Below are 115,343 nucleotides of genomic sequence, written 5' to 3'. Positions count from 1 at the left end.
GGGAAAGCGTTGTAATGCAGCGGGTTAAATCATAGCGGGAAAAGGTACGCGAAAAAAATCCGCTTGCCGCCTCTTCAATCGTATGAGCCTCGTCAAAGATGATTGCGTTAAAGGGCGGGAGCACCGCGGTTGAATCATAACCGGCGCCCTCTTTTCTGCTGGCAAGATCGGCAAAGAGCAGGTGGTGATTGACAATTAAGAGCGCCGCCTTTTCAGCCTTTTTACGCATCTTCATCACAAAGCAGTCGGAATAAAAAGGGCAGCGCTGCCCGAGACAGTTATCCGATTCGGAGCAAATCTTTGACCACAGCCCTGCAGCGGGCATAAACGGGAGCGAAGAGCGGGCGCCGTCTTTGCTCGTTTGCGCCCATTTTTGAATGGCGGCCAGCTCTTCCGCCTCCTGACTAAAGAGATCCGGCTCCTGTATCGTTTGCATAAGCCGCCGCAAACAAAGGTAATTCTGCCGCCCCTTAATGAGCACCGCTTGCGGCTGTTCCGATTGCTCGCCGCATATACCGAGTATTTTTAAGGCGTCGGGGACATCCTTATCGATTAATTGATGCTGTAAATTGATGGTACCGGTAGAGATAACAATGCGGACTTTGTTGGCAAGCGCCCATTCAAAGGCTGGAAGTAAGTACGCCAAACTCTTGCCGACGCCGGTTCCCGCTTCAAAAACGCCGATTGCGCTGTCGTTAAAGCAATGGGTTATTGCGCGGGTCAGATCAAGCTGCGGGGGACGCTCTTCATAATGATCAAAAAAAGAGGCAAAATTGCCGGTTTCTTCAAGGTAGCCGACTATTGTATCGGCATTCAGGCGGCGGTATACTCGTTCCTCCGCTTCATCTTCGTAGTGCATGAGAGATTAGTCGCGCAACCATTCTACCGTTGCGGTATCGTATTTAACGCTGATAATGGCTGTTTCATTATATTGTATCTGCGCATCGACCTTTGTGCCTGAAAGGATTTTTTTATCGGGGGATACCAAAAAGCGCCACTGCGGAGGATTGGTCTTTTGCACTGCTTGACGGGCAATCTCATCGGGTAAATTGAGGAATTGGCGGGGTTGCAAACTCCCCTTTTGCGTTACCAGCAGATATCCGTTATCAATTTTTAAATCGAGCGAGACGGATACGCCGCTTGAAAACACCGCCATCCCGCGGCCGCCGCGCAAGATCATCACACGATCAAGCCCCGGTTCCCCCTTCCACGAACCGGCAAGCGAATCAACGGTTTCGATGTATCCGAATTCCATACTCTGTTCGTTTTGCGGCAGGGACCGTGCAAGCTGTTCCAACGGAACCGAAAAGTCAAAGAGGTTGAACACCAAAAGCCGGGAATCAAGGAGAATTTTGTTGACATTATCGTATACTTTTGAAATGATTCGCGTTAACTGCTCTGTTCGTCCTTTCAAAATGAGTTCAAGTTTAATTCCGTCCGGCACCTCTTCCAATGCACCGAAAAAAATATAATCAATAGCCGGATTTTTAGGAAAATCAACAGGTACGGACTGGTTCCGCAAGTCAAAGATAGTGTAGGTTTTCAGTTCTTTAATAAAAGAAAAGACAAGATTATCGACCGTTTGAGCAGTTTGCCCAGATATTGCAGGAGCTTGTAATTGATAGACGGCAACGCCCGGCAGCGCCGAAAGCGCCGACGGCAGGCTGATAAGCAGAAGGAGAAGCGCTATAGATACTTTCTTTGTTCTTCTGTATTTCATTGCTCGTTATCACCTGTTTTTTAGCTGCAATTCTCGTTGCATATCCCGTTTAATATCCCGCTCTTTTATGTCAGCCCGTTTATCAAACTGCTTCTTTCCTTTACAGATGCCGAGCATAACCTTAATCCGTCCCCGTTTTAAGTAAAATTCCAGCGGAATAAGCGTATAGCCTTTTTCTTCCGTTTTTCGGGTCAATCGTTTAATTTCATCTCTATGCAACAGCAGTTTCTTAGGACGGTCGGGATCATGGTTAAAGATTGAAGAATACACATATTCCGAAATATGAAAATTCTTCAGCCATACCTCATTCCGTATAATTTCGGCAAACGAGTCGGGAAATGAAATTCGGCCGTCCCGCACCGATTTTATTTCGGTACCTTGCAGCGCAATCCCGCATTCTATGGTTTCTTCGATAGAATAGTCGAAATGCGCTTTTTTATTCTTTGCGATAATTTTTATCGGCTCTCCGTCCATCAAACTCATTATATTCATCTGAAAATACTTGTCAACGTAGAAACAAAATGGTACTGTAGTTACAAAAGGTATTCCGATATCATTCTTCAAATATGCGGCATCACCGGTAAAATAGGTTTTTTATGTTTTTTCAACGGTACAAATTTACTTCATATACTGAACGGCGGGAAAAGCGGTTTAAAATTATCCGTATCGCTTTTATTATTTTCTTACTTTTTATACTGTATCAGCTTATCAACTCGTATATTATCGCCGCGTACCGCATTCAAGCGGATACGATGCAGCCGACTTTTTCTTCCGGCGATATGATTATCACCGCTCCTTTTTATTCCACTCAAAAAGATATTGAACGGGGAACGCTCGTAACGGTTGAACCGATTGCAAGACCGCATCAAAATTTCTTTGAAAAAACGGTACAAAAAATCGTTGCCTTTTTTACCTTCCAACTGGTTAATCCCTTTGCTGCCAATCAACCGGCGCAAGCAAAGCCCTTTATCCGGCGCGTTGTCGGCATTCCCGGTGATACGATATATATGGAAGATTTTGTACTGCATATCAAAACAAAAGACGGCGGACATTTTTTAACCGAGTTCGAAGTAGCCGACAACGACTATAACGTCAAAATCGAAAACCTGCCGGAGAACTGGGATACATCATTGCCGTTCTCAGGCGCGTACCCCGAAATGACGCTCAAAGAAGGGGAATACTTTGTGCTGTGCGACAACCGGATTGCCTCAAGCGATTCCCGCCTCTGGGGGCCGTTGCAGGCGGCAACGCAAATCAAAGGACGCATATTGATGCGATATTGGCCGTTTTCTCATATTTCGGTTTTTTAAGCCGGAACCGTATCCGTGAAGCCTGCCGGTCTTTATATTCATATTCCGTTCTGCACGCAAAAATGCCGCTATTGTGATTTCTACTCGATAACGCAAAAGGCGGACTTTGCCCCTTATCATCCCAATCCTCAATTTATCGAGCAGCTCCTGCACGATGTCCGTTTTTTTAAAGAACGCTCTGCTATTGAATCATGGAAAACCGTCTATATCGGCGGCGGTACACCTTCGCTGCTGCACCCTGATGATATTAGCACCCTCGCGGCCGGTATCCGTAAAGAGCAACATCTGCCGGTTCAAGAATTTACGATAGAAGCAAATCCCGAAGATATTCATCCCGAATGGCTTGCAGTTTGCAGCGAAAGCGGCATCAACCGGCTTTCCATCGGCGTACAAACTTTTGATAACGATGTACTGGCCGTAAACGGACGCCGCGGTTCAAAAGAAAAAACGATAACAGCTTTGGAGACAATAAAACGCCGATGGCAGGGTGAACTTTCCTGCGATTTAATTGCGGGATTGACCGGACAGACTGCGGCGAGCCTTTCCGGCGATGTGCGGCGACTGATAGACTACCGCATCGATCACCTCTCCCTCTACGGACTGTGCAGCGAAGCGCCGCTTCCGGAAGCCCGTGAAGATTTTATTTCCGAGCTTTTACGAGAGAATACCGCGCTTTTAGCCGAAAACGGGTATATCCGGTATGAGGTGTCGAATTTTTCGTATCAGGATAAGCACCGTTCCCTTCATAATCAAATCTATTGGAATATGGAACCATACGCCGGCATCGGCCCGGCTGCATGCGGAACTCTGATACATGAAGATACTGGCGGCAAATTTATCGCAGCGGAGCGTTTTGAAGGAAGTAAAGATATCGATAAATGGATGACCGCAGCCGACCGCCTTTCGGTATATTCATACGAACATATCGACCGAAATACCTTTTTGGAAGAGGTGTTGTTGATGGGTTTCCGGCTTTCGGAAGGGATTAACCGGTCGGCATTTGCACGGCGGTTCGGCGCTGATATTACCGCCTTTATCGGCAATACCCTCAGCCGCTGGGAAAAACGTAGGCAGTGCCGCATCGAACCTAACCGCGTATATCTTACGGAAGATGGTATGTTATTTCTGAACCGTTTTTTTAGTCGATGCGCTTTCGGAATTGGATGCAAAATAACAACCTGCCGGAAAGCCTCTTGACCTCGACGGCTAATCATTGTTATTCTGTGAGTTATGACAGAAGCGGATAAAATAGCGCTGATAGACTTGGATGAAGAAGATTACGATACGGTTTTAGCCTCGGATATCGTCTTTGACGGAATCATTAAGTTTGAAAAACCTTTTATGATAAAGGGCGCCGTACAAGGAACTATTCAATCTTCAAGCGATTTAATGATTAGTGAATATGCAAAAGTAAAGGCAAAGATAGACGCAGACCGCGTTATTATCAAAGGCGAGGTCATCGGTAATGTTACCGCTACCACCTCCGTGCACGTATTTGCCTCGGGGAAATTAACCGGCGATGTAACGGCGCCCGAAGTAATACTGGACAGCGGCTGCTTTTTCAGCGGCATTTGTACGATGAATCGGCGCTAGAGGTTGTAAGAACGTGGGTGCTTTCCGCAAAAGATTTCCGGCAGGAATCATATTAAGTTTTTTAACGCTCTTTTTTCCCTATTATATTTATGCGCAAAAGAGTGATGATGCGCTGGTATTATATCGTGAAGGCCGCTATAAAGAATCCGCATCGGTGTGTTTAAATGAAATAGAACGGATGCCGCGCAATGTCGACAGCTATGTGGTGCTGACATGGGCGCTGCTTGCCGATGGGCGCTATCGGGAGGCGGCCGACTGGACAGTTAAAGGACGGGAAATTTCGCAATATGATCCGCGGCTTATTGAAAGCCATGCACAAGCGCTCTATCACCTTGGAAGGAACGAAGAGAGCCTGCGTCTCTTTGAAGATTATATCGCCTATGCGCCTAACGGTACGAAGGTGGGCGGGGTATATTACCATATCGGAGAATTGTATTTGCGCATGGCAAAATACCGCCATGCCGATATCGCGTTTTCTACAGCTATCCGGTTGGAACCGCTCAATAGCGTATGGTGGACGCGGCTTGCGTACTCACGGGAGCAGGCGAAGGAATACAGGGCAGCATTGGAGGCGTATTCGTCTGCCTTGCAGCTGAATAAAAATTCAACCGATGCTCAAAAAGGTTATGAGCGCGTACTACACCGCTTTTAGCCCACATCAATGCACTCCTTTTTTCTTGCTTTCTGATTGTAGGTTTCTTTCATTGATATGAATGTTCAATTATGTTCAATACGAATTGAAACGCTTGGATGCAGGCTTAATCAAACGGAGGCTGAGTCCTTTGCAGCGCTGTGTACCGATGCGGGATTTTCCATCTATACCGGCCATACCGGATACGCCGGTACAACGCCTGCCGACACTCCAACGATAACAGCCCCGGAAGCCGCGGCTCCCATCCGATTACCTTCCGTGCTACCACCCGAACAGACGGTTCTCTGTTTTGTGAATACATGCACGGTAACCGGCAAAGCGGAACAAAAGGCGCGTCGGCTGATCAGATTACTGGTAAAGACACACCCCCATGCCGTTATTCTGGTAACAGGCTGCTATGCTCAACTGGAAGCTGCGGAAATAGAAGCGCTACACCCCCACATACTCGCGTTTCCCGGACAGCAGAAAGATTTATTAACCGAAATACCGGCATACCTTGCAAAATTGGTAGCCGACAGCGCTTACTTTGACACAGCCTTTTTTTTAAGCGCAGTGCGCGCCTACCTTACCGGTTTGACGGACAAAGCGCCGCAGCATACACAGAACGAACCGGTACAAAACTCATCAGTACAAAATATATCCATACACGGCATACGGGAGAACCGGCTATTCGCACTCAGCTCCCCGCATTTTTTATTCCACTCACGCGCACTGCTGAAAATTCAGGACGGCTGTAACGATGCCTGTGCTTATTGCAGGATACGGCTTGCACGGGGAAAATCCGTGTCGCTGCCCGCCACCGAAGTCCTCGAACGGCTTCGCTGTATAGAAGAAACCGGTGCTCATGAAGTAACGCTGACGGGTGTGAACCTGTCGCAGTACCGGAGCGAAGCCGGAGACTTTGCCGATATGCTCAAACTCATACTGGAAAACACTGAGATGCGTATCCGCATTTCGAGCCTTTATCCCGATAGGATAGATGAGACACTTATCCCGCTGCTGGCACATCCGCAGATTTGCCCCCACTTCCACCTTTCCGTACAATCGGGCAGCGATACCGTCCTTAAAGCAATGCACCGAGGCTACAGGAAAGCTACCATATATCAAGCGGTTTCCGAACTTCGCCGCGTAAAGGACAATCCGTTTATCGGTGCGGATATCATCGCGGGTTTTCCCGGTGAAACGGAAGCTGATTTTGAGGAAACATACCGGATGTGCCGTGAACTTGAGTTTGCGGGAATACATGCGTTTCCCTTTTCCGCCCGCCCGGGAACAGAGGCGTGGAAAATGCAGCCAAAAGTACCTGAACGGATTGCCGGTCAACGGATAAAAAAGCTGAACGAACTGGCGGGAACGCAATCCGCAGCGTATTTACAGGCATGGGATGGAAAACCGATATGCGGGGTTGTCGAAGCGCCGCGCAACGGTCGGCAAACCGTTATCACGGAAAACTATCTTTCGCTGCCGTTAACATCGGATTCTTTGCAAGAATATCGTTTATACGGCGGCGAATATGTCCATATACGAGTACAGGGAAAGAATGCCGTACTAACGGACATTACCTCTCGCCCGCACAGCTAACCGGATAATCGAACCGAAATATCCTCACACCATTTTGACGGATAATGGGTAATCGCAACTAAATCTAAGGAAAATCTCTAAAAACGGAAGTTTTAGAGGTTCTCTATTATTTATAGGAGCACAGCGCCACCCGCGTCATATCGAGGCTGTACGGATTATCGGCAAACGCAATATCCTTCACCTTTTCCGAATTGTATACCGCCATTTCCCTCGCGTAAGAAATCGGTATGTTCACCGCCTCATCATGCAGCGTTGTTAAAATGAACCGGTAATCGTCCCGTATCGCATCTTCGTCTACGGTACTCATCATACCGGCAATACAGGCATCGATGCGCGTTTTTTGCACCAAGCCTGCCTGAGAGGTTTTATCCAACCCGTCGTCCGCCATCGCAGTCAAAAAGACATGCGGATCTTGGGGAAAGCCGTAAGTGTCGTTGACGGACAGTTCAAATGCACCCGACGTACCGGTATCGAACCACGTCATCGTTTCGTACCCCTGCAAGACAAGCTCAATGCCGATATTCGCAAGCTGCCCTTTCACCGCCGTCAGTATTTGCTCGTCGATAGGCTTTGCACTCTGATAAATCGCCCGCAGCTGTAATGGCGTTCCATTGCGCATCCGTATTCCCTTGCCATTCAGTTCCGTCCAACCGGCCTGCTCAAGCAAAGACACCGCACGCGCTTTATCGTATTGATACGGCGACAGCGCGACATCGCAATACGGCATATCGCGGGTAAACAGCGTATCCGCCTTAACCTCGCTTCCGTGCAGTACCGTATTGATAATTTCATCTTTATTGATTGCGTACTCAAGCGCCAAACGCAACTGCTTATCCCGCGTAAGCGGCGAAGACGCATTGAGCAGCAGATTTCGTGTAATATAAGTTTTATCCGAAAACCGCACGGTCAACCCAGCCCCTGCACCGTTCTGATTCGCCATTCCGGTCTGCGCCGGCATCCTGACCTGCTCCAGCATATCGTAGGTAATTTGATACGAACCGAACAGTATATCGATTTCCCCCGCTTTAAGCGCAAGAGCGCGGCTGTCCGCATCGGGGATAATCATTACGGTAAACGACTCCGGTCCGCCATTTTGTCCATACCATTGCGGATTTTTTGTAAACCGATACCGCTGCCCCGCAACACAGTTTGCCGCCTTTATCTCGTAGGGTCCCGTTCCCGCCGTATCCGCTGTATAGGAGCCGTAGGGATTATTCCCGTTTTCAAACAGACGAGGAGAAAGCATCCCAAACGCCGACGCACTTAACTCCTGCAAAACGGCAGGGTAAGGCTCTGCATAGCGGAACCGCACCGTGTATTCATCCGCCGCCTCCACCGCACTGATCCGCGAAACCGCCCCATAATAGCCGAGATAGTCCCCGACAAATTCCTGCATCTTTTCAATGTTGACCTTTACCGCCTCCGCAGTAAACCGCTCCCCATCGGTAAACGTAACCCCGCGCCGTAAATGAAACGTCCACGAATGTTCGTCATGCTCCCACCTTTCGGCAAGAGCCGGTTTCACTTCCCCATTCTCAAACCGGACAAGCGTTTCATACACCATCTCCGAATAATGAGAAAACCCAAGCCCGTCCATAATCCCAATCGGCTCATAACTTGCAAAATCGACCGCTTCTCCGACAATCAACTCATCACGGCCTTTTATCTCCGACGCATTTTTGCATCCCAACACGGCAATCAGCGCCGCAACCGACACCGCTGCAATCCACCGTATTTTTCTTGTATTCATACAAACCTCCATTGTTTTATTTTTTGGGGCGACTTTTTGCGCAAGCGCAAAAACCGGGCTATCCGCTTGTATCTTTTTATTGCGTTTGCAAAAACCGGCTGCGCTTCTCCTCACGTCGAAGGCAGCTACAGTAATGAGCCCTGCAATAAAAAGGATACCGCTTCTATCCCGTATCGCCGTCCTTGCCGATATTAAATCGAATAATTTTTCCTTTATCACCGGTCATAAAAGCGGCTGCCCGCAGGTCATGTGTGATAAACAAATATGCGCACTGCGTCTCTTTTTGCAGCCGTTTTAAGAGCTGAAGGATATGCAGCATCACCGTAGGATCAAGCCCCGCGACGGCTTCATCCAGCACGGCGAGCTTCGGTCTAATAGATAGCGCACGGATAATGCATATCCTTTTTTGCTGACCGCCCGACAATTCATGCGGATACTTTTCCAAAAGATAGGCAGGAATATCGGCGGTATCCAGCAGCGGAGCAAGCCGAGCCATACACTCCTTTTCAGAAAATCGGCAAAAATGCTGCAGCGGCTCGCAAAGGCTTTTCTTAATTTTTTGCCTTGGGTCAAAGCAGTTCAGGCTATCCTGAAACACGGGCTGAATATGCCGGTAGAGCGTCCTCCTGCGGGCAAGCGGAAAAACATCCTCGCCGTCCCACCGGATGCTGCCTACAGTCGGTTTTTCAAAACCGCAGATAAGACGCGCCAAGGTACTTTTTCCGCTGCCGCTTTCGCCGATAAGCGCAACCGTCTCCCCGTCCCCGATCGTCAATGAAAAATCCTCCAGCACCGGCACGCTGCCTTTCCTGCCGTTGTCCGTATAGCGTTTTGTTATATGTTTTATTTCGAGCATTGCTTCTCCTCTATAAAATACCCACGTGCACACATGAAAAGAAAAATCTTCCGCCATGGAGGGCGGTGTTAAACAAATATACATCCGTGTATATTTGTTTAACTTCGAGTTTGTTCCCACAAACTCGATTCTGTGGATACTCCCTGGCATCCTTGCCAGTATAACGATATTTTGGTCTTGCCAAAATTCGCAGTCAAAAGTGTACATGGACGTACACTTTTGACGATGATAGTAATTCGGCTGTGTACGGATGCCGGGGATTTTTCAGAACCGTTTTGGCGGTTCCTGTCTCTACTATTTCACCCTCTTTCATCACGGCAATACGTTCTGCAATATTCGCAACGGCATTCATATCGTGCGAAACAAACAGCAATGCAGCTTGGGTCTCTTTTACCGCTTTTGCAAGCAGTTGTAACACAATACCGCAATTACCAGCATCCAGTGCGCCGGTCGGCTCGTCGGCAATGAGCAACACGGGGCGCAGCGAAACGGCAATCGCAACCATAACCCGCTGCAGCATTCCGCCGCTTAATTGCCCCGGATAGCTTTCCATAACACGTTCCGCATCGGAAAGCCCTACGGCACAGAGCAGTTCATACCCCAACCGGAAAGCCTCACGTGTACTGCAATGACGGTGAGCCTTAATCGTTTCCATAAAATGGCGCTTTATTTTCATACACGGATCGAATGCCGCATGCGGATTTTGCATGACATACCCGATATCCTTTCCGTTGATTTTCTGCTGTTCCTTTGGGGATAATTGCAGCAGTTCTTTACCGCACAGCCGGATACTGCCGCTTTGCTGCGCATGGTCTTTGAGTAAGCCGAGTATCGCTTTGCACACGGAACTTTTGCCGCTGCCGCTTTCACCGATCAAACCGAACGTTTCTCCCCGCGCAATGGAAAAACCGATATTGCGTATTTTCGTTCTTTCATTCGGATATTCGATACACAAGCCGCTTACGGAAAGGATGGGGGCATCCTTCACCGGTTCTCCCGTATACTGTGCATAGTGCGGCGTGAGCGTACTCGCTTCATTCATCGATGCTTTCCTGTACGGAGCCTTGATACGGAGAAAAGAAACGGCGCAAACCTTCCCCCGTTATATTGCAGGCGCATACGGCAAAGAAGATACAGAGTCCGGGATAAACGGCGAATCGCGGAGCACGAATAAAGCTGCTTTTTGCATCCGACAGCAGCGCGCCCCATTCCGGCGTCCCTGCAGGCAATCCGATCCCTAAAAATGAAAAGCCGGAGAGCATCAGTACCGCATCGCCGATTCCTATCGTCAACAGTACGATAAGGCTCGGCATAATATTCGGAAAAATATGCTTTACCGTTATGCTCCAATCGGAAAGGCCTGCGGTTTTTGCATAGACAATATAGCTTTTTCGGCTTTCGTGATGCGTATAGCTGCGCACCATTCTGCCGTACCATCCCCAATACGCAAACCCCGCGCTTACCAGCAGATTGACTACGCCGTTTCCCATAATGCCGATAACCGCAAGCACCAGCACCGTTGGCGGCATCGCCATACTCACATCGCAGCTTAACACAAAAAGCTTATCCGCAACGCCGCCCTTAAACGCCGCAATCATCCCGATAGGTGTTGCAAGCACGGCAACTGTCCCGATAACTGCGGCGGCAAGTCCCATGGAATAGCGCGTGCCGTACAGCAGTCTTGAAAATATGCACCGTCCGTACGCATCCGCTCCCAACGGCATCGCAAAAGACCGCTCGGCAAACCGTACACTCATATCGATTTTGTCAGGATTATTCGGCGCCAACACATCGCAAAAAACAGCGATGATAACCAATACCGAAACCATACCGAGCCCTGCACCGAGCGCGGCATTCATTTTTCCCCTCATGCACGATTCCTCAACGAACGTTTATTTTAAGCGGCTTAAATGGCGCCGCTTAAAAACACTGTGAGTTTGCCATTCGGCAAACGTCACTTACTATATGTGCGCTGCCGCGCACGAATTAAACAACTTCCAAAGTTGACACTTCGTTCAGTTGTTTAATTTTAAAGAAGGATTAAGCGCTTCGCCGATAAACTCCGCCGCTCCGTTGCACACGGTAAATGTAAACGCCGTTACAATAAGATACGCATTGATGACGGGAAAATCACGGTTAACTGCGGCGTTCAGTGCATACATACCGATCCCTGGAATTGAAAAGATAGTCTCTACAATCGCTGTTCCCGCAATAAGATAGCCGATATTTTGTCCCCACAGGGTTACAAGCATCGGAGCGGCGTTGCGTAAAAGATGGCGCGTCATAATGTTCCAGTCGGTAATCCCGCGGGCTTTCGCATATTGAATATACTCTTTCTCCTCATTTTCCAATAAGAAGGAGCGTAAAAGGCGGATAAGCGTACCGGTCATCGGCAAAGCAAGGGTAAAAGAGGCAAACAGTACACTGCTCCCCTGCCCGTGCCCGATAACGGGAAACAGACGTAAGCGCATACCGAAAACGAGCAAAACCAAAAGACCGGTGCAATAACCGGGTACGGAAAAACTCAAGAAAGAAATGAAGCCGATAAGTTTATCCGCCAACCGGTTTTTGTACAAAGCCGCCGCTATGCCGAGCGGAACGGCAGCAATGATGCTGAATACCGATGCACAGGCGGCAATCAGCAGCGTTACGGGCAGCGCCTTGCCGAGTTCTTGCCGTACTGATTTTTTGGTAAGGTACGATGCGCCGAAATCCAGTCGCACCGCTTTTTGCAGCCATGACAAATACTGCTGCAGAATTGTCTTATCAAATCCGGTAAGCTCACGGTATTGCGCAATCAACTCCTTATTTGCAGAACGGACAACCCGCCGCGCATACGCTTCCGCAGGATCAATCGCCGAAATATTTGCCAGCAAAAACGAAAGAAAGGACACACATACCAAGACAAGGATAAGATACCCCGCTTTTTTAATAATTCTCACGTTTGTTTCAAATGCCCCATAGTATCATCTAATATTAATCGTTAGTATTCTACGAAAAAGTATAGGGAGCTCTACCCCAATCGGAATTTATTATGCCCCAAACGGGTATTGTTATATTTATCAATTAATTTGACAATAATCCCATCCTTCGAATCAGAGTACCAGGGGGTATGTTTATGAAAAGCTCTGTAAAAAAACAATCAATATATGCTATAATACCACCCGGAGGCAGCAAAATGTTTGCAATAACTGGGATTATTCAGGGAAACACCATTCTTACAGATTGTCCTTCGCTTGAATATTATAATGGCAGAAAAGTAATAATAACCGTTTTGGAAGATGAAAAGCCATATCATACCGTTTCTGATGAAAAACTTTTTGCAATTTCCGATTTTCTCATTGATCAGAATAAGCAAGCGTATCAGGAATTAGCTAAATGATTTTCTTTGAGTATGAACAAGTAGTAAAAATCCACAGGTCTCTTATCGAAAAGACAGGCGGTATGGATGGTATACGTGACGCGCAGCTGTTTGTTCGCTTCTCTCCCGTGTGTAAAGCTTCAGTTCGATGGCTTTGTCAATGAGGTCATAAAATGTTGCCCAGAAAATACCGGAATGCGATTTTGAGGTCTTCACGCCTCTTTCGGTAGTTAAGATGTGGTGTGTAAGCTCGTGTATTGCCGTATACATAAGCTGATTGTCTGTTGTAAAGTTTTTATTATGTAAAATGATTTCTCGTGTAGCAGGTTTGTATAATCCGTTTACCTTGCTTGATTTTTTGCCGGATTGAATAACTATAAAGTCGATTTTGCAGTAATAAAGTCTGGCTAATGCCGCCTTAATTTTCTCGTTGTTCACCTTCTAACCCCTTATAACAAAGGGCTTGCCCCTGCGTACTGGAACAAGCCCTTAAAGACTAGCGGTCAAGCTAGAACCGACAAGCGGTTTAGAAAGTACGCTCATCTAAGCCGCTCGTATGAAGCGCAATTTACGCTTCCCAAGTTGCTTAGAGATTAACACTAAATAACAACAGATACATCTTTACGACTTGCAAAATTCTTTGGAGTTTCAGACGGTTATTTTATGGCTTTGCAGGATGATATTGATATAAGAAATGCAAAGTTAGAGCTTGCTCCACAATTAGAAGAGATAAAAGCCTACGCTTATGCATAATAATATGCCATAACAAGAAGTTCAAAGCCGACACAGGCTCAAGGTCTGTGCGGTTTAACTCATTATTAGCTCTAAAAAATTGCACTGTTTCCTATAATTCAGAGAATTCAAAATTTATACCTAGCATAGTATGTCTCAAAATAGCAGGATTTCCCACCTACACTATAAAACATAAGCCTAAAAAAACAAGTCGCTGTTGTTCACTTTTCAAGGTAACCTGTTCCGAAACGGAAGTTTCCGAACAGGTTTACCATATCTTCATTACAAATAAAAGAAAACGTAATGAAGATGCTTGCTATTTTTTATTAGCCGATTTATCATAGAAGTAACACAGGGGGAAATATGGCACAAGCAGTAAATGTGAATTTTCGTTTAGACGAAGATGTAAAAAAGAGTATGGAACAAACGTGTTCCGAATTAGGGCTTTCTATGAGTGCGGCGTTTACGATTTTTGCAAAAAAAGTCGGCAGAGAAAAGCGCATACCTTTTGAAGTCGCCGTTGACCCGTTCTATTCTGAAAGCAATATCCGCTATCTTGAAAATATTGTGCGTGATATAAAAGAAGGAAAGGCTCATTTTGCCGAGCATGAGTTGATTGAGGCAGAGTAATGCGGCTATTATGGGAAGATAGAGCATGGGATGATTATTTATATTGGCAGGCACAGGACAAGAAGACACTGAAAAAATAAACGGGCTTATCAAAGATATTCAGCGAAGTACTTTTGAGGGGATAGGTAAACCGGAACCCCTAAAGGGAAATTTAAGCGGTATGTGGAGCAGACGTATTGATAATACGAATCGAATTGTCTACTACGAGAAAGACGGCATAATCTATATTGTTTCATGTAAAGGGCACTATGAAGATTGAAAGAATACAGCTTCCCCCGCAGCGACAGGACTGCGGAGGAAGAGTAATTCACAGCCTTATGCCTTTACAATAGGCACCCATAGCTCCATCATGTAATTCTTGCTGTACATATCCCCTTCCGAATATGCTTCAAAGTCGGGAGTACCGGCATGACAGTACCCTTGTTCGGGAAAGAAGGTTTCCATAACATACTTCCAGCCTTTGTGGATGCAGTCGGGAACGGGGCCTTTCAGCTGGACTACTGCGTATTCGGCTTCAGGGATGTGCATCACCGACAAGCCGAGTTCGGCAGCTTTTTGTTCGTCACGGCAATCATACGCCGCTGCATAAGTAAACGTTTTGCCGTCTTTTACCTCGGAACAGACGCCGAAGCTCCTGCCGTTTCCGAGTTTTGCAAGTTCTTCGTGCGAAGCTTTTTCAAAAAGGCTGTTCCAGACTTTCGGAAAATCACTGGTTCGATCCGCATCGACTTGAATGCCTGCAAGCGTAAATCCGCTCTTTTTTTCAATTTTGACTTCCATAGTTTGCCCTCCGTTGACGGTTAAAGATAATTTAATTGGAGCAAATGATTTAAATTCTTTTCCGTTCCGAACCGCGCTCGGACTGACGCCGTGGAATTTCTTAAACGCAGCTGCAAAAGAATCAGGCGATTCATAGCCGTACGCCAATGCTATGTCGATAATCTTAGCATCGGTATTGCGCAAATCGGCGGCGGCTCTGCTGAGTTTTCTAAAACGGAGATATTCATTTAAAGGATACCCGACCAATATCGAAAAAATTCTGCTGAATAGCGGATAGGAATAGCCGGAAATGCGCGCAATCTCCGCTTCATCGCACCCTGTCTCAATAGTTCTTTCAATATAAGCCATCGTTCCGTTAAATGATTGAATGATATTCATCTTTTGCTCCAAAACCTACGGAGAGTATAATGCATATAAAAACAGCCGTCCCGATAGTTATCGTACAAAAAAAAGCGGCTGCGATGTGTCTTCTATCAGAATTATCGATAATATTCCGGAAAAGCCGTATGAAAAAAGGCATGTCTATTTCAGCGATTGATGTTGCCCCTCAAACTTCTTCCATAAAATTTTCGGAAGGCTTGCGAGAAATGACTGACATTCACATACCCGACTGCATAAGCGGCTTGGCTGACCGTTGTGTTTTTATCATCCAATAATGATCGTGCCGTTTCCATCCTTATGCTATGGGTAAACTGATGAATTGTTTTTCCGAATGTTTCTTTAAAACCCTGCTTTAATCGAGTTTCGTTTAAAAAGACCTGCCGCGCTAATTGCGGAATTGTCGGAGGATCGGCGTATTGTTCCGATAAGATATCGTGAGCGCGTAACACGGCAGCGTATTCGGCGGGAGAAAGCGAGGAACGGGTAATTCCGCGCATGGGGTTTGCAATGTAACGTTGCCAAAGTTGTGTAAGCAGCGTTTTGGTAATACCTTCATAAAAGATCGGCTGCATCGCACCTTCTACCGGACTATCGATAATATCCTTAAAAAAGCCGTATAAACGGAAGTTCCGGTTTTTTCGGCTCCATCAGCCAATCCGTCAAGCCATCCGGCTTTGTGTTTTGGGATTGCATACCTGCAAACGCAAAGGGCAGCGCTTGCTTAAATTCATCCGTACCGAATAGAGAAACAGCCGTAATATCCTCCCCTGCCGGATACATCATCATACCGCAGCTGTTTTGCTTGGTATAAATGCCCAGCTCATTCGGTGAAAGGCAAGTGTCGATTACGCCCGTTTCGGAATAGGCGATATGCCCGCCAAAACAACACGTCGTTTCAAATGCGGAATTATAGCCGTCATACTGCATCACCAGCGGATAGCGCAGTTTGAGCCGAATAATAGAAAGCCCGACATTCCCGCAAGGGAAAATATTGCGGATAGTTCCGACTCCGACCTCTTTCGGAACCGTATATGTTTTACAACGCCCCTCATCCGCACAGCGAAAGCCGAATTGCTCTCTTAATATGTAATCATAATCATCTATCTGTTTAATAACTAAGGCCGATTGCATCGTTTCTCTTTTTCAGCTTTGCTGTCATCATCAACCGCAAAAACAAGTGCAGCACAGTAAAAAAGCTGCATAAAAAATAGGCGTTTCATACAATGTTTTTCATAAGTTATTGGTATTCCAAAACTTATGAAAAACATCATCTCGGATAGGCTTACAATTTTTAGCGGCGCCCAATACTCAAGTCCGAGTCTTACGCTCCCGCCTTTTTCATTTGTTCAAGGTTTTCAAGATTTTGCTTCATCGCTTTTTCGACCGCGCGGAGGATGTTTTCGTAGCCGGTGCAGCGGCAGAGGTGGCCGGAAATAAGCTTACGCAGCTCTTCCCGTGTATACAGCTTTCCGCTGCCGACAATTTCTACCGCCGTCAAAATAAGCCCGGGGGTACAGAAGCCGCATTGAACCGCCGCTTCATCGATAAAGGCCTGCTGTATCGGATTGAGTTCTCCGTTTTCGCCCTGTAAGCCTTCAACCGTCAAAATACTCTTGCCGTCCGCCCAGACTGCAAGGTAAATACAGCTGTCAACGGACACTCCATCCACCAACACGGTACAGGCGCCGCATTCTCCTACTTCACAGCCCTTTTTAACACTGGTCAACGCAAGCCTATTGCGAAGCGCGTCGGCAAGCGATTCCCGAACATCAACGGCAAGCTCGCGCTGCTTTCCGTTCACCTTCATACTAATAATTTTTAACATGCTTACACCTCCTGCCGCTCGACAGCTTTCCGTAAAGATCGCACCGCTATTTGCTTGGCGGTATTAATTCTGAACGCTTTTGACGCGCGCCACGAGTCACGGGGATTGATATCCGTAAGGAGCACTTCCTGCAAGCCTTCATATAATGCATCGTTGATTTCTTTACCGGTTAAAAAAGCCTCGGTATTTTTACAGCGGAGCGGCACCGGAGCAGCAACGCCGAAACACATACGTACCTCATCGATTTTTAAGGCGCCATTTTCCCGTTTGGTTTTTACAAGGGAGGCGCAGCTCAAGTTCGCAATATCCATCGCATTACGCATCGCATACTTGATGTAATCGCCGGTAAAGCCTTCGTAGTCCTTCTTTTTAATGAGGAAGGAGGTTACCAACTCGCCTTTTTGCAGCACAACCTTTCCGGCGGAGATGTAAAATTCCTGCACGGGAACCAGCCGCACTCCATCCGGGCCGGTAATTTCGACAACCGAGTTATAGCACTGCTGGCTCGGCGCGGTGTCGGCGCTCGTTACACCGTTGGAGATGTTCCCGCCTGCCGTTCCCATATTCCGTATCTGAGGCCCGCCGACCTGATCGGCTGCATAGCCGAGCATCGGTAAGTGCTTCTGCACGATGGGACTTCCGGTTAATTCGCTAAAGACCGTCAGCGGCCGGATGCGGATAGTACCTTCTTCGTCTATGCTCACGCCGCGCAATTCGGGGATGCCGAAAATAGACACGACATTCCGTCCGGCAAGTTTACCTTCCCGCATTTGAATCAGCACGTCGGTGCCGCCGGCAAGGATAACCGGATTTTCGGTACGGACTAAGGCGCTTACGGCATCGGCGATGGATGTCGCTTGATAAAAACTTTCCATATCGTACATATTAGATTACCTCCTTCAGCAGCCCGCTCTCGCTGAACGCTTCAAAAAGCCGCTGAGGATTAAGCGGCAGCTTATTAATGGCAACGCCGGTTGCATGGAGCAGCGCATTGCGGATTGCCGGCGGCTGCGAAATAATCGGCGGCTCGCCCAAAGATTTATTTCCGAAGGGACCGGTGGGGTCGGCATTTTCGATGAACAGCTCGTGTAAGTCGGGAAGATCCATCGCCGTCGGCAGCTTATAATCCAAAAGGTTCCCGTTCAGCAGCTTGCCTTTATTATCGTAAAGCATCTGTTCGGCAGTTGCAGCACCGAGTCCCATTCCCATGCCGCCGTGTACCTGAGCCGCCGCAAGCTGCGGATTGATAAGCGTACCGCTGTCGTGCAGGTTCAAAATATTCAGTACCTTGATTTTGCCGACCGGGATATCAACCTCAATCTCAACAAAGGTTGCGCCGAACGAGAAGCAGTTATCGGTACAATGAGAGGTTTCTTCCGCGCTGAGGTGATTGGATTCCTTCATACTGTAACAGCTTTCCATTGCGACCTCTTCCAAAGTGAGTCGCTCTTCGCCGGTACTGCGGACAATAATTTTTTCATGCTGCAGATCAAGTTCATCGGCCTTCATATCGAGCATCCATGCCGCATATTCCAAGATTTTTCGTTTCAGCGATTCGGCGGTCTTTTTAACAGCCTTACCGCTGACATACGTTTGACGGGAAGCATAAGCCGCGCTGTCGTAGGGGCTGACATCGGTATCCTGTTCCGAGAAGATATACACCTTATCCATCGGCAGCGAAAGCACTTCGGCAGCCATCTGGCAGAACACCGTATCGGCACCTTGGCCTATTTCCGTTGCACCCATCTGAATTTGGATACTGCCGTCCTGATTGAGCACAATACGGGCGGAGGCAGTTTCGAGCGCGATGGGGTACACGCCGGTTTTGTAGTTAAAGCAGGCAACTCCGACGCCGCGGCGCACCGGCCCTGTTTGGTTCGCATATTTCTTGCGCAGCTCATCCCAGTGGAACACCTCGCGGCCTTTCTGCAAGCACTGATACAGCCCGTCCGAGTTTGCTCTAATCTTTGTAACAGGGTCTTCGTACCCTTCCCGCATACAGTTCTTGAGCCGCAAATCAACAGGATCCATATTCAGTTTGAGCGCCATATCATCCATAAAAGATTCAAGGGCAAAATCCGCTTGCGGAATCCCATACGCGCGCATTGCCCCTGCGGTAATATGGTTGGTAAACACGGAATACGCTTCGGACACGACTCCTTTTTCCGCCGAGTAGAGCTGCTTAAATTCGTTAGCGGCATTCGCGGTAATGGCGTGGCCGTGGGAAGCATAGCCGCCATTTGTGGAATAGCAGAGCATCTTGCGCGAAATGAACCTGCCGTCCGACTTCCGCACCGTGGTCTTCATATGGAATTCCATCGCATGGCGCGTGCGGGTACACATAAAGGTTTCCTCACGCGAAACGGACAGCTGCACACAGCGGCCGCCTACGAGCGTACAAAGGTAAGCGTTCAGTGGCTCATAGAGGATGTCCTGCTTATTGCCGAAGCCGCCGCCGATATACGGCTTGATAACCCGTATTTTTCCCCAGTCGATTCCGAGCGCCTGTCCGCACACGCGGCGGCAGATATGAGGCAGCTGCGTGGAAGACACCACGATAATCTTTCCGCCTTTCATATACGCATACGAGCCGGGATTTTCTATATGACAGTGAGAAATCGGAGATACCGCATAATCGCCTTCAAACATCACGGTGTCGGTATCATCCGGCGTTTCTTCATACGTACCCACGCTGAACACCGTATGCTTGAGCACATTGCCCGGAAACGCTTCGTGTAACACGGTTGCTTCCGGCGACATCGCTTGGTGCACATCCATAATAGGAGGATATTCTTCATACTCAACGGTGATTGCTTTTAAGGCACGCTCTGCAGCGACATTGTCTTCTGCAATGACTGCCGCAATATCATCCCCGTAGAAGCGTACTCTCGTGTTCAACAGTCTCCGGTCGGCAATATCCTGATGCGCCGCTTCGGTAGACCACGGGTGTCCCGCAGTCGGGAAACAAATGTCCGGCACATCGAAACAGGTAACAATCTTAACCACGCCGGGGATTTTTTCCGCAGCGCTTGTATCGATTTTTTTTACCAGTCCGTTCGCGATGGTACTGTGCAATACCTTTGCGACTAAAAAATCACTGTGAAAATAATCGTCAACATACTTTGCCCTGCCGGTTACCTTATCGTAAGCATCGACACGGGGCACCGCTTTTCCAACTATCATTTTTACCTCCCTATATAAACTGAAATTTTACTACATCGAACAAACCGGAATCCGTCAATTTTAATTCGGGGATAACCGGCAGCGCAAGGAACGACAAACCGATCAGCGGTTCAACTTCGGGATAGACGCCGATAGTATGCGCTTTCTCGGCTGCATCGTGGATGCATTCGGCAAGCTGTACCGGCTCGCTGGGACTCATCAACCCGGCGATCGGCAGTGCAAACTTGCTGAGCACCGCGCCGTTTTGTACAACAGCCACGCCGCCTTTCATGTCGATAACTTCCTCTACGGCGCGGTGCATATCGGTGGCATTGGAACCGGCAACAATGATATTGTGCGAATCATGCCCGATACTTGCAGCAATTGCGCCTCTCGACAGTCCGTAACCGTACAGCAATGCGCGGCCGATATTGCCGGTATTCTTATGCCGCTCCAAAACAGCCAGATAGCAAAGCTTTCCTTCTTTAAGCAGTTCGTTACATTCCTGCCGCGGGAATACTAAATGCTGTGTAACCAATTTTCCCGGCTGCATACCGATGACATGGAAATTATCGGAACCGGACGGCATAAAGTGATCGGCATTGAAAGCGCTCCGCGGAACGGGAACGACGTGCACGCTGTCGGTTATTCTTTGAATCGAGAACGAAGCCGGTTCGTTTTCGTCTGCCGATGCGTCTTCTTGCGCCGCGGGGATACTGTCAACCTCGATGCCGGCCTTGTACACCGTATTAATCGGAAAGTCCGTTATATTGTCAAATACGACAATATCCGCATGATAGCGCGGAGCAATCGCGCCCATTCCGGTCAGGCCGTAGCATTGCGCGGCATGGAAGCTCGCCATACACAGCGCATCTTCTGCCGGCAATCCAAGCGAGACTGCCTTGCGTACGTTATTGTCGATATGTCCATTCGCCAATATATCGCTCATTTTTTTATCATCGGTGCAGAATGCAAAGCGTCCCGTATCCGTTTTATGCTCCAACATTCCGGTTACGATGGGTTCCAAGTCCTGCGCGGAAGAACCTTCGCGTATCAGAATGTACATTCCTTGCTGCAGCTTTTCGTATGCTTCTTCATAAGAAGAAGATTCGTGATCGGTGCGGATACCGGCAGCGCAATACGCTTGCAGTTCTTTACCGCGTACAAAGGGAGCATGACCGTCGCACATCTTTTTCCGGGCGGCGGCAATCTTCTTTAATACGGACTCATCCCCGCGGATAACTGCAGGATAGTTCATCATCTCGCCGAGTCCAAGCACATTCGGTTCGTCCAACAGTTTTTCTATATCATAAGCGGTAATAATACCGCCGGTATGTTCAAAATCGGTAGCGGGTACGCATGAGGGAATCATAAAATAGATGGAAACAAGCGGCTGATTTGTACCGGCAAATACCGCTTTCCGCGCATCCGCCAGCATATAAAGGATACCGTCAACGCCGGCAACATTTGCAATTTCGTGCGGATCCGCAACAACCGCAGTGGTACCGCACCGGAGTGCCTGCCGTGCAAAATTTCGGGGAGGCGCCATCGTCGATTCAATGTGCATGTGCGCATCGATAAGACCGGGGCAAACATACTTACCTGTCAGATCCTTTTCTTCGATACCGTCATATTGTCCGACTCCGGCGATATACCCGTCCGCTATCGCAACATCCTGTTTAATAAACTCTTTGGTAAATACATTAAGCACGAAAGCGTTTTTTTAACACCAGATCGGCTTTTACCCGCCCTGCCGCAATATCGATAAACCTTTTTTCATCCATAATTATATCTCCCATTTATATATTTTTGTATATATTATCAGTATTCCGCATGATTCCACACGCAGCGGCCTTGCACAAATTTTGCAACCATGCTGTGCTGCTCCGTCAAGTAGAGTGCACGCTCAAGCCGCTGTTCAATAGAAAAATCCGTACGTGCGCTAAAACGGGAATCGTCGATCACCACTGCATCGAACCAGAAGTTCTTTTCAAAGCTGCCGGTATCGCCGAAGAAGGAACCGCCGCCTTTCGTTCCAAGGTACAATACTTCCGAAACGGAGAGTGCACGCTCGCCTCCATAAAAATACCGCCGCATCTTTGAAGCTTGGAGCGCCGACATCATCGCTTTAAACAGGGAAAGCTGGGAGCCTGCCGCAATATCGGAGCCGAGCCCTACATGAACACCGGCATCCAAAAGCCGCGCAATCGGCGCAATGCCGCTGGTTAAATTGATATTCGATTCGGGGCAATGAGCAATATACGTGCCGCGCCGAATCAGCAATTCTATTTCTTCGTCGGTAGGGTGCACACAATGAGCGAGAATGGTTTTATCGGTTAAAAGGCCGTAGCGGCCGTACACTTCGGCATAGTTTTTACATTCGGGATGAAGTTCCTTCACCCATGCGATTTCTTTTTTATTTTCCGAAAGATGGCTCTGTATAGGCAAGTGCCGGGCTGCTGCCAACTTGCCGAGATTATCCATTAAAGCGGGCGTACACGAAGGCACAAAGCGAGGCGTTATAATAGGAGCAACGGTATCATCATTTTTAAATGAATCAACAAAGGCTTGGGTCGCGGCAAAAGAAGATTCCGCCGTTTCGCATAAGTAGTCGGGCGCATTCCGATCCATATTCACCTTGCCGACGAGACACGGCATCTTTTTAGCTTTCAGTAAATCGGCCAGCACACGATTGCCGCTATTATGAATAGTGCCGAAGATTACCGCACGGCATGACGGGCTTGCTTCAAGGTCATCGGTAAAAAGCCGATAGCTCTGCAAAGCGTAATCGGCATCGGCATATTTCGCTTCTTCGGGAAAGGTATAGGTATTCAGCCAATCGATGAGCTCAAGCTCCATCCCTATTCCGCGGAATGCGTACTGCGGTGCATGAACGTGTAAATCCACGCACGCAGGCACAATCAGCATACCGGAAAAATCAAAACAGGGGACATGCTCCCACTGCCCTTCCGGTAATATATTGACAAAATCGATTATCCTTCCGTTTTCGCACAGTGCATACGCATTCGGATGCGCTACGAGACGGTCTTTTGTTACGGCTGATATAAAATCACCCTTAACGACAAACTGTGTCTGACTCATACTGCAATACCCTTGTACCAGTATAGCACGGTTCACCGCAAAAACAAGCAAAAAAACGCAAAAAACTAATTTTTTTTTAGGATGTCTCACAATATATAAGGATTAGTGAAGGAATTAAAAAGAAAAAGATAAAAAAGCAAACTCTCGGACTTAAACCGAGTACCTGCACGTTACGGCTCGGTTATTTTTGCGTTTAACAAAGTCGATTAAATTTGTCCGTTGTTGACGGCATCCATTAAGAAATCATTTACCTTTGTTTGCCAACCTTTTCCCATTGCTCTAAAATGGTCAATAAGATATTTGCTCAATCTGATTGATACTTGCTCTCTTTTTGGCTTGAAGTATTCAGGGTATCGAGGCTTAAAACCGGAAAAGTCCGTAATTTCAGGAATATCCGATAAATCAATGTTCTTGCGGAGTTCCGCCACTCTTTCAGCAGTTAAAGTTTTTTCGTTGCTCATAATAAAAAGCCTCCTCCTTTTTTGTTGCCAGACGTGAAGAAATAAGCCTTGTTCTATCACGTTCCGTATACACAATCGTGATTATTACAAAACCGTTCAAACTCCCAATCCCTATTAGTCTTTCTTCCTTAAGTGTTGAATGTTCAATATCAATCTTTTCGATAAAGTATGGATCATTAAACACTTCAAGAATTGCATCAAATGAAAGACCGTGTTTTTTGATGTTTATCTCATTCTTGTTACTGTCCCATTCAAATTTTCCGTGAACAACCATCATAAAAACACCTCTTTTGATATGTCTATATTGTATTTCTTTTATGTATTTCTATCAAGGTATGCATAGTAACAAAAAAAGCAGTATACTAATCTACCACGGTACAGTCTCTTGTCCGGTTATTTTAAAATCTAAATCAACACCCCCGATGCAGAGCATTGCCGAGGAACGGCGGGTATTAAACCTTCCGCACGAATAAAAGTCTTTTTTCTTTGTTTGGGATTGAAAAAGGATATGAGACAGCCATAGTAAAGACTTTTATCGCAGATACTGAAAGCGAACATGTATTGGTTTTATGTACCGGGGAATAGCATAATCTTTAATATTGTCGTCCCAATTGTTCGAATAACGTATTTTGTAAATAATGATAACACAATCACTTACTAAAAAAAAGCCAACTCTCGGACTTGAACCGAGTACCTGCACGTTACGAGGGTGCTGCTCTGCCGGGTGAGCTAAGTTGGCAAATAAAACAAGCTGAGGCTAGTTTACCAAAAAAGGCTTCCTCAGACAAAGTTTGAACAGTATACGGAAAAAGAACCGTTACGTCAAGGAGCAAACTTGACAACAGGTGCTGCGAAGTTCTTGAGTTTTACGCTCAATTTGTGTTATTATTATAAAAAGTATAGCGAGATGAGTAAAACCGGGGGACGGTGTAGGGATTTATGGAAAGGAAAATTCAATATAAAGCTATCGATTTTTTCTGCGGCGGCGGAGGAATGACCTATGGTCTTCGGCAAGCAGGAATCGATGTTATTGCCGGTATTGATTTTGATAAAGATGCTAAAGCGACATATGAATACAATAACCCTCGCAGCACGTTCATTGAAGTCGACATAAAAGAATTGAAAAGCGAATATTTTGAACATACTTTTAAAATTAAAAGAAATGATGATGAATTGATTTTTGTCGGTTGCAGTCCTTGCCAATTTTACAGCATAATAAATTCCGATAAGACGAAATCCTTGAGATCGAAAGATTTATTATTGGATTTTGCTCGTTTTGTGGAGTATTATAAACCGGGATATGTACTGGTAGAAAATGTTCCTGGAATTATAACAAATAAAGAAAGCATATTACCGGACTTCCTTAATAAATTGAAAAATATAGGGTATGAGAAAGTTGTACATAAAGTTGTGGATATGAACTATTACGGAGTACCGCAACATAGAAGACGATTTTCACTTATTGCTACACGATTGAAAAATGCGAATATTCGATTGCCTAGTGCCGATACAACCGGAATAACACTTGATAAAGTTATCGGTGAAGCAAACGGATTTTCTAAAGTTAAAGCAGGGCATCGTGATAATACCGATTTTAATCATACGGTAGCAGGGTTAAGTGATAAAAGCTTAAGAAGATTGCAAAAAACCAAGCATAACGGAGGGAATAGGTTGGATTGGGCTCATGATGCCGATCTCCAGCTAAAATGTTTTGTAGGTAAGGATAACAACTTTAAAGATACATACGGACGTATGTGGTGGGACAAACCGGCTCCTACAATTACTACAAAGTTTTTTAGCATTTCGAACGGACGTTTCGGACATCCTGATGAAGATAGAGCCTTATCCGTAAGAGAGGGGGCTACGCTACAAACGTTTCCGAAAGACTATGTTTTTAAAACTTCCGGTATTACGGCAACAGCAAAATTAATAGGCAATGCGGTTCCGCCCGAATATGCAAGAAGATTGGGCGAAGTTGTTATAAATTCAATTCAAGGAAAAAAATGAAAGAAGTATTTTCGATAACCCCCAGGATTATTGCTCATTTTGGTGAAGATTTAATCAAGAATGAAAGTATTGCGCTTCTTGAACTGGTTAAAAATTCGTACGATGCATGTGCAAATACCTGTACTATAGATTTTAATACGGAAAATGAGGAATTGAAATCATTGATGATTACCGATGACGGCTTTGGCATGAATCTAAACACAATCAAAACCGTATGGCTTGTTATCGGAACGGATTTTAAGCATAAAAGATTGGAACCTAATTGTTGTGGAAGATTCCCTTTGGGAGAAAAGGGTATTGGTCGTCTCGGAATTCATAAATTAGGAAATAAAATCACACTGATTAGTAAAACGGAAAGCGCTAAAGAAGTGCATCTCAGCATTAATTGGATAACCCTAAATCAGGTAAAAAAAATAAACGATTTTACTATCGAAGTTGATGAAAATGAGATGCCTATTTATTTTAAAGACGGAAAAACCGGTACGCGAATTATAATCAATGACCTTAAAACAACTTGGGATAGACGGCAAATAAGAGAGGTTTATAGAAATCTAACATCTTTAAACAGTCCGTTTTCCGGAGCAAACGATTCGTTTAAAGTAAATATACGTAGTAACTCAAATCTTTTTTCCGGTCTTCCCTCTTTTGAGGACATCAAAGACAGCGGTCTGTATTTTGGGCATTGTGTAATGAAAGGGCGATTAATTGAGAACTTTCAATACGAATTTAAACCGTGGACTTCTTTATCCAAGGTTGATAAAGGACGTAATTTGACGAAGATGGATTTAATTGAAGAGGACCTTCATATTAAAGGCATCAAAGAAGTAATAAACGAAACAGGTAAAAAGAAAAATGTAGAATACTATATTGATTTAAACGATTTCGAAATCGGAGACATAGAGTTTGATGTCATCATTTATGAAATGGACGCTCAAATTTTCAACTTCGTCAATGCGGAAAAATCAAGTATAAAATCATATTTAAAAGAAAATGGAGGGGTTCGTGTTTATCGGGACGATGTTCGGGTTTACGACTATGGAGAAAGAGATAATGATTGGCTTGGAATAGATTTGAAACGTGTTCATAGGGTCGGTGGTAACGTGAGTAACAATATCATTTTAGGCTCCGTTAAGTTAAAGCGTTCGCAAAGTTTCGGACTCAAAGAAAAAACCAATAGAGAAGGGTTTATTGAAAACGATTCTTATATAGCATTAGTCGATGCGGTTGATTATGCTTTATCATTGATTGTTAGGGAACGTAATGTTGATAAAGCGATATTAACAACACTTTACAAAAAAGATAAAGTGATAGAACCTGTTCTTTCCGATTTAAATGATGTTATTGAATTGGTAGAAAACAAAGTTACGGAAAAAAGAGACTAAAGATGAAATCTTAAAGTATTTATATCGAATAAATGAACAATATAGAGAGGTCAAGGAAGTTCTTATAAAGAGTGCCAACGCCGGATTAAATTTAAGTGTTGTTATTCACGAAATTGAAAAACAGGTAGCGGCATTAATCGGATATGCGAATAGTGGAGAGACAGAGCATATTATTGCTATTTCACTTAATCTCGAAAAGATTGTTCGCGGATATTCGGCTATGATAAGAAAGTCTTCGATTGGAGAAACTAAATTATCATCGATTGTTTTGACAGCGTTAGACAATTATTCGTTCCGATTTTCCGACCATAAAATAGAAGTTTTTGATAACTGCAAAGAGAATTCATTAAAGGCGTATTTAGCAGAGGCTGAATCTATTTCGGCATTGACTAATTTATTGGATAATTCAATATTTTGGCTTAGTTATGCACGCAAAGGTAACAGAATGATTTCCCTATATATAACAGACCAAATAAAAGGATATAATTCGATTATCATTTCCGACAATGGACCGGGATTCAATATTCCGACGGATGTTGCCGTTCAACCGTTTATTACAGGTAAACCGCATAATATAGGCATGGGGCTAGGCTTACATATTGCTAACGAAATGATGAGAGCAATGAAAGGTCAACTATTATTTTTGGATGAAAATGATATTGAATTGCCGAAAGATGTTAAAAAAAATCAAATTAATAAAGCGATTATTGCACTTTGTTTTCCAAAAGAAAAAAAATAAAGGAACAACTATGATAACTGATTTTATTGATAGTGTTATAATTATTGATGACCAAGAAAAAGAAATAGAAGAACTTGCAAAACAATTGCAAGGCGAAGATATTTCAGTAAAAATACAGTTAATCGATCCTCAAGATAAGCAATTTAAGAATATAATACCTTTAAAAAAATACAGACAACTTATTTTTATGGACTTATCATTAGACGATAGTATCAATATAAAAAACAATATTTCCACGGAAATCAGACCGATACTGTTAAAAATTCTGCCTGCAACAAAAGGGTGTTACGGCTTAGTGGTTTGGTCTAAACATACGGAGGATATTTCAATATTAAAAGAAAAATTACTGGAGGATAAAGACAAATATTGCTTACCCATGTTTATCGTATCGTTTGATAAATCTAAATATTTGCAAAATGGGTACAATGGAATTTTGGAAGATTTGAAAAATATATTACAAAATGATAAGGCCGCATATTTTTTTGTAAATTGGATGAGTTCTGTTAAATCTGCTAGTGGTAAGGCAATATCAGATATATATTCTTTAGTTGCGGATTATGATAAACAAAAAACCGAATTGATGTATATCCTGTATAAAATGGCACTGAACCATACCGGAATACCGGATGATCAAGTAGTAGGATACGATTTAACAACCGATGCATATAAAGCATTTGATGAATTACTTTATTCTGATTTAACAAATCAGCAGTGTGAAAGTGATGTAAATATTTTCGATTCTATTCCTCAAAATCCATGGAGAAATAATTTACAAGAAGAACTATTTAATTATGCTAAATTAAATACCAAACAGTTTATAGATGGTATTAACATAAAACAAGATATTATCGTTCCAGGAAATATTTATAAAATTATAGAAAATAAGTCTGATTTTAAAATACAAAATCAACCAAAGAACTCAATATCTATTGGAATAGAATTGACACCGCCATGTGATTTTTCTCATAAAAAAATTAATTCAAAATTAGTTAGAGGTTTTATATATGATCTTTCAAGCAGCGATAATGATAAAATTTGGAAATTTATGAATATTACATTCAAAGGAGATAATAAATATCTTTTTTGGCCTATAGAAATAGATACCAAGCCTTGCGTGCTTTGTTTTGATTTCCGATATACTTTTATGTTTTCAGATGAAAATCTTAAAGATGATTCAAAATATAGAATTATATTTAGAGCAAAATCGAAATTATTTGCCGATATTTTACAAAAATATTCCTCCTATTCTGCTAGATTGGGAATTTCCAATATCATCCCGGAATTAAGTGACCCTTTAAAAAATAATAAAGAATAGAATATATGCCTGATATTTTTTCAAAATCAAAGAGATCGGATATTATGTCAAAAATATCGGGAAAGGAAACAAAACCTGAGATATTGGTACGTAAATATCTTTTTGCACATGGATTTCGTTATAGAAAGAATGTAAAAAAATTACCGGGAAAGCCGGATATAGTTTTGCCTAAATACAAAACTATAATATTTGTCAACGGCTGTTTTTGGCACGGACACGAAAATTGTAAAAAATCCGCATTACCGACAACTAATACGGAATTCTGGAAAGAAAAAATATCCGCTAATGTTATTCGCGATAAAAAAGTCTTTACTGAATTGCATAGCATGGGGTATAAAGTACTGATTATATGGCAGTGTGAATTAACCGTAAAAAAAAGAAAAATGACTTTGGACATACTTGTAAAAGAATTAAAATCATGCCACTAACCTTCGCTTCCAGTCTCGACTAGTAACAGATATCCGTTAAATCCATTGCCGGTTTATTTCCGTGCATCCTATCCCTTTTCCTTTGACAAAAACCGTAATTTGTGTATTATATATGTATGCCTAGCATACAATAAAGATGATACAAGGACGATGCATGAAATCCGCTTTGAAATATTATGCAAAACTCGATGCGCTATTGGACGCACATATTTTTTTCACGGCGCTTGAACTCGATATTTTTACGGCATTAGACAACGGTAAGACGGCGGAAGAGGCGGCCGCAGCACTATCGGTTGATACCGACAAATACGGCGGTCTTAATTTCGGCAGTACACAATCCATAAAAATATTGTTAGATGTGCTTACTGTACAAGGGCTTATAACCGTTGATGGAAACTGCTATCGTAATACCGATGAAACACAGCAGTTTTTATCCCGGTCGGGTGCCTCGTATATAGGCGATGTGCTGCTGTACCGAAAACGGTTATCGGATATATGCGATCGAACGGAAACCGTATCCGAAACTACAAGCGCTCAGCCCGTTTTTGATTTTGCCGAAATGGCACGGATTACCGCAAGGGAAATAGCCGTGTTAAGAAAAGAACCCTTGCTGATGCTGATTAAAAAACTTAACCTTACGCCGCAAAAGGTTCTTGATTTAGGCGGCGGTTCAGGATCACTGCTTATTGCGGTAGCAGAGACATATAAAAAATGTGAGGGCGTTCTTTTTGAACAAAAAGATGTTGCCTCTATTGCACAGGACTACATCGACACTTCCCCGGCAAAAAATCGTATTTCAATTATGGAAGGAAATTTTCTTTCTGATGATATCGGCGAAGATTACGACTTCATAATTGCTTCAGGTATTTTTCCGTTCGCACAAGCAATGCTCGAACCTCTTGTCAAAAAAATAAGTAATGTGCTGCAAAAAGATGGAGTATTATTGGTGTACGATACCGCTTTCGCAGCGGAAAAAGACAAACCGCGGTATGCAGCGCGATGGTTGAAGGGGAATCTCAAACGAGAAAATCAATTTCCGTCAAAAGAGATGATTATTGAAGCCTTGAGTTCCGTCAATTTGAAAGAAATAACGGCAGACTCCGACGGTTTATATCCGGTTATCATATTTCGGAAGGTGTGCGATGACAAATAAAAACACCGTAATTGAACGGTATATCGCGTTTGTAGAAAAAATTGCAAACGGAAAAAACAACACGCTCTCATTTGTCGGAAAGGATATGACATTCTACCGTGGTGAAATTCATATCATAAAAAAGATAGGAGATCATCCGGGGATATTTAGTTCGGAAATTGCCCGCGAGATGGGGATTACCCGTGCGGTTATTCACAAAACTTTACTGAAACTTGAGGAACGCGGGTTTGTAGAAAAAGAATCGGATACGGAAGATAAAAAAAGAAAAAAATTATTTTTAACAAAATGGGGACAAGCGGCATATACCGCACATGAGCAGTATCATCAAAGATGCGATAAATCTTTTTTTGACTTTATCGATTCGCTTAATGAACAAGAATGTGCTCTTATTGAATGCTTTTTAGAAAAAGCAAATGAGATGATAGAAAAACATTTTTAAAAAGTTTACAAAAGTTTTATTATTTTTGCAAATTAAACCTAAGGAATATCTCTAAAAACTGCGGCTTTTAGAGGTTCCCTATTATTATGGAGGAAAATATGAATAAAAAATTTATTTATGCGGTTTTGATTTCCGCATTGAGCTTCACCCTTTTTGCTGCAGGGCAAAAAGAATCGTACGATGCAGAAAAACCGGAGCGGAGCAAACAGCGAACTCGTATTGTCAATTTATCGCCGCCTATTTATTCGATGTTGCTGACTTTTCCGCATCTTGCAGATTCCGTTGTCGGTGTAAATCAGCGGACTTTTTCAACATCAAATCCGCAAGTATTGCAAATAGTAAGCCCCTGTGCAAAAAACATCGACACTTCGTTTGTCAATAATGATTTTACAATTAATGTTGAAAGTCTTGCAGCATTGCATCCTTCGCTGATTATCTATTACGGAGAGTTTGAGAAAAAGAATTTAGCAAATATCGACACGCCAATGCTGAATATGCACTTAAAAGGTATGAATCCGCAAACGCTAACGGAAAAATGGGAATCGCTGCTTGCAAATACTTTTCAGATAAAAAATCCCGAACGATTTAAAAAGCAGTGGCAGGAAACAAATACACTCACTGAAAAAATTCTGAATACAGGCGGACGTAAAAAAATTAAGAGCGCTCTTTATTTTCAGCTATCTTGGCGGAAAGATTACGGTAAGCGGAAAGAACAGTTATGGAGACGCATTCTTAAAAATGGCTGGCTTTGAAAACAGCGCTGCAGTGGAAGGCTTTGCAGACGGGGCTGGACAAGCGGCGGTTTCTATGGATGGTTTATTTTCAGCTGCTAAAATAGCGCAGCTGAAAAACACGGCGAGTTTGCTTACCGCAAACGTCGCTTATGGTATGTGCGCTTTTCGCGCACGAATGCAGCAGTCTTCAAAGTTGACACTTTGTTCAACTGTTGCATTGTAAGGAATAGATTCATGCGTGGAATCCCGATGTGATTTTTATCAATAATATGCGGATTGGAAAAAACGTAACTGCCGCTGCGCATATTTTGCAGAACAAAGTAGACGGCGCCGATTGGTCGTTTATTACTGCAGTAAAAGAAAAATGCGTATTCGATATTCCGCAAGAAACATACAGCTGGGGAATGCCATGCGCCGATTCTCCTTTAGTACCGCTTTGGATGCTTATGAAAGTGTATCCCGACCGTTATACTGAAACTGAATTTAAAGAAAAGGTCAAACGGTATTACAAGGAAATGTATGCCGCCGATTTACCGGATGCGGTTATCAGCGATATGCTTCAACCGATAGTAATACAATAAATGCACGGGTACGATTATGCGGCATATCGGAAAATACTTATTTCCGGTATAACGCTATTAGCGATCACTGCGATTGCATCCTGTTTTATCGGGCGGTTTTCGATTACGCCGTCCGATATTGTAAAGCTTGTTATACGGCAAACGGTTGCAAACGGCGACGTAAAGCAGCATATTTTATTTGATATCCGTCTTCCGCGTGTGATACTCTCGATTATGGTAGGCTCCGCTCTTGCATTAGCCGGCACGGCGATGCAAGGTATTTTGCAAAATCCGCTTGCAAGTCCCGATGTTTTGGGAACCGCTTCAGCTTCGGGCTTCGGCGCGGCGGTGGGGATTCTTTTTTTCGGTAATAATATCTTCGCAACGCTCATACTCTCTTTTACCGCAGGATTGCTCAGTATCTTTTTAGTGGTTGCGTTGTGCAGATTGAAAAAAGATTTTTCAGTTTTATCTATTGTTTTAAGCGGCATCATTATCTCATCGCTATTTGTTTCTATGCTTTCCATCCTAAAATTTGCAGCGGATCCAAACGATACTCTGCCCGCAATTACGTTTTGGCTTATGGGCAGTTTTGCTTCCTCCGGTACTGCGCACATTACTTTCATTCTGATTCCGTTCTTGGTGGGAACAGGTATGTTATATGTATTACGCTGGAAATTAAATATTTTATCGCTCGGAGATGACGAAGCAACAATTGCCGGTGTACATCCAAAACTGGTGAAAGGCATAACGCTCGGTGCTGCGACTATACTGATTGCTTCTGCCGTTACGGTAAGCGGTATGATCGGATGGATAGGCCTTGTGGTTCCCCATGCAACCAGAAAAATTATCGGCGCAAATCACGGATATGTGCTGCCGCTTTCAAGCGTATTCGGCGCTTTGTTCATGCTGTGTTCCGATACCGTTGCACGAACACTCGGGTTTTCGGAAATTCCTATTGGTATCATCACATCGCTTGCCGGAGCACCGCTTTTCGCCTTTCTTTTCTTGTTTAAGGATGACCCCATACATGAATAACATAGTCGCAGTGAAGTGTGCCTCTTTTGGATATAACCGTATGAAACCGATTTTGCACGATATTTCATTTACGGTGAATGAAGGCGAAATACTTGCCGTTATGGGATGCAACGGAATAGGGAAAACAACGTTGTTGAAATGCATCGCAGGCATATTCGAATGGACGGCAGGTTCTTCTTTTATTATGAACCGCCCCTCAAAAGAAGCGCATCGATTTTTGGCTTATGTGCCGCAGGCAAAAGCGCTGTCTTTCGCTTACACTGTGTTGGACTTTGTTTCATTCGGCAGGTGCGGTGTAAACCGATACTTTGCAGCGCCTTCAAAAAAAGATTATGAAATGAGCGAAAAAATTCTTGGCGATTTGCATATCAGTCATTTGAAAAACAAAAACTGTAACCGGTTAAGCGGAGGAGAAATGCAAATGGCATACATCGCAAAGGCATTGGTTTCTCAGCCGCGTCTTCTTATCCTCGATGAACCGGAATCAAACTTGGACTTTTATAATCAAGCGCAGCTTTTAAATATACTACAAACACTTTCAAAATCGAACCGTACCACCATCATCATTAATTCGCATTATATTCAAAATATTATCCGCATTGCAGATAAGGGATTATTACTTGCCGACCAAACCTATCTTTTCGGCGACATCCGTGAAGTCATCACACAAGAAAACGTGCAATCTTTTTTCAACGCAAATGTGGAAATTGTACAGGTTAATACGTCAACCGCCTTGTTGTTGAAAACATAATGGAATGAAGCATTTTAGTAGGTCAATTTAACATTCGCGAGCATTTATTCTGATTGAATCAACAACCCCGGCGCGAGCGTCGGGGTATGTTGTTCTCATAAGGTGGTTGTAGTCGGCTTTAATACCCTTCGTTACGACGCGAGCGTCGGGGTATTAAACCCTCCGCACGAATAAAATCCATCTAAATTCCCATAATTGTCAAGAAGAACACAATGTTAAAATACAAATTATCATGCTGTAAGGCATCCGTCTAGCATCCCTTCAACTTTTTCGCCGCCTCAATCATCTACTCTTCGGGTGGGTCTTTCCGGCGAACAAAATATTTTCCCAAATTATTTCGGGAAGCCGATGCACAGTATATCCGCAAGACCGCAGTGTAGCGTATCCAGATTGAAATATACCTCCCGCTCTTATGCTCCCAGCCAAAAGATATAGCAAAAAGACAATCCTTTGACATTTTGATAGCCGCCGCTAACTTATATAACTATGATAGCATAAAAGATTTTGGTATGTGGTAAAAGATTACTATGAAAGAAAACAAAACGGCCGTATTCGATGTGAGAACGCTTCTTTTGTTAGATATATTGATTATGATATTTATGCTTATTTCCGGAAAGCCGGAGGTAACGCTTAGCGCTTTTATGCTTGCTGCGGCAGTGCCGGTCATAACGGGATTATACGGCGTTCTGTTGTGTTATGCGCTTTTGTTTGCGGGACTGTTTGTCTATTATCAGTTCATCTTTCACAGCGCTATACAGGGGTTTCACTCCGCCGTTTTTTCCGTTATCGGTGTTTTCTCTTTTATTGTGCAGCGGATTATCCCTTTTATGCTGCTCGGAACGGTAATACAAAAGCAAAAAAATATTTCTGAGATCACCACAGCGCTTGAACGTATGCATCTTCCGAAGGGTATTATCCTCAGCATAGCGGTTATGTTCCGATATGTCCCGTCAATCAAAGACGATCTTTTCATTATCATCGATGCGATGAAGCTGAAAGGTTTGTATACGTCAAAACGAGCTGCCCTCATCCATCCGATAAGAACGATGGAATTTGTGCTTGTGCCGATGCTATTTAAAAGTCTCAAGACCGCGGAAGAACTTTCCTGCACAGCATTGGTTAAGGGAATTGAAAACACCGGTAAGAAAACATCGTATTTTGATGTCAGGCTTCGAGTCGCTGACGTTGTGTTTTTACTCACTGCAATCACGTTGTTGACGGCAAGTGCAAACATAAAGTTATTTTGAGAAAGAGTGCTCCGTATGATTAAACTGAACGATGTAAGCTATCAATATAACGGCGCGGTTGTGCAGGCGATTCAACACATATCCTTGTCCGTCAAAAAAAGGAGAGCTGGCGGTTATCACCGGAAAAAGCGGTTGCGGGAAGTCAACATTATTCCGCTGTATAAACGGACTGTGTCCGCGTTTTTATGAAGGAGAAATAAAGGGCTGTCTTACATTAAACGGCAACGCTGTTGCGGCTATGAGTATGTGCGCGCTCTCAAAAAGTGCGGCCTCCGTTTTTCAAAATCCTGAAAGTCAGTTTTTTACAACCGATGTGCTTTCCGACCTTGTGTATCCGTGCGAGAATTATGGCATACAAAAAGAAGAAATAGAGCGGCGGCACCGTGTTACAAAACTGTTATCTCTGGAACCGCTTTTGAACAGAAAGCTTTCGGAACTCTCCGGAGGTGAAAAACAAAAAATTGCAATCGCTTCGGTTTTAATGTTGGACACGCGCGTTGTACTGATGGACGAGCCGTCTTCCAATCTCGATTATCAATCCGTCGAATTGCTTACACAAATACTTGCACAGCTAAAATCAAAAGGCTACACGCTGCTCATCATTGAGCATCGGCTTCATTATTTGGCAGAACTCTGCGATCGCCTCATCATAATGGAAAACGGCAGCATCGTACGGGAATATAAAAAAGATGCATTACACAACGTAAGTAATGACGTATTCCACAAGCAACAGCTTCGCGCTTTGCATCTATTCGGCAATACGCTCACGGCCGTGCCTACTCCTCAACCTCAAACGAAAGGCGACCCGTTGGCGGCGCTTCACGATATTCATTTTGCCTATCACAAAAGCGTGAAGGTTTTGAAAGGAATTAATCTTTTAATCTACCCCGGAGATAAAATCGCTTTAATCGGTAAAAACGGCTGCGGAAAGACAACGCTGGGAAAAATCCTCTGCGGGTTACAAAAGGAACAACACGGCACGCTGCTATTTGACGGAGACATATTCCCGGTAAAGGCGCGCAGCAGGACGGCTGCGTACGTGATGCAAAATGTTGACTTTCAGCTTTTCGGGTGCAGCGTGTATGACGATTTACTGCTCGGCAACGAATCGATGCCCGATCGGGAAAATCGAATACAAAGTGTGCTTACAGCACTCGGCCTTTCGGCACTGCAAGCACAGCACCCGACTACATTGTCGATGGGACAAAAACAGCGGCTGGTGGTTGCCGCATCATTTTTGCAAAATAAGCGGCTTACTATTTTTGACGAACCGACCAGCGGACTGGACTACGGTAGTATGAAAAATGTCTGCACGCTTATCGATTCGATAACAGGGGATGCAAACGCCTCCATAATTATCACACATGATTATGAGTTCATTGTGAACGCCTGCAACAGAGCGGTTCTTTTGGAAGACGGACGGATAAAAGAAGATTTAACTTTGGTTGCTAAAATAGCGCAACCAAAGTTAAATGACGAGTTTGCTCATCGCAAACATCGCTTATTAAACGTATGCGCTGACGCGCATGAATGCAACGGTTTCAAAAATTCATATTTTGTTCAGCCGTTGCATTGTAAGGAAGATTTCCAATTGAACGGCACGATGCAGCTCGATCATATTTTTAAAGAGAGGTTATAAAGGTATGAACACAGAAAACAATCGCTGGAAAATCAGTCACTTTGTTTTAATCGGTTTAATGGCGGCGATTTATGCAGCTGTTATTTATGGCGTCGGAATGCTGACGTCCGTTACTATTCCTATTATGCACGTGTTTGCCCCCAGCATGACGGGTATTCTTATGGGGCCTATCATCCTATTTGTTGTAAAGACTGTCCGGCGGTTCGGAGCATTAACGCTGTTGGCAGGACTGGGTGTCGCGCTCTTTACGCTGACCGGAATGGGAAGTATTAACTGTTTAATTTTTGTCGTCATTATAGGCTTGATATCTGATGTGATTCGTGCGGAGGCTTTTATACCCCGGCGCTCTGCGCCGTAATAAAGGGTATAAAAACCGACTGCAACCACCTTATGAGAACAACAAGCCGATGCTCTGCATCGGGCTTGTTGATTATCGTAAAAACAGGGTTCAAAACACTTTCAATCGCCGCAGGGCACGGACTTACGCAGGCAGCATATTTTGGCGGAGGAGTGTTTCCTTTCATTTTCTTTTTAGAGCGGGAATTGGCGAAGTGGCAGGAAATGGGCATGAGCTTGGACGAGATACGTGAATATGTACAATACTTTACCGGTGCCTTTGCCGTCATCGGCATCGTATCCGCCATCGTCTTCGGTATCGCCGGCGTGTATATTGGCAAGCTCATCTTAAAACGGCATTTTAAAGATATGAAGTAAAAGATTGCCAACCATGCGATTTAAGGATTTTGTAAAAGAACATATTCCGGTTTATAGTGTTTCTGTGGTCTTGGCGATTGCTTCCGTGTTTTTCGGATTGTTGCCGTATTATGCGATGTTCCGGTTGCTGCTGCGTATTGTGCAGGGCTGCAATGGGCATCTCTAAAAACTCGATTGGCTTTTAGAGGTTTCCATAATGACGAGAACACTATGAGAATAATAGAAGATTATTGGAAAGATTGTTTATCCAGAGAGGGGATATTCGGTCTTTTAACTTTTTATACCATCCGTCCGTTATCGATTCGGATAACTCTATCCGCTTCTTTTATAGTAGACGGACGGTGCGCAATTGTGAGGATAGTTTTACCTCTGCGAATATTGTTCAACGCTTGCCGAAACAAGGCCTCGCTTTCGCTGTCCAAATTGGAAGACGCCTCGTCCATCAGTAAAATGGGAGATTTTTTCAAAACGGCGCGGGCAATGGCGATACGCTGTTTTTCCCCGCCTGAAAGCTGTACGCCGCGCTCGCCCGCATTTGTATCGTATCCGTGTTCCAGTTTTTCGATAAAGCCGTCCGCCATTGCAATCTGCGCTGCAGCTTTTATCTCTTCATCGGAAGCGCAGGGACAGGCGAGCGCAATATTTTCTTTAATGCTTTTATTAAAAAGATATACATCCTGCGGCACATACGCAATCATATCCCGCACGGATTTTTGATTCAATGCTTTGATATTTTTTCCGCCGATATATACCGCGCCGCTGTCGGGATCGTAAAAACGCATCAGTAGAGCCGCTATCGTCGATTTCCCCGCTCCCGACTCTCCGGTAATGGCAACGCTCTCTCCCGCCTGCACGAAAAAAAGAAATACCGTGCAGTACCTCCCGGTCTTTTTCATAAGAAAAACGCACATCCTTAAACTCGATACTGCCTGCAAGGTGCAGTTCGGATTGCGGAATATACGGTACGGTATCGGTAACAGACGGTGTTTCTTCAAGAATATTCAAAATCCGCTTTGCCGCTCCGTTGGAAATATTCATCGCTCCCGCCGTTACCGAAACACCCATCACCGGTATAAAAGCAAACAGCGAAAAAACAATCACGACGGAAACCGTTTCCGGCCGCAATGTTCCGGCAATAACTTCTGTATGGGCGAATAAAAGCGACGCAATCAATACAGCGGAGGTAATCAGATTGACGGTTAACCCCTGCATACCCTTAAATCGCCCATCCTTCCTTTCTTTTTTGTTCAACCTGAGCGTATCCCGTACGACCTTTTCGATATATTTTTTCTCTTTTCCAAAAATCAAAATTTCACGCAACCCTTGAACGGTATCCACCGCTTCCGCATGTACGGCCGCCGCGCCCTCCCGTATTTCCTCTCCCGTTTTTTTGGTAACACGGTTGAAAAAATACGGTACTGCTGCAACAAGGATACAAGCAGCGCACACGGCGGCGGCAATACGCAACGAGAGAAACGCAAGAGTCGTCAGATACAGTACGGTGCATACGGCAGCAACGATATACGCACCTGCGGTATGAGCGTAAAAGATTTCGGTTGCTTCCACATCCTCAACGATAGCAGCGGTTATGTTCCCCGACCGTGTTTTTGCCATCGATTGAGGCGCCGATGCCGAAACTGCATCGTATAAAAGCCCCCGTATTTTCTCTATAATTTTGTAAGCAACCAGATGACATTCGTACATTTCCAAAAAAGAAAAAAGCGCTTTTCCGCATATAAACCCTAAAAGAGGGATAAACAAATACAGCACGGTTTGAACACTCGCACGGGACAGTGCCGCCGAGGTAATATACGCTCCGGTTAATACCGTCAGCAGCGAAAAAACACTATTCAATATTCCATACAGCACTGAAATCATGAATTCTTTTTTATACTCTTTGATATATACGATCAATTTTAAAAGCGGTTTATATTTTTCGAACATTTCTTCGCTCCTTTCTACTGCTGTGCTTGTACCAGTTTTTTATAATAACCGTCTTTTCCAAACAGCTGATGATGAGTTCCTTCTTCGACAATCCGGCCATGCCGCAAAACCAAAATGCGGTCGCAATCTTCTATTGTATTTAAACGGTGGGCAATGGTAATACTCGTACGGTTTTTTAATAACACCGAAAGACTATGTTTGATCTCATTTTCGTTTTCGGTATCGACACCGGAGGTCGCTTCATCCAGTACGATAATCGGCGCATCTTTCAACACGGCACGTGCAATAGCAATACGCTGCCGCTGTCCTCCTGAAAAATTAAGCCCCCGTTCCCCGACACGCGTGTTATATTTTTCAGGCAGGCTTTGAATAAACGAATCGATATGCGCAATTTTGCATGCTTCGATTACCATACTGTCATCAGCCGTTTCGTTTGCATGCAGCAGATTTTCTTTTATCGTACCGTTGAACAAATATGTTTCCTGCGAAACAACGGAAATTAAACTGCGGAGCGATTTCAGCGTCAGATCCCGTATATCGATTCCGTTGATGGCGATACGTCCCGCCTGCGGATCATAAAAGCGGAGCAACAAATTGATAAGAGTTGTTTTTCCGCTTCCCGATTCTCCAGCGATTGCAAGCCGCTCGTTTTTTTTGACCGTAAAATTCATGTCTTCAAAAACGGGAGCTTCATTTTCGTTATACGAAAATAAGACATCCGTATACGCAATTTCAAAACCGCTCGGCATTTTTACATCGAGTGTTTTTGTCCCCGTATCGTGTATTTTTTCTTCTTCGTCGAGCAGTGCAAAAATACTGCCTGAAGAAGTAATGCCCATAAAGCCTTGATGAAAATACGCACTTAAATCGGCCGCAGGTCTGAACACTTCATTCGTCATAAAAAGCAGAACCAAAAGCGAAGAAAGCGGAATACTCCCTTTTACCGCCAGAAGAGCGGCAACCGCAAGGGTGAAACTGACGCCTGCGCCCGAAGCAAATCCGGCAATCCCCACTTCCGTTAAATTGACTTTGAGATTATTCATCGTTTCGGAAAAAAGCGTTTTCATTTTTCCTTTTAATACGCTGCCGATTCGTTCTTGCGCATTGTTTGCCTTTGCCGTTACAATTCCCTGTACACCGTCTAATATTTCTGCCGTCAGCTCCTGATACGCCGCCCAATGCGCATTGGAAGATTCCGACAATACTTTCCCGAATACGATCGGAGATATGAGTACGATAATCAATGCTACAGACGCAATAAGCCCGAGCACATAATGCACTGAAAAAAATATAGACAAGCATTGCAGAGCAAGCAATAAGGCATACCAGCACCTGCGGCAGATACAGCGTCAAATAACCTTCCAAATAATCGACACCGCTTACCATTGTCGAGCCCAATGTACCGGTACGCTCGTCATCCAAAAATGCGGGTCCCAGTTTTAGCAGCTTTGCATAAATGCGCCGTCTGAGTATATTTTTTACCGTGCCGATAATTTTTTTTCCATACACGGAATTTATATAGATTAATACAAGCCGCGTACCGATAATTGCTGCCAGATATGTTATATACGGTAGCAGTGCGGAAAATGCAGCCCGTTTATACAACAGCCCGACGATCGTGCCCAGCGTCGCCGCCTGCACAATATAGGTCGCAGAAATGGCAACCCCTATCAAGGCTTTGCATACAATACCGGTACGCACACTTTTCGTCAGTTCCATCACCCGTTTGTGAATCATCATAACTATTTTCTCCAAATCACAATAGGGAACCTCTAAAAACTTCCGTTAGATTTTTAGAGATGCCCAATAGAACTCTTTTTAGTTCAAATGTAAGTTTCTGCTTTTCAATAAAGCTGCCGTATACTCGTGTGCCGGATGAGCAAATACTTCTTTGCATACGCCCGATTCGACAATGCTGCCTGCCCGCATAACAATCAAATAATCACAGAAATATTCGATTATATTGAGATCATGCGAAATCAAAATTAACGTCAATTTATACTTTTCTTTTAGCTTTGAGAGTAGCGACAAGATTTGCGCCTGAACGGCAACATCAAGCATCGAAGTAGGTTCGTCAAGAATCAGAATTTCCGGTTTTATAATGACCGCTCTGATAATGCAAATACGCTGTAGCTGACCGCCTGAAAAACAATACGGAAGTCTGTCCAATTCGTCGTATGCAATTCCGGCATCTTTACATAACGACTCCAATTCCTTCAAAAACACCTGCTTTGAAGCAAAGCGTTCCTTATGGAGCGTATACATTTCTTCCAAACTGCGCTGTACCGTAAAATCCGGATCCAGCGCCGATTCGGGATTTTGCTGCACTGCTTGTACGGTGCGGAAAAATTCTTTTTTGCGGCCGTATGCACAAACCGGCCTACCGTGTATCAAAACGATTCCGCTATCGGGTTTTATCAAATTAAGAATACAGCGTGAAAGTGTCGTTTTGCCGCAGCCGCTTTCTCCGGTGATGCCGGTGACGGAAAAGGGTACAATACCGCAATCGATATTTTTTAAAATAGAAGCGGACGCCCCAAGTATTGTATTGCTGCGGAATGATTTTGAAAGAGCGCTGCATTGGAGAATATATTCCATACTATCGCCTTCACATAAGATTTTGCGGCATCGCTGCCATCAAAGAACGAAAATAAGAAGAGCGACGGTCTTTGAATACCGATTGCGTTTCTCCTTCTTCTACAATTGCCCCGTTATACATAAGCGCACAGCGGTGAGAAAGTTTATGCGCAAGTTCCAAATCATGCGTTATAAAAATAATTGCAATATGCTCCGTATCGTAAATCGACTTAATCAGCGCAGCGTATTCGTTCCGCAACATCATATCCATTCCGCGGGTCGGTTCGTCAAGAATCAGTACGGAAGGTTTACACGAAAGGCCGAGCGCAGTTAAAACGCGGTGCTGCATCCCGCCGCTTAATTGAAACGGATATAGATTTAATACATCCCGATTAAGCGACACACTTTTCAGTAATGCACAGGAACGGGAATATACTTCATCCGCCGTTTTGCAAATTTTATGAACCGTAATCGGTACGGCAAGTTGACTTTTAATCTTTAACAGCGGGTTTAAAGAGTCCGCAGAAATTTGCGGCACCAATGCTATTTCTTTTCCGCGAATGGTGTTATATTCCTTTTCCGTTAAACCGGAAATCGCTTTACCTTTATAAAAAAATGGTACCTTCGATTATTGCATTTGAAGGCAGCATCCCCAGAATGCTTGCTGCAAGAACAGACTTACCGCTGCCTGTTTCTCCCATAATCGCAAATATTTCATTTTTAACAGTTAAAGAAATATTTTTTATAATCCGTTTTTTTTCTTCTCCGACTACAAAATCGACTGTCAGCGCACGTATGCTTAAAACGGCATCCGTCATATCTTTCTCCTGACATCCCGTGCGTACTGCATAAAATTTTGAACGGCTTCGGATAAATCGGCAAAGATGAGGATAACAGAGAATTGAAATAATCCCGGACAAACCATCAGCCACGGCGCATAATTGATAAACCGAATGGATTCTTTTAACATCAAGCCTATTTCAGGATGAGGCGGCTGCACACCGAAACCCAAAAATGAATATGCGGAAATGCCGATAATGATGTGCCCCAAGATGAGCGGAAACGTCGGTAAGAGTAGCATAAACGCAGGCTTTAAAAGATGCCTCGTTACGATAAACAAATCGGAAGCGCCGATAATTTTTAATCCCGTAACAAAATCGCTGTGCTTCAGTATCATTATTTCGCTTCTGACTACCTTTATATTAAATATCATACCGAAAACAATCGATAAGACGATTAAAATAAAAACGGAATTTCCGAAAACAGCGGAAAAAAAGATAACGGCGGCAATCATTGGAAACGATAGAATGATATTGCAAAGATAATACAGTATTTCGTCGAACAGTCCGCCGTAATATCCTGCAAAAAGGCCGATTATCCCACCTAATAAAAAACTGAAAACCTGAGCAGTGAGTGCAATAAAAAAAGTGTATTTGAACCCTTGCAGCGTCCTTAAAAAAACATCCCGACCGAAATCATCCGTACCGAATAGATGCCGTATCGACGGCGGCAAAAATCTGTGTTCCAATGAGGCATGTATTTCCGGAGCAGCTGCAATATCGGATAATACCACTGCCGTAAGAACGGCAAAGCTCAATATCGAATAGACGATAATACGAACTTTGCAATTCTTTTTAGTTTTCATAAATACCTCGTCTGTCGATTATAAGATATACCATCTCTGCAAAGAAGTTTAAAAGATTGATAAAAAGTCCCAACAAAAAAAGTGTTCCTGCGATAACGGGGTAATCTTTTACATTGAGCGCTTCGGCAAGCATCAGCCCCAAACCGGGAATAGAAAAGATATTTTCGATTAAAATTGCTCCGCCGATAAATCCGCTAAAATCGATGCAGGCTACTGCAATTGCAGGGGCTGCGATATTTTTAAGCACGTGCCTTATAAAAATGATCTTTTGCGGAATGCCGAGCGCTCCCGCTAAGATGATAAACGACTTACTTAACACCGCTTGAGTTTTACTTTGAATAACGCAGGTTAAATTGGAAAACGACATAATGCCCAGTAAAAAAAGCAGGAACTATTAAACTTTTTATTCCGTGATAACCTATTGTAGGAATAACAGGAATATAATTCGCAATAAACCAAACCAAAATAACGGCAATCCAAAATGACGGTATCGACATACAAATGATACGCCACCGCTGCAAAAAGAAACGGCACAGTATATTTTCTTTTACCGATGCGAGCACTCCGATCGGAATACCCAATGCCGAATAAATCAGCAGGCTTAACAATGCGAGTTTAAAAGTAACCGAAAAACGTTTTATAAAAATGCCGGAAACCGGTTTGTTTGTCAAATACGATGTACCGAGATCTCCTTTTAATAAACTGCATAACCAATGCGCATACAGCCTGCCGAACGGTTTATTGAGTCCGAGCTTTTTGCCGTATACGTCTACTGTTTTGTCGCTTATAAAGCCCCGTGCATTTTTTGCATTCAGCAACAACTTTTCTGCGCTGCCGGGCGCAAAATAAATTACGGAAAAACTTAAAAAAGACAGCAACAGTACCGTCGGTATAATCATAATTAATTTTCTGATAAATACATGTAACGGACTCATAAAACATTTTTTTCCTTTTGTGAGCATCTTTCAAAAACTATAAGTCTATCGCTTATCCTGTAAGAAAGTAATCATCATATTCGCTAACACGGACATGCAAATCAGTGCTTTTAGAGATGCTCTTGCATTTTCCAATCGGCAGCGCTGCACCACTACCGTTTTTCGGTACGGAGTTTGACGCCGCTTAAATCGATGCGGTATACGTTCCCGTTAAACCGGAAGCCTTCAAAACGCGGATTAAAAATTGCCATGCGGGAACTGGTACATAACGGTAGGGTTACGCACTGCTCGTATTGTTCTTTCCATAATGCTCCCGCGTAGGTTTTAATTTGTTCTTCGGTTGCCGATTCGACCAAAGCGCGCGCCGCTTCCACAGACTTTGCATTAATGGCATAGCTTAATCCGTAGTCGGTATAATTATCATCAAATCCAAAATAGGTTACGGTACCGATGATCGGTTCATACCACGGATGAGAAACAGCCAAGTCATAATTGCCGGTTTTAAAATGCTCCCTCATTGATTCACCGGTAACCTGAATAATTTCGCAATCTATTCTGAGTTTATGCAATTCCGATTTTATAAAAACGGCCAAATCGCGTTGGTAATCTTCTTTTGAAGAAATTAAAAATTTTAACGAAACTTTTTTTCCGTCTTTTTCGAGTACACCGTCGTTATCGCTGTCCCGATAACCCGCTTCGGCAAGCAGCGCCTTTGAAAACTCCGGATTATAGGTATATGGTTTTTCGTTTTGAGGTCCATCGGTAAATGCAGGGTTAAATTGATGTCCCGATGCCTGAGGTATGCCAAAAAAAACGGTATCAACGAGCGCCTGTCGGTTTATTCCGTATTCCAGCGCTTCGCGCAACGCTTTATCGCTGCAAAAACCTTCTTTCCAATTAAAGCTGATAGTCATAAGTGAAGTAAAAGCGTCTTTCGGTTCTTCAAAAAAGCTCATCTTTTTTGCCTTTATTAAATCATCGATTAACGGATACTGTATCGAAAGATAATGCTCACTTATGCCAAGCACGTCGATTTGCCCTGACGAAAGAGCCGAATTCCGTGCATTGTCGTCGGTGATCACAAGCCACTCTACTTGCGGAATTGAAGGCGCTGCCGCTTTATTCCAGTAGTTCTCATTCTTTATCAAAGAAGCCGACTGACCTTCGTCGTATTCTTTCAAAATATATGCGCCGGTTCCGATAAAATCGGTAATGTTTAACGCCTCATCAACTCCGTTTTCTTTTATCGCCGTTACTAACGCAAGATCCTGCGGCAGAAAATAATACGGAGCAGTCAAGCTGATTTTTAAATGCGTCGTATCCGTTATGCTGACCTCTTTCAACAGGGATGAAAATACGCAGTACGTTATCGGCGCAACGTTTTCGATATCCCATTTTACGGTTTGCGCGGTAAGCGGAGTTCCATCGGAAAAAAGAATATCATCCCGTATGGTAAGATGGTATTCCGTTGCCGTATCGTTCCGCGTCCATTCGGTAATGATATTGGGAAGCGGTTTGTAATCGAGTGTCATTTGCAAAAGCGTATCAAATACCAACGTCGAGCCTTCAAGCGACCGTTTAAAATCCTTTATGGCGCCTATTTTCAGCACGGTCTGTTCCGTATCCGTGGGTGTTTCGCTTTTTACCGTACATGAGATTAGCAGCACAATTGAAAGAATCCCCAATAGCAAGCGTTTCATAGAAGTTATACCGTCCTTAAAACATATAAATAGAAGTTAGTTTCAACTTACTATACGCAAAATGATTTTTCTTTCCACTCCATTTTGAGCGAAAATACTCCATTTTGATATTTTTTTTGAAAAATACTTTTGAAGATTCTATGAATTTTTATCGTTTTTAGCAGGGTTCGTAAGGGTGTTTCTGTACTGCAGCGGTGTTTGCCCGTATATCGACTTAAAGGCATCGGAGAATTTACTCGCATTTGCATAACCCAAATCAGCCGCTATCTCCGCTATTTTTTTGTTTGTAGAAGAAATATAAAACGCTCCCGTTTTTAGTTTATATTTTTTTAGATAGGAATACGGACTGTCGCCGTATATTTGTCTGAACAATTTTTGAAAAATTGTGTAACTTATCCCTTCCGTTTTTACAAGCTGTTGAAATGAAATATTCTTATCAAGGTTATCGGCAATAAAGGCATGAATTTTTTTTACCTTATTGATATTATAGCCTGAAAAAAATTCTTCTGTCCGGTATGCCGATAGACCAAGCCTGTTCAAATAATGAAGAATTTCAAGTATTTTAATTTGAAAATAAATATGATCGTGCATATCCGTGTTTACATATAACGCATCTAAAATTTTTGTAATTTCCGATTCCGGTTTCAGTTTATACCATCCGTTTTTTAAATCCAATTTTGCACAAATCTTATTAATATCGATATCAAAGATTTCCGTTACGGCGGCAAATTTTTCATCCAGTTCATCGAGAAAAAATAAAATGCTTACTCCTTTGTAAATTCTCAGTGGAAAATATGTTTTTAACAGTGCAAGTTTTTCGTAATTAATTGCCGCTTCTTTTTCGCCTAAATATGAAAAAGATTTATTTTCAAATTCACCTTCCAAAATACCTTGTTTGCAATAATCGATTCTAAATACATTACGCGGTTTTCCGCGAAGAAAATATACTTCATCGGTCTCGGTATCATAAAATTCAAGATTAACGCCCTTATACAATTGTATCACGGCTGTTTTATATTCGGCAGTTTTATTCATTTATTTTCCTCATGCTTCAAACCACATTTTTTCATTCTGAAATGCTTACGTTATTTATGCGGAGGTTTTCATACCCGCCGTTCCTTTTAGAAGCACTGACATTCTGTCAGAGTAGGAATGTCGTGGCAGAGCTACAACTTGCAGTCAAAACTATACACGGATGTATAGTTTTGCCGAACGCTCTGCGCCATAATAAAGTATATGAAAAAACACAAAATATACCATATTTCACATTGATGAGACGAGGGGGTAGCGGAATAACACACGGAAATCAATTTTTGAAAAATGATAGTGCAATGTAACCGTTTCTATGATGTTTTTAGAAAGAATGATGCGCTTTTTTAATGGGTTTCCGGTGGTTTCGGCTCCAAAATCTATGAAAGAGGTGAAAATTGATTTCCGTGGGAATAACAAGACTGCTGCGCGGATACCGCAGGAACAAGATTTGAGGGTACCGAAAATCCTTGTTACAAAACAACAGAAGCAGCGGCCTTTTATGGAGCGGTGCCCATCATTTTACGTCCGTGTAAAATGATGGGCACGAGTTTTTGTTGCACAAAAACATCGCGCATAATCTCTTTTGTGCCGTCCATGGCATAAGCTTTTATTCGGGGAGACTTTCCCCTCCTTATCCATCTATAAAAAATACGCTACAATCGAAGAAGCTGTAAAGGGCTCCTCTAAAAACTCGGTTGGCTTTTAGAGGTTTCCATAATGAAGAGAACACTATGAGAACAATAGAAGATTATTGGAAGGATTGGGAGCGGCTGGGGTTTGAAAAGAAAGTGGAAGTGGGGTGTATTCGGTACACGGCGTCGCCTGAGCTGGGGACGAGAGGTTTTACTATTATGGGGAATACGCGAACTGCAATGGGGATTGTGTCCGACTGCACGCTGGAGCGGCCGTGTATCATAGAGGAGTCGGTTGACGAGCGGGGAATTGAGATCGGACGGTATTACGAGGGTTCGGTGGAAGTGTATGATGCATGCCGAAAGCCTTTGCCGGATGCGGTGGACTACGGATTAAATGTCTATGTGAACGAACCGATTTTTCATGGGTTTAAACGGATTAACCCGCACGTACGGATTGTCAATGCAGGGTTTTCGTATCGTCCTCAGTTTTTTGAAACGCTGCCTATCGCACTGCCTGATGATTTTTGGGAACGTGCGGCGGCGGTTCTTAATCCTGCTCCGCTGCATATTCCGCAGATATCCGCGATCTGTGAGCAGCTGAAAAACTGTACGCTGACGGGTGATGTGCTCGTGCTGTATATACAGGCGAAGGCGTTGGAAGCGTTTGTGTATCTTTTTGACTATATCTATTCGCATACGGAAAAACGGACGGTGCATTTATCAGCGGATGATAAAGCGCGTTTGCATGCATTGCGTGTGTATCTTGAAAAGCACGCGGTGAATCCGCCGACGATTCAGGCGTTGTCGAAACAATTTGCGTTAAATAGAGAAAAACTGGTAACGGGATTTAAAGAAACCAACCATACTACGGTTAATGGGTATGTGCAAAATGTGCGGATGCATAAAGCGGTTGAGCTTTTGAAGAACAGCGATGTGTCGATTACACAGATTGCCCGTGAGGTTGGCTATTACGGCGACGGGTATTTTCAAACTGCGTTTAAAAAATATTACGGAGTTAGTCCCGGCGAATTACGAAGAGAGATGAGGGGGAAGAAGTGCGGGGAATGACAGTTGACGAGCATTTTTTAGAAGATGTCCTATAGTACAACTTGCCATCATTTCGCTCTTAGCCAAAATATATCGCCATCAGACAAACTTTTACCGGTATTACGGACAGCTCATTCAAAAAGACGTATAAACAAACCATGCGATTTAAGGATTTTGTAAAAGAACATATTCCGATTTATGGCGTTTCCGTGGCGTTGGCAATCGGGTCGGTTTTTTTCGGCCTTGCACCGTATTATCTGGTGTACCGGCTGCTGCTTGATATTGTGCAAGGCTGCAGTGAGCGGACAGTGCTGCAATATGCGCTGCTGATTTTTCTTGCGCTCTCGCTTCAAATTCTGATGCACTGTCTTTCGACTGCGATCTCGCATAAGACGGCGTTTTCCATTTTGAAAAAAATACGGCTTGCCGTCACGGAAAAGATGATGCGTATGCCGCTCGGCTACACGCAGACAAAGGGGAGCGGCTACTTTCACAGTTTGCTGATCGACAGCATCGAGCGGCTTGAATATCCGCTTGCACATGCAATCCCCGAAACGACTTCAAACGTGCTGCTACCGGTCAGTATTATTGCGCTGCTTTTCAGCTTTGATTGGCGGATGGGACTTTCACTATTGGTACCTGCGGGATTGACCTTGCTTTTCTATCTTCCGATGTATATCGGCATTATGAACGAGTTTGCCGCAACCTATTATACAATGCTTGAAACGATGAACGGGCGCGTTATCGAATATATTCGTGGGAATAAAGAAATAAAAATTTTCGGACGGGAAGATGCGGCGCTTTCAAAATATGACACCTCCATCGACGAGTATAAAACCGCAACGCTGCATCTTTATAACAGAATGTATATTGCCGCCTCCCCTTCAATCATTATGCTCTCCTCGCTTTTAGCGAGCGTGCTGAGCGTCGGCGGCTTTTTATACTGCGCCGGAAGTTTGAGCGCGCACTTATATTTATTTTCCGTGTTGGTGTCCGTCGGAATCGGTACATCTCTTTTAAAGTTCACGGAATTTATGGATAACTTTTATTACATTAAAAACGGCGAACGCCTCATCAACGAAGTTCTCTCTGCTCCTGAATTACAAGAACCCGATACAGCCGTCGGTGAAATACCGAATAACGAAATTGCACTGCATCATGTTTCTTTTGCGTATGAAGATGTGCAGGTGCTGCATGATATTTCACTTGTGTTCCCTGAAAAAACAAAGACTGCGATTGTCGGGCATTCAGGTTCCGGTAAAACGACCGTCGCTAATCTTATTGCACGCTTTTGGGATGTACAGGAAGGAAGTATAACAATAGGCGGTGTTGCGTATCGAGATTTATTTTTGGATCAGCTGATGCAGCGGGTCAACTATGTAACGCAGGACACCTTTTTATTCAACATGACAATTATGGAAAACATACGGCTTGGGAAGCCCGATGCATCCAATGAGGAAGTGATTGAAGCGGCAAAAAATGCATATTGTCACGAGTTTATCATTGCGTTTGAAAATGGCTACAACACGAGTGCAGGAGATGATGGTGCAAAATTGTCGGGAGGTCAACGGCAGCGGATTATTATTGCACGTGCTCTATTGCGAAACGCACCGGTGTTAATTCTTGACGAAGCGACCGCCTATGCGGATATGGAAAATCAGCAAAAGATACAAAAGTCGCTTGAACAATTGTGTAAAGATAAGACACTTATTTTAATTGCTCACCGGCTGTCGACGGTTACCGGCTGTGATCAAATTATCTTGATGAATAACGGAACGGTCGCGGCAACGGGAACACACAGCGAACTTTTGAAAACCTCGCCGCTGTATGCAAAGCTGTGGGACACACACGAGCAAAGCCGGAACTGGAAGCTGGAAAGGGTAATAGGGGAATCGGTATGTTAAAAACGGTGAGACTGTGAAGTCCTTTCTGTAAATTCAGTGGCTATGGTAAAAAGTTTGAATGCGGGTATATCCCTCAAGTAGCTGACAGATACTGTTGATTTTTTATCAAGCGTTAAATACTAAAGACAGCTTCCTTGACGGCGAGTTTTCGGCTTTGCCTCAAACATCGATTCCGCATCAACGATTGCCATCCTTGGCGAATAGATCTTCCAACTGAATAGAAAAATATAAATCGTTATCGATGGCGACAGTCAAAACATCGAACAAAGTACGGACACAAAAGGCAATTTCTATACGGTGTATTACGATGAAAAGAAATAGAAATTACTCCTACATACATATTGCTGAAGCGGTATCAAAACAAGAAATATTTGAGGTCGTCAAAATCCGTAGCAAATCTATATTACTTTAAAGTAATAATCACAAATTCTCTCGGCATATCAAACTTGGTCATAACGCTTGCAATACGAGTCATACATGTTGCTGCGGATATATTGGTATGAATAAACAGCATATCGCCTTTAATATTTGAGATTTTATCCGGGAATAGCCCATCAAATGATTTATATCGGGTGGTCAGATCTATATTCTTGTCTATAATCGTTTTTAATAAACCCCAGTGTAGAATTACACCTTCGCGATTGAATAAGTCAGTTTGATTATCAAGGATAAATTGGAAATCATATCTGCTATCTTCTTTCATAAATGTGATAAACTTTATAAATACATCTTGCCAAGTCGAGACATTAAAAACGCTCTCGTTGATTATCATTTTTGCCGGTTTATTCCCCTCTGCCCAATCACCGGCATCGTCGTCTATAGGGGAAAAGGTTGTGACATCAGGTTTTTTTCTATCATAGTTAGAAGCTGCTTGATATTGTTGAGGTAATGGGAATGTCTCCAAGAACCAATTAATCATATTTGACTGGTGTTGTTTTATACTATCCTCATTCCAAACATCATTGTTAAGTATTTCCAGTCTATAATATAAAGAAGAGGTGTGCAGTTTGGTTTTCTTATCTTTGAAGGGGTTGTTCCCTATTTCACTATTAAACTCTGTTAGAATGAGATTTCCAATATTATGCAAATATTTTTTATATATTTCTTCATAATTATTTCCAAGCATTGTTTTCCACTCATCATTGAGTGTCTGCGGCATAATGTGTTCTATCGTGATTTTAGCATTTCTAAAATCAACCGGGACTTTTGCATTGTGTTCTTCTATTTTTCCCAGAATAAATTTTCCATACGTTTTAAAATCTTCATAAAATTTTGAAATCATCAAGACTTGCCGCATTTCATCATCATTCGGAAGTCTCATTTTATAAAACATACTTGATAATAAATCGATCATTTCAATTTTCTTTTGCACGAGATCATGTATGCGATTGCAGAGAAGTACGATATTTTTATTTTCTCCTTGCGTTAGCCGTGCTATTCGTCTCCGTATTAGATACGTTCTAATGATTTGCAATATCGCTATAAAATTATCATCACTAAATATGATAGTGCTTGTTTGATTTTGATGATAATAAAGCAGTCCAAGGATAAACGGTTTAAATGCTTCGGTTTTTATATCATGAAAAATATTCCTCAACAGTTCCTTTATTTGACTGTCTTTTATTTTATCTGGTGAAATAGTATCAGTGATTTCTGCTTGTATAATCCAAGTATAAAGTTTTACATACTTTACGATGTCGTCAATAAAAGCTTTATGATTAGCATACGATTCTTCGACAAAGTTTTTGAAGTTTGCATAAATTTCTTTTGTGTTATTATCACTTACCACTTTTATAGAAGTAGATTTTTTATACTGTAAAAAATCTCGAAAAAAGTCCGACGTACTACCGGCTAATTGTAGTTCAATTTTTGGGTACCAAATTGTTTCATACATGATCGCTTGATGCGTACAGTCCATATTGAGCAAGACATAATTTCTGATTAAATCGGATAGAGTGAGCGGTTTTCCTAAAGAATTGAGCGTTTCAAAAATAATTTGCGGGTCTTCACCTTTAAATGGTCTTTCATCTAAGAAAATAACGGCAACATTAAGCCGTTGGATGGCTACAATATATTTTTCCAATGTAATTTCAGGACGTGATATTTTTATATTTGCTATTAGTTTAGTGAATATATCATACGCATTTTTTATTATACCGGGTTTTGCACTTGTTCCATTTATCAATGCACGATAGGCATCCCAATCTTTTGAAACTTGCTTTAATTTTATTTTATCTTGAAAAGATGATGCGTTATTAGTTAAATAAGTATCAGTAATAAAGCCTCTATTTTCTTTGTTGGGTTCATTATCTCGTAAAGCAATCAAAAAGAGCAGTGTCGTGGTTAATCGTTGCTGCCCATCAACAACAATGGACTTATTCACAAATCCTGCTTTTTCTTCCTTTATAACGAGTGTTCCAAAAAAGTGTTCAAGTTTATCGGATTGTGCCGTATCAAGTTCGGAATTAATAATCCTGATAATATCGCTAAAATACCTTTCTATTTCTGTTTTGCCCCATGCATAAGCTCTTTGAAATGGAGGAATAAAAAATGAGGTTGCATTTTTCGCTAAAATATCATGAATGGAATGTGTCTCTGTTTGCATAATTGTTTTTCCTTGCGTTTGCGGGTTAGCAAACGCGACGTTTATAAAGTAACATAGCTGTACGATTATCAAATAAGTCCAGACAACTACTAACCTTATATCACAAATGAGCATATCTTACTACTACCCTGAGTTGCTTGCCCTCGCTTATGTCGTCAGCCAAAATATATTGCAGGAAGACAATGTTGTGTTGATTGTACAGATGCCGGGCGGGAAAATGATTAAAATCAGAGGAATCTGTTGGAGGCGCCATGTTAAAAACGGTAAGGGATTTTATTAAATTGATGGGCGGGCAAAAAAAGCAATTGTATGCATCGCTCGTGTTAAGTTTTTTTGACGGCTGGCTGATTGTAGTTCCGTTGATGACCGCCTTTCATATTACTGCGCGGATGCCGGAATTTAATCCTGACGTTACGGAGACGTTAACGGCACAGGAAATGATTCGCTATTCGCTCGTTATGTCGGCAAGCATTCTTATACGCATTGTGCTGCGCTATCTTGTTTCGTATTTCCGTTCGGGTGCAGGGTATAAGTGCATGGCCGAAGAACGCAAACTTTTGGGTAAGGAATTACGAAAAGTTTCGCTCGGCTTTTTTAACGAAAAGAATGTAGGCGATTTAGTTTCGACGATTACCTCCGATGCGGCATTTTTGGAAATAGAAGGCATCGGCGTTATTGAAAAAGTTGCGGTCGGCATTCCAACCTTTGTTATCGCACTGATTATCTGCCTTTCATTTGACTACCGCATTTTCTTGTTGGTGCTTGCGCTGCTCATTCCGACGTGGTTTGCCTACCGCTATCTTGCCACACGGCAGGATGCGCTCAATCTAAACCGGCAAAAATTAATCGGAACGGTAACTGAAGACACGATTGAATTTATCAAAGGACTACATGTACTGAAAGCCTACAATATGGCGGAAAAACAATTTTCCAAAACGCAAGAATCATACGAAAAACTCCGCGTCTTTTCCGTACGAGGAGAGTTTGTGCATATCCCACCGATGGGCATCTATCAATTATGCTTCCGCTTGATTACCACAGGAATCGTATTTCTTTCGGGGCTTTTTCTGGTGTATAAGGACTTTACATTCCCGCAAACATTTTTGTTGATGCTTGCTTCGTTCAGCCTTTTTACCGGTGCGGAAGCGATGGGCATATTCAGTATCTTTTCCAAGATGACGCAGCAGTCCATCGACCGAATGAATCAAATTAAGAACATTCCTAAAATGCACGATTTGATGTGTGCGTCTAACAAAGCGCCGGAAGAATTGAAGCAATTCGATATTTGTTTTGACCATGTGAGTTTTGCATACAGTCAAACGCCGGTATTACGGGATGTGAGTTTTTGCGTACCGGAGGGAACAACGACGGCGCTCGTCGGACTTTCGGGGAGCGGCAAGACAACGGTTACGAATCTGGTTGCCCGCTTTTGGGATATTATGCAGGGACACGGGACGATCAGCATCGGCGTCAAGGAGATAAAAACGCTGTCGTATGAAAACCTGTTGAAGAATATCAGCTTTGTATTTCAAGATGTATTTTTGTTTAACGATACCGTGCTGAACAATATCCGAATAGGACGGCCTGATGCGACGGTTGAGGACGTGCAAGAAGCGGCTCGGCGTGCAGGTTGTGCGGATTTTATTGAAGCGATGGAAAGCGGCTATGACACCGTTATCGGAGAAGCAGGCTCACGGCTTTCCGGCGGAGAAAAGCAGCGCATATCCATTGCACGGGCGATTATCAAGGATGCGCCGATTGTTCTTTTGGATGAAGTGACGGCAAACGTCGATGTGGAAAACGAGCGGATGATCCAAACAGCGTTGCAAGAACTGTTGAAAAATAAAACGGTGATTATGATTGCTCATAAACTTTCTACCATACGGAACGCCGATCAGATTCTCGTGCTGGAAAACGGAACAATCATCGAGCGAGGTACACATGATGAACTGATTGCACACAACGGACTGTACCGCAGGCTGTGGAATATTCAATATGAAGCGGAACGGTGGAGGATGTAAGGAGGCTGGCGCGACGGGTAATTTTATGATAATGGTTCATTACGTATACCGTAGATTGCCCTCTATACACAACTGTTCTGAAATATCCACTAAAGCATCTCAAAAGACTCGAGTGATATTTCTGCAGAACCGACTATTATCTTATAATGCCGCAAGCTCTGTTTAAACGATAATTCGACGGCAGCACACCTGTATAGTTTTTGAATTGAACGGAAAAACTTCCTGCATTTTTATAGCCGAGCCGATAGGCGATTTCCGCTACATAGAGATTACTCTGTACCAACAGTTCGCATGCCAATTCCATTCTTTTTTGCGTGATGTAATCGGAAAAACTTTGCCCCGTAATTGCTTTAAATACATATTTGAATTTTGAAACACTCATATACGCTTCGGATGCCAGTTCCGACAATAAAAAGTTCTTCGACAAATGAGCGTTCACATATTCCATAATCCTTGCAACAGCGTATCTATCGGAAACGGCAATCTTTCTGTCATCCGCATGGCGGAGCTCTTCCGCTTTTTGAATAATGATTGCAGTCAGTTCATCTATCTTACTTTTGAAAAATAATCGAGTAGAGATTTTACTGCCTTTGAAAATGCAGATACGGTTAAATATCGACGCAATTTCGGGAATAAAAATGCCATGCGGAAACACCTGCAATTCCTTTTTCAAATCGATACCTTTTACGCCGAACTCTTTTTTCAGATACGTTTCATAATAATCCGGCAGCAGCTGAACACTGATCACTTTTGCAGGAACATCTTTTTTGATCACATACCGGTACCTGCGATTGTCCGGCGCATAGTCGATATACTGCATCCCCGCCGAAACATTTCCCTGCGGATAGCGTCGATCCGAATCGATGGAATCGTACTGCTGTATGGTGATGGAATCTTCCGTCGAAACGGAGTACTCAAAATCGCTGGTATATGAATGCTTAGCAATACAGATATTCGCATAAGAATCAAGCTCGTATACGGCGGTGAATCCCTTACCGTATTCGGAAGAGAATTGATACGTTTTAAAATACTCGTTCGGCAACGCACTCTTTTTTGTGAGCATACTACCGGTATATTCTATAAAACTTTGATAGCTGTTGGTCAATTTTGAAGGTATCTCCATTTTACAAGAAAATTCATCTGTCAATAATTGTATGTATTATACCGAAACTTTCAAGCTTATAAAATTCTTCATAAGGGAATCTCAAACGTAAAAAATCAACATACCCCGACGCGAGCATCGGGGTACAGTGCTCAACGTTTCGCACTGTATGTTCTCATAAGGTGGTTGCAGTCGGCTTTAATACCCTTCGTTACGACGCAAGCGTCGGGGTATTAAACCCTCCGCACGAATCAATCTCTGCTAAAAGATATGATTATCGCTGCCTTGAGTTCTGTCAATTTGAAAGAAATAACGGCAGACTCCGACGGTTTTATCCGGTTATCGTATTTCGGAAGGTATGCGACTCTTGCGAGAGCCTTATTAAAGGATGCATCGGTACTGCTGCCGGATGAGGCGTCCTCCGCTTTGGATGTAGGCAGCGAAAGCACCGTGCTGGAAAGCGGTGCAATAGCGGAAACCGCCCCCCCCTACGCCAAGCTCAAACACGCAGGCAGACTATCCCAAAAGCTGCTTTCCGTTAAGACGTCTCTAAAAACCTTATCGGATTTATTTTAAAACCGAATAGTTCATTTATTTCCATATAGAACAGGCCGATATATAATTTGTACGCACAATGGCCGATATATCAACCGTTATTTTATCATATTTGGAAACACTTCCTCACGAAGAACTTATCGGATTGATACGTTCTTTTGCAATGGCGCATGAAGATGTCCTGCTGCACCTTGAAGAAAAAAAGCACCGCGGTAATCGCAAAAGGGGAAGTTTCGACAGCAGCGGATACATTCACGCCGTCACATCCGCTTGTTAATCGGAGCAGTGCAGCGCAGGAAAAAATCAATTTATATACATCGTTGTTTATCGGCCGACAGGATGTCTTTGCGCTGCGCTGGTATAATGCAAAATCAAATAAAAGCGGCTATTCACCGGTTTGCCAGAACAAGTGGCAACGCGGGAAATGCGATATGAAAAACTATTCGTGCGCTGCCTGTCCGTTTAAACTTCCCGTTCCACTCTCCGGCCGGTATATTTTTAATCATTTGGCAGGAAAAGATGCAGCCTGCCGCGATGTTATCGGGGTATATCCGCTCATTGAAGGGGATGTATGCCGGTTTCTGGCCTTCCTATAAATTCGACAGTTGAGAGAATATCAATTCTCGAAAACTGCCGAATTCGTGCGCGATAGCGCACACGTCAATAAGCAAGTTTCCGATAAGGAAACTTGACGGTTAACGAGGCAACCTTATTTGGTTGCCGAAGTTATACCTTCGATTTCGATTCGCATACGGGGAGTTCCGATTCGTGGAAAAAGGATGTGGCGGCTGTCCGTAAAACCTGTGCGGTATTTTCTATTCCCGTTTCGGTTGAAATATCGCGTTCAGGAAAAGGAGCTCACCTTTGGATATTTTTTAGTGAAAATATAGCCGCAAAACGTGCGCGCAATTTCGGCGCATTGATTTTACAGGCGGCGATGAATGAGCGGCATTCGTTACCGTTTGAATCTTTCGACCGTATGTTTCCTAATCAGGATGCAATACCGAAAGGAGGCTACGGTAATTTAATTGCTTTGCCGCTACAGGGACAAGCGGTAAAAAATCAGTGTTCGGTTTTTGTAGACGAAGATTTTATTCCATTCGATGACCAGTGGGCGTATTTAAACTCCATTAAAAAATTATCTGAAAAAGCCATGCGAGTATGCTGCGATGAAATTGCAAAAACCATACCGGACTTTTTGCCGAGCGATGTTGATGACGGTGAAATCAATACAATCGGTGATAGTGTGAAACCCAACGCGGCATACAAAGTTCTTAAAACATCGCAGGGGAATCGGTTCAACAAGGAATTGCCGCAAAGCGTACTACTGACGGAAAAAGATTTTTCTTCGATAGTACACATTACAGTTTCCAATCAAATCGAAATTGCAAAGAACGGAATCTCGGAGCGGGCGCTGGGAATATTCCGGCGGACAGCTGTTTTCTTAAATCCGGAGTATTTCAAAAATCTTCAGATGCGTCTCCCGCTGTATAACACTCCGCGTTATATCGATTGTTCTGCAGGAACTGAAAACGCCTTGTTGCTGCCGCGCGGTAATCTCAGTCAGATCGAAAAATTATTAAACGATTGCGATACGCCTTATGAAATTAAAGATGAGCGATATGCAGGTACACACATCGAAGTTAATTTTACTGCGGAATTATATGCAGAGCAAAATGCAGCTTTACACGCAATGCTTAAATCGGATATCGGAATTCTATCTGCCGGAACAGGTTTCGGAAAAACTGTAACTGCTGCTGCACTAATTGCGGAACGGAAAGTCAATACAATAATTCTCGTGCAAACGCACACGCTTTTAGAGCAGTGGAGAAAGGCAATCAAGCGATTTTTAAATTATGAAGCCGGAACAATCGCTGCAGGAAAAGATATGTCGACCGGAATTATCGACATTGCAATTATTAAATCGCTTACAGAGAAAAATTCGGATGCGGTAAAACCACGGCGACATATTTATGGTATGCTTATCGTGGATGAATGTCATCACGTTTCAGCTTTTGGAACGGAAAATCTCGTAAAGAGCTTCCGCGCAAAGTACGTATACGGGCTGACTGCAACGCCTATACGCCGTGACGGTCGGCAAAAAATCATCTTTATGCAATGTGGGCACATTCTTTATTCGACAACAGCAAAGCAGATGAGTAAAACACAAAACTTTGAGCATTATTTTATTCCCCGTTTTACGAACTTTCATATCGTTGCGGATAATACGGAAAGTTCAAAACATTCAATACAAAATTATTATTCCGAAATGATAAAAGCGGAGGCGCGGAATGCATTAATCGTTTCAGATGTGCAAACCGCTGTCAAAAATGGACGAACGCCGCTTATCCTGTCCGATAGAATCGAACATTTAAACTTGTTAAAAGAATATCTCAAAGATGCTGCGCTCCATGTTATCGTGATTACCGGTAAAGGGACGCAAAAACAAAAGAAAGAACAGCTTGAAACACTCAGACAAGTCCCTGCATCCGAATCGCTTGTCGTACTTGCAACAGGAAAATATGCCGGAGAAGGTTTTGACCATCCGCGGCTTGATACGCTTATGCTTGCAATGCCGTTCAGTTGGAAAGGTACGCTCGCACAATACTGCGGACGTCTGCATAGAAATTTTGTAGGCAAAGACGAAGTGCAGATTTTCGACTATGTTGATTTTCGTATTCCGGTTTTCGATCGTATGTATCAAAAACGGCTTAAAGGCTATAAGCAGCTCGGCTATGCGATAAAGCTCACTTCCGATTTAGAGCTATCACAGAGTGAAACGTCAAAATTGTATTCCGCCGATGATTACAAAACCGATTTTATTCACGACTGCATGAACGCAAAAAACTCCGCCGTCATCTGTTCGCCGTATCTTTCAAGAACGGAAATACAAAAATTTCTACCGCTCGTACCGAAAATACTTTCAAGCGGATGCAAAATTTTCATAATAACAAGGCTGCATAAAGATGAAGAACGGCAAAAAAAGCAGCAGCCGTATATCGATATGCTTGCAGCGGCAGGGGCTTCCGTTTTTAAAAGAGAAAACGTTTCTCAACGGCTTGCCGTATTCGATGAAAAAATTTTATGGTACGGTAGTATCGATTTTCTCGGATATTCGGAAGCGGAAGACTGCAGCATCCGTATTTGCAATCCTGAGATCGCATCGGCCATTGAAGTCGAAATTATTAAATAATCTAAATTTAACCATGAAAAATGATGGAATCTTCCGTCGAAACGGAGTACTCAAAATCGCTGGTATATGAATGCTTAGCAATACAGATATTCGCATAAGAATCAAGCTCGTATACGGCGGTGAAGCCCTTACCGTATTCGGAAGAGAATTGATACGTGTTAAAATACTCATTCGGCAACGCATTCTTTTTTGTGAGCGTACTACCGGTATGTTCTATAAAGGTTTGATAGTTTTTGGTCAATTGTGGTTCCCTTTGCTATAATTTTTCTCTATAAAAACCGTATAATGATCTATACCAAAATTAAATTCGGAATAAACTGAAAATCCTTAATATTCGCAGTATACAATGGTATATCCAATTCTAATGCTGTCGCAGCGATCAAGGCATCCGGAATCAAAAGACCGTGGCTTTTAGTATATCTTTCAATGAGCTTCTTTGCCTTTACAGAAATTGATTCAGAAATTTCCTCAATCTCAAAATCCGAAAAGGCTTTTTTTATGATGCCGACTTCCCGTTTATTAAAAGCTCCTACCATTAATTCCATATATGTAACGGAAGACATTCCCAAACCTTGTTTTCTATCTTGTTTAAGTTTTTGTTGAACACCTGTTTTTCCGCGAAGATAGTCTATAAGAATGCACGTATCACAAAGATAAAGCATTAAGAGCGCCCCCAAGCCTTGGTTCTTATTTCCTGAACAGAAATCTCTCTATCTTTCCATAAACCAAAGGCAGCGTCAAAGTCGGGGGCTTCTCTTTTATGAACTTTTATAGGGGTGTGTAAAGTTTGTACTATTTTATTAAGCAATCTGATTCTCTCGGTGTAAGAAAGCATATCAACTTGTGCTGAAAGTTGCTCAAAGGGTAGTGTTGACATATAAGAACCTCCATTTTTTGTAGTGTACCATATTTTATAAAAAAATTCATCTATGATAATTGGCAATAAGTTCAATTTCATTTTCAGTAGTGAACTTCTAAAAACCTTAGGCTTTAGAGGTTCACTTAAGCTTATTTACTTCAAGCGATTGATAATCAAAATGACATTGTTTTACATCGAAAACAGAGTTTTCCCGTTTGTCGGCTTTGAAAACGATATTATGCCTATTTTACTTTTAAAAATCTTTTCTTCACTCCAACTAGTAAATCTGTATAAAATTTTAGAAATTCATCAAGATTTTCTTTACCATTTAATGGTTCTATTTGTAGCCACACCCACTTATCATCTGCACCATCTATTTTAATTTTATAAACTTCTTCTAAAATTTTTTGATAGATTTTTTGATGTTCCTCAGAAATTTTCTCTTCATCATTTGTGAAACCAATTTGTAAGTTTCTGAATTGACCAAACACATATAAGTAATCTGAAGTTATATCATTTGTAATTACATATCCCCAACCATTAAAAGAAAAGCCCAATTGTTCAACAAAATTCTTTAATTGATCAGTTATAAATGAACTAACTATTGAGTTTTCTCCATTTTTGTCACCTGCAAAAACTTCAACTAAATCTTTTGCGGCCTTACAATTTTTTTCAGATGAATAAATGCTTTTAAGCAATTCTTTTTGATACTCCAACATCGCGACACTACCTCCCAAATGTCCAAGCAAAATTTTATATTGTTCTAGGTAAACTTTTGTAAGCATAACTTCTGGACTTGTTATATCTTTTGATTTAATAAACAATCATCTAAGAATTTTACTAAACTCCCTTTCTTTTTATTACTATCTATAGCGCTACGATATTTTAAGACCTTTCCATCAATTCCATTTTTTGCGTCTATTATAAGCTTGGTATAATCTTTAAATGATGAATGATAACTATCAATGTCCGAGAATTAATGTAAGATAAACGACCGTCATATCAACTTTGCTATTTTTTCTGAATTTTTGTTCCTGTATATATTTCATATACCTAACAATTTGATTCGGCTGGTCAGGAGCATAATTTAATTTATTTTCTATAATGATTGCTTGGTTATATAGATTTGTTATCAACAAATCTATATAACCCTTTTTCTCTTCATGGCCATCCCATACAGAATTATATTCTTCCTTTGAAATTTCGATCTTTTATTCCTTCAGTAAATCCAGCATGCCCCAAGTATACTCCTTTTTGGGATATATAGCAAAGATATGTAGCAAATATTCAGAAAATGGTGCATATTACTCCGCTTCTTCGTAATAATAGGAATAATCAATCCCTTTCATAAACATTTCACGGTCATTGATTTTGTCCGTCAGAGCATTTTGCAGCAAAGCTTTTATTTTACCTGAGTCGATTACGCTTTCCGCCATAGCTTTCAGATATTCTCTTTTATTGATTTTGCTCCAATCGATGCACTTTTTTAATGTACGCTTGAGAATTAAATCCAGCCATATCCTTGTTGTTCTCCCGTTACCTTCACGGAAAGGATGGGCGATATTCATCTCGACATATTTTTCTGCAATCTGTTTAAATGTTGTATCAGGCATTTTCTCTATTCCGGCAAGATTTTGTTCAAGAAACTCTGCTGCCGCAAACTGAAAACCGCCTTTTGAAATATTCACGGTTCTTATTTTACCGGCAAAATCATAGAGCCCTCCAAAAAGATAGGCATGAATCTGCTGTAATCCCTGTATCGTGCCAACTTCAATACTGTTCAGCAATGAACTTTCAAAGAGTGCGTATGCTTTTGTTTTACTCTTTGCGTCTACTGTTTCTTCAGAATAGGTAAACCACTGGATAAACGGCACGGATTTATTGTTCGGAAAATTTTTTGCAAGCTCTATCACCTGATTGTAATCCATTACATCCGATTTATATTTTTTCCCATCGGCAGCAGTTAATTTCAGTTGGGTAGTAGCGCTAACCAACTCAAGATTTTCTCTTCTGAGCTTTGCTTTTAAGTATTTCCAGTAGTTACGGTTCTTTTCATATTCGCGCTGCTCATTTAGAACACCGATGATATCAAGCACACTAAACCACCATTTGGACTGTTCTTCATCCCAAACGGCGCGAACTTCCGTATCATTAAAAAATCTAATCGATATTTTATCCATCTTGTTCCTTATGAGTCAAACAGCGTTAATATTTTCATAAAAAAACAAGAAGTTCTATTGACATTACAACAATTTTGTTGTATATTGATGTTGTAATCAGATTGAAACAACAATCGGTTACAAACTAATATACATGGGACCCGTTAAACTCAAGATTAATTCAGGGGCTTCCCAATCGGCGGAATACGCGCCGGATGGAGGTTTTTATGAAGGTAGCAGTAATTTGTTCAAACGAAAAGGTTGGAAAACTGGTTGTAAAAGAAGGTGAATGATGACACAGACGGAACGGCGGCTTTTCATGATTGAATATCTCCTTGCTGAACATCCACAATACGGTAATATGCAGATTCCCGAAAGTGAAACGGAACAAAAACAGCTTCTCCGCTCTCTGGTGAATGTACGCAAGGCTCTTCCGGCCAGTGAAGCATTTTTGCGTGTGCAAGATGAGTATTTGCAAGAAGAAAATACCGCGCGCGGAATTACCGAGCTTGCCGACTTAAAACCGGTTACCGCACGGGGCAATGGAGATTTGTATGTATGGCGCGGAGATATTACGACGCTCAAAGTTGACGCAATCGTGAATGCAGTAAACAGCGGAATGACCGGCTGCTGGCAACCCTGCCATGCATGCATCGATAACTGCATTCACACTTTTGCAGGAATCCAGCTCCGTGCTGTGTGCGATGCTATGATGAAAAAGCAAGGGCATGCAGAGCCAACCGGTCAGGCAAAAATCACTCCTGCGTTTAATCTGCCGTGCAAGTATGTACTGCATACGGTTGGCCCGATAGTAGATGGGGAACTTACTCAAACTGACTGCGATTTGCTTGCATCGTGCTATACTTCTTGCCTTGATCTCGCACAAGCTGCCGGTATTTCCTCAATCGCATTCTGCTGTATTTCCACCGGTGTATTCCGCTTTCCGCAGGAAAAGGCTGCGGAGATTGCCATCGCTACGGTTAAAAACTGGAAAGAAAAAAACGAGCTCGCAATGTTAAGATCGGACGCAGCAGCGGCAGCTGATAGCATAAAAGTGGTGTTTACTGTGTTTACTGAAAAAGATGAACATATTTACAAAAGGATTTTATATGACAGAGGCGATTGAGCAATTAAAACAACTGCTTGAGGAAACGGAACCCATTGTTATCGGCGCAGGAAGCGGACTTTCCACTTCGGCAGGGTTCACCTATTCCGGTGAGCGGTTTGAAAAATACTTTTCCGATTTTGCGGCAAAATACGGTTTTCAAGATATGTATTCGGGTGGCTTTACTCCTTTTACGTCACTTGAAGAACGTTGGGCATACTGGAGCCGCTATATTATGATAAATCGTTATATGAATCCGCCAAAACCGGTTTATACTCATCTACTTTCGCTTGTGCAAGGCAAAGATTATTTTGTGCTTACCACAAACGTTGACCATTGTTTTCAAAAAGCGGGTTTTAATAAAGAGCGGCTCTTTTACACACAAGGCGACTACGGGCTGTTCCAATGCAGTGAACCGTGTCATCAAAAAACATACGACAATGAAAAACAAATCCGCGCAATGTGGGAATTCCGCCGCGAGATGAAAATCCCGTCAGCGCTTGTGCCCTATTGTCCCGTTTGCGGAAAACCGATGAGTATGAATCTTCGCGCAGATGATACTTTTGTTACCGACGAGAGCTGGCACAGAGCATCAGATCGCTATACCACATTTTTGCAAAGCCGGAATATAGTACAAACGACTCAACAGGGGGGAGATGGAAAAGTCTTATTCCTTGAGCTTGGTGTTGGAAGAAACACCCCCGGAATTATAAAGTATCCGTTTTGGCAAATGACGGCACAAAATCCGAACGCGCGGTATGCTTGCATCAATTTTGGGGAAGCGTTTGTGCCATACGAAATACAAGAGCGCGCGATCTGCATCAATGATGACATTGGCAAAATTTTGCAGGAAATAGTACAATAGCAGAATATGAAAATCAGTGTTCGTTTTACAGCAGCGGTACATACGCTTTTGTGTATTCAGTATTTTGAAAAAGATATGCGCGTTACGTCGGATGTTATTTCCGCAAGCACGGGCGTAAACGCTGTTATTATAAGGAAGATTTTGCTGCAGCTGCAAAAAGCGGGGCTGGTGAAAACTGCGGCAGGGGTCGGCGGCTCGCACTTGGCAAAGTCGGCAGATACAATCACACTGCTCGATGTGTACAACGCAATCAATGAAGGCGAAGAAGAGCGGGATATTTTTAATTTTCACCCTAAGCCGAATCCCAAATGTCCTGTGGGAAGCAACATTCATCGTGTGCTTGATTCTGCATTAGAAGATGCCCAAAATGCAATGAAGGATTCGCTTAACAAAACAACAATTGCCGATTTAAGCATAGATTCTAGGGGAAGTGTTCCTTAAAATGCAATAGTTGAGAGAATGTCAATTCTCGAAGACTGTTGCATTTGTGCGCGGAATGCGCATACGTAAATAAGCGACATCGTCAATTTACACCATCCGTAGTGTAAATTGACTTGCGAGTTTTACAAAAATCTGATTTTTGTAAAACGTCGTTGTTGTTTTATGTGCCCGCCATCCTGAGACGGTTCTGCGCAAACTCGAAGTGTTTTTCAGCGGCACCATCTGTACCGCTGAAAATAGACCTACGATGCGAGAACATCGCATTTCAAGGTAACCTGTTCAGAAAGGCGAGTTTCCTAACAGGTTTAATAATAAAAAAGCCGTTCCTACACGAAGAACGGCTTTTGACGACCTCTTTTACGGTTGCTATCGTGCGTATTCGATAATACGTGTTTCGCGGATGAGCGTTACCCGAATACGGCCGGGATACTTCAGATCGTTTTCAATCTTTTTCGCAATATCTCTGCCCAAGGCCTTCACTTCTTGGTCGGGTATCTTTTCATTGTTTACCAATACCCGCAGCTCACGACCTGCTTGGATTGCATACGCTTTTTCGACGCCTTGGAACCCTTCTGCAATTGCCTCAAGGTTTTCCAGCCGCCTGACATAGTTATCCATCGTTTCGCGGCGGGCGCCCGGCCGTGCAGCGGAAATGGCATCGGCAATCTGCACCAGTATGGATTCCACACAGGACGGCTCAATATCGTTATGGTGTGAACCGACCGCATTGACGATACGCGGATCGAGGCTCATCTTCCGCGTCATCTCCATACCGACTTCGGCGTGGTTTTTGTCGGAATCCGCTTCGGCGCCCTTACCGATGTCGTGCAGTAAGCCGCCGCGTTTTGCGATTTCTACATTCGCGCCGATTTCTGCGGCAAGCGTACCCGCCAAAATAGCGACCTCTTTGGAATGCTGCAATACGTTTTGTCCGTAGCTCGTTCTAAAATGCAGGCGGCCGAGCGCACGCACCATTTCCTGTCCCATATCGTGAATCCCGAGGTCAAAGAGCACTTTTTCCCCTTCTTCATACACGGTCTGCGAAATTTCCCGCGTAACTTTTTGCACGATTTCTTCAATCCGTGCAGGGTGAATCCGGCCATCTAGAATAAGCCGCTCCAATGCAATACGAGCAATTTCTTTCCGCACCGGATCGAAACAAGAAATAACCACCGCTTCAGGCGTATCATCGATAATAATATCGACGCCGGTCAAGGTTTCCAGCGCACGTATATTGCGCCCTTCACGCCCGATAATCCGCCCCTTCATTTCATCACTCGGCAAGCTCACCGTAGAAACGGTTATATCGCTTGTTGTCTCCGTCGTCAGCCGCTGAATGGTCGTAACCAAAATATCACGCGCTTTTTTTTCAGCGGTAAGATTCGCTTCTTCTTCTATTCTATTGATAAGAACCTGCGCATCCTTTTTCGCTTCATTGGCAAGGCTTTGTATAATCAAATCCTTGGCCTGCGCCTGTGTCAAACCGGAAATCCGCTCCAGCTCTTCCTTATACCGTTCTTCCTCCCCATCCAAGACTTTTTCACGTTCGTCAAGCGCATCCTTCCGCTCAACGAGTTGCTTTTCATTTTTTTCTGCCAATTCCAGCCGTTTATCCAGCTGTTCTTCTTTCTGGGTTAAGCGGCGTTCCATCCGTTGAAGGTCGCTTCTCCGTTCGCGGTTCTCTCGTTCTTGTTGATTTCTTTCCCGAATAAGTTGTTCTTTTGCCTCAAGAAGAATATCCTTCTTTTGAGCTTCAGCCTCTTTTATAGCCTCCTGTAAAACCCGCTCTGCACGCTGTTCAGAAGCAGATAGTTGAAATCTGGCATACAGCCAGCGAATCGTCCATCCAAGAATTAAACCGATAATTACGAGAGCAATACACACGATCACCATCATGATTCCAGTCATGTTTGCTCCTTATAACAGTAAATAACTGTCATCTTAAACTTTATACTGAATACCTTAAAATGTCAATAATTTTCTATTTGACATATTTAACATCGTTTTTATCCGGTTGTTCCTCTTAAATCAATTTATTTTTTTGCGCAGCGGCGTAGAGTTTTGCATTCCATACATTACGGAAAATAAACTTATCACGCACCGTATTCTCCGTCATCGTGTCCATACAGTTTTGCAGCGCTTTAAACGAACGGCTTAAATATCCGTTTGCGCTATCGGATGTATTTCCTTCTCTACGGAGGAGCGCATCGTAACAAAGATACGAATATATCGAAGCGTACATATCATGATTTTTAAGCGCATCCCGTGCGGTATCTTCAAGCTGTTGAATATACATTTGGGCTGAATCTTCCAGCGCATTGAACGCAAGCCGGAAACGATAATAGCTATCCATAGCGGTATAAAACACCTGTATTGTCGGCTTACCGTACAAATTTCCCCAGACAAACTCTTCAGCAAGTGCAAAACCGCTTTGATACGGCTCAAGCACAGCGGTAAATGTTTCGGAACTCACTTGTATCTGCTCACGCTCGTCACGAAGAATGGGAGCAAGCAAAAATGATTCGATGAGAAACAAGATTGCATCAGGCGATTTATCAAGGTTTGCAATGAGTATCGGCTGTGCCTTACTTGTTTGCCCTTTTTGGGATAATGCCCTTGCATACCAAATTCTACAAAGGGGCGCCCATTCTTGGAAGTGCTTCGAAGCTGCTTTTTCAGCCTCTTGAAATAAAAGCTCCGCTTTGCCGTAGTCCCCTAACTGCAATGCGACTCTTCCCTGCATAAATAAGCACGGTATCTTTTTAGGTTGTTCAAAATAACGCTCTGCATCCTGTAAGAGGCGATCGAGAAAATTTTCAGCAGTATGTAAATTATTCTGCAAAAAGCAACTGATGCTGAGGTTAAACAATGCTTCGCATATAAAACTACTGTCGTTCAGCAATTCGGCAATATCAAGAGCATATTGAAAATAGGTTACGGCATCTTCTATTTTATTTTGAGACAAATGCAGAAATGCTACACAGGAAAGGGCACGGTATTCTCCTGCAGGAAAGGCATGCGCTTGAACGGAGCTGACCGCTTTTTTGACCGCATAAACCGCTTCGTTAATATTTTTTTGCTTACTGATTTTTAATGCTTTTTGATAGCTTTCAAGAGCAGAAAAAAAGACTGTAGACTTAAAGGGACTGATATCAATCCGAGGAATTTCTTTATCTGAATACTTGTGGAAGAAATAATGCAGCATAAATTGATCTTCCGGAACAAATTGAAGCGTACCAAAAATATCTTTCAGGTTTTCATCGGGACATAACATCCCCGTTTTATATTTATCCCATAGGAAATCAGCTATATACTGTTTAGCCTTATTCTTTTCTACTCCGAGCCGCTGCTCTAATCGCTCGACAGCGTAGGGGCTTACCGAATGCATATCGTTTTTTACTTCGGTAATACCGGCTGCATACATCCATTCATACAAACTCGTAATAAACGAGGGGCTTTTATGCAGCAAAAGAAAAAACTCCGGTATTTCATCGTCAAAGATAAATGATGGCGCATATATCGTAAGATAGGCAAGTTGTAAGAAATCACCTGATAAGCCGTCAACCGAAATTACCTTTTCCGACATAAGTTTGGAGTGAGCGGTAATGGGAAGTACATTGATCAGATAATGTGCCGCCTCTGCATTTTTTTCGGTATATATCACGGTTAATTCGGTGGCATGATAAGTTTTTACAAAGACCTGAAAGTAGAGGCGTGTATATAATAAAAATGCGTCAATAAAATAATCAGGATAATCGGAGCAAAATCGGTTTCGACGGAAATAATACTGCACATGTTGAGCTTGCTCGTATTGAGCCTGTTCGTCTTTCGAAAGCGCTGCCGTTATCGCGTGCTCGGTAAGCGGATGGACAAGCATAAAATGATACACCGCATGTATCCACGTACCGGTATTCGAGAGGTAGATACGATATTGGGCTTCCGCTGTTTCGGTGTGATCCGTTTTCGGTACGATAAAATTAGCGCTGTAGTAGAGTTTAACTTTAGGCACATATTCGAACCGGATATAGGCTTTCAAAAGCCGTTCCGCTTGTGCGGAGGCAAAAAAGCTGCGACTCGGCATAAGGATGCCCCTATAAGCGGCAAAATGATCTGCAATGGCATCGTCAGAATCCGTTTCTTCACAGCAATCGATAATAATCCGGTAATCTACAACTCGTCTTTTATAAACACGCAGCAAATCTGCTAAATTTTGCAAAAATAAATTGGCGGAAAACGCCGGAGCAACTTCGCGGCTGCTGAAGCGGTAAATCGAGGCGCAGGAAACTTTAAATGAGGAAGCACCGTTTGCTTCAGCCGATTCCACGACGGCATTCAATAATTTTTGTATTTCAAACGGAGCAATTCTCATTAGCTGCCGTTCATAGGGAATTTCAAAATAGATACAAATCATAACGCCCTTCCTTATTATGTATCGGCTTTTTTCCAAATCCGATAAATTAGGTAGCATTATGCGCTTCAATGTTTTTGGGAACGGGGATGTCTCAAAAGTTGGTTACTTTTTCGACATCCCCGCGAAATTTTAGAAAAAATTTCGCACAGCTTATTTCAGGAGAAAGGCAACAGCATCAGACAGATATGTTCAATGCCGCAGAATAATAGGCTGGGAGACCATTTGAACCGCGAAGAGGTTCAACTCTGGTTGAACAGCCTATTATTCTGCGGAGGCGTAAAAAAAACACTCTAATGCTGGTTGCCTTTCAGACTTTGTAGACCTTTCGGAAAAAATCTACTATACTATGCGGATGAATATCAAAAACAGACGAGATTACTTTTTACCGCTTATACTAACCTTTGCGGTTATTGCACTTGATCAACTAACTAAATGGCTGATTGTTAAATCGATTGATCCGTGGTCTGTGGGGGCTTCTTTTTTCGGGGACCTGATACGAATTGTCTGTGTTTACAATACCGGTGCAGCGTTCAGTTTCGGAAGCGGACTTTCCTCCGTTATGCGTTTTGTCGTAATAGCCTGCATCCCCGCCTGCTTTATTGCCGGTATTTGCGTACTCTATTTTAAATCGGAATTTCCACGGGAACAGCGTTGGTTTTTAAGCGGCATTATCGGCGGCGGAATCAGTAATTTACTCGATCGATTTTTTAGAGCGGAAGGCGTTGTGGATTTTATCGACGTTAAATTTTTCGGTCTTTTCGGTTTGGAACGTTGGCCGACATTTAATATCGCAGATTCCGCTATTGTGGTATGCGGAGTGGGTTTATTCGTTGCACTGCTCATACAGGAAGGAAAGGGCAAAAGCAAAACTCCGGCAGAGCCGAACAATGGGGAATAAATGCGGAATATTATTCTTTTTTTAATTATCGGGACATTGGTAACGCTCGTACTTATTGCCGGATGCAGCGCAGTATGTGCTGCAATCATTATTTTGCTGGCAAAATTCGTGAATGAACGTATTTTTGCAGCGCTGCCTTTTGCAGTTATTGCCGGTATTGTATTATCGTTTTTCTTTTATGGTAAAATTATGAAGAAGATAATGAACAAATACGGATTAAATAACAAAAAATAAGCCGCAAAAACAAGAGAAAGTGCTGATTAAATGTGCTCCTCGCTTTGATCAGCACTTCCAAAGGATTAATAGCCGTCGGACATCTGACGGTTTAAATCTTTTTGGCACAGCTCTTGATAAACAGGAGCTCGGGTTTTCAGCTCTTCTTTAACCGCCTTGCTGAACGGCATATAGCGCCAGAATACATTCCGTACTTCCCTATCAAGCTTCTGTATTCCTTCGCTTTCCTTAGTCATCCAGATTAAGTAATCTTCGATAAAGTATTCTTTTACGTCGCCTTTCAGTTTTTGAGCTTGGAACCATTGATAGTAATTACCGGTTAAACCTTCTTCCATCCAATAGTATGATGCCTTTTCCTTTGCGACCTGCCATCGAAGGTCAGCGGTAGCCGTTAAAAGTGCATTTTTCAAATTTTTTGTATACATCGGAATGGCAATGCGTCCGCGGCTGGTTACGCGATTATACCGATCGAAGGGTTCCCAACAAAAACCTATATCGCCATAAGAGGGAATAAGCACCACGAACGGAGGTATTCTATTCAGCTGAGAGCGGTACTGGCGGCAATACGCTTCGCAGTCAATACTTTCAATCCAGCGCATAATCTCCAATACGTTTTCTCTAATGCCGATTTCATTTGGTGTACAGCGGAAGAATTCGCGCGATAAAATAGGAAAGTGATTTCCTTGCCGTCCGCAGGTCATCTTAACCATTTGCCGAACGGTTTCCAGCTCCGTATTTACATCGGAGACATTCAGCTCACCGTCACCGCTGATTTCAATTTTTTTCACGCAAGGAGCGGACATCTTCATCTACACGATGATACTCATTCAAAAAGTTCGTTAGCTCTTTATCCAGTGCAAGGATTCGCCTCAGATTATCGCCTAAATCGCTTACATTGCGCTTTTGCGTTTCAGTAAAAGGCGCTTTTATTCCTGCAAAACCGGCAATGTTGTCATGTACAAACAGCTCATGGATTTGATTTTTTACCAATTCTTCCGCACTGGAGCGTTCATCCGATTTGGCACGAAGCAAATTTTCCGCACTTTGCAATTTTCCCTGCGCCTTATTAAGCAGTTGCTGGAAATGAGTCGACATATTCTTTTGTTTTGTCCGTACCTCATCAGTGGAAGAAGGATTAATCAATCCGACGGCAATATCATGGAACCACTCATCAAGGTAATAAATAGGCTCATTATAAGGATTTTCATCGATAATCTTTGCAAACGTATCTTTTTGTTCAGCGGTTAAAAGTGTCGGCAAAATGAGTCCGTACCGTAACGCATACTTTTTTTCGATTGCGGATTCGTCTGTCGGTAATTTTAACACAAGTACGGAAATAAACTGCCAATAATTTGTGACAAGTTGCTGCCGGTATACAGTACGGTCTTTTTGATCGCGTGTGGTAAGATATTTTGTGAGCGTATTATGCAAACGTTGAGAAGGTTCACCGCAATTTCTTAACACTTTTTTATAAAAATCCGCCGAATCAAAATAGGTGTGCGGAGTATCATTATAAAAACGTTTAACTTTGGGGAACTCTTTAATGGTTAGGTCAACTCTGGCAGGACTCGGCTCCGAACTGCCGGAAGCTTGAGGTGAAGCTGATAGAAGAATATCGTCGCCGATATCATCGAAGAGATCAAGAGACGGAGCAGAAGCAGAAGGCGCTACAGGAATATCTTCCAACAAGGCTGCAAGCTCAGGATCAAGATTTGATATATCCATACGCGGTTCTATGCCTACCTTCTTTTTATTTTATCGGGATTATTTGGAGGTGAGGGGAATTGAACCCCTGACCTCTTGCATGCCATGCAAGCGCTCTAGCCAACTGAGCTACACCCCCAAAAAGCAACAGGGTAATTATGAAGGAAATTCCATTTTAGGTCAACCCCTCGATTCTGATGTGCTGCATTCCTTTTGTGCAAAATTTTAGATAAAATTTTGCACAATCTTTTTCAGAAACACGGTAAACGCATCAGACAAGTAAATCAAATTCCGCAGAATAATGAGGCATGACAAGCATTTGAGCCGCCAATCGGCGAAACTCTGCTTGGATAGCCTCATTATTCTGCGGGACTGGTAAAATGACCGACTGATGCGTTTACCCTGACAAATGCTTCGTTATGAATTGCTTTTTTTTTATAAATACGATATTCTGTATAAAAGCGCTTATTATGCGTTATGGGAGCACATATATGTTACCTTTCTATTTTCTTTCTGTTACCACAAACCTTATGATGGGGGGAATTTTACTCCTTTCCGCAAAAGACAAAGAGGAATTCAATATCAAATACCCTCTTTTAAACGATCCGACATTTTTACTGGTGCTTCTGATTTTTTCGGGAATCTCGGCCGTATTTAAACTTCTCAGTCCCGTCGCAGGGAATACACCGTTGGTCGGCGATATTATCCCCGCGCTTTCGGGCATTCTCGGCTGTATCGTATTCTTTGAGCGTTGGATTAAAGCCTCTGAAAATCAGCTGACACTGCCGCCGTTCTTAACCCGTATTCTTAACTTTGAACAACCGATAGGTTTCTTCTGCCTATTTGCCGGTGTTACCCACCTGCTTTTTTCGCAGGTACTGTTCTTATAGCCTATGCGCCAATCGGTAGTAGGTATTGTTCGGAAAGATAACAAGTTCCTGCTGGGTTTGCGGACACCCGGCGGCGATGTCGGAGAACATTGGGAATTTCCGGGGGGAAAGTGTGAAGCAGGCGAAACACACGAGCAGACATTAATCCGCGAGTATGAAGAAGAGCTTGCCGTTAGCATATCCGTCGGTCGGTTTATTGCGCATAAACATTTTCAAAATGAACACCGTAATTTCGAGCTTTTTGCTTACGAAGTGATAATTCCGGAGGGGCAAACATGCGTTTCCTCCGAGCACTCCGAATTAAAATGGTTTTTACTTGATGAACTGCAGAATATCCCGATAGTTCCATCGGATGCGCTGTTCATTCCCGAACTCCGGAAATTTTATCAGTTATAATTGTGAAAAATGTGATACGAAGCGGCGTGGGTGCCGTATGCCGCATTGTTGTGCTCTGCCTTTTTTCCTGCTTGTTCTCCTGTACCAATCGCGCAACACTCGATTCTGTTATACTGCCGCCTGATTCAGCCGTAAATGACGCCGACCGGTTTGCCGTTATTGTCGAAACCTATATCTCATTAAAAGATAGCCCTGGAGCAAACGGTATCATTGTCAACCATGCACGGCGAAAAGAGATATACGAAGTAACAGGGACACAATTCGTATCAAAAGATTCGGAGAGCGAACTGTGGGTACATCTTACGGATGGATGGCTGCAACGCTCCTTTGTAGAGTTATATCCGAGCAGGGCAAAAGCCGAAACAGCCGCCGCTCGGTTAAAATAAAATGGAAGGATACTCTCAATAATCCATTGCGTTCTACGAGAGTATTCTAAGGAGAGAGATTATGCCTCAGAAGATCGGAACGGTTTCGCGGGGATTGATAGCACCCATTGTACATGCCGGAGATGATATTGCCACGATAGCAGTAGAAACGCTCTTGTCGGCGGCGGAAACGGAAGGCTTTTCCATTCACGATCGGGATATTCTCGCTGTAACAGAGTCCGTTGTGGCGAGAGCGCAGGGGAACTATGCTTCTACCGATCAGATTGCCGCCGATATACGAGAAAAGTTCGGAAACGAGCACATCGGTTTGGTATTTCCTATTCTAAGCAGAAATCGTTTTGCAATCTGTTTGGAGGGTATCGCAAAGGCTGGAAACAGACTAACGCTTGTATTGAGCTATCCTTCCGACGAGGTGGGGAACCGGCTGATGGATCCCGATACGGGTAAAGCGGAATCGGTAAATCCATGGCAGGATACGTTTACGGCGGAGGAATTTACGCAACGCTTCGGGGTATATAAACACCCGTTTACCGGTATCGATTACATCTCTTTTTATAACTCAATCATCAAAAAATACAATGCACAATCTTCTATTTTATTGGCAAATGATCCGTGCGCTGTTCTTTCCTCAACAAAACACGTGCTTGTCTGCGATATCCACACACGGGAAAGTACAAAACGGCGGTTAAAAGAACACGGCGCAACTCGTGTGTATGGTCTTGACGATGTACTCGCTCAACCGGTTAACGGCAGCGGATACAACAGCGTGTATGGGCTGCTCGGTTCAAATAAGGCAACCGAAGATTCCATCAAGCTCTTCCCGAATGATTGCCAAGCACTGGTAGAAAAAATTCAGCACATGCTTAAAGAAAAAACCGGTAAAACGGTTGAGGTGATGGTATACGGAGACGGAGCCTTTAAGGATCCCGTCGGAAAGATTTGGGAGCTCGCCGATCCTGTCGTTTCCCCCGGCTTTACCGCAGGCTTATCCGGTACGCCACATGAGGTAAAATTGAAATACCTTGCGGACAACAACTTTAAAAATTTGTCCGATAAAGAGCAGTACCAAGCGATGATTACCTACATCAGCGAGCATAAAAAAAATGCCTTTTCATCACAGATTGATCAAAAAGAAGCCCAAGGAACCACTCCCCGTCAATTAACCGACCTCATCGGTTCGCTGTGCGACCTTACTTCCGGCAGCGGCGATAAAGGAACGCCAATTATTTTTATTCAAGGCTATTTCAATAAATTCGGCGAATAAGGAAAAGTGCTGATTAAATGAGCTCCTCGCTTTAATCAGCACTTCCTAAGATACTGAAAAGCAATGTCCTGTAGCGCCCTGTTATTCCCCGCTGGAAAAAATCTTGCTTTTTTGCTATCTTTAGCCGGTGAAAAAACCGGTTCAAAGAAGATTCCTATGCTTCCTTGTGTTAATAGGCGGCATTCTCTTTTTAAAAAGCTATGTTTTAGATATAAGGCGGATTTCGGGGCATTCGATGGAGCCTGCTCTTTTCGATGGGCAGGTTGTCGTTATATGGAAATTGGCGTATGGCATTCCGCTCCCCGCTGCCAACCGGTATCTTTGCCGCTGGGGGATGCCACAAACAGGGGACGCGGTGCTCTATCATATCGACGGTCGGTATGTTGTAAAGCGCTGCGTAAAAATAGAAAATATGGAACTGCATTTTATTACAGCCTCGCAAGAAGCGCCGGAAAGTTATGGCTCACTTAAATTAGACGATAATAGAACTGTTGCGCTTAACCGTGTGCAATTCAGGAATCTGGGAGGATTTTTACCGCACGCCGAACAATATGTTCCTACCGGTTTTATTTTGGCGCTCGGCGATAATGCACCCCAATCCCGCGACTCCCGCGATTACGGGTTTGTCTCGGTTGATAGTATCTGCGGTCGGTTACTATGGAACTAAATCATTTTATTTCTAAAAAACGCATCATCTTTTTTATCGGCCTTTTGCTCATCTTTACCGGCTTAATTGTCGCAAAATATGCGCGGGCGATGCTTGGTTCGGAACCGGAAGTACACACCGTTAAGAAGGTTCGCGAGCGAGGATCAATTTTAGATCGGAACGGAAAAATCTTAGCGGCGGCGACAACGCTGTATAACCTATCGGTAAATAAAACACTGATTAGCGACGTCAATCGGCTTGTCAATATCCTTTCACCGATTCTTGAAATTTCGGAATCAGAGCTGCTTGATAAAATGCAAGATTCAAAATCGAATTTTTTATATTTAAAGAAGAAGTTGAGTGAAAATGAAAAAGAGATTTTAAAAGATGCCATACGGGAATATGGACTCAAGGGCTTACGGCTTGAAGCGGTAGCAAACCGCATCTATCCTGAAAATGAACTCGCATCAACGCTGATCGGCTATCTGGGCGATGACGGCAAAGGGTTGACCGGCATTGAATATTCCATGCAAAACATTCTCTCCCCGCCTGAAGGCACTGCCGGCGCCGACAAAGACGGTTATACGGTTGCCTTAACAATCGATGCTTCCATTCAATATATGCTGCAACAGATAGCCGAACGGACAATGAAGAGTTCCAAGGCAGAGGCGGTCATTTTTTTGGCTGCCGATGCAAAGACCGGCGAAATCCTTGCATACATAAACGAACCTTCCGCTGATTTAGCGCGTTTTTCTTCCAGCACTCAAGAGGAACGGTTTGATCGCCCCGCCTATTTTATCTATGAGCCGGGTTCCGTTTTTAAGATTTTTTCAATAGCTTCCTTTTTAGAACTTGGCACAACGAAGGATTCCGATGTCTACACCTGTGATGCACAATTTGTGTTTAAACCGCGTCAGTTGAATGACAAAAAAGACCAAAACGTGATCCGGTGCTTGCGGGTACACGGTCAAGTAACGCCACGCGACATTATCAGGTTTTCCTGCAACGACGGAATGGCGCAGATCGCCGACAAAACCGATGCCGCAGCCTTCGCTGAAAAGCTGCGGGCATTCGGCTTTGGAAAAAAAACCGGTCTTGAACTGCCCGGAGAAGCGGCAGGGATTTTTGCGCCGGTATCATCGTGGTCTACCCGTACCAAGCACACGATTGCGATTGGACAGGAAATCGGCGTTACCTCCCTGCAAATTGTACAAGCTGCAACGGCGTTTACCAATAAAGGCAAAACATTAAAGCTCAGTCTTTTGTCCGAAATTCTGGACTCGACAGGGAAACCGGTCTACCGGCATAAACCGAAACCGCTTGAGCAGGTTATTTCAGCGCAAACGGCAAAAACGGTACTCGGTTATATGCAGACCGCCGCCGATGACGGTACCGGCTTTCGGGCTTCGATTAAAGGCGTACCTATTTCCGTTAAGACCGGTACCGCGCAGATGGCGCAAGCGGATGGGCGCGGCTACAGTTCCACCGATTATCTCAGCAGCTGTATCGGTATTTTTCCCGTCGATGACCCACAGGTCATTTTGTATATGGCGGTTATCCGTCCCGTCGGGGAAACCTACGGTTCGTTGGTTGCCGCGCCGGCTATCTCGGAAGCAGCCAATGCAATTATCGACTATCGCGGTATGGGGCGGGCAAATGCTCCGAACATAACCCATACCGGCATTATCAAATCGCACCGCCAAACACCCGTAACCGTCGGCGACACGATGCCCGATTTGCTCGGTACTCCGAAACGGCTGCTGCTCGATTTATTAGGCAGAACCGATATTACGGTTAAGCTGACCGGAGACGGCTATGTAACGGCTCAAAGTCCGGCAGCGGGAACGCCGGTTGTAAAAGGAATGATCATTGAACTCACCCTTGAATAACGGCGCGGGTTTTGTCGGCGCCGCTTCTGCCGGTAACAACGGCGCTTCTATCGGTGCCGGAATAGCTTCTGTCGGCATACCCTTTACCATCGATGCCGAAGTATTCCTCCAAAATTGTAAGGACTTTACCGCCCGCTTTCCCGAACAGGCGGCAAGACTCGGACTCAATTTGCCGGAAACAGCCTTGCAGTGTTTACAAGCTATACCGCCCGAATACCGATTAGTACAAGCAAAAGCAAGAGGCATGGAACATACACCGACGCTGGCGGTAAAGGTCAGCTTTGTGCACTCCAAATACAATCCCCAAGAAGAAGCCCGCCGTATCCTCGATTCCGACTTTTTCCAAACGGCAGAGACGCAGAGCCGCTGTATCTTTACGGGGCTTGGGTTAGGCTATCTTGCTTCGCTGTATATCGAACGCTTTCCCGCTGCCGAAGCGGTAATCATCGAAGCGGACTCCAACATTTTTCTGTGTTGCTTGGCCGCCCGCCGCCTCGCCGCCCTTTTCCGGCACCGGCGTTTAAGCCTGCTGATTGGAACACAGCCGGAAGAGGCAGCCTCATTTCTCGCTTCAACGGGATGGAACGGCAAAATACTGTTTAAAGCGCCCGTTCTCGCCGAAGCGTATAAGCCGTGGTACGGAACTTTTTTTACGCTGCTTGAGCGGAATAAAATGAAAAACAGCATCAATGCAAAAACGCTGGAACGCTTCGGTAGGCTGTGGCTAAAAAACACGGTAAAAAACCTCGATAGGCTTTGCACGACGGCAAAGATCGACTGTTTTAAAAATGCTTTTTCCGATACGGCTGCCGTCGTCCTTGCCGGCGGACCGAGTTTAACTGCTCATCTTGAGCAGATTAAAAAAAGCGGCAAAGATTTTCTGATTATCGCGGTGGATACGGCAATGCGGGCATGTTTACGGGCAGATATTACGCCGGATTTTATTCTCAGCTTTGACCCGCAGTATTGGAACTACCTGCATACCGCCGGATTGGATACACACAAGTCCATTTTAATCAGCGAGGCGGCGGTTTTTCCGGCGGTACTCCGACAGCGTTACCGCGCAGTGTTCCTCTCCGAATCTTCGGCGCCCTTTGCCCGTTATCTTGAAGGCAAAGGTGAAGAACAGAACGGCAATAAAGACTGTACGCTCGCCGCCGGAGGTTCGGTTGCAACAACTGCGTGGGATTTTGCGCGGTATATCGGCGCCAAGCCCGTTATCATGGCGGGACTGGATTTGGCCTATCCCGGTAAGCAAACGCACTTTGCAGGCAGTACCTTTGAAGAAGCCGTACATACCCGCTCTACCCGCGTTGCTTCCGCAGAGCAGGCGAATTTTAATAGCTTATATTCGGCATTTCCTTCGCTGCACGAGGATTACGCCGGAGGAACGGTACTGACCGACCGCCGTATGCTGCTCTATGCGTGGTGGTTTGAAAGCACACTTGCCAAATATCCGGTGGTTAAAACCTTTAACCTTATGCCGCACGGGGTGTTCATACCCGGAATGCCTGCCTGCACTGCGGAAGATTTTGCGGGCATGACCGGCGGCCTCCCGCGCGCCGCAATTAATAAACGGCTGGAGACGCTCGTAAAAAGCGTGTACTCCCAAGCATTTTTAGATAGCTGCGGCGCGCGGAAGCGGCTGTTAGCCGCTTCGGTCAAGACAATGACCGAGAGCGCCGCCGGTCTTGCAGCCCAAGCGGAAAAGGCAGAAGCGTTGTGCCACCGCTTAGCGAAATACAGTGAAGAAGGCACACGTAAGAGTGGAAGTTCCGGCAACGGGAGCAGTGCCCGGAAACAGGCTGCCTTGATTGCACAGCTCAACACAATAGACGAGAAAATCAAAAACGGTTTTGCGAAAGATTTGGTCGCCGTGCTCTTTTTTAACGACGAAGCCGGCAAAGATAACGATCTACAGCCTATTGCAGCTGCTGAAAATGTCTACAAACGGATTCGTCTGATGGCGTTACAGGTATATGAAATATTTAAAAGCCGGTAAAAAAGCCTCTTTTTAAGAACTTTACACCTTTTTTAGCAGAACCTTATAAAATAATGAAAATTCTTCTAAACATTTTGCAACATCCGCCGATAATAAAAGCAGAAGGGGACATTAAACGGCGGTATCAACATCCAGACGCCGTTTCTTATACACCCGAAATGAGGACGGTTTAATGCTGTTGATTAAGCCGTCCTTTTCTTTTGCAAATAGGCGGCATATCTACTTCGTTGCCTTGCCAAAAGTGTACATCCTTGTACCTCTCTACCGATGCACGTCCATGTACATCGGTAGAGGACAAGTTTTGTCCCAAAACTTGTTGATGACTTATCCCCCGCCCATCCTTGGGCGCATTGGCGGCGAGTTTCGGCGGCGCCGAAACATGATAAAAACAGGCAAGTCATTATCAAAACAGTATTTATACCAATCACGAAAAAGAGCATACCTTCATTGTAGCAAAAATTGACAAAGCTATTTTTACACACAAAGCGCGGATAGCGCTCTTTAGAACCTGTTTCGGCGGTCTAAAGGCTCGATTTTTATAGGTGTTAAACCGAGTAAAGTTAAAGTGGTTCTAGTACTGATGCGCTTTTTTCAAAAAGTCTTGAGCGCTGGAAAAATACTGGCAGGCGTAAAACTCATCTTCGATAAGCCGATGAGAACTTTACACATCGCTTTGATAGGTCTTAGCCCCGACGGGAATGGTTTTATGCGTAGCGGCATAAGAAAGCTCAATAACTTTGGTAAAAAGAGTTTTTTCTAGGCTGTTCCAAGGGGCGGTAAACTCAGTGCCATTGTCGGTTTGGATCGTTATTTCAGAGGGCTTGATGCCATATCGCTTTAAATGAGTGAAAAGCCGATAGATGAAAATGGAGGTACTGGTCGTGCTGTGTTGCTGTGTGTAGCCGATAAATATGCCCCTGTTCTGATACAACGAGCGGTTATTTGGTATTTTGGTAAGTGGAACTGCATGAAATCGTGATAAAATTCAGGAATATCATCCAAATATTTGATATCTACCTGTATTTTTTCAAATGCACGGTATTTATTTTTAACCTCTCGCATATCCCGCTTTTTTTCTCGATGCGTTTTTTTGCTCGGCAGTTTGTAGTTTTGTTTTAAATATTTGACGACCGTCTTAATAGAGTAAGGAATGCTATACTCACGTTTAATTCAACAGCTCCGTTAATGCGCTTATTATCTGCGGTTGCTTTTTCTGCGAGAGCTTTTATTTTGAATTGCCAATACATCTTCATCATGCGAGGGCTTTTTTGAGGTTTTTTAGACAGGTCTTTGAGCCCTGCCCCTTTTTTTTCTTGCCAGCGTTTTCTCCATTTTCTTACCGTTTTTACGGTTGTTTGAAAGTGCCGTGCAGCTTTTTTGTTGCCATACTTTAGCGCGTAGCCGACCAACTCTTTTCTCAACAACGAGGGGTCTTTACTGTTTTTGTAAGATGCATAATAATCCATTGCGATGGTATCTCCTTGGTAGTATTTTTGCTTAATCTATTTTGCCTAACCGGTTCCGCTTAGGCAAGGGGGATACCATCTCTCTTCTCTGTCCAAATATCAGGATTTTTTTGCTTGACAGCATTGTGATATGCTGCTATATTCTCATATAGAAGCTGAGAATCTCGGTCGCGGAGCAATTGGAGTTCCGGGATTGCTAATTCTCGGCTTTTTTCATTTATATAGAGCACTCTCTTTTCTTGTACGGCTTTTTGTAAAAAGTTTGTAAAGCGGTCTTTTCCGTATATCGTTTTTGCAAGATTTATATCAACTTCAATACCATTAAAATATCCTTTTTTATTCGGTGAGAGCGGAATAATAATCGGCCTACCTTCACTATCCTTTAATGAAACAACCGTAATAATATCTTCTCTCCTATCGCTCCGCTGCGATTGCATAATAAGCAGGGGCTTTTTTAACGCATCCGGAATTTGTTTTATCATCTCAGGCGTAAGCCCGTGGTAATTGGTCGCGCTTCCTTCCTTCTCCGGCTGCATAATATTTTGAATATGACGAGCGGTTATCATCACCGGTAAGCGTTCAAACCCAAGTTCTTGATAAATAGGAGACGTCATACCGAGATACAGATGACTTTGCGCAAACTGTGATACATCTTTTTGCGCATTAATAGTATCAACCGCTTCGTCAAAGCGTTGTTGGTTAAAGATGAAGCGCTCGGCAGTAAAAAGCTCATCGTACACACGGATAATTTCAAGATTAAGCGGGATAATCCGATCGAGACCGTTATAAATCTGTTGGGTAAATACAGCGCCTTTTTCAAAGACAATGCGGTGATCTTCTGAGGCGGCAAGGCGTAACCGGATATACTGTTCAAGCCCGATAGCAAACGCTTCTTCTTGTGCTTCACTCCAAACGCCCGCTTCGACCTTAAACGCTTTTTCCGCCCGCTCTTTCAGCGCTCCGGTAAGCTGCCGCCGAAAGACATGGGCAGCTTCATGGACAAAAGTGAAAAAGTCCGCATTTTTCCCAGCGCCAATGAGGGCGCGTGCATCACCGGATAAAAAGGCGGTATACCCTTTTATCTCATCCGGAAGGCTATTATCGGAAATAGCGAACCCTTTTGGGTGATATGTTGAAAGGTACTGATCGAATGGCATATCGAGGGTTTGGGCACGGGCTTTCAAAAGTAACAAAGCGCTGTCCGCTTCATCATTTGAAAGATGAAATGATTCGGTTATTTGACGTAAAACGAGCACTTCAGGCGACGGAGGCAAGAACTCTTGCATACAATTCCTCCTACAATATGAATATGTTAATAATGTTATAACATCAGTATAATATATTGAAGTTATCATTGCAATATGCTATTTTGCAGTATATGGTTACCGTATCTATTCCGAGTGAAAAAAAGGGACTGTCTCTGTTTGCACACGGAGGCGCCGCTCATGTTGAAACACTTCCGGATGCGACCGTTTTTACCTTTGATGATAAAAGTCCCGTCATTCTTTTTTACACCTTCCCCTCTATGCGCCGTGCATACATTATTTACGGCAAAGAAACCGGATGCAAACGAATGCTTCCATTGGTGACGCCTGCGGTAACCGTTTTATATACCGCGACCGGAAGACGCATTGATGTACTGAAGCGGATGTTATTTCTTTTGGATAACCTTACTTATGGAGCGTACTTTGGATTTGACGCACTTTTTTATCGAGAGTTGGGATTGCTTCTTGATCAAAACAAGATGAGTAAAAGAACGCTTATTACGTTGTTAGAAAAATACGGCTATTGGTATGCTGAAACAAAGAAAAAGGAGTATTCCTTGTGATTCATGTCGATAAACAGGTATTAAGCTATTTAGGGATTGAAAAGATTGTCATTGAGGAAGCAGGGACAGTTCATTCGTGTATTCCGGTCTTTTTCTTTCAAGAAGCGTGGCAGCTTTACTGTGTTACGGAATTATCCCCGCGACAGGGATATGATAAACTTCTGATTACCTATCGAGGGGAATGTTTACCAGTACCAGTACACTTAACCGGTGTTCGCGGTAAAAGGCGGCATTACACGGCAGTATTCGGCCGTACCTTACCGTTAGAATTAGCATATAGGCTTACATCCCTTCAAAGCCGCTTTGAAACGGCGGAGAAACGAGGGGAAAGGCGGCTTCCGGCAGGTCTTGCACACTGGGAAGCACTTGGTCTTAGACAGCTGTATCAAACAGTTTTGATAGACGGGTATGAATATGATTGCATTATTGAAAATATTTCAGAGCATGGACTTCTTCTTTCTTGTAGGCAGGAAGGTAAAATGACTATCCGCGATCCGATGGGGTTGCGTCTCGCCTTTGCGGCTCCTTCCTTAATATCTTTTTTACAACTGTCTCCGGTGCGTTTTTTTAAAAAAAAATAGGCGGCTGTATATTGCCGTTCGTATAAAAGCCCCCATCGATATTCATTATCTGATGCGTTTTGCACGTTATGCCGATCGCTTCATTGATAGCCCTCATAAACCGGCGATACACAACGCCCGTTAAGGAAAACGATCATTGTTCCGTATCGTCTATACCGGCGACGGAGACGTCGCTTCCGCTTACTCAAGCCGATAACAGTACCTTGTGTCAATTATTGACGCAAGAATAGCATGCCATTTGTCCGACAAATAAGCGTTGTTTTAACCTATACTACTTGACAAATATGAATACTTTCAATATTTTTAATAAAATTATTGAAAAATACCATTTGTAGTATCAGATGATAGCTCTGTATGAGAGGCTAAAGGAAGTTTTATGGGTGTTAGAAATACTGTAAGTATGAGTTTTAGTGCTAATCCGCAGTTATTTAATCAAGTTGATTCTTTGTGTAAAAGCAGAGGTTGTACAAGAAGTTGGTTTTTGAATAAGGCAGTTGAGCGATTTATTCGCGAGTGTCTTGAAGATCAAGAAGATTATGAAACTGCTGCTGCTGCTTGGGCAGAGTTTGAAAGGACAGGTGGTAAAACTTATTCCAGTGAAGAACTTCGTAAGGAGTTTGGATTGTGAAAGTTGATTATTCAGAAGGTGCCAGAAAGCAATTAAAAAAATTAGATACTTCAGTAAGAAAACGAATTCTTGATTATATGGACGAGGTAGCTTTACTTGATAATCCTAGAGTTCGTGGAAAAATGCTTGTTGGTAGTCTTTTGGGTTTTTGGCGTTATCGAATTGGAGCTTACAGAGTTCTTTGTAAAATCATTGATACAACGATGGTTATTTTTGTTGTAGATATCGGACATAGAAAAGAGGTTTACGATGGATAGTATATTTGGAAGAATACTACGATGCAACAAATAAACGCAAATATCAAGAAAGCGCTCTATGATAAACTGCTGGAGCGGGAAAAAGAAAGCGGTGTTTCACAATCAAAGATTATCGAAGCGGCCTTGATGCAGTATCTTACCCAAGCGCCTATTACCCAAGCCGCTGACGATAAAGGTGAACTTTATGCATCGCAATTTGTAAAAAATACCGGACAGAGCATTCGCTCCTTTGCACTTAAGAATGGACTTGAATATATCACTTTTTTTAAAAGTATTACCGGTGTAACAAAGCCGACTTACGAAATGATGTTTCGTTTACGGAATGTTATTCCTCCTTCATGGTGGGTAACAACAACGGCGGAAGCAAAACCGGAACCGAAGCGCTTTACAGGACCGGATGATTATCGCATAGTGCGGGAACATTCAGCAGGGTATAAACACTTAGAGCCGCTTACTTACTCATGGTGTGCTGAAAACGGCGTAGATTATAATCGGCTGTATAACTTAAAGAGTAGAAAGGCTTTTGGATTTCCTTCATATTCTATGATACGCGCCTTACGGCACTGGATTGACCCAGACCTCTGGTTCATCTATGAAAAACGGAAAAAATGATAAGTACGGAATGCTTTACAGAAATACATTTATGTGATACTTTTTTAACATGAATGATGATATAGAATGGCATTTACCAAAAGAAGAAGCGAATATCAAAAAACATAAAGGATTGTCATTTGATGAAGCAAAACAGGTCTTTGATGATCCTTTTTACTTAGAAAAATATGATGTAGTTCATTCAATGCTTGAAGAAGAGCGGTATCAAGTTCTTGGCAGAATAAAGAATCAATTGGTTGTTTTTGTTGTTTATACGCCGAAAGGCAGCAAAAAACGGATAATATCGGTGCGACCTGCGTTGAAGCGCGAAAGGGAGATGTACTATGAAAAAATTGCAAGTATCACAGATAATAAATGAGTGTGAAAAAAATGCCATCCCTGATGAGCAGATAGATACATCGGAAATACCGGAACTGAGTAATCTGGATGGGTTTTATTTTGGAAATGAAAAGTATTTTAAGCCGGTAAAAGAACAGGTTTCAATCCGGTTCAATAAGATTTTACTTGATCATTTTCGTTCAAAAGGAAGCCGGTGGCAATCGGATTTGAATGAATTTTTGATGGGTGCTTACATCAATGGACAGATTTAGTCGAGGATATGATGTTAAGACCGGTGCGGCACACTTTGCAGAGCATAGTTTGATAGAGGTTTATCCCAAATGGCGGCACTTTTTATAAATATGGTGTACGATAGCAGTATAGAAAAAACAAGTGTAGAAAAAGCTGTAATGATTTTTTAATCAATGATGCTTTTTTGTGTACTGGTAACTACTGTTTAAGGGGTAAATCTCCCCGAAAACCTTCCCTTTTTTACTATCATGTTTCGCGTAACCGCGAAACATCGCTTCTGACATAACCAGCGGCATCCATGCCGCTACTGCAATAAATCCTCGACGTATCAGAACGGACAGGGATGTCCGTGGTTATAAGCAGTAGCGAGATTTGTGTTGTGCACAAATCTCGTCGTTAAGCAGTTATACACGGATGTAGAACTGCTTAACAGTCTATTTTCAAAAGCGTTGGATATGGGAGCATCTGCGTCAACGTATCAGCGCGGGGGTATCCACAAAAGTTTCTGATGGGGTTGCCTTGATGTCATCTTCTTTAAAAAGCCAAATCAGTGCATCATCGATTGCTTTTGTGAGGACGAGCACATGAATATTTTGCTTTTCTTTCTGCGCATATTTTTTCCAGTGTTGCAATGAATGTTTTTTTAATTTTCGTTTTTCTTCTTCGATTTGTGTACATACCTCATCTTTGCTCACATCAATATAATGATATAATCCGCATGCCATAAAATAAATACTGAGCAATCGAACAAGCGGGTCTTGCTCTGTTTCCAGCACGTATGAAAATTTCTCCGCTGCTTCGCGATAGCGTTTTAGCATCTGTGCCGAGAATGCATCATAAAACGATACCCACGGGGAATTTTTATAAGGTTGTCCGGCAATACGAGCCATAAAGCCAGCAAGCCCTTGATAATCGTTTGAAAGCAGCTTGGCTGCTGCAAAACGGGAACCAAAGGTTCTAATATATTCAGGTTTATACTTTTCGAGTACACGTTCAAGCCGTTTTAATATTTCAAAATCTCCCAATAAAATACTGATTTCACACAGCAGCCGTACTTTTTTAGCGGTAAGATGATGTTTTTCAAAAATTTCTGTTTCCAAATAGAGTGAAAGCGCAGGCCAATCTTCAGCTTCAAGAGTCGTTATGAGTTTCCAGTTGCTGATAAAGAACATATTCATTCCCAGCAAGAGAATCATGAAAAAAAGAACGAATATCCAATAGTTTTTAAAAAAACTGCCGATAAATTCAGTACCGGCAGTAAAGAATGAAAAAGAAAGCACTGTAAAGAAGATGGTTAATAGAACAGTGTTAAAGATAATAATAAGCACTTTTAATTTCATTCAAAATCTCCTATAATCGATATAGTGGTATGAATTTTTCGATCATACTGTCAGTGTACTACAGGAGCGTATTTAAGTGAATACATTAAAACTTTTAGAGCTGAAACCGCCCGTATATTTTACGGAGGACGTGTACATTGATAAAAAGTTTTTGTTATTTACACAAGAAAGCCGTTTTACGGATGAATTAAAGAGGCTCCTTTCCGAATGGCAATTTACGCTTTTATATACAAAGGGAAGTGTAACGGAAACGGATCCGCAAAAAAAAGAAAAAGGATAAGACCGGAGAAAAAGCCGATGATACGGATAAGGATGTCAAAACATCGCCGGAACAAAAACTTTCGGGAGAATTGGTAGAAAAAAACTATCGAAAGTTTTACGCTTTTACTACCGAAGTATACGAAAATTATCGTAACAAACAATCTCTTGATACCGAAAAAGTAATTGCCAAAATGAAGGAACTGTGTACCTTTGTACAAGAAAACCGGCAGGCAGTACTTATTTTACAATCTATTATGCCATATAACGTGGACAATTTTCTCGTTACCCATTCGCTTCGGTCGGCAGTTTATGCCATCGTAGTCGGTATGGAACTTAAAATGCAAAATCATCAGCTGGTTGAATTGGCAACTGCTGCATTAATGCATGAGATAGGTCTTATTCATATTGCCGAAGATATTTATTCCAGAGCCGGCGAACTGTCTGATGAAGAAAGAAAGTATCTCCATGTGCATCCGGTACTTTCCTGTAAAATATTAAAGAAAGCAAAATTCCCGCTGCCGGTTTGTCTTGGCACGCTTGATCATCACGAACGAGAGAACGGTACGGGGTATCCTCAAAAACTGACCGGTGAAAAAATTTCTCTTTATGGAAAGATTATTGCGGTTGTCTGTTCTTATGAAGCGATGACCGGCGAGCGTAAATATAAGAAAGCCGATGATCCTGCGACAGGCTTATTAAATGTTTTGCGGCGGGAACCTTCGCAATATGATGAAGAGGTGCTGAAAGCACTCTTGAATGCACTGTCGTTTTTTCCAATCGGCAGTTTCGTATATCTTTCAAATAATACCGTTGCGCAGGTAATCGACAATAATTCAGAGGATCCCCGTTTTCCCATTGTACGTGTTATCGATAGATCTGCAAAAACAACTTTTTCGGAAGCTATTCGTACTGCCATGGACGGTATTCGTATTATGCGTCCTGCACGTAAAGAGGAATGGATCGCCGCCCTCAGCAAAGGCAAGAAAAAGGCGTAACTTCGGCAGCCATCATCAAGGATTATACATCCGTGTTGTAAATTGATAAAACATCACGGATTATATATGCGCTACACACTACCGTAACCGCACGATAGTCTTGCCGGTGCCGCCGTGTTCGGGGCGGGCAAAGAAAAATTCTGCGATGTATGGAGCGGCGGCAAGTTTTTCGTGTACCATTGTTTGCAGTACGCCGTTTCCTTTCCCGTGTACAATCGAAAATTCCTGCATATTATGCATCAAAGCAAGATCGAGTTGATTTTGCAGGTGCTTTTCCGCTTCGTCAAGCCTCATTCCTAGTAGGCGCAGTTCAAGTTCAGGGCGGCTTTCCTTATGCAGCTCCGCTTCTACCACAACCTGCGGCGTGCGTAAGGGTGCGGTGCCGGACAAGTTGAGCGGTTCGAGTTTATCGGCAGGGAATGTCATTTTAACGGTATCGACCGCCACCAGCCAGTTCTTTTTTTCTTTCCGGATAATGACGCCGCGCCGATGCAGCTGAGGAATAAGTACCTCCATACCTTCGGTCAGTATTTCGCTTACCGGAGCGCCGGTTGCAGGCATACCGTTTGCCGGTTTCCCGTGTCCTTGCTCCTGCTCACGATTTCGAAGCGCCTGCTGTAGAGCGGAAAGTTCCTCCTGTTCAGTGCGGATATCCGTTTGCTCTTCTGCAAGCATTTTTCCGAAATCGGCAAAAAACTGTTTAAGCTTACTCGTCTTTTCGTGTGTCAGCTCCCCTTCCTGAATTTCCCGCACGAGGTTTTCTATTTCGTTGCGCTTCTGCTCGAATAAATCGTTCAAGCGTTTATACCCCTGCGAGCGGAGAACTTGCTCCTTTTGGCGGAGCTTGAGCGCATTTAAATCGAAGCGGCGCTGCTTTTCCCGCAATGCTTTTTCTGTCTCGTCTTTTTCCCGTTCAAAGACCGCAAGTTGCTCATGCTTTTCCATCAGCCCCTTGATGAGGGCGGCGGCATCGGCGGAACTGTCCGCCATATACGCACGCGCGGCGCGGATAACGTCGGGGCTTAATCCGTTTTTTTCCGCAATATCGACGGCGCGGCTTTCACCGGGGATGCCCATCAGTATCCGGTATGAAGGGCGCAGCGTTGCTTCATCAAAGGATACGGAGGCATTTATGCAGCCGCTTTTCCGGTACGCATAGTTTTTCAGCACACCGTGATGGCTTGTTACAAAGACGCACGAGCGGCGGACAAATAGCTCATCCAAAATCGCCATAGCAAGTGCGCCGCCCTCTTGAGGATCGGTACCGCTGCCAAGTTCATCGAGGAGGATAAGGCTTTCCTCATCCGCCGCTTCCAAGAGCTCCCCAACAGTGCGCATATAGGCGGAAAAGGTGGAAAGCGAGCGGTCGAGCGATTGCTCATCTCCGATAGCGCAGCCGACATAGCGGAACACCGGCAGCCGCGTTTCTTCTCCGGCGAGTACCGGCCAGCCGGTTTGATTTAATAGAACAAAGAGGGCGGCGGTTTTTAAACTGACTGTTTTACCGCCGGTGTTTGGTCCGGTGATAATCAGTATCCGCTCTTCCGGTGTCAGTTTAAGGTCGATGGGAACCGCCGCCGTACCGAGAAGCGGGTGCCGCGCCGCCTGTAAATAAAAGTATTGAGTGTTCCCCGTGTCGGGTACAAAGACACCGTTTTCCGTATATGCCCAGCGGGCGGCGGCGGCGGCGCAATCCAGTTCCAGCACGAGCCTGTATGCCTGCTCAAGTGCCTCCGCTTCATCCGCGAGCTTTGAGCTGATGCTCACCAATAGGCGGTGCAGTTCCTGTTCATACTCCGCCTGCGCCCGCATCAATTCGTTATTGCGCAGCACAATACTTTCAGGTTCAAGGTAAAAGCTTTGCCCCGACTGGGAGTATTCGTGGATAATGCCCTTAATCCGCCCCTTAAAGTTGGAACGCACGGCGATAACCTGCCTGCCGTTCCGCAGCACGGGCGCAGGCGTTTGCAGCATTCCCTTGGTAGACTCGTCGGTACAGTAGCTGCGCATTGTTTTTTCAATATCAGCTTCGATACGCTGCATCTTTTTTCGGATGGCCGTCAGCGAGGGGATGTCCCGCAGCGCTCCGTTTTTATCTATAAACGAAAACACCGCCTGCTCGGTTTGCGGAAGCGGCGGTATCGATTCGATGAGTGTACATGCGGCGCTGTCCGTCCGTTTTTGCTTTATAGCCCAAGTCTTCAATTCATCGACTTGCAGCGCCAAAAGCCCCGCCGCGTAGAGTTCCTCTATAGTAAGGCAGACGCCTGCGGTATGGAGCTGTTTTAATACGGAATTGAGCGGCGGGAGATTTTTAATCGGGAGCGGTTCATCAGCTTGTAAAAACGAGAGAATATCCCGCCCCAGCTCCTTTGCTGCGGCAATCTCCCCCGCATCCTGCAAGGGGCGTTTTTGTAGGCAGCGTTCTCGCGCCTCTTCCGACTTGCAATATCCTGCGATAATCTCCGCGATGCGGAAAAACTCTAAAACTTCTAATGTATGCGGTGTCATTACGCTCATAAATCTATCAGTTTTTACTATTTATCGATAGAGGCTTCCGATATGCCGATTTACAAATAATATCCCGACAACCCTCATATTTTTTCTTTTTTCTTCTTAAGTGTTTTGCGATAACTCCGATATATGTAATAAGCACAGTGAAAAGGTTGTGCGCCCTTCATTGTGTTACGTTCTTCTGTGTCGGATAGCAGAGGATCTGGAAAATAATTATTGACATATCGGCAGGGATGCCGTGACGGACGCCGCAAGGTAAAACTCGTCAAAAATCGCCGAAGGAGTAGCAATATGATCATTAATCACAACATGAGCGCTATGTTTGCACAGAGAACTCTTGGCCAGACCAACGTGTACACTCAAAAAAACATAGAAAAACTTTCATCCGGTTTACGCATCAATCGTGCAGGGGATGATGCTTCCGGCTTAGCAGTTTCCGAAAAAAATGCGAAGCCAAATCCGTGGCTTAAATAGAGCAAGTGCCAACGCTCAAGACGGCATTTCCTTTATTCAAGTTGCCGAAGCCTTCTTGCAGGAAACAACTGATGTTATGCAGCGCATCCGTGAATTAAGTGTTCAGTCTTCGAACGGTATTTACAGCGCCGAAGACCGCTTGTACATCCAGGTTGAAGTATCTCAGCTTGTTGCTGAAGTTGACCGGATCGCAAGTCACGCACAGTTCAACGGTATGAATATGCTTACCGGTCGTTTCGCTCGTGAAACAGGGGAAAACACCGTTACCGCCTCTATGTGGTTCCATATCGGTGCTAACATGGATCAGCGCGTACGTGCGTATGTCGGTACAATGACCGCAAAAGCGCTCGGTGTTCGCGACATTGGTGACGAATCGATTCTTACAATCGATACGCCTGAAACAGCAAACCGTGCAATCGGTACCCTTGATGAAGCCATCAAGAAGATCAACAAACAGCGGGCTGATCTTGGTGCATACCAGAACAGACTTGAGATGAGTGTTGTCGGTATCAACGTTGCAGCGGAAAATCTCCAAGCCTCGGAATCACGCATACGTGATGTCGACATGGCTAAGGAGATGGTAGAATTCACCAGAAACCAGATCCTGACGCAGTCCGGTACGGCAATGCTTGCACAAGCTAACCAGCAGACACAAAGCGTAATGTCGCTGTTGCGCTAAGCATTAGAGAGTGACGGAAAAGGTTGCCTCCTACTAGGAAGCAACCTTTTTTTTTATTATAATCGCTTCCGTTATACATTATGCGACAACTTACCGAACTGGATATTTATATATTAAAGCAAGAATTCCCTCAGCTCAGCCTTACCGAAGACCCTGACATTGAACGCTATTTTGAATTTCGTTCTTTGAATAGACAAGCAGAAGCATTGCGGCTCTATAATACAAAATTGATACATCGATATCCCGATAATAAAATGCGGGTACAGTTGATGACCTATTACCGAAAGCACGATTATCGATTCCATATTTTGCTTACCGATTCACTTGTTCAGCTTGCGGATCGGACTGTTGTTCAAGTCAAAAAAGTTATTATTTTCTTTGCAAACACTATTGCTCCGTTAAAACGTGCAGAGGTCTATACGATTATTAAAGTATGCGAAAAAGTCATTAATGCTATTTCGCCGAATCGATTTGCTGCTATTAGTTTTACCGAAAGATATACACGGTATGCCGAAAAGCTTAAATACCATGCTGCCGATATGCGGCAAGCTGCCGATATCATCCGCATGTATATTACCGATACGATTTCTTCTGTGCGGGAATATCGTGAAGAGCAGGATCGAAAAAACGCTCAAGAGAAAACACGAAGAGCGCTTCAAAAGGCGAAAGCTTTCGTTGTCGATTTTTCAAAAATTGTCTTCACAAAAGAACAGATTGCAGCAATCACCATACCTTCATCCATAATCCGTATCGAAGATAAAGTACTCGCCTATACTATGAAGTATTGGAATCGTTATGCCGACGGCGCCTTTGAAAATATACTGCTTTTGTACAGCAGGAAATACGGCACTAATCATTATGCGATTTTTCATTCGGTAAAAGTAGGCAGGGTGCGTAATTGGAAAGATGAAGAGCTGCTCCATGCGGTGCTCGCGAATGTAGCGCAAGGATACTATTACAGCATCACCGGAGATTTATATTTACAGCGAGCTTGGAAGCAGTTAAAGTTTAATCTGGAACCTACGCAGGCTAAAGGGTTGCCCGTACCGGCTGTAAAAAAAACAAAAGCGGTAAAACAAACAAACCAACAGACTGAAAAAGCAACGGCTCAAAAAATGACGGCAAAAAAAATCGGCAAAACGGAGAAGGAATCTGCTGCCACACGTAAGAAAAAAGAGACGGAAAGAAATGTTCCGGTCAATGCCGTCTCTGTGTCAGTATCTTCAATACCGGAATCAGAAGTATCTACTCCGAAACAAACGATCGGTGAAAAAACATCGATTTCCGTTCAAATATATCCCATCAATGAGCCTAAAGAGCTGCCGATATCTATCGCCGAAACAGTGAAAAAGGTAACGGGCAAAAGCTACGGCATCTACCGTGATCTCTTCTTTAAAGAAGTCCGTTCGGCAATCCGCACAATTCTCCAACATGCGGCGGTACAAAAATTATCGTTCTTCGGCAGCGAACAAAACAACGCCGAGAATATCATTTATCGATTTTTAGAAACCAATTACGACAATCCCTATCAGCAATGGCAGGGCAGCAGAGAACAAGCCGATGTGTTTGCTCAAGGGTTCCGCATCGACAGCCTCGAACCGATCATCCGCCTTTGGGCAAAAGAAAACCTCTGATGCGCAGGACAATCGCATTAGACGCTTTTGCAATATATCCGCAAACTTGTTACGGCTTAGAGCCATCACCATTCGTGGCGGTTTTGCAGAATCAATATTTTTTTAGAAATAGTCTTTCCGTTAGCCTCTTAAAAATAGGTGAGGCAGATACGAGGCCTGAACAAAAATTACCCGCAGGCGTGCTTCTGCACGTTGAGGATTAATTTTTGTGAAATAACGAAGTAGCTGCCCACATATTTTTAAAAGGAAAGGTTGAACAGCCCATATATTAAACCTGTTCGGAAACTTCCGTTTCTGAACAGGTTTTATCCGAAATGCTTGACATTTTTTTCTATTTTCGGTATAAAGTTGTCCATAGTTATTTATCACTTTCCCCTGTAGCTCAGTAGGCAGAGCAAGTGGCTGTTAACCACTGGGTCCGTGGTTCGAACCCGCGCGGGGGAGTTTTTCAAAGCTCAAACAGTGTGGCTGTTTGAGCTTTTTTTATTTTAGAAACAGAACAAACGCATCAGATGAATAGAAGCAATATCGCAGTCTCTGTATTCTGCGGGAAATGCACCAAGAAGTCTGATGCGTTTCCCGATTTTCCTCAAGGTTTTCCTGTAAATTCCGACACTGTAGCAGAAGGGGTATTAGATGGACAAAATATCGGCTGCAGAGAAAATCGAACAAATCTTGCATCAGCAAATTACCGTGATGAAAGAAGTATATGCATATCAAAAAGAGCTTTCCGACTCCGTGCGGAACCGTTCATGGGAAGGCATTGAACGCTGCGTACTGAAAAGTACGGAGGCTTCCAATGAGTTTTTACGGCTCGATAAGCAGTGTTTTTTGCTTCTCAATCAGCTTGATCCGTATAACGAAGAGGTACGTGATTTTTACGGCTACATTGCATTGCTGCCTACGGAAAATCAAAAAAAGCTCAGTTATTTATATCGCAGTCTGCAGCAGCAAGTGCAGCTCTCAAAAACTGCAAACGATACGCTTGACGCTTATGTGACGCACGTACAGACGCTGGTACAAGATATGATGGATGCCGCAGAAATCGGTACAAGAACGTCATTTTATACCCGCACCGGTGCGCCGAGCCAATCGAATTACAGCAGTTTGGTTATCGATACGGTATTTTAACGGATAGTATTCAAGGAGGAAGGTGATAAAAATGTCTACATTTGCTTCGATTGAATTAGGAAAACGCAGTTTGTTTGCACACCAGCAGTCCATTCAAACTGCCGGTCATAACATATCGAACTCATCCACGGAAGGATATACCCGTCAGCGTGTTCAGCTCGATTCTTACGAGCCGCTGTACCGTCCCGATCTTTCACGGGCGGAAACTCCCGGACAAATCGGACAGGGTGTTGCCGTCAGCTCCATTACCCGCCTGCGCGACGAGTTGTTGGATCAGCGGATTGTCGCACAAACCGATCAGCAGGGGTACTGGGAAACACGCGATTCCTACATCTATATGCTTGAACAGCTGTATAACGAACCGGAGGATACTTCGGTGCGAACGCGGCTCGATCAATTTTGGGATTCGTGGCAAGAGTTGTCGGTCTATCCCGAATCAGCGGCGGCGCGCAGTGCGGTTGCTACCCGCGCAAAAACGCTGACCGATGCCGTGCACCACCAATATCGGGGCTTGCAGGGCATCCGCGATATGATCAACGGAGACATTGAAGCGCGGGTTAAACAGGTAAACTCCTTTACTCGGCAAATTGCGGCGCTCAATGAAGAAATCGTAAAAGTCAAAGCGATGGGCGACAATCCTAATGACCTGATGGATAAGCGCGACGTCTTAACCGAAAAACTTGCCGACCTTATCTCCATCTCCGTAGAAAAGCGCGATGCCGACGAATCCTATATCATTTATTCGGACGGTATGGAATTGGTACAGGGGCGGACGTTCCGTACCTTCGGTCTTAAAAGCGGTGCCGGAAACGAAGGATATGCCGATGTCGTATGGGAAGATTCCGGTAATCTTGCACACTTCGGCGGCGGTAGACTGGCTGCCCTTATCGAACTGCGCGACGGAGATGTCCGCGACGAAATCAATAAACTCGATACGATGGCGATGAACTTTGTCGACCTTGTTAACGACATTCACCGCAATGCAATGGGCTTAAACGGAAAAACCGGTATCGATTTTTTCAAAGAACAATATTTTATTAACAATACGGTCGGTAATTTTGACCGGAACGGCGACGGTGAATACGATTCTTCATATATCTTCCGTTTGACCGGCGCATATAGTCTTGATCCGCGCGAACAAATCGGATTGGAAGGGACGATCACCCTTTCCGCAGGAACGGGAACGGTTCAAGTACCCTACGCTTCCACCGATATGGTCGCCGACCTTGTAGACCGCATCAACCGTTCCGGCGCAGAAGTCGTCGCGTATCTTGATCAAAATAACAAGCTCGTGCTCAAGGGGACGGCGGCGCAGGACACCGAAAATCCCGACTTTGTTATCAGACACGTCGAAGATTCGGGGCGCTTTTTAGCGGGATACGCCGGTGTACTGACCGGAAGCGGTGCGGAAAACGCTTATGACTGGCAGCAGCCCGATGCGGTGAATGTACTGTCGCAGGAAGGCGCCCAGTATGCGGTTTCCCCCATTGCGCACCCCTCCGGCTGGATGGAAATCAATCCGGTTGTCGTAAGCGATTTACAAAATATCGCCGCCGGTTACCCCAGTCCTGAAGGTGTCCCCTACCCCGGAGACAACCGCGCCGCCGTCGCTATCGCAAAGATACGGAATACGCCGGTTATGGTCGGCAACACCCGCACCTTCGACGAATTCTTCGCCGAGGCTGTTACCGATATGGGCTTAAAGGGTGAACAGGCCGAGCTTGCGTTGAATACGCAAACCGCTATCGGTAAGGAACTCCGCGATATGCGTGACTCGATTTCCGGCGTTAACATCGACGAAGAATTGGCGGATATTATTAAATTTCAGCACGGCTACAATGCGACAGCTCGTTTTGTCGCTACCGTCAACGAGATGCTCGACACCGTGATTAACCGCCTTGGAGTCTAGGCAACGGTAAATGTATCAGGGGTAAACTAATCGAAGCCGCAGAATAAAAGCGGCAGGAAAACCATTTGAATCGTGAAGCGATTCAACTCTGGTTGGACGGCCGCTTTTATTCTGCGGGCTATATCACAAAGCCCCTGATACATTTACCGAAAGGAGTAGGTATGCAACGGATTAGTTCAAATATGCAGCATTCGGACAGCAGCTATTCGGTGCGGAGACAGGAAAGCAGGCTGCACAAGGTAAATAGTCAACTCAGTACTCAGCGGCGCATTCAGCAGCTCCGCGACGACCCTATCGCGGCCGGACATTCGGTACGCTATAAATCGTTTCTCGCGCGGCTGGATCGCTTTGAAAAAAATGCTAAGACGCTCAACGACCAATATAAAGTTGCCGAGGCGCCGATGCAGAGCGCACTCAGCATTATGCAGCGGCTCCGCGAACTTTCCGTCGCGGGAGCGACCGGCACTTATACAGCTTCCGATCTTAAAAAGATGGCGCCCGAAGTAGATGAGCTGTTATACGAGCTTGTCCAAACGGCGAACAGCTTTAGCGCAGACGGCACTCGTCTCTTTGCCGGCACGAAAAGTTTTACCGAACCTTTTGAGATTGTGATGGGCGACATCGACGGCGCCGGTTCCGCCGTTATCACCAATGTACGGTACAACGGTTCCATCGACACCAAACAGGTGGAAAGCGATGAGCTTTCGTTTATGGATGCGAATCAAGCGGGGAACCGTATCTTTTGGGCGGAACGACAAACACTCTTTTCCGCAACCGACGCACGGAACTTTGTTGTACAGCAAGACAGCGCCATCGAGGTTGACGGAGTAACTATCCCGCTCATCGCGGGCGATAACGTTTATGCGATTATGTCTAAGATCAACAGTTCAGGCGCAGCGGTTAAGGCTTCGCTCGACCCTGTTACCAACGGTATGAATATCGAAACGACCGATGCACGGCAGCTCTGGCTGCGCGATGCCGGCGAGGGAACCGTGCTGTCTTCGCTGGGGCTTGTTAAGCCGCAGCAGCGGCCGCCGTACAACCTTGCCGATTCGGTGCGCGTGTCGGGAGGTTCGCTTTTTGATGCGGTCATCGCGATGCGCAATGCGATGTATGCAGGAGACCATGAATCGCTCGGCGGTAAAGTGCTCGGCAGTGTGGACGGCGCTATCGACAACCTCGCCGCGCGGCTTGCGGAAAACGGTTCCCGCTATGAACGCGCGGAAGCGGCGCTCGCACGCTTGAATACACAGATACCCAACGTAACGGAGGCTGAATCCCGCGAAGCCGATTTGGATTTGACACAAGCTATTTCCGATCTTAAAATGTATCAGTATACTCATCAAGCATCGTTAAGCACGGTTGGCAATTTGTATAAAAATACACTACTTAATTATTTAAGATAACAGACCTGTTCGATAACTGCGTTTTCGAACAGGTTTAACGATGACGTAAGGAAAGGGAGTTTTAGTATGGAAATAAAAACGAAGGCGCTGGGTACGGTTATGATTGAAGAAGATCAAATCATCACCCTGTCCGAAGGTTTTTACGGATTTAAAAAATATCACCGCTTTGCATTGCTCGATGCAAAGCAAAAACCGTTTATATGGATTCAGTCGCTTGACGATGCAGAGCTTGCCTTTATCGCCATCGATCCCTTTATCTTCCGACCCGACTATGAACTGGATATCGATGACAGTTTGCTTGAGCCGCTCGGCATTGAATCGCCTTCCGATGTACTGGTATTTGCATTGGTTACCGTTCCGTCGGATGGGTCGGCAATTACGGCAAATCTGCAAGGCCCGCTCATCATCAATAAAAAGAATAAAAAGGCAATGCAGCTGGTCATCGGCGGAGAAAAATGGAAAACCAAGCATGATATTGTCGCTGAAATGAAACGCGGAGGTGAACCATGCTAATCCTTTCCCGAAAGACAAACCAAAAAATCCGCGTCGGCGATTCAATTGAAATTACCGTTATTGAAGTACGGGGCGATCAGGTAAAAATCGGCGTTGAAGCCCCCCGCTCCGTCAAAGTATTCCGCGAAGAAATTTACGACGAAATTCAGCGTGAAAATAAAGCGGCGCTCGCCACCGGCAATATCGATTCGCTTGCTCAGCTGGGGTTAAAGTAACCAAGAGAAATTCTGATTTGCTTTGATGATTTAACCATTGTCGACGATTATATATTCCGCACTGCTGCATACCTACACGATTAAAAAAGCTCCCCCGCCGGATACCCCGACGGGGGATTAAAGATTTTACCTTACAAAAGCGCCTACTTTCCTACATAGAATGCCGCGCGGTAATCCGAATCGGTTTTAAACCCTACCGCAACAGGCATCTTTTCCGTAGTATTGTAATGCTTTGCCTGCGTTTCAATACAGATACGGTTGTTTGCCGCCCGTTGATCAAGAGGCGTGGTCATTGTTTCCCAGCCAGCTACATCCGTTCCCGTATTGCTAAAGTCCATAGCGGTTTTATAGGCAATGCGGATAGCATCGTAGGAGTTGGGGCGGGACATGTACGTGATATAGGGCGTTGTACCGTCCATGGTCATATCTATAAACATACCGGAATCATCCAATACTTCCGAAGCGTCAAACGCATACTTTGTTTGACCGTCATTGGACGTATTCGTGGATTTTACATACACCAGTTGCCCTCTGGTATTTTGGAACGCGATATGTAAATGCCCGTCACTGTCGACACATGCATTGATGTAGTCGCTTGCATTCTTACCATTCTTGTCCGAAGAATCGAGAACCTTTTGAATCGTCCAATCTCCTGATGACGTAGGCTGTTTTGATTTACTCCTTGCAAGGCGTAAGCTTCTCGTAGCGGCATCTATGTACGCTACAACAGGATATCCGTCCTTAGTTACCGCAACGGCGATAGATTCCCACACCGCATTTGAAACGGAGAGTCCATCTTCAAAGTTGTTTGGATCGTTTAGTATATACGGAGTCTTATAATTTGAGCCGTTGGGACTCACAAATGTAAATATATTATTGGGCGGATCAGGTGGTACAGCTGTATTGACCAAGTGATCCGGAACTTTACATTCTCTATCTGTTATGTCGGTATTGCCGTCTATGACACACCATGGGAGTGCATGAGCTATTGTATTCGGTTTTTTACTGTCATCTACCCAAGCGAATTTTACAGCTGAGGTTAATCTGTCATAATAGACAACATAGATATTATCGCCGGAACGCACTGTCCGTATGTTTTTAAACTGCTGCAATTCATTATCGTAGGTATATAGTTCAAATCGATACACATTAGTATGCCTAGTTCCAACGAATGCATCCTTATCATAGAGGTATATACCGCCTGCATACTCAGGAGTGGTATCATTCCACGGGTATTTTTTTTCACCCGAGAGGTCTCCATTGCCCCAGTTCTTAGCACCTCCACCTTGATAATTTGCAGCATAGAGTACATTTACTTCCGTTTCGTTTACAGTTATATCGGTTTCTTCCGGCGGATCGTATCCTGTAAACAAACTTTTTGTACCGTCTCCATCTACGGCTACGGCAACAGCGTCATTTCCCGTAAATGTATTTGAATAATACACGGCCTCAGTTGAATAATTGCTAAACGACGCATAGAGTGTACCGTCACTATTTTTAGTCATTGCAGGATAGATGGCATTTTTGCTGCCCTTAAACGTATCCTGCGCATTTACACGCCAGATATGCACCAATCTATCGTCGGAATATTCCTTAGCTCCATATATATCGGCTTCTTCCGTATTGCTTTCGGTATACGCATTTGTATTATTCACCGCAGCAACCCCGTTTACCACAAGATGCAGGTATCCGTCTTTCGCCGTATCCGGCACTTTAAAGGTAAAAGACGAACCGTTCAAAGCAAGATTCTCCATTGCAACTGGAGAAGAACCGGTTCCGTCTTTATTTGCGGTTATCTTTAAAGAGGTACTGCTTCCAGCAGCAAAGTTAAAGCCGGTAAGCGTATTACCTTCTTCCCCGCGGAGTAAGGGTACGGCGCCGCTTCGTGCTCTGTTTGTATTATATGTGCTGTTTCTGCTGATGCCCGTAATATACGGCACAACATCCACCTTCTTGCTCTCAGACTTGGTATTTGCTTGAGCCGTATCTTTTACCGTTACGGTAATGATTTTATCGGTTCCGACGACGCCTGTTATCTTTGAACTGTCCCAATCAAGCTTCCATTTGACGGTATGCCCCTTTTCAACACTGAACTCATTCGATATAACAGTGAACTTCCAGCCGTGTGTATCAAAATCACCGGACTCTACCGTAAAATTACCGGTTGAAGCGCTATACGTTGCAAGCTTTGTATCGGTTCCGCTTCCGGCATCGGCTATACCGGTAAACGTAAAGTCTTTGATTTTTGCCCAAATTTCCGTGATAACCTGATCGTCATACGCAGTTCCTGTAATGCTGATCTTGCCGGAAACTTTATCATCCTTGTCCATAAGGCCGCTTGTCTGGTTAAAAGTACTTGGTAAATCGGTTCCTCTTTCGATGTGTCCGTTATCGCGGCTGTTGCCGTACAAGCTGTTTTCGCTTTCGGAAACCCACTTAAATGGATTTATCTCGTTTGTGGGCGCAATTCTGTCTGTAGTATCGACAATAACATCCAGTGCCAGTTCTGCCATCCACGTATCGGTACCGCAGGTTAACCCCTGTGCAGAATCCCATACGGTAAGAAGAAGCTTACGCTTTTTGGGGTCGCTTGTGGCAAGGTCATCACTTTGACCTATTTTAGTAAAATCAGCCGCATCCAGCGTAATAACGCCATCTGAAGGTAATGCAGTTAGATTCCGAATGTCAGTACCGTTTGTTACGCATTTCAGCGTATACTTTTTATCGCCGCTTCCGCCGCCGGTTCCAATGTTAATGTGCGACGTATTGTTTTTAAATCTAAACGTACCGCCGTCAGCTTTACCGCGCCAATCGTATTTTTCACTGTCGATACCGTCAGGATTTGCTGCGTTATATGTCAGCGCCAATGTTTTGGTTTCAACCACCGTAGAGCCGACATCTGCGATAGTGCCGTTCCGGTTCATGTCCGTTCCCAATGCTACAGCACTTATCCTCAAAGGTTCCTTTTTAAGTTTTACGGATACTTCAATCGGAGCAGAGGCATTATTTGCACGGTCAATCGGCGTAATGACGATTTTCCCCGTACCATCTACAAAACTGCTGACATCGAGTTCACCTTTCCATGTGACAAAGTTGACATCGCCGTTACCGACATCCGTTCGCACGCCGCTCGGAAACTCTAACGTAACTTCGCTTGCCGGAACTCCATTATAGCTTACTTTGACCTTTTCAACCCCAGCGCCTACATCATACGCAGCGCCGGATACCCACACTTTACCGCTACTGTCAGGCCTCAAATATTCAATGGGACTGTAAATAAGATATCCCTTTGTAGGATTCGCCGGAGCGGTGGCAAGCGTAACCTTCCCCGTACTCTGATCAAATGCGGTAATTGCAATATCTTCCCCTGAGGTAAAAACCTTCATCGAAGCATTGATATTGCTTCTCCCTATTAACCCAGTGTCGGTAAACGAAGCTCCGCTCACCTGTACAATACCCGATGAATACATTTTTGTACCAAACACCGCGGTTGGAACGCTGTTATCATACTTAAAGGAGAATGAAGTTGAAGCCGTTAACCCCTCTATATCTCCTTCTTTTTGTTTTTTAGCCTTTATCGTAACATTAATCGTAAATCCGTTATTATTTGCAGGGTTCCCCGTCGTCTTTAACGGTATCCGCATCTTGTAGTTATGACCGTCTGCTTCAAAACACTGCTGATTATGCAGCTGATAGCCGGTTATCTCACTGTCTCCCGTTAAAGAAACAGACGTACCGAGATAGCTCCCGCTTATATCTATCCTTTCTATACCGGCATCATGCGATAACTCTGCACATAAATACAGTCCATCTCCCTTGATCCACATATTTGAAACATAGTCTTGGTTTTCGGGGTCAATCTGCCCGGAAGGAATAGCCGTACCGATCTTACTTTCGCTTGCAACCTTCATATCGGTAATAGCCGGAGCCTCCTTATCAACGGTAACTTTAATCGGCTCTGTCCATTGTCCGACTCTCCCCTTCTCATTTTTGCCGCACAATCTAAACCAAATAATCCGCTGCCGTTCGCTTGCTGCTTCAAATTCCTTACTTCCGTTTATTTCTACCGACCAATACGAACTTCCCGCCGTATAGCTTAACGGTTTCCCATCGGCAGGGCACCACTCGCTTTCGCCAAACAGAGCGCTCCGGCTAAAATCCGGTTCGTGGGGTTTTTCAGGTTTGGTGTTATCGGTAATTTGAATCAGTACAGCATTGACCACTCCCGCTGCCGGATTAGGTACCTTCACGGTTCCCCATATACGGATCCTTCCGCCTAATACTTTATCCGCTTCAGGCGATAATACCTTTACTTCCGGAATATCTCCGTTCGGGTCTACTCTGATTATTTGACTGATAATACCGGCATTGCCTGCTTTATCTTCAACTAAAAAGAACAGCGGTATATCATATAGTTCTACTCCCGCTGCGAGCCCGTCAACTTGTTTACCGATCCTTTCAGCTTTTGTTTTCTGCGTGATATTATCCCCATCGGTAAAAGGGATAGCCCATGTATCTCCCGATATCTCAAGCTTTTCCACTCGAGCGAGGTTTCTGCGGGCTTTACCGTTATATCACTGCTATCTTGTTTACCCACGATATATTTTATGCTTTTGACGCCGCTCGGTATATCGATAATCGAACCGCGCATCGTAAAATCACCACTTTGACTTTTCGATAAATCAGGACTCAGTATTTCTACTTCGGGTGCTCTATTGTCTATTTTATAATTCTTGGTAAATGTGCTTGTCTTTCCGCCTGTATCGGTAACCGTAACCGTTACTTCATATTCACCGTCGGGAAGAGCGCATCTATTTCCTTTCACTTCATTGTCTATATGGGTACTCCACAACACCGATACGCTGCCCTTACTAAAGTCATTGGCCTCATACGTTTGGCTCGTTTCTTTCGTTTTGATATTTTCAAACACAACCGAAACCGATTCGACACCATCGTCATCGCTCGCCTTTCCCCTTAAAACAAATGAACCGCGTATCGCACCTACCCCATCAGGAGCGGTAATCTCTCCATTTGGCGGAAGAATATCTATCTGACCGCCTAAACCGATACTGTTCTTACAGGTAAAACCTGCAATGGCAGCAAGCACAATCAGTGCAAAAGATACTATACGATTCTTCTTTTTCATAAGCTTTTTCTCCGCTTTATTTAGTAAGCACCCTTAACACATGAACCCGTGCTGTTAAAAGCGCACTTCTATTACTGCTGCATATACGCCGCAGCAGTAATTTTTCATCGTCTTGCTTTCCCGTTTCAGCGGTAGCGGCATGATCGGCACAACTTTCTGCTATCCCGCTTCTCATATCGGCAGAAATAGCTCAGCATTTTAATGTTGCTAATGATAGACTTTTTATACGATTACTTTTGCAGATAACTTTTAGAGAACGGCTCTATACCGCATAGATTACTAAATACTCTGTAATGATATACTGATAATCCTATGCTTTGTCAAGCAAAAGCTTAAAGCCTGTCAAAGCAACGCCATATAACGCCGTAGATGCCCCGCATATTTGCAAAAGTTATAGTAGGGAGAGCGTATGTAATACCAGCATGGCAGAAATACGGGATGCCTCTTTTGAAAACTGCTGATATGAGATTGCGGCAGGTTCTCCCGCATTGTCGGAAATACAACGCAATATCACAAAGGGAATGGCATTCATTACGCAGGTTTGAGCAACCGCAGCGCCCTCCATTTCAACACAATCAGCCTTAAACGTCGAGATAATCTCCTGCTTTACCGCAGGATTAACAATAAAGCGGTCACCCGAAGCGATGCGTCCTGCAATCATCTTGTCGGCATGTGCAAATTCTGCTGCATGGTTATTTTTCAGCTGCGTAAAGGTTTTCATTAAAACCGTGCGTAGGGCGTCGTCTGCTTTCCAAAACGGAGACGATGTACCGGCGACTTGCCCTTTCGCATAGCCGAATACCGAAACATCCACATCATGCTGTACCGCATCGGTCGAAACGACCAAGTCGAATACATGCAGCGCATCGTTTAAACCTCCGGCAGTACCGGTGTTGATAATTATTTCCGCATGAAATTCCGAAATCAGCAACTGTGTACAAATCGCTGCATTCACTTTACCGATGCCGCCGCATACGCTGATAACCGTATGGATACCGTGCGCCGCTTCATAAAACACGAGTCCGGCTCTTTCGATTTTTCGTCCTTGTAGACTTTGCCGAATGTTTTCCAGCTCCTGCTGTTCCGCTGCAAATATACCTATCCTCATCTTTCTATCCTTTATATCTATATATCAGGGTAATCGCATCAGACTGTGTTTTAGCCCCTCATAAGAATGTATCGGAATTAAAAAAAATGTACTAGAGAAACATGGGCGGTCTCAAAAGTTGGTTACTTTTTCGACATCCCCAGTATTTTCCTCGTGCATACTTCAACAGTTTATTCGTGCGGCGGGCTTGTAAACATCTTATTTTGTTTGTAACGCAGGATATAGTATTTTTTACGATAAACGTATATATTAATAGTGTTCTCTTATCTTATATTCACGGGATGAACAAAGGCGGTTTTGTATGGATAATCTGAAGAAAAATTTAGCGGACAGAAAAAAAGAGCGAGAAAATTTACAAACAATGCTTAATTCATTGTACAGAGAATGCGGCGAAGCCCAATTCGAATATGTTTTACAGCGTAAAGAAACGACGCCACACATCGACGAACAAGATTTTGAAGCGTGGAAAATGCTAAGAGAATCCCGCCGAAAGGATTCGGATACTATTTTGAGCATTAAGACGGCACAATCGCGGCAAAATGAATTAAAAGTTTTTTCTAAAGAAGTTGATAAACTATTACATGAACAGCAGCGTGCATATCAGAAAGCACGGAATGATTTTATTTTACTGTTCTTTCAAGCCTATCAAAATAATTCGGTCCCGCAAATTGTACACATTACCCAATCGATTGAGCCACTTAAAGAGTCTATCGAGAAGGTACAGCAAGAAAAACAAGCGCTCGAACAGCAAAAAACCGAGGCACATTTTTTTAAAAAGCTGACATTGAGTCCACAGTTGCTGTCTTTAAAAAATAAATTGACCAGCCTGCAAAAGAAAATGAATGAACAAATTATTGCGGCAGGAGAGGAGTCTCTCACGGATGATGTTATAAAAGAAGTACGCGGCGCATCCTTTCCGGAACAGCTTGAAACAGCATATCTTGCCTTACAAGCAATCGTTTCAAAACAAGATGAGATGGAAGACAGAAAGGAAACACTAAATGCCGAGCAGAAAAAACTTGAAGAAACATTCACGGAATGCGGTGTCACCGATACCCCTCAGAAACGGATCAATATTCTGACGGACATCATAAAAAATACGGATGAAAAAATTGAGGAAGCCGAAAGACGGCAAGGCTCACAATATAGCGATATCTTTTATACCGAGATAGGCACGAGCACCGCCGAATCCCTTACCGGCGTACCGGAACTGTTTAAACCGTATTTAGATGCTATTGCGGAGTATCGTGTAAAGCTTGGAAAAAATGCAATCGACATCGAATATATCGAAAACGAACTCGCCCTTGCCGGTGAGGTACATAAAATAGAAACATTACAAAAAGCGATCGCCGGATACAAAGACGGCATTGCACAGTACGAAAAGCTCATCGAAACCGCTGAACGGGATATTGCACGCGAAGAAGAAATAAAACTGGGGCTTGAGGAACGAAATAATGAGCTGAAACCTCAAGGTTCGGCGGACTGAGGCAAAATTCGACTGATAGGTGCGAATGCCCATTTTTTCGGTTTAAAGAAGCCTTGAGCGTATACGGCGCCGAAGCCGGATTCATACAGATGGATTTTTCGTATCTGCTTTGTAATGTTCCATTTTTTTATATACATACCGTAAGATTCCAGAAAATTGAGCGGCTGCATCTTAGTAAAACCGCATCGAGTATCATACGCAGCCGTTGCAATCTCAATGTAGACGCTGTAAGGAGCCTCAAGCTCCATTTCAAGCGGATTTTGATTTTTAGTAAAACAAGCCCCGACCTGAACACTCACGATAGTATCTATCGGTAAAAGCTGCTCGACAGGATATCCACCATAACTAAACGATGCTCGTGCGTTACGGAGAGTTTCTCCCGATATTTCAAGCCGCTTATTATTCGCTGCAAGATAACGGTACATACAATCAATCAGTTCAAATAAGTTTATGCCTGTCTCTGCCGCTACGTCGAGTATGAGTTGTATATCATCAGTGTTTGTATAGTAGACACGGTTCTCCCTCATCGGTATAGCTGAAACTACTTTTTCAATAATAGGATAGGCTTCATCAGCGCTCATCCCCACTACGTGCAACGAAGAGAAAATCAAAAAATATAACACAGGTAATAATTTTTTATGCATTATCAATAAAACCCTTTCTTTACGGCAGAACCCATGCTATTTTTTTTGTTTCACGCTGTTCGAAGGCTTCCATCAGCAGCGGCTCGATGCCTATACGCGCATAGATCTCTTCGGCATCTTTCTGCCGTGTATGCAGCACCGGATGCTTGGGCGAAAACAGCACGCAGCAATCCTCATAGGGCAGTATGGAAGTTTGATAGGTGCCGATATCAACCGCATACCGTATGATTTCTTCCTTGTCCATGCCGATAAGCGGACGCAAAATCGGAAGCTTTGCGCAGCTATCGGTAATCGTAAGGTTCTCGATTGTTTGGCTTGCCACCTGCGCAAGGCTTTCTCCCGTAACCAAACACTGGGCATTAACCTTTTCAGCCAGCATTTCGGCGGTGTGCATCATACACATACGGAGCAGGAGCGTCAAATAGGGTTCCGGCACCGTCCGCTTGAGGTGCTGCTGTACCTTGGTAAACGACACAACGGTAAGGTACCCGCCGAGTCCGTAACGGGCTAAAATACCGGCTAAGGTTTCTACCTTTTGCTGAGCTTCCGGTGATGTATACGGATGGGAATGAAAATACACGTAATCGACTTTCATACCGCGGAAAAGCATTTTGTATCCGGCAACGGGGGAGTCGATTCCGCCCGAGAGCAGCAGCAGCGCCCGTCCCGAACAGCCGCAGGGAAGCCCCCTCCTGCCGGTATGTTCGACACCGTAAATGAACGCTTGCTTTTCGCGCACCTCGATGCTGATAACCGCGTCGGGGTTATGCACATCGACGGTTAAAATTCCCGCCGTATGAATAGTGCCGCCTACTTCCCGCGCAATGTCATACGAAGTGAGGGGAAATTGCTTATCGGCGCGGCGGGCTTCAATTTTAAAGGTGCGTGCACCTTGCGCTTGCAACGCCTTAGCTTCGGCAACAGCCGTTTCGGAAATTGCCTCAAGCGTTTTGTCCGCCGGTTTTGCCTGCGCCCAGCTCGTAATACCGAAAAGGTGATTCAAAGCCGCTTCTACCCGCGGCTGCAAGGCCTCATCAGCCCGTACATACATCCGTCCGGCGCGTACCTGTACGTTCGGTACTGCTCCGCCAAAATAGCTTCTGAAGTTTTGCGCAAGCCGCCGTTCAAAATCCTTTAGGTTCCCTTTTTTAAGATTGATTTCTCCGATTTTTGCCAGATAAAAAAGCTCCGCCATGTAAGTTCCGTTAAACCTCCGTTACATTGTTACATTATTACATTGCTAAATTGTGCCCGCGATGGCGGTGCCGAACGTAATTGCATGATCGAGGGACAACACCTCAAAATAAATGCCGCGGTTTTGCGTCAACGCCGTATAGAGGTGCGCAAGGACGGCATCGTGTAACCGGTGCGTTTTTAAAAACGTTGTACCCTCTGCAAGGATACAAACCGGCAGCGCAGGATTTTTCCCCTTGCCTGTTTTAATGACAGCCGCCGCGATATTCCCCGCAGCGAGCCGCGCCGTGCGCATAATCAGTGCATCCAATATCCGGTAGAGAACCTCGCGGTCTTCTTCCGTGCCGCCGGCTAACGGAAGTCCGAGCGGAGTTTGATCGGAATACGGCGCTTGCAAAAAGCGGTTTACATCGATGAGCGGAAGGTCGGCAATGGAAGCAAACGCTTTTTTAACACCGGCGGAAAAAAGATTGTCCGCAGCGGCTGCCCGTATCATCACCGAAGCAACCGAGCCGAGGTAGGCGCCGGAGCACATCTTTTCAAACCAAAACATCTGCGGCTGGTCGGTCTTTTTTGCAAACGCTTCGTCAAAATCGCTGCGCGGCTGTTTGTTCGACTTTCCCGACTCGCAGACGACAATCTGCGCGGGCAAGGCTACGGTACCGGCGCTGTTCGCCGCAATTTTTGGGATATTCTGATATTCGATATACGCGGCGTTCATGCCGGTTCCGAGGATAAAGCCTATATACGAATCGTATTTTTTCCCGCCGACGGCAGTTGATGCCCCTGCGAGGAGCGCCGCGACCGTATCGTTTAACAGTACAATGCGTTTCAGTTTATTCCAGCCCCGCTGCATCAGCGCCGTCTCCAGATTTTGACCGACTAATGAGCCGATCACCTCGGGCGCTTTGATTTCCTTAGAGAATTGCAGCACTTCGCCGTCGCCTGCCGGAGTAATTTTCATCGCATACGAAAAGCAAAACGCGATAGAATCCGCGGCGTTCTTTAAATGATCTAAATAAGAGGCGATGGTGTCAAAAAATTCCGCTTTGGAGTATTCCCGATCGGTTGCCGGCATCGGCTTCCGCTCAGGCTGACTGATAGACGGGATACTGTTTTCGTCAAAGGTAACCAAGCATGAGCGGAAATTGGTTCCGCCCGCATCGATAACGATAACCGAAGTATTCTTTGGCGGCTGTTGAGGCGGCATAAACCACGTAGGAATCATATCCAGAGCCGGCCCTGTACCGACGGGAATGCTCGGATCCCGTTTCAGTCCTTCTTCCATGTCATACAGCAGCGTATCGATAACCGTATTGACCGTAGGGCCTTCCGCATCAAAATTGTGCCGTCCAAAAAAACGCAGCGACCGAATGCCGAATGTCCATTGTAATGCCTCCCGATAAATTCATTCACAAATATTCTATAATAACGAAATACTCCGTCCCGCACACTGAGCCCGCATATCGTCGGGCCATACCGAAACCTGTGTTTCACCGATATGCGCTTTCCGCAAAAAGAACATACAGAGCCGCGACTGCCCGATTCCCCCGCCGATGGTTTGGGGAAGTTCTCCGTTCAGCAGCTTTGTATGAAAAAACAGCGATGCCCGTTCCATACAGTTGCGGGCGGCAAGCTGTTCCCTCATCGTTTTAGGACTTACCCTGATTCCCATCGACGAGAGTTCAAGCACATCTTTCAACACGGGATTCCATACCAGTAAATCTCCGTTTAATCCATGCCGTCCGCTGCCGGTTGCGGTAATCCAGTCGTCATAGTCGGGCGCCCTGCCGTCATGCGGTTCTCCGTTTGTAAGCGGAGCGCCGATACCGATTAAAAAAACAGCGCCGTACTGTTGAGCACACTTCCGCTCCCGTTCCTTTCCGGAAAGATTGGGATACTGCGCATAGAGGTCTTCCGCATGGATAAAGGTGATATGTTTCGGCAGAATCGGCTCGATTGCCGAATAGTTATCATAGATAAAAAACTCGGTACACTTTAAGCAATCGTATATTTTTTCTACGGTTGCCTTCAGAAAATCGAGCGTTCGGTCGGTCTCCTCCATCGCGAGTTCCCAATCCCACTGATCGACATACAGCGAATGAATATTATCGAGTTCCTCATCGGCTCGGATCGCATTCATATCGGTATAAATACCGAAGCCGGACTGTAATCCCATTTCCGCTATTTTAACACGCTTCCACTTTGCAAGCGAGTGTACAATCTCAAGTTCCTGCTCGTTCATATCCTTTACCGGAAAATGCACTGCCCGCTCTATGCCATTCAGATCGTCGTTCAATCCTTTCCCTCTGGGAACAAAGAGCGGAGCCGTAACGCGCGTTAAGTTCAAACGGGTCGATAGGGTGAGCTGAAAAAAGCTCTTAATACGGACGATAGCCTGTTCCGTTTCTTTACCGGTTAAAACCGGACGGTAGTGTTCGGGGATATAAAGATGCGGCATAAGCTCTGACTTTCCTTAATGATTTTCACATGAGATACGCCAATCTATCTTTTTTTCAGGGAAAAAACAAGGGTGTGGTTGTATCCCTTTTGTGCGGAATTGTGCTCAAAATTTCAGACAGTTTATTTTAGAAGAAGGGTAATCGTATCAAACAGATAGAGCAAATTCCGCAGAATGTCTGTGGGGCGGAGGTTTTGCCCGAATTGATTTTTCGGGTAGCAGAATCCGTCATTGAGGATGTTCGGCAGTGGTGCAACCGTCCGCTGGAGAAATTATACCCGATACTTTTTCTCGATGCGCTGCGAATGAATCCAAGATAGAACGGCAAAAACCTCAACAAATGACATCCTCATCGCCTGTATGGACGAACTTACGGGCACCCCCGACGCAGAGTGTCGGAGGTATTGGGCACCTCTAAAAACTCGGTTAGATTTTTAGAGGTGCCCCTATGTATAATACGGTAATTGCTCTTTAAAGTGATCTTTACCGTTATTCAACCAGAATACGACATGGTTCATTGCTTCCGCAGCTTTTGTCTTTGCAGCTATATCCGAATTGAATCCTTGATGGGGCTGTACATAGAAATTCGATTTCCTTGCCAGTGCTTCATCGATAATTTCTTTTGCGGCCAGAATATTTTCATTACGGCAACCATTAAAATCGTTTGCCCGCAAATAATCCGTTAATTCAGACTCTTGGCTGAACACATCCGCTGCAATACCGATAATCTTTCCTTCTCTGTAGAGCTTCAGCAACGTCGCTTCAGGAGCAATTTCTCCTCTTGTAACATTGATAAAAATCAGCGGTTTTTTTGCTTTTAAAAGATACGTTTCATCAAAGTATCCTGCATTATAAAACCTGCTGTTTTTATCTTTTGTTAAATTCATTACATTGATGAGTATATCGGAATTTGCAATAGCAGTATCGCGATCCGTAAAACGGCAGTCTTTATATTCCGACATTTGTTTCAATTCGTTCTCGCGAATATCCACTGCTTGAACAGTTACGCCGTTTGCCTCAAGGTCTTCATAAATCCGTTTACCGATCTTTCCGACGCCGTACACGGTGGCAACCCTGTTTTTTCCCAGTTCAATAAAAGATTTCGTATTTTTTCTTTCAAAAATCTTTGTGTTATCTGAATACTCATTTAAATTGCCTGTTGTGCAATACAGGAATTTTATTGCGGTTTGTGCAACGGCATCAATGCAATATTCTCTTAAACTTGCTAAGTTAATCTTGTATTGCAGGTGTTCAAAATGATCATATCCCGCACTCCGCGTAATAACGCTTTTTTTAATTCCATTATTAACATACGAATCCGGCAATTTCGAATGCGTTTTCGTCGTAATGATATCGGGTAAATCAACCGTATTTTCTTTCAGATATTCTTGGATAGTCAATGGCGTAATTAAAGAGGTAAAAGAAGTAGGCAATGCGCCTTTCTTTTGCAGTTCTTCTGTTATATTCTTTAAAAACTCCGCTTCTTTACCGAGCGCCTCAAAATGTATTATATCGTACTTCAGCATACTCATTCATCTCCTTTTGAATACTGCATCTTTCCGGGTGTCCACCACTTAAATGCCAGGGCGATAACCGTTAACACGATAAACCCTGCCCACATAACGAATGTCGTGTACATCGGATATACTCCGCCCATCGCAATAAAGATAGGAGGTAATGCCTGTAAAGCGATTGCAATAGGTCTGTTAAGCAAGTCCGTTATACCGGTATCTTCCAAACCTCGCGATTTTTGATCAGGGTCAACAACCCTACTGAGCAATACACCCGTTGCGATAACACCGTTTGCACGGCCGTAATTCATAATAGCCCGCTCAAACCAATCTTTAGACGAACTATATTTACCGACATACAGAAACCATACAATATTAAGGATAAGACCAAATACAAAACTGATTAAAAGCGGCCCGAAGTTTGCGGCAATAACATTGAGTTTGAGCCCGACAATGGCAGATATAACCAATAAATCCGTTGAGGTACTGCTCATTCTTTGTACGGTATATCTGTCAACATACTTGGCGGCGCCGGTTTTCTTTAAAAAGAACTGCATGATATATCCGAAGAGTAATGCGGAAACGAATACCGGAATGGAAAGCCAGCTCACTTGACGCTGCACCATACTCGAGAACCATTTACCCAACATAGTAGCGATCATAATGATTCCGATATGGAATGCGAGCGGATCCAAAGACATATTTGAAATCGTGATTTTTCCACCGCTTTTTTGCTGACTTTCAGGAATAAGCCCCGTACGGATATATTCGGGAAGCTGCTTCGGCGATTCAACATAGTTTGTATAACCTTTCCGCGTACCCCAGTTGATAATAATCATACCGATAACAATACCGCCGACTAATCCGACTGTAGCCGATGCGTTTGCCAAATCGAAAAATTCAGGATATCCATGCTCTTTATAAATCGCACCAACAGCAGCGGCCGTCCCGTGTCCGCCGTAAAATCCGGTTGCCATCAGCAAACCGAAACCATCGTTCAGCCCTGGCCACAATTTATTGAGTATTCCAAGCGCTAAAGCCATTCCTGCTGCATACTGCAGCATCAGGATGCCCGTATTTTGATAGAAGAAACCGCCTACGCCTTTTATCTCTTTTTTTGAGATAGGCTTATCTCCGATGGGCGTACACGCGAACACAACTGCGATAAGCACCCCTGCATACTTTGTTAATTGAGCTGAGAACGGCAATATCTGAAAACCACTCGGCCCAAGAGCCAAGCCGATAAAACCTCCTATCAGCGAAGCCGGCATCAGTATGGACTGAAAAAACTTGACCTTAGCTCTTAAAAATTGGCCGATAAGCAGCAGTGCGCCTAAAAGTCCCGCATCGGTTACAATATCCCATAAAGACATAGATTCCTCCTCTCTCGGTTTGCATCAATATTTTGATGTTATAAATAAATATTAAACAAGATATTGATTTTGTCAAGTCTTTAACATCAAGATTATGATATTCTGCGGCTATGAGCTTTAAGGATAGGCTTAGACAAGAGATTGAATATAAAGGATTGCTCGTAAAAGAACTCTCCGCGGAAGTAGGAATCAGTAACAGTACATTTTTATCGTATATAGATGCGCGCGGAGTTTTACCGAATGTGGAAACAGCCGTTAAAATAGCGTCGGCGCTCGGCGTTTCTGTTGAGTATTTGGTTACGGGAAAGGATCCGATTTATA

General features: G+C 43.9%; 109 protein-coding genes, 3 tRNA genes and 7 pseudogenes (2 of these 119 running past the window's edge). 63 read left to right on the top strand and 56 right to left on the bottom strand.

What is annotated here, in order from left to right; genetic code table 11:
- The 3 genes in view from GWP40_RS04750 to smpB are tightly spaced (at most 9 nt apart) and all read right to left on the bottom strand, a layout consistent with a single transcriptional unit that may run on beyond the window.
- Positions 1 to 859 carry the beginning of an ATP-dependent DNA helicase gene (locus GWP40_RS04750; protein ID WP_212566266.1) on the bottom strand. Its footprint begins 1,271 nt before the window's first position, so only the first 859 of its 2,130 coding nucleotides appear in the window; it begins with the start codon at positions 857 to 859; its stop codon lies off the left edge, out of view.
- Positions 860 to 865: 6 nt separating this feature from the next.
- Positions 866 to 1,720 (bottom strand): TP0183 family DNA metabolism protein, encoded by an 855-nt coding sequence (locus GWP40_RS04745; RefSeq protein ID WP_212566265.1) that lies wholly within the window; start codon positions 1,718 to 1,720, stop codon positions 866 to 868.
- Between the two features lie 9 nt (positions 1,721 to 1,729).
- Entirely contained in the window at positions 1,730 to 2,194 is a 465-nt protein-coding gene (smpB, locus tag GWP40_RS04740; RefSeq protein ID WP_016522236.1) for an SsrA-binding protein SmpB, read from the bottom strand.
- 122 nt (positions 2,195 to 2,316) lie between these two features.
- Between smpB and lepB (GWP40_RS04735) the strand changes: the two genes are divergently transcribed.
- From lepB (GWP40_RS04735) to mtaB, 5 genes are read left to right on the top strand one after another with little or no spacing between them, the layout of a single operon-like run.
- Positions 2,317 to 3,030 (top strand): signal peptidase I, encoded by a 714-nt coding sequence (lepB, locus tag GWP40_RS04735; protein ID WP_212566264.1) that lies wholly within the window; start codon positions 2,317 to 2,319, stop codon positions 3,028 to 3,030.
- Between the two features lie 15 nt (positions 3,031 to 3,045).
- On the top strand, positions 3,046 to 4,227 hold the full coding sequence (locus tag GWP40_RS04730) for a coproporphyrinogen-III oxidase family protein (RefSeq protein WP_230974608.1): 1,182 nt from the start codon (positions 3,046 to 3,048) through the stop codon (positions 4,225 to 4,227).
- Between the two features lie 33 nt (positions 4,228 to 4,260).
- Complete coding sequence (locus tag GWP40_RS04725) at positions 4,261 to 4,623, top strand: bactofilin family protein (protein WP_212566263.1); 363 nt, start codon at positions 4,261 to 4,263, stop codon at positions 4,621 to 4,623.
- A gap of 13 nt (positions 4,624 to 4,636) precedes the next feature.
- Positions 4,637 to 5,275 carry a tetratricopeptide repeat protein gene (locus GWP40_RS04720; protein ID WP_212566262.1) on the top strand — a complete coding sequence of 213 codons (639 nt, stop codon included), beginning with the start codon at positions 4,637 to 4,639 and terminating at the stop codon, positions 5,273 to 5,275.
- A gap of 57 nt (positions 5,276 to 5,332) precedes the next feature.
- Positions 5,333 to 6,856: a tRNA (N(6)-L-threonylcarbamoyladenosine(37)-C(2))-methylthiotransferase MtaB gene (mtaB, locus tag GWP40_RS04715; RefSeq protein WP_212566261.1), complete on the top strand. Its 1,524-nt coding sequence runs from the start codon at positions 5,333 to 5,335 to the stop codon at positions 6,854 to 6,856.
- Positions 6,857 to 6,962: 106 nt separating this feature from the next.
- Here the strand turns inward: mtaB and GWP40_RS04710 are convergent, their stop codons facing one another.
- From GWP40_RS04710 to GWP40_RS04690, 5 genes are all read right to left on the bottom strand, one after another.
- Positions 6,963 to 8,606: an ABC transporter substrate-binding protein gene (locus tag GWP40_RS04710; protein ID WP_212566260.1), complete on the bottom strand. Its 1,644-nt coding sequence runs from the start codon at positions 8,604 to 8,606 to the stop codon at positions 6,963 to 6,965.
- 163 nt (positions 8,607 to 8,769) lie between these two features.
- On the bottom strand, positions 8,770 to 9,462 hold the full coding sequence (locus tag GWP40_RS04705; protein ID WP_212566259.1) for an ABC transporter ATP-binding protein: 693 nt from the start codon (positions 9,460 to 9,462) through the stop codon (positions 8,770 to 8,772).
- A gap of 193 nt (positions 9,463 to 9,655) precedes the next feature.
- Complete coding sequence (locus tag GWP40_RS04700) at positions 9,656 to 10,504, bottom strand: ABC transporter ATP-binding protein (RefSeq protein WP_212566258.1); 849 nt, start codon at positions 10,502 to 10,504, stop codon at positions 9,656 to 9,658.
- Entirely contained in the window at positions 10,497 to 11,333 is an 837-nt protein-coding gene (locus GWP40_RS04695) for an ABC transporter permease (RefSeq protein ID WP_212566257.1), read from the bottom strand. The genes GWP40_RS04700 and GWP40_RS04695 overlap by 8 nt, the downstream gene beginning before the upstream one ends.
- A 144-nt stretch (positions 11,334 to 11,477) precedes the next feature.
- Positions 11,478 to 12,404, bottom strand: a complete 927-nt coding sequence (locus tag GWP40_RS04690; RefSeq protein WP_212566256.1) for an ABC transporter permease — start codon at positions 12,402 to 12,404, stop codon at positions 11,478 to 11,480.
- Between the two features lie 176 nt (positions 12,405 to 12,580).
- On the opposite strand from GWP40_RS04690, the gene GWP40_RS04685 reads away from it, so the two are divergent.
- Positions 12,581 to 12,844, top strand: coding sequence for a hypothetical protein (locus GWP40_RS04685; RefSeq protein ID WP_230974607.1), 264 nt, complete (start codon positions 12,581 to 12,583; stop codon positions 12,842 to 12,844).
- A gap of 42 nt (positions 12,845 to 12,886) precedes the next feature.
- On the opposite strand, the gene GWP40_RS04680 is transcribed toward GWP40_RS04685, so the two are convergent.
- Positions 12,887 to 13,261, bottom strand: a complete 375-nt coding sequence (locus GWP40_RS04680) for a hypothetical protein (protein WP_212566255.1) — start codon at positions 13,259 to 13,261, stop codon at positions 12,887 to 12,889.
- Positions 13,262 to 13,918: 657 nt separating this feature from the next.
- On the opposite strand from GWP40_RS04680, the gene GWP40_RS04675 reads away from it, so the two are divergent.
- Together GWP40_RS04675 and GWP40_RS04670 are read left to right on the top strand one after the other, a co-directional pair.
- On the top strand, positions 13,919 to 14,185 hold the full coding sequence (locus GWP40_RS04675) for a type II toxin-antitoxin system RelB/DinJ family antitoxin (RefSeq protein ID WP_212566254.1): 267 nt from the start codon (positions 13,919 to 13,921) through the stop codon (positions 14,183 to 14,185).
- Positions 14,185 to 14,444, top strand: a pseudogene (locus GWP40_RS04670) (Txe/YoeB family addiction module toxin). The gene GWP40_RS04675 and the pseudogene GWP40_RS04670 overlap by 1 nt, the downstream one beginning before the upstream one ends.
- 56 nt (positions 14,445 to 14,500) lie before the next feature.
- Here the strand turns inward: GWP40_RS04670 and GWP40_RS04665 are convergent.
- The 11 genes from GWP40_RS04665 to GWP40_RS04615 all read right to left on the bottom strand — a co-directional run bounded on the left by GWP40_RS04665 (position 14,501) and on the right by GWP40_RS04615 (position 24,635).
- Complete coding sequence (locus GWP40_RS04665) at positions 14,501 to 15,343, bottom strand: AraC family transcriptional regulator (protein WP_212566253.1); 843 nt, start codon at positions 15,341 to 15,343, stop codon at positions 14,501 to 14,503.
- A gap of 149 nt (positions 15,344 to 15,492) precedes the next feature.
- A complete protein-coding gene (locus GWP40_RS04660; RefSeq protein ID WP_212566252.1) occupies positions 15,493 to 15,918 on the bottom strand; it encodes a helix-turn-helix transcriptional regulator in 426 nt (141 codons plus the stop codon).
- Positions 15,919 to 15,949: 31 nt separating this feature from the next.
- Positions 15,950 to 16,477 (bottom strand): hypothetical protein, encoded by a 528-nt coding sequence (locus GWP40_RS04655; RefSeq protein WP_212566251.1) that lies wholly within the window; start codon positions 16,475 to 16,477, stop codon positions 15,950 to 15,952.
- Between the two features lie 190 nt (positions 16,478 to 16,667).
- Positions 16,668 to 17,171, bottom strand: a complete 504-nt coding sequence (gene xdhC / locus GWP40_RS04650; RefSeq protein WP_212566250.1) for a xanthine dehydrogenase subunit XdhC — start codon at positions 17,169 to 17,171, stop codon at positions 16,668 to 16,670.
- A 2-nt stretch (positions 17,172 to 17,173) separates the two neighbouring features.
- Entirely contained in the window at positions 17,174 to 18,055 is an 882-nt protein-coding gene (gene xdhB / locus GWP40_RS04645) for a xanthine dehydrogenase subunit XdhB (protein WP_212566249.1), read from the bottom strand.
- Between the two features lies 1 nt (position 18,056).
- Positions 18,057 to 20,354 carry a xanthine dehydrogenase subunit XdhA gene (xdhA, locus tag GWP40_RS04640; protein WP_212566248.1) on the bottom strand — a complete coding sequence of 766 codons (2,298 nt, stop codon included), beginning with the start codon at positions 20,352 to 20,354 and terminating at the stop codon, positions 18,057 to 18,059.
- Between the two features lie 10 nt (positions 20,355 to 20,364).
- The gene (gene ade / locus GWP40_RS04635) at positions 20,365 to 22,044 is read right to left on the bottom strand and encodes an adenine deaminase (RefSeq protein ID WP_230974606.1); all 1,680 of its coding nucleotides are present in this window, start codon (positions 22,042 to 22,044) and stop codon (positions 20,365 to 20,367) included.
- Positions 22,045 to 22,154: 110 nt separating this feature from the next.
- Positions 22,155 to 23,435, bottom strand: coding sequence for an amidohydrolase family protein (locus tag GWP40_RS04630; protein ID WP_212566247.1), 1,281 nt, complete (start codon positions 23,433 to 23,435; stop codon positions 22,155 to 22,157).
- Between the two features lie 206 nt (positions 23,436 to 23,641).
- Entirely contained in the window at positions 23,642 to 23,896 is a 255-nt protein-coding gene (locus tag GWP40_RS04625; protein WP_039925512.1) for a BrnA antitoxin family protein, read from the bottom strand.
- Entirely contained in the window at positions 23,868 to 24,173 is a 306-nt protein-coding gene (locus GWP40_RS04620; protein WP_006188009.1) for a BrnT family toxin, read from the bottom strand. The genes GWP40_RS04625 and GWP40_RS04620 overlap by 29 nt, the downstream gene beginning before the upstream one ends.
- A 389-nt stretch (positions 24,174 to 24,562) precedes the next feature.
- A tRNA-Thr gene (locus tag GWP40_RS04615) sits at positions 24,563 to 24,635 on the bottom strand.
- A 200-nt stretch (positions 24,636 to 24,835) separates the two neighbouring features.
- Between GWP40_RS04615 and GWP40_RS04610 the strand changes: the two genes are divergently transcribed.
- The 18 genes and pseudogenes from GWP40_RS04610 to GWP40_RS04530 all read left to right on the top strand — a co-directional run bounded on the left by GWP40_RS04610 (position 24,836) and on the right by GWP40_RS04530 (position 38,208).
- Entirely contained in the window at positions 24,836 to 25,903 is a 1,068-nt protein-coding gene (locus tag GWP40_RS04610) for a DNA cytosine methyltransferase (RefSeq protein WP_212566246.1), read from the top strand.
- A complete protein-coding gene (locus tag GWP40_RS04605; RefSeq protein WP_212566245.1) occupies positions 25,900 to 27,285 on the top strand; it encodes an ATP-binding protein in 1,386 nt (461 codons plus the stop codon). The genes GWP40_RS04610 and GWP40_RS04605 overlap by 4 nt, the downstream gene beginning before the upstream one ends.
- A gap of 220 nt (positions 27,286 to 27,505) precedes the next feature.
- Positions 27,506 to 28,024: a sensor histidine kinase gene (locus GWP40_RS04600; protein ID WP_212566244.1), complete on the top strand. Its 519-nt coding sequence runs from the start codon at positions 27,506 to 27,508 to the stop codon at positions 28,022 to 28,024.
- Between the two features lie 10 nt (positions 28,025 to 28,034).
- Positions 28,035 to 29,339: a hypothetical protein gene (locus GWP40_RS04595; RefSeq protein ID WP_212566243.1), complete on the top strand. Its 1,305-nt coding sequence runs from the start codon at positions 28,035 to 28,037 to the stop codon at positions 29,337 to 29,339.
- Positions 29,340 to 29,344: 5 nt separating this feature from the next.
- On the top strand, positions 29,345 to 29,767 hold the full coding sequence (locus GWP40_RS04590) for a very short patch repair endonuclease (protein WP_212566242.1): 423 nt from the start codon (positions 29,345 to 29,347) through the stop codon (positions 29,765 to 29,767).
- A gap of 154 nt (positions 29,768 to 29,921) precedes the next feature.
- Positions 29,922 to 30,920 (top strand): class I SAM-dependent methyltransferase, encoded by a 999-nt coding sequence (locus GWP40_RS04585; protein WP_212566241.1) that lies wholly within the window; start codon positions 29,922 to 29,924, stop codon positions 30,918 to 30,920.
- A complete protein-coding gene (locus GWP40_RS04580) occupies positions 30,910 to 31,359 on the top strand; it encodes a MarR family winged helix-turn-helix transcriptional regulator (protein ID WP_212566240.1) in 450 nt (149 codons plus the stop codon). The genes GWP40_RS04585 and GWP40_RS04580 overlap by 11 nt, the downstream gene beginning before the upstream one ends.
- Before the next feature lie 98 nt (positions 31,360 to 31,457).
- On the top strand, positions 31,458 to 32,111 hold the full coding sequence (locus GWP40_RS04575) for a substrate-binding domain-containing protein (protein ID WP_212566239.1): 654 nt from the start codon (positions 31,458 to 31,460) through the stop codon (positions 32,109 to 32,111).
- A complete protein-coding gene (locus GWP40_RS04570; protein WP_212566238.1) occupies positions 32,098 to 32,316 on the top strand; it encodes a hypothetical protein in 219 nt (72 codons plus the stop codon). The genes GWP40_RS04575 and GWP40_RS04570 overlap by 14 nt, the downstream gene beginning before the upstream one ends.
- A gap of 28 nt (positions 32,317 to 32,344) precedes the next feature.
- A complete protein-coding gene (locus tag GWP40_RS04565) occupies positions 32,345 to 32,674 on the top strand; it encodes a TroA family protein (protein WP_212566237.1) in 330 nt (109 codons plus the stop codon).
- On the top strand, positions 32,675 to 33,691 hold the full coding sequence (locus tag GWP40_RS04560) for a FecCD family ABC transporter permease (protein WP_212566236.1): 1,017 nt from the start codon (positions 32,675 to 32,677) through the stop codon (positions 33,689 to 33,691).
- 40 nt (positions 33,692 to 33,731) lie between these two features.
- Positions 33,732 to 34,442, top strand: coding sequence for an ABC transporter ATP-binding protein (locus GWP40_RS04555; RefSeq protein WP_212566235.1), 711 nt, complete (start codon positions 33,732 to 33,734; stop codon positions 34,440 to 34,442).
- 527 nt (positions 34,443 to 34,969) lie between these two features.
- Positions 34,970 to 35,689 carry an energy-coupling factor transporter transmembrane component T gene (locus tag GWP40_RS04550; RefSeq protein ID WP_212566234.1) on the top strand — a complete coding sequence of 240 codons (720 nt, stop codon included), beginning with the start codon at positions 34,970 to 34,972 and terminating at the stop codon, positions 35,687 to 35,689.
- 15 nt (positions 35,690 to 35,704) lie between these two features.
- Complete coding sequence (locus GWP40_RS12695; RefSeq protein ID WP_230974683.1) at positions 35,705 to 35,878, top strand: hypothetical protein; 174 nt, start codon at positions 35,705 to 35,707, stop codon at positions 35,876 to 35,878.
- Positions 35,796 to 37,328 (top strand): ABC transporter ATP-binding protein, encoded by a 1,533-nt coding sequence (locus tag GWP40_RS04545; protein WP_230974660.1) that lies wholly within the window; start codon positions 35,796 to 35,798, stop codon positions 37,326 to 37,328. The genes GWP40_RS12695 and GWP40_RS04545 overlap by 83 nt, the downstream gene beginning before the upstream one ends.
- A gap of 4 nt (positions 37,329 to 37,332) precedes the next feature.
- Positions 37,333 to 37,644: pseudogene (locus tag GWP40_RS04540) on the top strand (MptD family putative ECF transporter S component); the annotation flags it as partial.
- Positions 37,645 to 37,757: 113 nt separating this feature from the next.
- Positions 37,758 to 38,042, top strand: a pseudogene (locus tag GWP40_RS04535) (MptD family putative ECF transporter S component); the annotation flags it as partial.
- 13 nt (positions 38,043 to 38,055) lie between these two features.
- Entirely contained in the window at positions 38,056 to 38,208 is a 153-nt protein-coding gene (locus GWP40_RS04530; protein WP_212566233.1) for a hypothetical protein, read from the top strand.
- A gap of 112 nt (positions 38,209 to 38,320) precedes the next feature.
- Here the strand turns inward: GWP40_RS04530 and GWP40_RS12690 are convergent, their stop codons facing one another.
- The 12 genes and pseudogenes from GWP40_RS12690 to GWP40_RS04480 all read right to left on the bottom strand — a co-directional run bounded on the left by GWP40_RS12690 (position 38,321) and on the right by GWP40_RS04480 (position 47,878).
- A complete protein-coding gene (locus GWP40_RS12690) occupies positions 38,321 to 38,938 on the bottom strand; it encodes an ABC transporter ATP-binding protein (RefSeq protein ID WP_230974603.1) in 618 nt (205 codons plus the stop codon).
- A gap of 241 nt (positions 38,939 to 39,179) precedes the next feature.
- Positions 39,180 to 39,920 (bottom strand): annotated as a pseudogene (locus GWP40_RS12685) (ABC transporter transmembrane domain-containing protein); the annotation flags it as partial.
- An 80-nt stretch (positions 39,921 to 40,000) separates the two neighbouring features.
- Complete coding sequence (locus GWP40_RS12680) at positions 40,001 to 40,657, bottom strand: ABC transporter ATP-binding protein (RefSeq protein WP_230974659.1); 657 nt, start codon at positions 40,655 to 40,657, stop codon at positions 40,001 to 40,003.
- 364 nt (positions 40,658 to 41,021) lie between these two features.
- Positions 41,022 to 41,726, bottom strand: coding sequence for an ABC transporter transmembrane domain-containing protein (locus GWP40_RS12675; protein WP_230974602.1), 705 nt, complete (start codon positions 41,724 to 41,726; stop codon positions 41,022 to 41,024).
- 78 nt (positions 41,727 to 41,804) lie between these two features.
- Positions 41,805 to 42,584, bottom strand: coding sequence for an ABC transporter ATP-binding protein (locus GWP40_RS04515; protein ID WP_212566232.1), 780 nt, complete (start codon positions 42,582 to 42,584; stop codon positions 41,805 to 41,807).
- A 10-nt stretch (positions 42,585 to 42,594) separates the two neighbouring features.
- Positions 42,595 to 43,125 carry an ATP-binding cassette domain-containing protein gene (locus GWP40_RS04510; protein WP_269140258.1) on the bottom strand — a complete coding sequence of 177 codons (531 nt, stop codon included), beginning with the start codon at positions 43,123 to 43,125 and terminating at the stop codon, positions 42,595 to 42,597.
- 43 nt (positions 43,126 to 43,168) lie between these two features.
- On the bottom strand, positions 43,169 to 43,381 hold the full coding sequence (locus GWP40_RS13245; RefSeq protein WP_212566230.1) for an ATP-binding cassette domain-containing protein: 213 nt from the start codon (positions 43,379 to 43,381) through the stop codon (positions 43,169 to 43,171).
- Positions 43,378 to 44,208 carry an ABC transporter permease gene (locus GWP40_RS04500; protein ID WP_162662509.1) on the bottom strand — a complete coding sequence of 277 codons (831 nt, stop codon included), beginning with the start codon at positions 44,206 to 44,208 and terminating at the stop codon, positions 43,378 to 43,380. The genes GWP40_RS13245 and GWP40_RS04500 overlap by 4 nt, the downstream gene beginning before the upstream one ends.
- Entirely contained in the window at positions 44,198 to 44,575 is a 378-nt protein-coding gene (locus tag GWP40_RS04495; RefSeq protein ID WP_212566229.1) for an ABC transporter permease subunit, read from the bottom strand. Before GWP40_RS04495 ends, GWP40_RS04500 begins: the two co-directional genes overlap by 11 nt.
- Positions 44,538 to 45,143 carry an ABC transporter permease family protein gene (locus GWP40_RS04490; RefSeq protein WP_212566228.1) on the bottom strand — a complete coding sequence of 202 codons (606 nt, stop codon included), beginning with the start codon at positions 45,141 to 45,143 and terminating at the stop codon, positions 44,538 to 44,540. The genes GWP40_RS04495 and GWP40_RS04490 overlap by 38 nt, the downstream gene beginning before the upstream one ends.
- A gap of 152 nt (positions 45,144 to 45,295) precedes the next feature.
- Entirely contained in the window at positions 45,296 to 46,843 is a 1,548-nt protein-coding gene (locus tag GWP40_RS04485; RefSeq protein ID WP_212566227.1) for an ABC transporter substrate-binding protein, read from the bottom strand.
- Positions 46,844 to 46,981: 138 nt separating this feature from the next.
- Entirely contained in the window at positions 46,982 to 47,878 is an 897-nt protein-coding gene (locus tag GWP40_RS04480; RefSeq protein ID WP_212566226.1) for a helix-turn-helix transcriptional regulator, read from the bottom strand.
- Positions 47,879 to 48,606: 728 nt separating this feature from the next.
- Between GWP40_RS04480 and GWP40_RS04475 the strand changes: the two genes are divergently transcribed.
- Positions 48,607 to 49,578, top strand: coding sequence for a helix-turn-helix transcriptional regulator (locus tag GWP40_RS04475; RefSeq protein ID WP_212566225.1), 972 nt, complete (start codon positions 48,607 to 48,609; stop codon positions 49,576 to 49,578).
- A gap of 137 nt (positions 49,579 to 49,715) precedes the next feature.
- Positions 49,716 to 51,461, top strand: a complete 1,746-nt coding sequence (locus GWP40_RS04470; protein ID WP_212566224.1) for an ABC transporter ATP-binding protein — start codon at positions 49,716 to 49,718, stop codon at positions 51,459 to 51,461.
- A gap of 403 nt (positions 51,462 to 51,864) precedes the next feature.
- Here the strand turns inward: GWP40_RS04470 and GWP40_RS04465 are convergent, their stop codons facing one another.
- A complete protein-coding gene (locus tag GWP40_RS04465; RefSeq protein ID WP_212566223.1) occupies positions 51,865 to 54,066 on the bottom strand; it encodes a DUF262 domain-containing protein in 2,202 nt (733 codons plus the stop codon).
- A 251-nt stretch (positions 54,067 to 54,317) separates the two neighbouring features.
- On the opposite strand from GWP40_RS04465, the gene GWP40_RS04460 reads away from it, so the two are divergent.
- Positions 54,318 to 56,087 carry an ABC transporter ATP-binding protein gene (locus GWP40_RS04460; protein ID WP_212566222.1) on the top strand — a complete coding sequence of 590 codons (1,770 nt, stop codon included), beginning with the start codon at positions 54,318 to 54,320 and terminating at the stop codon, positions 56,085 to 56,087.
- 136 nt (positions 56,088 to 56,223) lie between these two features.
- On the opposite strand, the gene GWP40_RS04455 is transcribed toward GWP40_RS04460, so the two are convergent.
- On the bottom strand, positions 56,224 to 57,150 hold the full coding sequence (locus GWP40_RS04455) for a helix-turn-helix domain-containing protein (RefSeq protein ID WP_230974601.1): 927 nt from the start codon (positions 57,148 to 57,150) through the stop codon (positions 56,224 to 56,226).
- Positions 57,151 to 57,459: 309 nt separating this feature from the next.
- Here GWP40_RS04455 and GWP40_RS04450 point away from each other — a divergent pair, with 309 nt between their 5' ends.
- Positions 57,460 to 57,765: a hypothetical protein gene (locus GWP40_RS04450; protein WP_212566220.1), complete on the top strand. Its 306-nt coding sequence runs from the start codon at positions 57,460 to 57,462 to the stop codon at positions 57,763 to 57,765.
- A gap of 58 nt (positions 57,766 to 57,823) precedes the next feature.
- A pseudogene (locus GWP40_RS04440) lies at positions 57,824 to 60,934 on the top strand (TOTE conflict system archaeo-eukaryotic primase domain-containing protein); the annotation flags it as partial.
- Between the two features lie 10 nt (positions 60,935 to 60,944).
- On the opposite strand, the gene GWP40_RS04435 reads toward GWP40_RS04440, so the two are convergent.
- From GWP40_RS04435 to fic, 6 genes are all read right to left on the bottom strand, one after another.
- Entirely contained in the window at positions 60,945 to 61,178 is a 234-nt protein-coding gene (locus GWP40_RS04435; protein ID WP_230974598.1) for a hypothetical protein, read from the bottom strand.
- 49 nt (positions 61,179 to 61,227) lie between these two features.
- Positions 61,228 to 61,599 carry a type II toxin-antitoxin system VapC family toxin gene (locus GWP40_RS04430; protein ID WP_212566219.1) on the bottom strand — a complete coding sequence of 124 codons (372 nt, stop codon included), beginning with the start codon at positions 61,597 to 61,599 and terminating at the stop codon, positions 61,228 to 61,230.
- Positions 61,599 to 61,895, bottom strand: a complete 297-nt coding sequence (locus GWP40_RS04425) for a hypothetical protein (protein WP_230974597.1) — start codon at positions 61,893 to 61,895, stop codon at positions 61,599 to 61,601. Before GWP40_RS04425 ends, GWP40_RS04430 begins: the two co-directional genes overlap by 1 nt.
- A 143-nt stretch (positions 61,896 to 62,038) precedes the next feature.
- On the bottom strand, positions 62,039 to 62,581 hold the full coding sequence (locus GWP40_RS04420; RefSeq protein ID WP_212566218.1) for a hypothetical protein: 543 nt from the start codon (positions 62,579 to 62,581) through the stop codon (positions 62,039 to 62,041).
- 177 nt (positions 62,582 to 62,758) lie between these two features.
- The gene (locus tag GWP40_RS13585; protein ID WP_371922032.1) at positions 62,759 to 62,998 is read right to left on the bottom strand and encodes a PD-(D/E)XK nuclease family protein; all 240 of its coding nucleotides are present in this window, start codon (positions 62,996 to 62,998) and stop codon (positions 62,759 to 62,761) included.
- 102 nt (positions 62,999 to 63,100) lie between these two features.
- Entirely contained in the window at positions 63,101 to 63,976 is an 876-nt protein-coding gene (gene fic / locus GWP40_RS04410; protein ID WP_212566217.1) for a protein adenylyltransferase Fic, read from the bottom strand.
- A gap of 271 nt (positions 63,977 to 64,247) precedes the next feature.
- On the opposite strand from fic, the gene GWP40_RS04405 reads away from it, so the two are divergent.
- The 3 genes from GWP40_RS04405 to GWP40_RS04395 are packed head-to-tail and all read left to right on the top strand — an operon-like array spanning position 64,248 to position 66,366.
- Entirely contained in the window at positions 64,248 to 65,081 is an 834-nt protein-coding gene (locus tag GWP40_RS04405) for a protein-ADP-ribose hydrolase (RefSeq protein WP_212566539.1), read from the top strand.
- On the top strand, positions 65,065 to 65,925 hold the full coding sequence (locus GWP40_RS04400; protein ID WP_212566216.1) for an SIR2 family NAD-dependent protein deacylase: 861 nt from the start codon (positions 65,065 to 65,067) through the stop codon (positions 65,923 to 65,925). Before GWP40_RS04405 ends, GWP40_RS04400 begins: the two co-directional genes overlap by 17 nt.
- 6 nt (positions 65,926 to 65,931) lie before the next feature.
- Positions 65,932 to 66,366 carry an Rrf2 family transcriptional regulator gene (locus GWP40_RS04395; RefSeq protein ID WP_212566215.1) on the top strand — a complete coding sequence of 145 codons (435 nt, stop codon included), beginning with the start codon at positions 65,932 to 65,934 and terminating at the stop codon, positions 66,364 to 66,366.
- Between the two features lie 366 nt (positions 66,367 to 66,732).
- Here GWP40_RS04395 and rny read toward each other — a convergent pair whose 3' ends face one another.
- Together rny and GWP40_RS04385 are read right to left on the bottom strand one after the other, a co-directional pair.
- Positions 66,733 to 68,274, bottom strand: a complete 1,542-nt coding sequence (rny, locus tag GWP40_RS04390; protein ID WP_044013731.1) for a ribonuclease Y — start codon at positions 68,272 to 68,274, stop codon at positions 66,733 to 66,735.
- Positions 68,275 to 68,389: 115 nt separating this feature from the next.
- The gene (locus tag GWP40_RS04385; RefSeq protein WP_212566214.1) at positions 68,390 to 70,777 is read right to left on the bottom strand and encodes a tetratricopeptide repeat protein; all 2,388 of its coding nucleotides are present in this window, start codon (positions 70,775 to 70,777) and stop codon (positions 68,390 to 68,392) included.
- 352 nt (positions 70,778 to 71,129) lie between these two features.
- Here GWP40_RS04385 and lspA point away from each other — a divergent pair, with 352 nt between their 5' ends.
- Together lspA and GWP40_RS04375 are read left to right on the top strand one after the other, a co-directional pair.
- A complete protein-coding gene (gene lspA / locus GWP40_RS04380) occupies positions 71,130 to 71,675 on the top strand; it encodes a signal peptidase II (RefSeq protein ID WP_212566213.1) in 546 nt (181 codons plus the stop codon).
- Complete coding sequence (locus tag GWP40_RS04375; RefSeq protein WP_212566212.1) at positions 71,676 to 71,909, top strand: hypothetical protein; 234 nt, start codon at positions 71,676 to 71,678, stop codon at positions 71,907 to 71,909.
- 65 nt (positions 71,910 to 71,974) lie between these two features.
- Here GWP40_RS04375 and GWP40_RS04370 read toward each other — a convergent pair.
- Both GWP40_RS04370 and GWP40_RS04365 read right to left on the bottom strand, forming a co-directional pair.
- A pseudogene (locus GWP40_RS04370) lies at positions 71,975 to 73,634 on the bottom strand (hypothetical protein).
- 44 nt (positions 73,635 to 73,678) lie between these two features.
- Positions 73,679 to 73,752 (bottom strand) — tRNA-Ala (locus GWP40_RS04365).
- A 352-nt stretch (positions 73,753 to 74,104) separates the two neighbouring features.
- Between GWP40_RS04365 and GWP40_RS04360 the strand changes: the two genes are divergently transcribed.
- The 7 genes from GWP40_RS04360 to GWP40_RS04330 all read left to right on the top strand — a co-directional run bounded on the left by GWP40_RS04360 (position 74,105) and on the right by GWP40_RS04330 (position 81,086).
- Positions 74,105 to 74,503: a hypothetical protein gene (locus GWP40_RS04360; RefSeq protein WP_212566211.1), complete on the top strand. Its 399-nt coding sequence runs from the start codon at positions 74,105 to 74,107 to the stop codon at positions 74,501 to 74,503.
- A 3-nt stretch (positions 74,504 to 74,506) separates the two neighbouring features.
- Positions 74,507 to 74,899 (top strand): (deoxy)nucleoside triphosphate pyrophosphohydrolase, encoded by a 393-nt coding sequence (locus GWP40_RS04355; protein ID WP_212566210.1) that lies wholly within the window; start codon positions 74,507 to 74,509, stop codon positions 74,897 to 74,899.
- A 2-nt stretch (positions 74,900 to 74,901) separates the two neighbouring features.
- A complete protein-coding gene (locus tag GWP40_RS04350; protein ID WP_230974596.1) occupies positions 74,902 to 75,285 on the top strand; it encodes a hypothetical protein in 384 nt (127 codons plus the stop codon).
- Positions 75,286 to 75,346: 61 nt separating this feature from the next.
- Positions 75,347 to 76,549 (top strand): coenzyme F420-0:L-glutamate ligase, encoded by a 1,203-nt coding sequence (locus GWP40_RS04345; RefSeq protein WP_212566209.1) that lies wholly within the window; start codon positions 75,347 to 75,349, stop codon positions 76,547 to 76,549.
- 166 nt (positions 76,550 to 76,715) lie between these two features.
- A complete protein-coding gene (gene lepB / locus GWP40_RS04340) occupies positions 76,716 to 77,216 on the top strand; it encodes a signal peptidase I (RefSeq protein WP_212566208.1) in 501 nt (166 codons plus the stop codon).
- Complete coding sequence (locus tag GWP40_RS04335) at positions 77,207 to 79,084, top strand: penicillin-binding protein (protein ID WP_212566207.1); 1,878 nt, start codon at positions 77,207 to 77,209, stop codon at positions 79,082 to 79,084. The genes lepB (GWP40_RS04340) and GWP40_RS04335 overlap by 10 nt, the downstream gene beginning before the upstream one ends.
- Positions 79,065 to 81,086, top strand: a complete 2,022-nt coding sequence (locus GWP40_RS04330) for a motility associated factor glycosyltransferase family protein (protein WP_212566206.1) — start codon at positions 79,065 to 79,067, stop codon at positions 81,084 to 81,086. Before GWP40_RS04335 ends, GWP40_RS04330 begins: the two co-directional genes overlap by 20 nt.
- 1,115 nt (positions 81,087 to 82,201) lie before the next feature.
- On the opposite strand, the gene GWP40_RS04325 is transcribed toward GWP40_RS04330, so the two are convergent.
- On the bottom strand, positions 82,202 to 82,552 hold the full coding sequence (locus tag GWP40_RS04325; protein WP_212566205.1) for a helix-turn-helix domain-containing protein: 351 nt from the start codon (positions 82,550 to 82,552) through the stop codon (positions 82,202 to 82,204).
- A 59-nt stretch (positions 82,553 to 82,611) separates the two neighbouring features.
- The gene (locus GWP40_RS04320; RefSeq protein ID WP_212566204.1) at positions 82,612 to 83,838 is read right to left on the bottom strand and encodes a MuF-C-terminal domain-containing protein; all 1,227 of its coding nucleotides are present in this window, start codon (positions 83,836 to 83,838) and stop codon (positions 82,612 to 82,614) included.
- A gap of 56 nt (positions 83,839 to 83,894) precedes the next feature.
- On the opposite strand from GWP40_RS04320, the gene GWP40_RS04315 reads away from it, so the two are divergent.
- The 7 genes from GWP40_RS04315 to GWP40_RS04285 all read left to right on the top strand — a co-directional run bounded on the left by GWP40_RS04315 (position 83,895) and on the right by GWP40_RS04285 (position 87,048).
- Positions 83,895 to 84,380 carry a hypothetical protein gene (locus tag GWP40_RS04315; protein WP_212566203.1) on the top strand — a complete coding sequence of 162 codons (486 nt, stop codon included), beginning with the start codon at positions 83,895 to 83,897 and terminating at the stop codon, positions 84,378 to 84,380.
- Positions 84,377 to 84,961, top strand: coding sequence for a hypothetical protein (locus GWP40_RS04310; protein ID WP_212566202.1), 585 nt, complete (start codon positions 84,377 to 84,379; stop codon positions 84,959 to 84,961). Before GWP40_RS04315 ends, GWP40_RS04310 begins: the two co-directional genes overlap by 4 nt.
- 376 nt (positions 84,962 to 85,337) lie before the next feature.
- Positions 85,338 to 85,589: a hypothetical protein gene (locus GWP40_RS04305; protein WP_212566201.1), complete on the top strand. Its 252-nt coding sequence runs from the start codon at positions 85,338 to 85,340 to the stop codon at positions 85,587 to 85,589.
- A complete protein-coding gene (locus tag GWP40_RS04300) occupies positions 85,586 to 85,846 on the top strand; it encodes a type II toxin-antitoxin system RelE family toxin (RefSeq protein ID WP_212566200.1) in 261 nt (86 codons plus the stop codon). The genes GWP40_RS04305 and GWP40_RS04300 overlap by 4 nt, the downstream gene beginning before the upstream one ends.
- Positions 85,847 to 85,867: 21 nt before the next feature.
- Complete coding sequence (locus tag GWP40_RS04295) at positions 85,868 to 86,458, top strand: ribbon-helix-helix protein, CopG family (protein ID WP_212566199.1); 591 nt, start codon at positions 85,868 to 85,870, stop codon at positions 86,456 to 86,458.
- 49 nt (positions 86,459 to 86,507) lie between these two features.
- Positions 86,508 to 86,816: a BrnT family toxin gene (locus GWP40_RS04290; RefSeq protein WP_212566198.1), complete on the top strand. Its 309-nt coding sequence runs from the start codon at positions 86,508 to 86,510 to the stop codon at positions 86,814 to 86,816.
- A complete protein-coding gene (locus tag GWP40_RS04285) occupies positions 86,782 to 87,048 on the top strand; it encodes a BrnA antitoxin family protein (protein ID WP_212566197.1) in 267 nt (88 codons plus the stop codon). Before GWP40_RS04290 ends, GWP40_RS04285 begins: the two co-directional genes overlap by 35 nt.
- Positions 87,049 to 87,498: 450 nt before the next feature.
- Here GWP40_RS04285 and GWP40_RS04280 read toward each other — a convergent pair whose 3' ends face one another.
- Positions 87,499 to 88,368, bottom strand: a complete 870-nt coding sequence (locus GWP40_RS04280) for a hypothetical protein (protein WP_212566196.1) — start codon at positions 88,366 to 88,368, stop codon at positions 87,499 to 87,501.
- Positions 88,369 to 88,444: 76 nt separating this feature from the next.
- On the opposite strand from GWP40_RS04280, the gene GWP40_RS04275 reads away from it, so the two are divergent.
- Both GWP40_RS04275 and GWP40_RS04270 read left to right on the top strand, forming a co-directional pair.
- Positions 88,445 to 88,648, top strand: coding sequence for a hypothetical protein (locus tag GWP40_RS04275; RefSeq protein ID WP_212566195.1), 204 nt, complete (start codon positions 88,445 to 88,447; stop codon positions 88,646 to 88,648).
- Between the two features lie 70 nt (positions 88,649 to 88,718).
- Complete coding sequence (locus GWP40_RS04270) at positions 88,719 to 89,624, top strand: HD-GYP domain-containing protein (protein WP_212566194.1); 906 nt, start codon at positions 88,719 to 88,721, stop codon at positions 89,622 to 89,624.
- Positions 89,625 to 89,702: 78 nt separating this feature from the next.
- Here GWP40_RS04270 and GWP40_RS04265 read toward each other — a convergent pair whose 3' ends face one another.
- Positions 89,703 to 92,135, bottom strand: coding sequence for an endonuclease MutS2 (locus GWP40_RS04265; protein WP_212566537.1), 2,433 nt, complete (start codon positions 92,133 to 92,135; stop codon positions 89,703 to 89,705).
- A 294-nt stretch (positions 92,136 to 92,429) separates the two neighbouring features.
- Here GWP40_RS04265 and GWP40_RS04260 point away from each other — a divergent pair.
- The 8 genes and pseudogenes from GWP40_RS04260 to csrA all read left to right on the top strand — a co-directional run bounded on the left by GWP40_RS04260 (position 92,430) and on the right by csrA (position 100,099).
- Positions 92,430 to 93,291 (top strand): annotated as a pseudogene (locus GWP40_RS04260) (flagellin N-terminal helical domain-containing protein).
- An 80-nt stretch (positions 93,292 to 93,371) separates the two neighbouring features.
- On the top strand, positions 93,372 to 94,925 hold the full coding sequence (locus tag GWP40_RS04255; RefSeq protein ID WP_212566193.1) for a hypothetical protein: 1,554 nt from the start codon (positions 93,372 to 93,374) through the stop codon (positions 94,923 to 94,925).
- Positions 94,926 to 95,296: 371 nt separating this feature from the next.
- Positions 95,297 to 95,369, top strand: a tRNA-Asn gene (locus GWP40_RS04250).
- Positions 95,370 to 95,561: 192 nt separating this feature from the next.
- Entirely contained in the window at positions 95,562 to 96,056 is a 495-nt protein-coding gene (locus tag GWP40_RS04245; RefSeq protein WP_212566192.1) for a hypothetical protein, read from the top strand.
- A 31-nt stretch (positions 96,057 to 96,087) separates the two neighbouring features.
- A complete protein-coding gene (gene flgK / locus GWP40_RS04240) occupies positions 96,088 to 97,965 on the top strand; it encodes a flagellar hook-associated protein FlgK (protein WP_212566191.1) in 1,878 nt (625 codons plus the stop codon).
- Between the two features lie 161 nt (positions 97,966 to 98,126).
- Positions 98,127 to 99,371 carry a flagellar hook-associated protein 3 gene (locus tag GWP40_RS04235; RefSeq protein ID WP_212566190.1) on the top strand — a complete coding sequence of 415 codons (1,245 nt, stop codon included), beginning with the start codon at positions 98,127 to 98,129 and terminating at the stop codon, positions 99,369 to 99,371.
- A gap of 66 nt (positions 99,372 to 99,437) precedes the next feature.
- The gene (fliW, locus tag GWP40_RS04230; RefSeq protein ID WP_212566189.1) at positions 99,438 to 99,884 is read left to right on the top strand and encodes a flagellar assembly protein FliW; all 447 of its coding nucleotides are present in this window, start codon (positions 99,438 to 99,440) and stop codon (positions 99,882 to 99,884) included.
- A complete protein-coding gene (csrA, locus tag GWP40_RS04225) occupies positions 99,878 to 100,099 on the top strand; it encodes a carbon storage regulator CsrA (RefSeq protein ID WP_006188992.1) in 222 nt (73 codons plus the stop codon). The genes fliW and csrA overlap by 7 nt, the downstream gene beginning before the upstream one ends.
- A gap of 143 nt (positions 100,100 to 100,242) precedes the next feature.
- Here csrA and GWP40_RS13375 read toward each other — a convergent pair whose 3' ends face one another.
- Positions 100,243 to 104,640, bottom strand: coding sequence for a hypothetical protein (locus GWP40_RS13375; RefSeq protein ID WP_212566188.1), 4,398 nt, complete (start codon positions 104,638 to 104,640; stop codon positions 100,243 to 100,245).
- A 996-nt stretch (positions 104,641 to 105,636) separates the two neighbouring features.
- Positions 105,637 to 106,353: a 5'-methylthioadenosine/adenosylhomocysteine nucleosidase gene (locus GWP40_RS04215; protein ID WP_212566187.1), complete on the bottom strand. Its 717-nt coding sequence runs from the start codon at positions 106,351 to 106,353 to the stop codon at positions 105,637 to 105,639.
- A gap of 301 nt (positions 106,354 to 106,654) precedes the next feature.
- Here GWP40_RS04215 and GWP40_RS04210 point away from each other — a divergent pair, with 301 nt between their 5' ends.
- Positions 106,655 to 107,839, top strand: a complete 1,185-nt coding sequence (locus GWP40_RS04210) for a coiled-coil domain-containing protein (protein ID WP_212566186.1) — start codon at positions 106,655 to 106,657, stop codon at positions 107,837 to 107,839.
- Here the strand turns inward: GWP40_RS04210 and GWP40_RS04205 are convergent.
- The 4 genes from GWP40_RS04205 to asnA form a co-directional block, all read right to left on the bottom strand.
- Entirely contained in the window at positions 107,821 to 108,420 is a 600-nt protein-coding gene (locus tag GWP40_RS04205) for a hypothetical protein (RefSeq protein ID WP_230974593.1), read from the bottom strand. The genes GWP40_RS04210 and GWP40_RS04205 overlap by 19 nt on opposite strands.
- An 82-nt stretch (positions 108,421 to 108,502) precedes the next feature.
- Positions 108,503 to 109,678: a tRNA uracil 4-sulfurtransferase ThiI gene (gene thiI / locus GWP40_RS04200; protein WP_212566184.1), complete on the bottom strand. Its 1,176-nt coding sequence runs from the start codon at positions 109,676 to 109,678 to the stop codon at positions 108,503 to 108,505.
- A gap of 45 nt (positions 109,679 to 109,723) precedes the next feature.
- A complete protein-coding gene (locus GWP40_RS04195) occupies positions 109,724 to 110,965 on the bottom strand; it encodes a hexokinase family protein (RefSeq protein ID WP_230974592.1) in 1,242 nt (413 codons plus the stop codon).
- 135 nt (positions 110,966 to 111,100) lie between these two features.
- Positions 111,101 to 112,138: an aspartate--ammonia ligase gene (asnA, locus tag GWP40_RS04190; protein WP_212566183.1), complete on the bottom strand. Its 1,038-nt coding sequence runs from the start codon at positions 112,136 to 112,138 to the stop codon at positions 111,101 to 111,103.
- 146 nt (positions 112,139 to 112,284) lie between these two features.
- Here asnA and GWP40_RS13580 point away from each other — a divergent pair, with 146 nt between their 5' ends.
- Positions 112,285 to 112,458: a transposase gene (locus GWP40_RS13580; RefSeq protein ID WP_212566535.1), complete on the top strand. Its 174-nt coding sequence runs from the start codon at positions 112,285 to 112,287 to the stop codon at positions 112,456 to 112,458.
- Between the two features lie 126 nt (positions 112,459 to 112,584).
- Here GWP40_RS13580 and GWP40_RS04180 read toward each other — a convergent pair whose 3' ends face one another.
- A complete protein-coding gene (locus tag GWP40_RS04180) occupies positions 112,585 to 113,664 on the bottom strand; it encodes an NAD(P)-dependent oxidoreductase (RefSeq protein ID WP_212566182.1) in 1,080 nt (359 codons plus the stop codon).
- Between the two features lie 2 nt (positions 113,665 to 113,666).
- Complete coding sequence (locus GWP40_RS04175; protein WP_212566181.1) at positions 113,667 to 115,022, bottom strand: sodium/glutamate symporter; 1,356 nt, start codon at positions 115,020 to 115,022, stop codon at positions 113,667 to 113,669.
- Between the two features lie 110 nt (positions 115,023 to 115,132).
- Here GWP40_RS04175 and GWP40_RS04170 point away from each other — a divergent pair, with 110 nt between their 5' ends.
- Positions 115,133 to 115,343, top strand: partial view of a helix-turn-helix domain-containing protein gene (locus GWP40_RS04170; RefSeq protein WP_212566180.1) — the 5' portion only. 101 nt of this gene lie beyond the right edge of the window; 211 of the gene's 312 nt are visible here — the first part of the coding sequence; the start codon lies at positions 115,133 to 115,135; the stop codon falls past the right edge of the window.

It is taken from the genome of Treponema vincentii (genome assembly GCF_018336815.1).
GTDB lineage: Bacteria > Spirochaetota > Spirochaetia > Treponematales > Treponemataceae > Treponema.
Note: the sequence above shows the minus strand (reverse complement) of the source record. Positions and strands in the feature narration are given on the sequence as shown.

What these genes read in the sequence shown, in the direction of transcription:
- GWP40_RS04745 (WP_212566265.1), bottom strand. Translation starts at nt 1,720, where the DNA reads ATGAAATACAGAAGAACAAAGAAAGTATCTATAGCGCTTCTCCTTCTG.
- smpB (WP_016522236.1), bottom strand. Translation starts at nt 2,194, where the DNA reads ATGGACGGAGAGCCGATAAAAATTATCGCAAAGAATAAAAAAGCGCAT.
- lepB (WP_212566264.1), top strand. Translation starts at nt 2,317, where the DNA reads ATGTTTTTTCAACGGTACAAATTTACTTCATATACTGAACGGCGGGAA.
- GWP40_RS04725 (WP_212566263.1), top strand. Translation starts at nt 4,261, where the DNA reads ATGACAGAAGCGGATAAAATAGCGCTGATAGACTTGGATGAAGAAGAT.
- mtaB (WP_212566261.1), top strand. Translation starts at nt 5,333, where the DNA reads ATGAATGTTCAATTATGTTCAATACGAATTGAAACGCTTGGATGCAGG.
- GWP40_RS04710 (WP_212566260.1), bottom strand. Translation starts at nt 8,606, where the DNA reads ATGAATACAAGAAAAATACGGTGGATTGCAGCGGTGTCGGTTGCGGCG.
- GWP40_RS04705 (WP_212566259.1), bottom strand. Translation starts at nt 9,462, where the DNA reads ATGCTCGAAATAAAACATATAACAAAACGCTATACGGACAACGGCAGG.
- GWP40_RS04700 (WP_212566258.1), bottom strand. Translation starts at nt 10,504, where the DNA reads ATGAATGAAGCGAGTACGCTCACGCCGCACTATGCACAGTATACGGGA.
- GWP40_RS04695 (WP_212566257.1), bottom strand. Translation starts at nt 11,333, where the DNA reads ATGAGGGGAAAAATGAATGCCGCGCTCGGTGCAGGGCTCGGTATGGTT.
- GWP40_RS04685 (WP_230974607.1), top strand. Translation starts at nt 12,581, where the DNA reads ATGAAAAGCTCTGTAAAAAAACAATCAATATATGCTATAATACCACCC.
- GWP40_RS04675 (WP_212566254.1), top strand. Translation starts at nt 13,919, where the DNA reads ATGGCACAAGCAGTAAATGTGAATTTTCGTTTAGACGAAGATGTAAAA.
- GWP40_RS04665 (WP_212566253.1), bottom strand. Translation starts at nt 15,343, where the DNA reads ATGAATATCATTCAATCATTTAACGGAACGATGGCTTATATTGAAAGA.
- GWP40_RS04660 (WP_212566252.1), bottom strand. Translation starts at nt 15,918, where the DNA reads ATGCAGCCGATCTTTTATGAAGGTATTACCAAAACGCTGCTTACACAA.
- GWP40_RS04655 (WP_212566251.1), bottom strand. Translation starts at nt 16,477, where the DNA reads ATGCAATCGGCCTTAGTTATTAAACAGATAGATGATTATGATTACATA.
- xdhC (WP_212566250.1), bottom strand. Translation starts at nt 17,171, where the DNA reads ATGTTAAAAATTATTAGTATGAAGGTGAACGGAAAGCAGCGCGAGCTT.
- xdhB (WP_212566249.1), bottom strand. Translation starts at nt 18,055, where the DNA reads ATGTACGATATGGAAAGTTTTTATCAAGCGACATCCATCGCCGATGCC.
- xdhA (WP_212566248.1), bottom strand. Translation starts at nt 20,354, where the DNA reads ATGATAGTTGGAAAAGCGGTGCCCCGTGTCGATGCTTACGATAAGGTA.
- GWP40_RS04630 (WP_212566247.1), bottom strand. Translation starts at nt 23,435, where the DNA reads ATGAGTCAGACACAGTTTGTCGTTAAGGGTGATTTTATATCAGCCGTA.
- GWP40_RS04625 (WP_039925512.1), bottom strand. Translation starts at nt 23,896, where the DNA reads ATGAGCAACGAAAAAACTTTAACTGCTGAAAGAGTGGCGGAACTCCGC.
- GWP40_RS04620 (WP_006188009.1), bottom strand. Translation starts at nt 24,173, where the DNA reads ATGATGGTTGTTCACGGAAAATTTGAATGGGACAGTAACAAGAATGAG.
- GWP40_RS04610 (WP_212566246.1), top strand. Translation starts at nt 24,836, where the DNA reads ATGGAAAGGAAAATTCAATATAAAGCTATCGATTTTTTCTGCGGCGGC.
- GWP40_RS04605 (WP_212566245.1), top strand. Translation starts at nt 25,900, where the DNA reads ATGAAAGAAGTATTTTCGATAACCCCCAGGATTATTGCTCATTTTGGT.
- GWP40_RS04600 (WP_212566244.1), top strand. Translation starts at nt 27,506, where the DNA reads ATGATAAGAAAGTCTTCGATTGGAGAAACTAAATTATCATCGATTGTT.
- GWP40_RS04595 (WP_212566243.1), top strand. Translation starts at nt 28,035, where the DNA reads ATGATAACTGATTTTATTGATAGTGTTATAATTATTGATGACCAAGAA.
- GWP40_RS04590 (WP_212566242.1), top strand. Translation starts at nt 29,345, where the DNA reads ATGCCTGATATTTTTTCAAAATCAAAGAGATCGGATATTATGTCAAAA.
- GWP40_RS04585 (WP_212566241.1), top strand. Translation starts at nt 29,922, where the DNA reads ATGAAATCCGCTTTGAAATATTATGCAAAACTCGATGCGCTATTGGAC.
- GWP40_RS04580 (WP_212566240.1), top strand. Translation starts at nt 30,910, where the DNA reads ATGACAAATAAAAACACCGTAATTGAACGGTATATCGCGTTTGTAGAA.
- GWP40_RS04575 (WP_212566239.1), top strand. Translation starts at nt 31,458, where the DNA reads ATGAATAAAAAATTTATTTATGCGGTTTTGATTTCCGCATTGAGCTTC.
- GWP40_RS04570 (WP_212566238.1), top strand. Translation starts at nt 32,098, where the DNA reads ATGGCTGGCTTTGAAAACAGCGCTGCAGTGGAAGGCTTTGCAGACGGG.
- GWP40_RS04560 (WP_212566236.1), top strand. Translation starts at nt 32,675, where the DNA reads ATGCACGGGTACGATTATGCGGCATATCGGAAAATACTTATTTCCGGT.
- GWP40_RS04555 (WP_212566235.1), top strand. Translation starts at nt 33,732, where the DNA reads ATGAAACCGATTTTGCACGATATTTCATTTACGGTGAATGAAGGCGAA.
- GWP40_RS04550 (WP_212566234.1), top strand. Translation starts at nt 34,970, where the DNA reads ATGAAAGAAAACAAAACGGCCGTATTCGATGTGAGAACGCTTCTTTTG.
- GWP40_RS12695 (WP_230974683.1), top strand. Translation starts at nt 35,705, where the DNA reads ATGATTAAACTGAACGATGTAAGCTATCAATATAACGGCGCGGTTGTG.
- GWP40_RS04530 (WP_212566233.1), top strand. Translation starts at nt 38,056, where the DNA reads ATGCGATTTAAGGATTTTGTAAAAGAACATATTCCGGTTTATAGTGTT.
- GWP40_RS12690 (WP_230974603.1), bottom strand. Translation starts at nt 38,938, where the DNA reads ATGAAAAAGACCGGGAGGTACTGCACGGTATTTCTTTTTTTCGTGCAG.
- GWP40_RS12680 (WP_230974659.1), bottom strand. Translation starts at nt 40,657, where the DNA reads ATGAATTTTACGGTCAAAAAAAACGAGCGGCTTGCAATCGCTGGAGAA.
- GWP40_RS12675 (WP_230974602.1), bottom strand. Translation starts at nt 41,726, where the DNA reads ATGATGATTCACAAACGGGTGATGGAACTGACGAAAAGTGTGCGTACC.
- GWP40_RS04515 (WP_212566232.1), bottom strand. Translation starts at nt 42,584, where the DNA reads ATGGAATATATTCTCCAATGCAGCGCTCTTTCAAAATCATTCCGCAGC.
- GWP40_RS13245 (WP_212566230.1), bottom strand. Translation starts at nt 43,381, where the DNA reads ATGACGGATGCCGTTTTAAGCATACGTGCGCTGACAGTCGATTTTGTA.
- GWP40_RS04500 (WP_162662509.1), bottom strand. Translation starts at nt 44,208, where the DNA reads ATGAAAACTAAAAAGAATTGCAAAGTTCGTATTATCGTCTATTCGATA.
- GWP40_RS04495 (WP_212566229.1), bottom strand. Translation starts at nt 44,575, where the DNA reads ATGTCGTTTTCCAATTTAACCTGCGTTATTCAAAGTAAAACTCAAGCG.
- GWP40_RS04490 (WP_212566228.1), bottom strand. Translation starts at nt 45,143, where the DNA reads ATGAGTCCGTTACATGTATTTATCAGAAAATTAATTATGATTATACCG.
- GWP40_RS04485 (WP_212566227.1), bottom strand. Translation starts at nt 46,843, where the DNA reads ATGAAACGCTTGCTATTGGGGATTCTTTCAATTGTGCTGCTAATCTCA.
- GWP40_RS04480 (WP_212566226.1), bottom strand. Translation starts at nt 47,878, where the DNA reads ATGAATAAAACTGCCGAATATAAAACAGCCGTGATACAATTGTATAAG.
- GWP40_RS04475 (WP_212566225.1), top strand. Translation starts at nt 48,607, where the DNA reads ATGAGAACAATAGAAGATTATTGGAAGGATTGGGAGCGGCTGGGGTTT.
- GWP40_RS04470 (WP_212566224.1), top strand. Translation starts at nt 49,716, where the DNA reads ATGCGATTTAAGGATTTTGTAAAAGAACATATTCCGATTTATGGCGTT.
- GWP40_RS04465 (WP_212566223.1), bottom strand. Translation starts at nt 54,066, where the DNA reads ATGCAAACAGAGACACATTCCATTCATGATATTTTAGCGAAAAATGCA.
- GWP40_RS04460 (WP_212566222.1), top strand. Translation starts at nt 54,318, where the DNA reads ATGTTAAAAACGGTAAGGGATTTTATTAAATTGATGGGCGGGCAAAAA.
- GWP40_RS04455 (WP_230974601.1), bottom strand. Translation starts at nt 57,150, where the DNA reads ATGCTCACAAAAAAGAGTGCGTTGCCGAACGAGTATTTTAAAACGTAT.
- GWP40_RS04450 (WP_212566220.1), top strand. Translation starts at nt 57,460, where the DNA reads ATGATTATCGCTGCCTTGAGTTCTGTCAATTTGAAAGAAATAACGGCA.
- GWP40_RS04430 (WP_212566219.1), bottom strand. Translation starts at nt 61,599, where the DNA reads ATGCTTTATCTTTGTGATACGTGCATTCTTATAGACTATCTTCGCGGA.
- GWP40_RS04425 (WP_230974597.1), bottom strand. Translation starts at nt 61,895, where the DNA reads ATGAAATTGAACTTATTGCCAATTATCATAGATGAATTTTTTTATAAA.
- GWP40_RS04420 (WP_212566218.1), bottom strand. Translation starts at nt 62,581, where the DNA reads ATGCTTACAAAAGTTTACCTAGAACAATATAAAATTTTGCTTGGACAT.
- fic (WP_212566217.1), bottom strand. Translation starts at nt 63,976, where the DNA reads ATGGATAAAATATCGATTAGATTTTTTAATGATACGGAAGTTCGCGCC.
- GWP40_RS04405 (WP_212566539.1), top strand. Translation starts at nt 64,248, where the DNA reads ATGACACAGACGGAACGGCGGCTTTTCATGATTGAATATCTCCTTGCT.
- GWP40_RS04400 (WP_212566216.1), top strand. Translation starts at nt 65,065, where the DNA reads ATGACAGAGGCGATTGAGCAATTAAAACAACTGCTTGAGGAAACGGAA.
- GWP40_RS04395 (WP_212566215.1), top strand. Translation starts at nt 65,932, where the DNA reads ATGAAAATCAGTGTTCGTTTTACAGCAGCGGTACATACGCTTTTGTGT.
- rny (WP_044013731.1), bottom strand. Translation starts at nt 68,274, where the DNA reads ATGACTGGAATCATGATGGTGATCGTGTGTATTGCTCTCGTAATTATC.
- GWP40_RS04385 (WP_212566214.1), bottom strand. Translation starts at nt 70,777, where the DNA reads ATGATTTGTATCTATTTTGAAATTCCCTATGAACGGCAGCTAATGAGA.
- lspA (WP_212566213.1), top strand. Translation starts at nt 71,130, where the DNA reads ATGAATATCAAAAACAGACGAGATTACTTTTTACCGCTTATACTAACC.
- GWP40_RS04375 (WP_212566212.1), top strand. Translation starts at nt 71,676, where the DNA reads ATGCGGAATATTATTCTTTTTTTAATTATCGGGACATTGGTAACGCTC.
- GWP40_RS04360 (WP_212566211.1), top strand. Translation starts at nt 74,105, where the DNA reads ATGTTACCTTTCTATTTTCTTTCTGTTACCACAAACCTTATGATGGGG.
- GWP40_RS04355 (WP_212566210.1), top strand. Translation starts at nt 74,507, where the DNA reads ATGCGCCAATCGGTAGTAGGTATTGTTCGGAAAGATAACAAGTTCCTG.
- GWP40_RS04345 (WP_212566209.1), top strand. Translation starts at nt 75,347, where the DNA reads ATGCCTCAGAAGATCGGAACGGTTTCGCGGGGATTGATAGCACCCATT.
- GWP40_RS04335 (WP_212566207.1), top strand. Translation starts at nt 77,207, where the DNA reads ATGGAACTAAATCATTTTATTTCTAAAAAACGCATCATCTTTTTTATC.
- GWP40_RS04325 (WP_212566205.1), bottom strand. Translation starts at nt 82,552, where the DNA reads ATGGATTATTATGCATCTTACAAAAACAGTAAAGACCCCTCGTTGTTG.
- GWP40_RS04320 (WP_212566204.1), bottom strand. Translation starts at nt 83,838, where the DNA reads ATGCAAGAGTTCTTGCCTCCGTCGCCTGAAGTGCTCGTTTTACGTCAA.
- GWP40_RS04305 (WP_212566201.1), top strand. Translation starts at nt 85,338, where the DNA reads ATGGGTGTTAGAAATACTGTAAGTATGAGTTTTAGTGCTAATCCGCAG.
- GWP40_RS04295 (WP_212566199.1), top strand. Translation starts at nt 85,868, where the DNA reads ATGCAACAAATAAACGCAAATATCAAGAAAGCGCTCTATGATAAACTG.
- GWP40_RS04290 (WP_212566198.1), top strand. Translation starts at nt 86,508, where the DNA reads ATGAATGATGATATAGAATGGCATTTACCAAAAGAAGAAGCGAATATC.
- GWP40_RS04285 (WP_212566197.1), top strand. Translation starts at nt 86,782, where the DNA reads ATGAAAAAATTGCAAGTATCACAGATAATAAATGAGTGTGAAAAAAAT.
- GWP40_RS04280 (WP_212566196.1), bottom strand. Translation starts at nt 88,368, where the DNA reads ATGAAATTAAAAGTGCTTATTATTATCTTTAACACTGTTCTATTAACC.
- GWP40_RS04265 (WP_212566537.1), bottom strand. Translation starts at nt 92,135, where the DNA reads ATGACACCGCATACATTAGAAGTTTTAGAGTTTTTCCGCATCGCGGAG.
- GWP40_RS04255 (WP_212566193.1), top strand. Translation starts at nt 93,372, where the DNA reads ATGCGACAACTTACCGAACTGGATATTTATATATTAAAGCAAGAATTC.
- GWP40_RS04245 (WP_212566192.1), top strand. Translation starts at nt 95,562, where the DNA reads ATGGACAAAATATCGGCTGCAGAGAAAATCGAACAAATCTTGCATCAG.
- flgK (WP_212566191.1), top strand. Translation starts at nt 96,088, where the DNA reads ATGTCTACATTTGCTTCGATTGAATTAGGAAAACGCAGTTTGTTTGCA.
- GWP40_RS04235 (WP_212566190.1), top strand. Translation starts at nt 98,127, where the DNA reads ATGCAACGGATTAGTTCAAATATGCAGCATTCGGACAGCAGCTATTCG.
- fliW (WP_212566189.1), top strand. Translation starts at nt 99,438, where the DNA reads ATGGAAATAAAAACGAAGGCGCTGGGTACGGTTATGATTGAAGAAGAT.
- csrA (WP_006188992.1), top strand. Translation starts at nt 99,878, where the DNA reads ATGCTAATCCTTTCCCGAAAGACAAACCAAAAAATCCGCGTCGGCGAT.
- GWP40_RS04215 (WP_212566187.1), bottom strand. Translation starts at nt 106,353, where the DNA reads ATGAGGATAGGTATATTTGCAGCGGAACAGCAGGAGCTGGAAAACATT.
- GWP40_RS04210 (WP_212566186.1), top strand. Translation starts at nt 106,655, where the DNA reads ATGGATAATCTGAAGAAAAATTTAGCGGACAGAAAAAAAGAGCGAGAA.
- GWP40_RS04205 (WP_230974593.1), bottom strand. Translation starts at nt 108,420, where the DNA reads ATGAGCGCTGATGAAGCCTATCCTATTATTGAAAAAGTAGTTTCAGCT.
- thiI (WP_212566184.1), bottom strand. Translation starts at nt 109,678, where the DNA reads ATGGCGGAGCTTTTTTATCTGGCAAAAATCGGAGAAATCAATCTTAAA.
- GWP40_RS04195 (WP_230974592.1), bottom strand. Translation starts at nt 110,965, where the DNA reads ATGGAAGAAGGACTGAAACGGGATCCGAGCATTCCCGTCGGTACAGGG.
- asnA (WP_212566183.1), bottom strand. Translation starts at nt 112,138, where the DNA reads ATGCCGCATCTTTATATCCCCGAACACTACCGTCCGGTTTTAACCGGT.
- GWP40_RS04180 (WP_212566182.1), bottom strand. Translation starts at nt 113,664, where the DNA reads ATGCTGAAGTACGATATAATACATTTTGAGGCGCTCGGTAAAGAAGCG.
- GWP40_RS04175 (WP_212566181.1), bottom strand. Translation starts at nt 115,022, where the DNA reads ATGTCTTTATGGGATATTGTAACCGATGCGGGACTTTTAGGCGCACTG.